The organism is Stappia sp. WLB 29 (assembly GCF_023507705.1).
GTDB lineage: Bacteria > Pseudomonadota > Alphaproteobacteria > Rhizobiales > Stappiaceae > Stappia.
Genome location: NZ_JALBGD010000001.1, coordinates 565,986 through 677,845, shown reverse-complemented (window position 1 = coordinate 677,845; position 111,860 = coordinate 565,986). Strand labels below are relative to the sequence as shown.

Below are 111,860 nucleotides of genomic sequence, written 5' to 3'. Positions count from 1 at the left end.
GGGATGCGCCCGCCCGATCGGCGCGGGACGGGCGGTTCTGCCGATCGGCCATGCCTGATGAAACGGCCGAAACCATCAGCCGTCCTCCAGGTGCAGGAGGATCGTGATCCCCATCAAGACTCCAAACACTCCAGGTGCCCACGCGGCGATGAAAGGAGGCACGATTCCCGCACCGCCCAGGTCCTTGCCGAGCTCCGACAGAACGTAAAGCACGAACCCGGCGAGGATTCCACCCAGAATCAGGCGGCCGATACCCCCCATCCTCGAAACCCTCAGGGAAACACAGGCGGCAATCAGCACCATCGCGGCCAAAAGTGCGGGTCTTGCCAGAAGTGTCTGATATTGAAGCGAATACCGATACGCGGGCAAACCTGCTCTCTGTGACAATTCGATCACGCGCGGCAGGTCCCAGAATCCTATGGATTCGGGCGCCGCAATGCTCTCGCGCACCTCGGTCGGTGTGAGATATGTGGAGACGTTGTAGCTCTCATAGGTCTGCGGATCGCCTTCGGTCGAGTAGACCGTGGCATCGGACAAGCGCCAGGTCCTCTCGCCGAGCGTCGCCTCGCTCGCCTCGATCCGTTCCTGGAAACTGCCCTTCCGGTCGAAGGTGAACAGCGTCACGCCGAGCAGCCGCTCTCCGGAGTTGAGGATCTGCTTGGCGTGCAGCACCGATTCTCCGTCCTCGCCGTCCTGGCGCAACCAGATGTCGCCCGTCGTCTGCAGCAGAAAGTTCTGCTCGCGGCCGAAGAGGCCGGAGGCGAGTTCGTCCGATTGCGTGCGAAGGGTGACGGCCAGCGGATTGTAAAGCAGCACCGCGCCGATGCCGATGGCAATGCCGACGATGAGCGCAGGGGCGGTGAACTGCCAGACGGAGACACCGGCGGCGCGCGCCACGACGAGCTCCAGCTTGCGGCTGAGGCCGAGAAACGCCGCAATGGCGCCGAAGAGCACGGCGAAGGGCAGAACCTGTTCCATCAGTTGCGGTACGCGCAGCAGCGAGATCGCACCGATGCGGGCAAGGCTCGCCCCGTCCTGATCGCTCGCCCGGCGCAGAAGCTCGAGCGCGTCGAAGATGAAGATCAGCACGGCGGCCAGCAGGAAAAGGCCGAGAATCGAGGCCACGAAGCGCAGCGCGAAATAGACGGCGAGCGTGTGGCCGGAGCGGAGCGAGGCGAGCATCAGGCGGGCCCACCCTGCTGGTGGCCCTGCAACCGGGCGACAATGCCCTCGATCCGCTCGCCGATCCGCTCGCTGAGGGCGGCAAGAGCGTTGATCCAGCGCGGCTTGCGGCCGATGGCGACCATCCAGCCGACCAGCATGATGGTGGCCAGCGGCAGCAGATAGAGCGCAAAGCGCGCGACGGGCAGGCTCGGCACCAGCGTCAGGATGCCGAAGCCCGCCGTGCGCAGCAGGATGGCAAGGACGAGGGCGGTCAGGGTCGCGGCATGGCGGTTCTGGCGGGTCGTCTTCGGCTCGCCGGCGAACAGGAAGACGATGAGCGCGAAGGCTATTGGATAGAGCGGCTGGCTCAGCCGGTCATGCAGCTCTGCGGTCAGTCGGTTGCGGTTCTCTGTCGCGTAGTCGTCGTTCGGATCGGGGGCGAGCAGGTCCAATGTGGAGCGTTCGCTGGCCTTGTAGGTGGTGACGGTGTCGGTCGGAACCATGCTCGACAGGTCGAAAGCATAGGATTGGAAGCGGACGATGGAGATGCTGCCCGTGGCGCGGGTACGGCGCTGGATCGTGCCGTCCTGCATCACCAGCAGGGTGCGGTCGGCGGCCTCGACGATCTGTCCGCGTGCCGCCTCATAGGTGAAGACGATGTCCTCGGCGCGCTCATCGTGCATCAACAGGCCTTCGAGCTGGCCGTCGCCGCCGCGGTTGCGAATGTGGAAGGTCAGGCCGTCCTCGATACCGATGAAGCGGCCCGGGCGAACGATGTTGGCGACCAGATCGACGCGCACCTGGGTGATCTCGTCGCGCAGCGAGGCGAGACCGGCGGGGGCGAAGAGCAGCGACAGCGAGGCGCAGAACAGGCTGATGACGGCGGCGAAGACGAGAATCGGCCGCAGCAGCACGGAACGCGAGGCACCAGATGCGTTGATGACGATGAGCTCGCTGTCGTTCGACAGGGTGTTGAGCACCACCAGCATGGCAATCAGCAGCGCGAAGGGGGCGATGGCGAGCGCCAGAAAGGGCATGGCCAGCATGGTCATGCCGATGAACTGGACGATGGTCTGGCCCTTGGCGGTGACCAGGTCGAGCTGACGCAGGGCCTGCGTCGCCCAGACGACGCCGGCCAGTGCCGTCAGCGTCACCAGGAAGACGGCGGCAAGGCGCCGGAAAACATACCGCTCGAAGGTCGTCATCAGGTCCGTGTTCGGTCAGCCCACCGGGCTCGCGCCAGAAAATCGTCGGCTGCCAGAGAGCCTTTGGGGGGCGGGCGGCAGGTCCGGCCCACGTGGTCGTCGGCCGGCCGGGCGCCGGTCGTATTCGATTAGGCCGCAGTTTAGGTAAATACTCCGAGAAGAAAAAGGGTTAACCGGAGATTAACTGGACCGGCAAGGCGGCAAGGGCGCTTGCCGAGCGGGAAAACAGGCACCATTCTAGACGCATCAGGATTTTCCGGGCGGGCACGCCCGTCTGGCTGACACGGCGCGCAGCGAGTCTGCGGCTGTCGCAAGTCCGGCAAACCGCCCTGGATCTCCTCCATTCCTGCCAGACATGAGGTTCCCCTTGCTCCCCAAGATCTCCTTCGCAAAACCCGACGCTCCGCACAAGGGCATCGCCGTCATCCTCGTCGACGACAAGCTGGCAACCGGCGCTACCGCGGCCGGCCTTGGCGAAGGGGCGCTGGACCTGATCCGTCGCGCGGCGGAGACCGCCGGCTTTTCCGGCAAGTCGAAGACGGTGCTCGATCTTCTCGCGCCGGCGGGCCTTGGCGTCGACCGGCTGCTGGTCGTCGGCCTCGGCAAGGCCGACGAGGTTGTCGGGCTCGGCGACAACGACTGGGCGGCGCTCGGCGGCACCGTGATGGGCAAGCTCGGCAAGGCCAAGTCGGCCGAGGTGCTGCTGGAGACACCGGCAGGCGCGGTGGATGCCGGCCACGCAGCGGCCTTCGCGATGGGCATGAAGCTGCGCGCCTATGTCTTCGATCGCTATAAGAGCCGCAAGGGCGACGACGAGGAGACGACCGGTTCGGTCAAGGTGTCGCTGCTGCTGGAAGACGCCAAGGCGGCGAAGAAGGCCTGGGCCGACGCCGATGCGGTGAGCGACGGCACGCTGCTGGCCCGGGACCTCGTCAACGAACCGGCCAATGTGCTGACCACCGTCGAATTCGCCAACCGCGCCAGCGAACTCTCCAAGCTCGGCGTCGAGATCGAGATCCTCGACGAGAAGGCGATGAAGAAGCTCAAGATGAATGCGCTGCTCGGCGTGGCGCAGGGCTCGGAGAGCCCGCCGCGCCTGGTGATCATGCGCTGGAATGGCGGCAAGAAGGACGCTGCCCCGCTCGCCTTCATCGGCAAGGGCGTCGTCTTCGACACCGGCGGCATCTCGATCAAGCCGGCGGCCTCGATGGAGGACATGAAGGGCGACATGGGCGGCGCGGCGGCCGTCACCGGCCTGATGCACGCGCTGGCGGCCCGCAAGGCCAAGGTCAATGCCATCGGTGTCATCGGCCTCGTGGAGAACATGCCGGACGGCAAGGCGCAGCGGCCGGGCGATATCGTCACGGCGATGTCGGGCGCGACCATCGAGATCATCAACACGGATGCGGAAGGCCGCCTCGTTCTGGCGGATGCGCTCTGGTACACGCAGGACCGGTTCAAGCCGGCCTTCATGATCAACCTGGCAACGCTGACCGGTGCGATCATCATCGCGCTCGGCAGCCACCATGCCGGCATCTTCTCCAACAACGACGAACTGGCCGCGCGTCTTGCCGAGGCCGGCCTTGCCACGGACGAGAAGGTCTGGCGCCTGCCGCTGTCGAAGGATTACGACAAGCTGATCGACACTCCGAACGCGGACATGAAGAACACCGGCGGCCGCTCGGCGGGCTCGATCACGGCGGCGCAGTTCCTGCAGCGTTTCGTCAACGATGTGCCGTGGGTGCATATCGACGTTGCCGGCACGGCGATGGGAAGCCCCAAGACCGATGTGAGCAAGGGCTGGGCCTCGGGCTTCGGCGTGCGCCTGCTGGATCGTCTGGTACGCGACCATTACGAAGGCTGATGCAAGACCAGCGGCTCGGCTGCGGGATGATCCCGCGGCCGAGCCGGCTTTCAAGCGGCAGACAACAAAAACCCGCCTTGCGGCGGGTTTTTTCGTTCCGGTTGTCCGACGGGCCCGGTTCGGGGGTACCGCCGGAGGTCGAAAGGGCAATCAGCAGGTCTTGTAGGATTCGCAGCTTGTGCCCGTCGGCTCCACAACCACTGTTCCCATTGCCGTGGTCACGCCGGCGAGACCGAGCACGAGACCGAAAAACAAAGCAATCCGCACAGCCATCGAATGTCTCCCGTTGCCCCGGCGCGGTGACGGCTCTACCGTCCGGCAGTCGCTTGCGCCTGGCTCAAGCCTTCCTGATCCTGCCGAGACCGTTGTGACGGCAACCACAGGACGTTTGAAGGATCAGCGCGTGGCGCGAAGCATTTGCCGAATCGGCCGGGTCCAGCCCGGTCGTCACTTTGCCGGGCCGAAGTTGGGAAACCGTTAATCGTGAATCATTGGCAAATCAAAGCCCGTTTCTCAGCCCACGGCACTTCGCATCGTGGCTGTTGCAGGACTGCCGCACTGCACAAGCGGGGGGCGGAATGAGCGAGGTTCTTTTCTACCATCTGACCCGCCAGCCGCTGGAGCAGGCGCTGCCCGGGCTGCTGGAAACCTGTCTTGGCAGAGGCTGGCGCTGTGTCGTGCAGGCCGGCTCGCGCGAGCGCTGCGAGGCGCTCGATTCGTGGCTCTGGACCTATCGCGACGATGCCTTCCTGCCGCACGGGACGGCCGCGGACGGGCATGCGGAGGCGCAGCCGGTCTACCTCACCGATGGCGAGGAGAACCCGAACGGTGCAGTGGTGCGCTTTCTCGTCGACCGGGCGAGCCCGCCCGATCTCACGCCCTATCAGCGCGGGGTCTTCCTGTTCGACGGACAGGATCCGGACGCGGTCGCCGACGCTCGGCGGCACTGGAAGGCGATGAAGGAGGCGGGGCACGACATCACCTATTGGCAGCAGAACGAAGCGGGCCGATGGGAGAAGAAGGCATGAGCGGGGACAAGCCCGACACGGCGGGCTTCATGGACCGGCGAGATGCTGCGCGCGAGCGGCTGGACGGGCTGTTCGGCGCCAAGGGTGGCAAGCGGAAGGACCGCTCCGCCTGGTTCGATGCAGTTTACCAGACGGCCGAGGGCGATGCGGCGGCCGTGCCCTGGGCGGACCTTGCGCCCAAGGCGGAACTGGTCGACTGGCTGGTGGCGCATCCGGGCGAGGGGCAGTTGGCCGTCGATGTCGGCTGCGGGCTCGGCGACAATGCGGAGGCACTGGCCGAGGCCGGCTATCGCACCACCGGTTTCGACCTGTCGCCGAAGGCGGTGGAGTGGGCGCGCCAGCGTTTCCCGGAAAGCGCCGTCGACTACCGTGCGGCCGATCTGTTCGACCTGCCGGCGGACTGGGGCGGCCGTTTCGATCTCGTGCACGAGTGCTACACGCTGCAGGCGCTCTCCGGCGATCTGCGCGAGCGGGCCTTCGCCGCCGTCGCCTCTCTCGTGGCGCCTCGCGGCAGACTCCTGGTTCTGACACGCACAGCGCCCGAAGGCAGTACGCCGGACGGGCCGCCCTGGCCGCTTGCACTGTCCGAACTGGGTCGCTTTTCATTGTTCGGACTGCAGCGCATCGACCGCCACCCCTACAATATCCGCAAGGGGGAGCGCATCATCGCGCATGTCCGCGACGTCTGGCAGCGGGCGGGGTGAGGCACAGTCCCCGGCTACATGACGCGCGGGCGGTTCCGCGAGACACCCAGGATCTGGATCATGGCATCGCTCGCGAGTTGCTTGGTAGATGCGTCGAAGGTCCAGAATTCCGGGGCTACCCTGCATTGAGAAAGTGTCGACAGGGTCTCCTCCGGGACCGCGGCCTGCTTGTCGGCGTGCACGTCCAGGCTTGCCAAAGCCTCGGAGGGGCCGGCAATGGCCTCCTCGCCGTTTTGCGTCTTACCGGCGACAACAAGCAATGCGCTGGGCAGATCGTGACATTTCACGAAAGCCGTTGCGCCCGGTTGCTGTGCATCGTCCGGGTCGGCGACCTTGAAACCTTCGAGATCGGGGCTGTAGACCCAGTGCCGTGCCTGGAGGCTGGGGTGTGAAATCCCAGGCACCGATGCACAGACTTCGTTCGTGGGCAGGATGCTGCTTGCCGGGATGATCTCGGCATGTTCCGCTCCACACTGACGGAACGAGATGTCCGAGGTGCCCTGGATGGGCGTCACCTCTCCAAGCGGATTGTCGCCGTCCTTTCGCACTCCATGACCCACCGGGGTGGCGGTGGCGAAGACGATGGTGTTGTCAGCCGTTGGGGACTTCACCATCGCGACCTTCAATTCTTGCCAGGAAAGGTGTGTCGCCGTGTCCATGTCCTGGGCGCCGGCGGTCGGCAAGGTGGACAAGACGGCGATGGCGGCTGCGACTGTAACGGCTTTCACGGCTAACCTCTGGGTTCGCTGTTGCAGAAGGGCATGTTGCGCCAGGCGGTGTCTTTGCAGGGATTGAGGCTTCTTATGGGAAGATAGCGGTCCGAGGTCACGACATGGGACAGCAGAAAGCCCTCTTTCGCGATGACGCAAAGGGCGAAGGACCGCTCGGGGGTTGCAAGCACGTGTTTGATGGTGGCCTGATCCAGACACCGGGAAAGGCGCAGCTGCTGGTGCACGCTCAGTCTGCTCTCCAGCAACGCCAGTGAACTTCGAGGAACGACGATCGCGTTGGCCTCGTGCCACACGCGTTGAGCGGCCGTTCTTGCCGTTTCTTCGGCGCTTATCTTGATCGCGATGAACACGGTCAGGCTGGCAACGAGCACGGCTCCTGCGACCAGGAAGTGCATCGGGAAGCCGCTTGAAACGAGCTGCCTCTGCCTGACTTGCCACAAGATAACGGCGCCGCCGAAAAGCATCAATAGGACAACCGCCAGCTTCCAGAGAAAGCCCGCATGCGTGAAGACGGTGTAGGAGTGGGCGACGATCGTGGCGAGGGGCGCATCGACCTCGTGAATGGAGATCGAAAAGGCGCTCAGATAGGCATCGAGGTAGGCAATTCCGGCGAAATACCCGAGCGCCAGCGGAACCGCGACAAGACACGCGTCGAGCAGCGAGCGTGCAAAATCTCGATCCTTGGGCGGTTCGGGCGTGACGTCCCGCTCGCCGGAAGATCCCGAAAGCCAAAGCAGATTGTTGGTTGTGCCGAACTCGAACGACGGCCTTTCCCGGTCCTCCATGAGCTATCCGCCCGCTTTTCTCGCTCGGACAACGGTAGATACATCCAGGGATTGTGTCCAGAGAAGGCTCTTTGCCAAGCGTTAAGCCGGGCGTGCCCGAGCGTTTGCCGCGCCCATTGCTTCTTCCTTCAAGGATGCGAGCGCAAGGCGGTTACTGCAGGTATCGGGCATGCCTCGACCCATGAGCCGGTCGATCCGACCGAACTGATGCGGGCGGATATGGCGATGTACCGGGCCAGGGCCGAGGGCAAGTTCCGGGCGCTGGAATACCAGCCGCAGATGGAGCCGGCTGGGACGGGCATGCCAGGCAGCCAGCTACGGCCCGCCAGTCACCCCAAACGCGAAAGCAGCGTCTGCAACTCTCCCAGATGTGCCACCTGGTGAAAGCGGTCACGGCCGGCCGGCATGTCGGCGTGTTCCAGCGCCCAAGTGATCTCGTACGGCACATGGACGCCATGGCTGCCGGCATCGAGCGCCGGCACGACGTCCGACTTGAGCGAGTTGCCGACCATCATCGCCCGGGCAGCGCCGTCACCATGGCGCGAGAACAGTGTGCGGTAGGTCTCTGCCGTCTTTTCCGGAACGATCTCGACCGCATCGAAATGCTCGGCAAGACCGGATTCGGCCACCTTGCGCTCCTGGTCGAACAGGTCGCCCTTGGTGATCAGCACCAGACGGAAGTTGCCCGACAGGGCGGACAGCGTTTCTTCCACGTGGGGAAGCGGCTCGACCGGGTGGGAGAGCATCTCGCGTCCCGCGTCCAGGATCTGTCCGATCACGGACGCAGGTGCCTTCCCTCCCGTGACTTCGATGGTCGTCTCGATCATCGACAGGGTGAAGCCTTTCACGCCATAGCCGTAAAGACGCAGGTTGCGCCGTTCCGCCGCGAGCAGGCGCTCCGTCAAGTTGTCCCTGTCGCTGTAGTCTGCGAGCAGCTCGGTGAAGCGCTCCTCCGTCAGGCGGAAATTGCGCTCGTTGTGCCAGAGCGTGTCGTCGGCATCGAAACCGATGGTCGTCAGCGTTGCCATGAACTTTCCTCGCGCAGATCTCAGCCGTCTTCCAGTTCCGCCGAAAGCTCCAGCCACTGCTCCTCCGTGCGGATCAGCTTCTTCTCCAGATAGGCTCGCTCCTTGGCGAACTTCGTCGCCCGCTCCGCATCCTTGCGGAAGAAATCCGGATCGGCGAGCGCCTCGTCGAGCTTGCCGATCTTTTCCTGCAGGCGCGCCATTTCCTTTTCCGCCGCCTGGATTTCCTTGCGCAGCGGCGCCTGGCGGGCGCGCCGCTCGGCCGCCGAGCGGCGCTTTTCCTGGGCCGTGCGATCGTCCTCGAGCTCGGCCGCTGCGGTGGTCCTTGCCGCTTCTCTGCCGTTGCTCCGCTCGCCCTTGTCCTTTTGCAGGATCAGGCGGCGATAGTCTTCCATGTCGCCGTCGAAGCTGCGCACGCCGCCATCGGCGACGAGCCAGAGCCGGTCGGCGCAAGCCTCGACCAGATGGCGGTCGTGCGAGATCAGGATCACTGCGCCGTCGAACTCGTTGACCGCGTGGATCAGCGCCTCGCGGCTCTCGATATCGAGATGGTTCGTCGGCTCGTCGAGGATCAACAGGTGCGGCCCCTCGAAGGTGGCAAGGCCGAGCAGCAGGCGCGCCTTCTCGCCGCCCGACAGGTCGCGCGCCGGAGTCTCCATGCGGCTCGTCGGCAGGCCGAAGCGGGCAACGCGGGCGCGTACCTTGGCCTCCGGCGCATCCGGCATCAGCCGGCGCACATGGGCAACCGGGCTTTCCGCCGGCATCAACTCGTCGAGCTGGTGCTGGGCGAAGAAGGCGACCTTCAGCTTCGCGGCCTTGGTGATCTCGCCGGACTGCCGCTCGAGCCGCCCGGCGATCAGCTTGGCGAAAGTCGACTTGCCGTTGCCGTTGGAGCCGAGCAGGGCAATGCGGTCGTCATTGTCGATGTTGAGCGACAGCCGCGACAGGATGGTCGTGTCGCCATAGCCGACGGCGACGTTTTCCAGCCGGATAATCGGCGGGGCTAGGCGCCCGTCCGGATCGGGAAAGGAGATCGGCAGTGCGTCGGTTTCCACCACCGCGGCGATGGGCTCCATCTTCTCCAGCATCTTCAGCCGGGACTGCGCCTGACGCGCCTTGGTCGCCTTGGCGCGGAAGCGGTCGACGAAGGCCTGCATGTGCTTGCGCTGGGCTTCCTGCTTCTCGCGGTTCTTCTCCTGCAGCAGCAGCGACTCGCGGCGCTGGCGGTCGAAACTGTCGTAGCCGCCGCGATAGAAGGTCAGCTTGAGCTGGTCGAGATGGACGATGGAATCGACCGCCTTGTTGAGCAGGTCGCGGTCGTGGCTGATCAGGAGCACCTGATGCGGATACCGGGCAATGTAGCTTTCCAGCCAGAGCGTGCCTTCCAGGTCGAGATAGTTGGTCGGCTCGTCGAGCAGCAGGAGGTCCGGCTCGGAGAACAGCACGGCCGCCAGCGCAACGCGCATGCGCCAACCGCCGGAAAAGGACGAGCAGGGGCGGGCCTGCGCCTCGGCATCGAAGCCGAGGCCGGCAAGGATGCGGGCCGCACGCGCTTCCGCGGTGTGGGCGTCGATATCGGCAAGGCGGGTGTGGATCTCGGCGATGCGCAGCGGGTCCGTCGCCGTCTCCGCTTCCTCCAGCAGCCGTGCACGCTCGGTGTCGGCGGCCAGCACCACCTCCACAAGCGTCTGTTCGGTCCCCGGAGCCTCCTGCGCCACCTGGCCGATGCGCAGGCCCTTGGGCACGCGGATCTCGCCGCTTTCCGGCGCGCTATCCCCGGTGATCAGGCGAAAGAGAGTGGACTTGCCGGCGCCGTTGCGGCCGATGAAGCCGGTCTTGGCGCCCGAGGGCAGCAGGACGCTCGCTCGCTCGAGAAGCGTGCGTCCGGCAATCCTGTAGGTGAGGTCGGTGATCTGCAGCATGGGCGGATCAATGGCCGGAAATGCGGGGCGGCGCAAGAGGGAGGGGAGCCGCCGCGCAGGCTCGGCGAAAGGCCGATTGCGGGCCGGCGCGAACGCAGCCTAGGATGGAACGCAACCTGTTCCAAAAGAGGGGAAACAGACATGTGCGTTCCAGGATGCCAGGAAGTCGTTGCCCGCCGGCTGAGCCGCCGCGGTCTGCTCAAGGGGCTCGTCGGGACGACGGCGGGAGCAGCCGTCTTCGCCGCCTTTCCGCCGCCGCGCGCGGCCCACGCGGCGGATGTCTCGTTCACCCGTGCCGTCGATCTGACCCATGCGATGGGCGAGGATTTCCCCACCTTCTTCGGCAAACCGCAGCTGCGGATGGAGCGGACCGCGGAGTTCTCCAAGGACGGCTTCAACATGTACCAGTGGCATCTCGACGAGCACACCGGCACGCATCTCGATGCGCCGCTGCATTTTTCCGCCGACGGGGTGGGCGCGGACGAGATCCCGATGGACCAGTTGATCGTGCCGCTGGCGGTCGTCGACATTCGTGAGAAGGCGGCCGCCGATCCCGATCATCAGCTTTCGGTCGAGGATCTCAAGACCTTCGAGGCGGCGCACGGCGCGGTGCCGGCGGGTGGCTGCGTCGCGATGAATTCGGGTTGGGCGCAGCATGTGGCGAGCGAGCGCTATCGCAATGCAGACGGCGAGGGGGCCATGCACTTCCCCGGCTTTTCCAAGGAGGCGTGCCTCTATCTGATGGAGAAGGGCGTGGTCGGCATTGCCGTCGACACGCTGTCTCTCGACCACGGTGCCTCCAAGACATTCGACACCCACTACACCTGGCTGCCGTCCGGGCGTTGGGGGCTGGAGTGCCTTGCCGGCTTGGACGAAGTGCCGGCAACCGGCGCGACGCTGGTCGTCGGCGCACCGAAGATCAAGGGCGCGACGGGCGGCCCGAGCCGGGTCTTTGCGCTGGTCTGATCCGGTCCTGCCGACCGCGAAACGAAAAACCCCCGGCGGATGACGCCGGGGGTTTCCTGTCTTTGCAGAAGATCGCTTGGCCGGAGCCCTGCGGATCAGACCGAGTAGTACATGTCGTACTCGACCGGATGCGGCGTCATCTCGTACCGCATGTTCTCTTCCATCTTCAGCTCGATGTAGGCGTCGATCTGGTCGTCGTCCATGACGCCGCCGGCCTTCAGGAACTCACGGTCGGCGTCGAGCGACTCCAGAGCCTCGCGAAGCGAACCGCAGACGGTCGGAATTTCCTTCAGCTCCTCCGGCGGCAGGTCGTAGAGGTTCTTGTCCATCGCGTCGCCCGGGTGGATCTTGTTCTTGATGCCGTCCAGACCGGCCATCAGCATCGACGCGAAAGCGAGATACGGGTTGGCCGACGGATCCGGGAAGCGGACCTCGATGCGCTTCGCCTTCGGGGAGGAGGTGAAGGGGATGCGGCAGGAGGCCGAGCGGTTGCGCGAGGAGTAGGCCAGCAGCACCGGAGCCTCGTAGCCCGGGACCAGACGCTTGTAGGAGTTGGTCGAGGGGTTGGTGAAGGCGTTCAGGGCCTTGGCATGCTTCAGGATGCCGCCGATGTAGTACAGGCAGCTCTCCGACAGGTCCGCATACTGGTTGCCGGCGAAGACGGGCTTGCCGTCCTTCCAGATCGACTGGTGCACGTGCATGCCGGTGCCGTTGTCGCCGAAGACCGGCTTCGGCATGAAGGTCGCGGTCTTGCCGTAGGCATGGGCGACCTGGTGCACGACGTACTTGTAGATCTGCATCTTGTCGGCGTTGCGGGTCAGCGTGTCGAACTTGATGCCGAGCTCATGCTGGGCCGCAGCCACCTCGTGGTGGTGCTTCTCGACGGTGACGCCCATCTCGGTCAGGACCGTCAGCATCTCGGAGCGGATGTCCTGGCAGCTGTCGATCGGCGGGACCGGGAAGTAGCCGCCCTTGGTGCGCGGACGGTGGCCGAGGTTGCCCGTCTCGTATTCAGAGCCCATGTTCGACGGCAGTTCCATGCTGTCGATCTTGAAGCCGGTGTTGTACGGATCGGCCGAGAAACGCACGTCGTCGAAGATGAAGAACTCGGCTTCCGGGCCAACATACACGGTGTCGCCGATACCGAGCGAGCTGACATAGGCCTCGGCCTTCTTGGCCGTGGTGCGCGGGTCGCGGTTGTAGGCCTCGCCGGAGACCGGATCGATGATGTCGCAGATGATCGAGATGGTCGACTGGGCGAAGAACGGATCGACGTGGACGGTGTCCGGATCGAGCACGAGCGTCATGTCGGACTCGTTGATCGCCTTCCAGCCGGCGATGGAGGAGCCGTCGAAGGCGACGCCTTCAGCGAACATGTCCTCATCGACCAGGCCTGCGTCCATGGTCACGTGCTGCAGCTTGCCGCGCGGATCGGAGAACCGCAGGTCGACGAACTTGATGTCCTTGTCCTTGATCTGCTTGAGAATGTCGCTGGCGCTCGTCATTTAAGATTTTCCCTGTTTTCCTTGGGGTCGGTCCCGTTGGGGTTCTTGCAGATGGGCCGCCTTGGCAGTCCGCTTCTGGACCTGCCGGGCCGCCCGGAAGTTTCGGCCGTAAATTCGGCCAGAGCCTCAGATCGCGTCGGTGCCGGTCTCGCCGGTCCGGATGCGAACGGCCTCCTCGATGGTGGAGACGAAAATCTTGCCGTCGCCGATGCGCCCGGTCTGGGCCGCATTGCGGATCGCCTCGACGGCCTTGTCGACGAGGTCGTCGGTCAGCACGATCTCGACCTTCACCTTGGGAAGGAAGTCGACCACATATTCGGCGCCGCGATAGAGCTCGGTATGGCCCTTCTGGCGGCCGAAGCCCTTGGCCTCGGTCACGGTGATGCCCTGAAGGCCGACCTCCTGGAGAGCCTCCTTGACCTCATCGAGCTTGAACGGCTTGATAATTGCCTCGATTTTTTTCATCGCCTCCGCCACTTCGCGTCATTCGGTTTCGAAATGCCGGCCGTTCCGGGCCTGTGCCATCTCCTGACTAGCATGCACCGTGCCAAGTTTGCTTGCCGAAAAAAGAGCCTGCAAATCGGGCAATTCCAGCAGGGTTTTCCGGGCCGTCCAGCGTCCGGCGTCGAAGCTATGATTAAATACTGTGCGTATTGAACAATAAATAGGCGAATCTGAGCGCGCCAAATCGACCTTAACGGGGGGTGGAGGTCGTCGGGGAGTGCCTCGATCCCGACCTTTTCGCCCAATCGATGGGCAGTCTTCTGCTCCTGGCCGTCCGAAACCGGCTTGCGTGCCTGTGCCATTCGGCCAAACTCGCTTGCCACATGGCGCTTCCGTGCGGGAGCGTGCTCGATAATTCGAGACAGGGAAACGACATGGAGATACGGATGCGGATCGAAGCGCTCGACCACCTGGTCCTGACGGTTGCGGATATCGACGAGACCATCGGCTTCTATTGCGGTGTGCTGGGCATGGAGGAGGAGGTGTTCGGCGGCGGCCGGCGGGCGCTGCATTTCGGCGCGCAGAAGATCAACCTGCACAAGGCGGGGGCGGAGTTTTCCCCTGCCGCGCGCAAGCCTACGGCTGGATCGGGCGATTTGTGTTTTCTGGTGGCCTCGCTTGAGGCGGCGATTGCACGGCTGAAGGAGGCCGGTGTGCCGATCGAGGAGGGGCCCGTCTCGCGCACCGGCGCCCAATCGCCGCTGCGCTCCGTTTATATTCGCGATCCCGACGGCAATCTGATCGAACTGTCCGAGCCGCAGGCGGTGGTGATTGCCGGCGGGAGCACGGGCGCTGGGGGCGGTGCTTGATCGAACTTCTCACTCCGGCCGAGATGGGGCGGGCGGATGCGCTCGCCATTGCCGGCGGCGTGCCGGGCATTGACCTGATGCGGCGGGCGGGGCTGGCGGTGGCCGATGCCTGCAGCCGCATGGCCGGGCATTCGGGGCAGGTTCTGGTGCTGGCCGGTCCCGGCAACAATGGCGGCGACGGATTCGTCGCGGCGAAGGTGCTCCGCCAGCGCGGCTACCGCGTCGAGGTGCTGCTGCTCGGCGATCCCGGCCGGCTGACGGGCGATGCGGCGCAAGCCTTTTCCGAAATGACGGCGGCAGGCCTTCGCGCCGGCGTGCTCTCGCAGGAAACGCTGGGTGTGGTGCCGGGACAGGCGTCTGTGGTGATCGACGCGCTGTTCGGAGCGGGGCTCGCGCGCCCCATCGAGGGTGTGGCGGCCGAGGCTGTCGAGCGGGTGAACGCCTCTCACCTGCCGGTCCTGGCCGTCGACCTGCCATCCGGCGTGAACGGGGCGAGCGGGGAGGCCATGGGGCCGGCGATCCGCGCCAGCCGGACAGTAACGTTCTTCCGCCTGAAACCGGGCCACCTGCTGCTGCCGGGCCGGCTGCTCGCCGGGCGGGTGGAGCTTGCCGATATCGGCATTTCCCCCTCCGTCCTCGGCGAGGTGCATGGCAGCGAGCGGGGAAAGGCCTGGCGCAACGATCCGGCGCTGTGGGGCGCAGGGCTTTGCCCGCCCTCGCTCGACGGGCACAAATATACGCGCGGTCATGCGGTGGTGGTGTCCGGGCCGGCCTTGTCCACCGGAGCGGCGCGGCTGGCCGCCAGCGCTGCGCTCCGGGCCGGGGCCGGGCTCGTCACGGTGGCGACGCCGCCTTCCGCGGCGCTGGTCAATGCCAGCCATCTGACGGCGGTGATGGTGCGCACCTTCCGAAGCAGCGAGGGGCTCTCCGAGATGCTGGCCGACCGGCGGCTGAATGCGGTGGCGCTGGGGCCGGGTGCCGGTGTCGGCGAGGCCACCCGCTCGCTTGCGCTCGTCTGCCTGTCCGGCGAGCGGGCGGTGCTTCTGGACGCCGACGCGATCACATCCTTTTCCGGGCAGGCCGATGTGTTGGCGGCCGCGATTGCCCACCGCACGGGCGAACGGGCGGCCGATGTCGTGCTGACGCCGCATGAGGGGGAGTTCGCGCGGCTTTTTAGCGAGAGTGCTGGAATGACCTCGCGGCTTGACCGGGCACGGGCCGGGGCACGAGCGAGCGGGGCTGTCGTGGTGCTGAAGGGGGCGGACACGGTCGTCGCCGCACCGGATGGGCGCGCGGCGATCAACGACAATGCACCGGCCTGGCTTGCCACAGCCGGCTCCGGCGACGTGCTGTCGGGCATCGTCACCGGCTTCCTGGCGCAGGGGCTGGACGGCTTCCATGCGGCTTGTGCCGGGGTATGGCTGCATGGCCGCGCCGGCGCACTGGCGGGGGCTGCGCTGACGGCGGAGGATCTTGAGCCGGCTCTGCGGCAGGCCTTGGCGGAATTCTTTTCCGGCAAGGGCTGAGCGGAGCGGGGACGCGCGCTCCAGATTGCGCTGCACAGCCTGTCGAGGATCCCCGTTTTTTCTTTGACCCTGCCGGGCGGGGTGCTATAGAGGCCGCGCCTTGACTTCGGGCGCTTTAAGGCACGTCGCGGGCGTGGTGGAACTGGTAGACACGCCAGATTTAGGTTCTGGTGGCGCAAGCCGTGGGGGTTCAAGTCCCTCCGCCCGCACCACGTCAGGCCTTGGGCGATGCGCTCCTGTTTTGGCAGCGAATCCGGTCAAGCAAGCCCAACCGGGCACACAATCACAAGAGCAGTCGGAAAGACGTTCTCGATCTAGGACGAAGCACACGACCATGCAGGTAACCGAAACGCTGGCCGAGGGGCTGAAACGCGAACTGAAAGTCGTCATTCCGGCGTCTGAGCTTGCTAGCCGCCTCGATACGTACCTTGATGACCTCAAGGACAAGGTGAAGATCAAGGGCTTCCGGCCGGGCAAGGTGCCGGCTGCGCACCTGAAGCGCCTCTACGGGCGCCAGGCGACCGCCGAGATCCTCAACGAACTCCTGAACGAGACCACCCGCAAGGCGGTCGAGGAGCGCAACGAGAAGCCGGCGCTGCAGTCCGAGATCGATCTGCCGGACGGCGATGCCGAGGCGATCCTGTCGGGGTCTGCCGACATCTCGTTCAAGTTGAGCTACGACATCCTGCCGGAATTCGAGCTGATCGACTTCAAGACGGTCGAGATCGAGCGTCCGGTCGTCGAGATCTCCGATGCCGAGATCGACGAGCAGATCGCCCAGATCGCCGACAACAACAAGCCGTTCGAGACCAAGGACGGTGCTGCCGAGGAGGGCGACCGCGTCCTCATGAGCTATCTCGGTAAGCTGGACGGCACGCCGTTCGACGGCGGCGCCGACGAGAACGGCCAGTTGGTGCTCGGCTCCAAGCAGTTCATCCCGGGCTTCGAGGAGCAGCTCGTCGGTCTCAAGGCCGGGGACGAGAAGGTCATCGAGGTGTCCTTCCCCGAGGACTATCCGGCCAAGCACCTGGCCGGCAAGGCCGTGACCTTCGACATCGTCGTCAAGGAAGTGCAGGCGCCGGGCGAGGTGAAGATCGATGACGACTTCGCCAAGGGCCTGGGCCTGGAGGGCCTCGACAAGCTGAAGGAGATCATCCGCGGCCAGATCGAGAGCCAGTACGGCGCGATGACCCGCCAGAAGGTGAAGCGTCAGCTGCTCGACAAGCTGGACGAGGTCTATACGTTCGATCTGCCCGAGCGTCTGGTGCAGTCCGAGTTCGACGGCGTGTGGCGCCAGGTCGAGCAGGACATGCAGCGTTCCGGCAAGTCCTTTGAGGACGAGGAGACGACCGAGGAAGAGGCTCGCGGCGAGTACCGCAAGATCGCCGAGCGCCGTGTCCGTCTCGGCCTGGTGCTCTCCGAGGTCGGCGAGCAGAACCAGGTCAAGGTGACCGACGAAGAGGTGCAGCGCGCGCTCTACGACAAGGTTCGCCAGTTCCCGGGCCAGGAGAAGCAGGTCTTCGACTTCTACCGCAGCAATCCGACGGCGCTCGCCAGCCTGCAGGCGCCGATCTACGAGGAAAAGGTCGTCGACTACATCCTCGAGCTTGCCAAGGTCACCGACAAGACGGTCACCAAGGACGAGCTGATGGCGGAAGACGAGGACGAGGCCTGATCCTCGTTCCCCACATGATGGTTTGACGGACCGGCCTCGGATCATCTCCGAGGCCGGATTCGCGAGGAAGGCAGCCTTGATCCTTGCATTTTTAACTCTTGTTCCCGACCCGTCAGCACCTATCTTCCGATACGAGGCGACATCCCTTATGAATGGGTGTCGCTTTTTTCGACTCAAGACCGAGACCGAGACCGTTCCCGGCCGCTGATGAGCGGCAAACCGATTTGAAGAGGCGGCTGCGCGCGAGCGGTGCAGCCCGGGAACGTTCCTCCAAAGCATGGACGAGGCATGAAGGATCCAGTCGATTTCGCCGTGAACTCACTCGTGCCGATGGTCGTCGAGCAGACGAACCGGGGCGAGCGCGCGTTCGATATCTATTCGCGACTCCTCAAGGAGCGCATCATCTTCCTGACCGGACCGATCGAGGATCACCTTGCGACGCTCGTCTGTGCGCAGCTGCTCTATCTCGAGGCCGAGAACCCGACCAAGGAGATCGCCATCTATATCAACTCGCCCGGCGGCTACGTGACGTCGGGCCTGGCGATCTACGACACGATGCAGTTCGTTCGCCCGGAAGTGTCCACGCTGTGCATCGGCCAGGCCGCCTCCATGGGCTCGCTGCTGCTGGCGGCGGGTGCCAAGGGCAGCCGCTTCTCGCTGCCGAACTCGCGGGTGATGGTGCACCAGCCGTCCGGCGGCTTCCGCGGCACCGCCGCGGACATCATGCTGCATGCGCAGGAGATCCTGAGCCTCAAGAAGCGGCTCAACGAGATCTACGTGAAGCACACCGGCCAGTCTCTCGACGCCGTCGAGGAGGCGCTGGAGCGCGACAAGTTCCTGACACCGGAGATGGCCAAGGAGTTCGGCCTGATCGACGGCGTCATCACCAGCCGAGCCGGTCTTGCCGGCGGCGACGACAAGTCTAAGTGACGTAACGGTGCCAGGGCCGGACCCGCCCTCGGGTGGCGTGCGGCGTTCCGTCCGGCCCGTGAAGGCCGGCGTCATGGCTTCGCCTTAAACGTATATTGATTTTTGAGGTGGAAGCATGATGACATTTACGGGACGAGTGCGGGCGGGTCTCTAGTCCGGTTCCGGAAAAGAGAAGAACGGGTTCGTTCTTCTCGCCAGATACAGCGGAAGGACAAGTCCTTCCGAAGCACGCGGGGTTTACCTGATGACTAAGGCCAGCGGCGGCGACTCGAAAAACACGCTCTACTGCTCTTTCTGCGGAAAGAGCCAGCACGAAGTGCGCAAGTTGATCGCCGGCCCGACCGTATTTATCTGCGACGAATGCGTCGAGCTGTGCATGGACATCATCCGCGAGGAGAACAAGTCTTCGCTGGTCAAGTCCCGTGACGGCATTCCGACGCCGCAGGAGATTCGCGGGGTCCTTGACGATTATGTGATCGGCCAGGGTCCGGCGAAGAAGGTGCTTTCGGTCGCGGTGCACAACCACTACAAGCGCCTGAACCATGCGTCGAAGAACAACGACGTCGAACTGGCCAAGTCCAACATCCTGCTCGTAGGCCCGACCGGCTGCGGCAAGACGTTGCTGGCCCAGACGCTCGCGCGCATTCTCGACGTGCCCTTCACCATGGCGGATGCGACCACGCTCACCGAGGCCGGCTATGTCGGCGAGGACGTGGAAAACATCATCCTGAAGCTGCTGCAGTCGGCCGACTACAATGTCGAGCGCGCGCAGCGCGGCATCGTCTATATCGACGAGGTCGACAAGATCAGCCGCAAGGCCGACAATCCCTCGATCACCCGCGACGTCTCGGGCGAGGGCGTGCAGCAGGCCCTGCTGAAGATCATGGAAGGCACCGTGGCTTCCGTGCCGCCGCAGGGCGGGCGCAAGCATCCGCAGCAGGAGTTCCTGCAGGTGGACACGACCAACATCCTGTTCATCTGCGGTGGTGCCTTTGCGGGCCTGGAGAAGATCATCTCCGAGCGCGGCCGCAAGACCTCGATCGGCTTCAAGGCCAATGTGGAGGCGCCTGAGGACCGGCGCACCGGCGAGCTGTTCCAGGAACTGGAGCCCGAGGATCTGCTGAAGTTCGGCCTGATCCCCGAGTTCGTCGGCCGCCTGCCGGTGATCGCGACCCTGGGCGACCTCGACGAGGAAGCCCTGGTGCAGATCCTGACGGAGCCGAAGAACGCCCTGGTCAAGCAGTACCAGCGCCTGTTCGAGATGGAGAATGTCGAGCTGGCGTTCCACGACGAGGCGATGAAGGCGGTGGCCCGCAAGGCGATCGAGCGCAAGACCGGCGCTCGCGGCCTGCGTTCCATCCTGGAGTCGATCCTGCTCGACACCATGTACGAACTGCCGGGCCTGAAGGGCGTCAAGGAGGTGGTGATCTCGGCCGAGGTCGTCACCGGCGAGGCACGCCCGCTCTACATCTACGAGGATCGCGCGGAAAATTCGGCCTCCTCCGCCTGAGGCGGCTTTCCGCGTCTCATCGATCCTGGAAGGCCCCGGTCTGGCAACGGTCCGGGGCCTTTGCCGTCGCAGGATCCCGGTCGGACGAATTGTCAGGTTTCCGCTGCGGCAGAGTTTTAACGGATTTCCCCGGCTTTCTGCCTTTTCCCTCGCGGGGAAGCGCAGATTTTCGGCGAATCAAGCCGGTTTGGGCTTAGACTCAAGGTCAACGCGGGGCGCCCGCGCGGTCAGCGTGCCTTGACACGTTGCGGGGGGCTCGCCACCTATTGGCATAACAGGCAAGCGGGGCGACCGCCGCCGTGCCCGGCAAACGGGGCGAGGGTGGTCGGCCGGTCTGGACGCCAGCTCCCATCGGCCATCGGCCGGGCAGGGGGCAAGATGATCCTGGCACCGCTTCCGTAATGCGCCCGTCGTGTCTGCCACTCCCCGGGGCGGCGGGTTCGCAAGGAAAGGAAGATCCATGACTGATTTCGATGCGCGGACCGAGGGCGAAAGCACCCTCCATGCCGTCCTCCCCTTGCGCGATATCGTCGTGTTCCCGCACATGATCGTGCCGCTGTTCGTCGGCCGCGAGAAGTCGATCCGTGCCCTCGAGGAGGTGATGAGCGCCGACAAGCAGATCCTGCTTGCGACGCAGATCAACGCTTCCGACGACGAGCCTTCGCCCTCCGACATCTACGAGGTCGGCACGCTCGCCACCGTGCTGCAGCTGCTCAAGCTGCCGGACAACACGGTGAAGGTGCTGGTCGAGGGCGTTTCGCGCGCCCGCATCTCGTCCTTCACGGACCGGAGTGACCTGTTCGAGGCGCATGCCGCGGCACTGCCCGACACCGACACCGATACGGTCGAGGTGGAGGCGCTGTCGCGGTCGGTCGTTGCCGAGTTCGACAATTACGTGAAACTCAACAAGAAGGTTTCGCCCGAAGTCCTCGGCGCGATCGGCCAGATCGACGACAATTCCAAGCTCGCCGACACGATCGCCTCGCATCTGGCGGTGAAGATCCCGGAGAAGCAGGAGATCCTTGCGATCACCTCCGTCGCCGGGCGTCTTGAGCGCGTCCTCGGCCTGATGGAGAGCGAGATCTCCGTCCTGCAGGTGGAAAAGCGCATCCGCTCGCGCGTCAAGCGCCAGATGGAGAAGACCCAGCGCGAGTACTATCTGAACGAGCAGATGAAGGCGATCCAGAAGGAGCTCGGTGACGGCGAGGAAGGCCGCGACGAGGTGGCCGAACTGGAAGAGCGCATTGCCAAGACCAAGCTGTCGAAGGAAGCGCGCGAGAAGGCCAATGCGGAGCTGCGCAAGCTCAAGCAGATGAGCCCGATGTCGGCGGAAGCCACGGTCGTGCGCAACTATCTCGACTGGCTGCTGGGTATCCCGTGGGGCAAGAAGGGCAAGGTCAAGCACGACCTCAAGCATGCCCAGGAGGTGCTGGACGCGGACCACTACGGCCTGGAGAAGGTCAAGGACCGCATCGTCGAGTATCTTGCCGTGCAGAAGCGCGCCAACAAGCTGAAGGGCCCGATCCTGTGCCTTGTCGGTCCTCCGGGTGTCGGCAAGACCTCGCTCGGCAAGTCGATCGCCAAGTCGACGGGCCGCGAATTCGTGCGCATGTCGCTCGGCGGCGTGCGTGACGAGGCGGAAATCCGCGGTCACCGGCGCACCTATATCGGCTCGATGCCCGGCAAGGTCATCCAGTCGATGAAGAAGGCGAAGAAGGCCAATCCGCTCTTCCTGCTCGACGAGATCGACAAGATGGGCATGGACTTCCGCGGCGACCCGTCCTCGGCCCTGCTGGAGGTGCTGGATCCGGAGCAGAACTCGTCCTTCATGGATCACTACCTGGAGATCGAGTACGACCTCTCGGACGTGATGTTCGTGACCACGGCCAATACCCTCAACATCCCGGCGCCGCTGATGGACCGGATGGAGATCATCCGCATCGCCGGCTACACCGAAGACGAGAAGGTGCAGATCGCCCGTCGTCACCTGCTGCCCAAGGCGGAGAAGGACCACGGGCTGCGCAAGGGCGAGTTCGAGGTATCGGACGAGGCTCTTCGCAAGGTGATCCGGCGCTACACCCGCGAGGCGGGCGTGCGTAACCTCGAGCGCGAGCTGGCGACGCTGGCCCGTAAGGCGGTCAAGGAGATCCTGATGTCCGAAAAGCCGGCCATCAAGGTCGACGAGGCGGTCGTCGAGGAGTTCCTGGGCGTGCCGCGCTATCGCTACGGCGAAGCCGAGCTTGAGGACCAGGTCGGTGTCGTCACCGGTCTTGCCTGGACCGAAGTGGGGGGCGAACTGCTCACCATCGAGGGCGTCATGATGCCCGGCAAGGGCAAGATGACGGTCACGGGCAACCTGCGCGACGTGATGAAGGAGTCCATCTCGGCTGCTGCGTCCTATGTCCGCTCGCGGGCCGTGGACTTCGGCATCGAGCCGCCGCTGTTCGACAAGCGCGACATCCACGTGCACGTGCCGGAAGGTGCGACGCCGAAGGATGGTCCGTCGGCCGGCATCGCCATGGCCACTGCCGTCATCTCGGTGATGACGGGCATTCCGGTGCGCCGCCATGTGGCGATGACGGGCGAGATCACTCTGCGCGGGCGGATCCTGCCGATCGGCGGTCTGAAGGAGAAGCTGCTGGCTGCGCTGCGGGGCGGCATCACCACGGTGATGATCCCCGAGGACAACGCCAAGGACCTCGCGGACATCCCGGACAACGTCAAGAACGGGCTGGAGATCATCCCGGTCTCGCGGATGGAAGATGTGCTGAAAACCGCGCTGGTTCGCACGCCCGAGCCCATCGAGTGGGATGAGGCAGCGGCCGATGCGGCTGCCAAGGCGGTGGTGCAGGAGGATGACGCGGCCAAGCTCGTCGCCCATTGATCCACCGCTTATTCACAGGAAAAGGGGCGCCGGCGTCAGCGGGCGCCCCTTTGACATGCAAAAAGCCGAAAAATCGCGGATTTCTGCGCTTTTCGGCTTGCCACGGGCGGGATTTCGCAAGACTGTCCCTCCCCGAAGCCTGTCACGAATCGTCGGGCTTGCTGTTTCCAGGAAAGGGACTGCCATGAACAAAAACGACCTGATCGCCGCTGTCGCAGAGAAGACGGGCCTCACCAAGGCGCAGGCCGGCGAGGCTGTCGACGCAGCGCTCGACGCGATCACCGGTACGCTGAAGAGCGGCGGTGAAGTTCGCATCATCGGCTTCGGCAACTTCTCCGTCTCCGAGCGCGCTGCCTCTGAAGGCCGCAACCCGCGCACCGGCGAGACGATCCAGATCCCGGCGTCGAAGACTCCGAAGTTCAAGGCCGGCAAGGGCCTCAAGGACGCCGTCAACGCCTGATTGGCGTGACCGTTCGAACCCTCCGCTGACGGCCCCTGCGGGATGCCCGCCGGGGCCGTTTTGCGTCTGCGACGTGCTTGCCTAGCGGCCTCGTTGCGTCCGGGGCTCTTGGGCTGCGCGTGTGAGCCGGGACGCTCTGTCGTCCAGCGGTTATCACACTGGTTGAATTCGCCGGCGGCTCAGCTTAAAAGGCACCAGCCTTCGGCCTGTCCGCAAGGCTCCTTCCGCGGTGGCTCCGGATCGTTCCGGGCCGCGCCGGACGGGCGGTTAGCTCAGTTGGTAGAGCGCCTCGTTTACACCGAGGATGTCGGGAGTTCGAGTCTCTCACCGCCCACCACGTTTTTCTGATCCGAGTTCTTGTTTCCGTCCGGTGCCCGCTGCTTGACAGGGCGTCCGGACCGCGCGTGGAGCCGTCGCTTCACGCGCTGTTTTTTCAGGAAATCTGCGCGATCACGCGTTCCAGCCGCTCCATCGCGAGCACCCCGGCCTCGATGTCCGGCGCACTCGCCGGCTCGCCGCGCAGCGCCCGTGCCGTGTCGGCCAGCAGGGCGGCATAGCCCTTGTGGTCCTCGTTGGCCGCGGCGGTGAAGTTGGGCGTCCAGGAGAGCGTGTCGCAGGCCGGGTCTAAGGTCGCGGCCGGATCGTCCGCCTTGAACGGCGGGTCGCGGTAGAGCCGCACATCGATGATGTTGTCGATCTCCAGCCGCGCATGGTCGCCCATGATGCGGATTTCTTCCATGGGTGTGCCGCGCGACTGCACCGTGCCCATCACCACATTGCCGATCGTGCCGCCCCTGGTGGTGAAGTTGACATGCAGCAGCAGCTTGCCCGGCGCTGGGCTTACTGATCGCACCAGCATGTCGCCGAAGTCCTCGCCGGCGAACCAGGGGATGAGGTCCATGTAGTGGACGCAGTGATGCAGGAAGAAGCCGGTATAGTCCGGCTCGCCGACGAAATAGGTCGGTGCGGTCATGTAGCTGCCGGTGATGCCGAGCACCTTGCCGAAACTGCCACCGTCCAGCACGTTGCGGGCGATCCTGTTGCCGGTCGAATAGCGCTTCATGAAGCCGACGATGACCGGCTTGCCGGCCTTCTGCGAGGCCGCCGCCACCTCGCGTGCGCCGGCCGCGTCGGCTGCCGGCGGCTTTTCCATGAAGACCGGCAGGCCCTTCTCCAGCGCCGCGATGGAGGCGAGCCGGTGCAGCTCTGGCCCGACGGCCATGCCGATGGCGTCCAGCCCCGGCTGGGCGATCAGATCGCGATAGTCCTGATGCAGGGCGGCGACGCCGTAATTTGCCGCCGCCTCGCCGAGGGCTTCCGCATCGCGGTCGCAGAGCGCGGCGATGCGGAAGCCGTTGCGGCCCAGCTGCGGCAGCAGCATCTGCCGTGCGTGGCGGCCGCAGCCGATCCAGCCGATATCGATCATTGGTCGACCTCCGCCAGCGCCAGCGCGTTGCGGATGACCCCGAGGCCGGCCATCAGCTTCTCGCTCTCGTCTTCGCGCGGCGCGCGCCAATGGGCGATGGGCAGCGCCACGCGGTCGTCGGCGCGGCGGAAGGGCTCCAGCGAGATCGGCCCCTTGTAGCCGACCTGATGCAGCGCCCGCATCACCGCCGGCCAGTCGATATGGCCGGTGCCGGGGTGCCCGCGATGGTTCTCGTTGGCCTGGAAATGAACGATGCGATTGCCGGCGGCGCGGATCGCGTCGGGGATCGAGCGGTCCTCCATGTTCATGTGGAACGTGTCGAGCATCAGGCCGAGGCCGGCATCGCCGACCGCGTCCACCACCTCGATCGCCTGCCGTGTCGTCGAGATCACGTCGGTCTCGAACCGGTTCAGCGCTTCCAGCGCCAGCACCTTGCCGGCGGAGCGTGCGACGGCCGCTGCCTGCTTCAGCCCGTCGACGGTGCGCTCGGCGCGGGCCGCGATGTCGGCATCGCTGCGCGGCACGGGCGGGCGGCCCGCAAAGACCATCGGCTCGCCGTAGAGCGGGCCGCCGATCATCCGGGCGCCGAGCCCGTCCGCGACCTCGACGCAGCGCTTGAGGTAGTCGAGCCCGCCCTGGCGGTTCGCGGGGTCGTCCGAGGCGATGGAACGGGTCGGCGAGACGCGCGCGGCGAGTACCAGGAAGAGGCTGGCGTCCTCGGCGGCGCGGCGTGTCTCGGCAAGGTCGAGCCCGTCCTCGGGCTCGGGCACCAGCAGCTCGACGAAGTCGAAGCCGAGCTTTGCCGCCCTTGCGAAATGATGCAGGTCAGCGCCCGTGAAGGGGCGGGCGAACTGCATGGAGATGATGCCAATCGGGTTCTTCAAGAGGAGGGTCCTTTCGAGGCTCAGCCCTTCACCGCGCCCTGGGTGAGGCCGGAGATGAGGCGTTTCTGGACGAGCAGGAAGAGAACGGTCGCGGGCATGGCGCCGATGATGCCGCCGGCGGTGAGCAGGCCCCACTGGACCTCGTATTCGCCGATCAGGGTCTGCACCGCGACGGTGATGGTGCGCACGTTGCGGCCGCCGAGCGTCAGCGCGTAGAGGTACTCGTTCCAGGCGGTGATGAAGATGTAGATGCCGGTCGCGACGATGCCTGGTGCGCAGAGCGGCAGGATCACCCGGCGCAGGGCGCCGAGCCGCGTGCAGCCGTCGGTCATCGCCGCCTCGTCGAGCGAGCGCGGAATGCCGTTCATGTAGCTGACCATCATCCAGACCGAGAAGGGGATGGCGATGGTCGAGTTGGCGATGATGAGCGCTGCGTGGGTGTCGAGCAGGCCGAGCACGCGCATCAGCACGAAGAGCGGCAGGATCAGCAGCACGAGCGGGAACATGTTGATGAGCAGGAACTGCATCATCAACAGGCGCTTGGCCCGGAACTCGAAGCGCGAGAACGAATAGGCGGCGGTGATCGACAGGGAGAGGCCAACGACGACCGTGCCGCCCGCCACGATCAGGCTGTCGAGCAGGTTGCGGCCGAAACCGACGGTGCGGAACAGGCGGGCATAGTTTTCGAACGTCGCGCCGAGGATCGACGGACCTTCCGTGAAAAGCCTGGCCTCCGGCGTCACCGAGGTGAGGAACATCCAGGCATAAGGTCCGAGCGTGAAGGCGAGGATCGTCAGCATCGGCAGGTCGACGGTCAGGATCCGCCGCCACAGGGGGAGCTTGCGCAGTCTCATCGGCTCACCGCCTTTCCGGTGCGGCGCAGGTAGACGAGCACGACCACCATCAGCAGCAGGGTGAACAGGACGGCCAGCGCCGAGCCGTAGCCGAAGTCGAGATTGGTGCGGGACTTGACGAAGGCGTAGAGCGGCAGGGTGTAGGTGCTGTAGCCAGGGCCGCCGCCGGTCATGACGAAGATGACATCGAAGGAATTGGCGACCCAGATCATCCGCAGGAGGATTGCCGTCACCAGGACGCCGGAGATGCCGGGCAGGGTGATGTGCCAGAACTGGCGCCAGGTGCTGGCCCCGTCGATGGCCGCGGCCTCGTAATAGCTGCGCGGGATCGACTGCAGGCCGGCCAGGATCATGACCGCGAAGAAGGGGAAGCCCTGCCAGGTCAGCGTCAGGATGATGGCACCGAGCGCGGTGTCCGGCCGGGCGAGCCAGGGCACCGCCTGCTCGATCAGCCCGAGGCGCAGCAGGAAGTCGTTCATCAGTCCGTAGTTGCTGTCGTAGATCCACACCCACATCAGCGCGATGACGACCGACGGCAGGGCCCAGGGGATAATGATCAGAGCGCGGGCGAGCGGGCGCCAGGGAAAGTCCTGGTTCAGCAGCAGGGCGGTGGCGAGGCCGAGCAGCACCTGCGCCGGGATCGTGATGCCGATCCAGATCGCGGTGTGCCGCAGGGATATCCAGAACACCTCGTCGGCCAGCGCCTTGCGGAAATTGTCGAGCCCGACGAACTCGAAATGGTTCGGCCGGAACAGCACGTAGTCGTGCAGGCTCATCCATGCGGTCTGCACCATCGGGAAGAAGACGATGGCCAGCGTCACCAGCACCGCCGGGGACAACATGGCGTAAGGGAGCACGCGCCGGCCGAGCGGGCGCCCGGTCGGCCCGGCATCGGGAACGGTTGTATCGGTCATGGTCTGGCCGTCGGCTGGATCAGCGGGGGCGGCCGAACCCGGCCGCATGCCCTGAAAAACTGATCGGTTCCAGAATGCCGGAGCCGATGCCCGCACCCGGTAGGGCGCCGGCGGCTCCAGGGGGCGACGGGCGGCGGCGGCCTGCGCCCCGCCCGTCGCTGTCAGGGGATAGTCGCTTACTGTGCGTAGAGCTCGGCGATCTTCTCGTTCATCTCCTGCGCCGTGATCTCGCCGGTCAGCGCGCGCTGCATGTTGACCGGCCAGACGGTGTTCACGAAGTCGGAGGTCTGCGAGACGTTCGGCAGCAGGTGGGCATAGGGAAGGGAGTCCACCGTCGCCTTGACGAAGCGCTGCGGGTGCAGCGACCAGCTCTCGGCATCCGACTTGACCACCGGCAGCTGGCCGGTCGCCTCGTTGAACCTGGCGTTGTTGACCGGCGAGGAGAGGAAGGAGATCCACTTCCAGGCCGCATCCTTGTCGGAGGCCGAGGAGAGGACCGCGGTGCTCTCGTCGCCGAAGGAGGTCCAGCGGCCGCCGCCGCATTCGGGCACCGGCGCGGCCGAGACCTTGTCGCCCAGAACCTCGACGATGCCGTTGGCCGAGCCGATGTGGTGGATGGTCATCGCCGTCTTGCCGGCCTTGAAGGCGCCGAGGATTTCCTGGAAGCCGTCATTGGGCGCGGAGGGCGGGAAGACGCCGTCCTGTCGGAACAGGTCGACCACGTACTGGGTGCCGGCAATCCCCGCATCGGAGGTCAGCCCCTCCTCGAGGCTGACGCCCTCGTGGGAGAGGGTAAAGCTCGCCCAGTGGTCGTGGCCGCCCTTGCCGCCCCGGAAGCCGAAGCCGTAGACGTCCGGCGAGCCGTCGCCGTTGGTGTCCCGGGTCAAGGCCTTGGCGACATCGCGGAATTCGTCGCAGGTCGTCGGCACCTTGAGGCCGAGCTCGTCCAGCATGTCCTGGCGATAGTAGAGGTAGAGCACGACATACTGGACGGGGAGATAGTAGGTCTCGCCATCGGCGGCCTTCGTGAGGTTCAGCAGGTTGTCCTCGAGGCCGTCCTTGCCGTCCCAGGCATCGATGCGCGCGCCGATCGGCTCCAGCGCGCCCATCTCGACGAGGCGCGGCTGGGCGAACATCTTGACCATCGCCGCGTCGGGGGCATTGCCGCCGATGATCGCGGTGTAGAGATTGTCGTAGTAGCTGTTCCAGGGAATGTTTTCGGCTTCGACCTTGATGCCCGGATTCTGCTTCTCGAACTCGGCGACGAGCTCGTCCATCGGGTTGTCGGCATTGTCGAAATGGTACCAGAAGCGCACCGTGCTGTCGGCGTGGGCAAGGCTGGCCATCAGCGTCAGAGCGCTGGCGGCAACGGCGAATTTCCTGAACATTTTCATTGTCTTGGTTCCTCCCTGGATTTTAAGGCCGCTCCTCAGCCGGCCCGTTTTCTGAAGACGGCGCCGGCCCTTTGGAAGGCGTCGCGCGCCTCCGGCAGGGCCAGTGCCATCTGCATGAAGCCGTGGACGACGCCCTCGAACAGGTCGAAGGGGTCGTCGCGGCCGAGCGCGCGAAGGCGCGCGGCCAGACGTTCGGTGTCGCTGCACAGGGGGTCGAGCCCGGCGGCGTTGAGATAAAGCGGGGGCAGGGCGGCAAGCGCCGCATCGCTTGCCGCCAGCGGGGATACGGCCGGTCTTTCGCGCAGTTCGCGGGCCGCATACCAGTTCCAGTAGCGCTGCATTTTCGCCCGGGTGAGGCCCGGTCCGTCCGCGTACAACTCGTAGGACGGGCTCGAGAAGTCGGCGCCGTAGACCCCGTAGAAGAGCAGCGCCTGGGCGGGCAGGGCGCCGCCTTCCTCGATGAGCCGTAGCATCGCCGCCAGCGCCAGGTTGGCGCCCGCGCTGTCGCCGGCCATCGACCAGCGAAGCTCCGTATCGCGCGCGGCCCAGGCCGCCAGCACGTCTTCCAGCCCGTGGGGATAAGGATGCTCGGGGGCAAGGCGATACTCGACGGTGAGGACGCGCGCGCCGGTCGCATTGGCGATGCGCCGGGCAGCGCACTCATGGGTCGCGGCGGAGCAGAAGGCCCAGCCGCCACCATGGACATGGAGGATCGCATCGCGCCCCGTGTCGCCCTCCGGGACGACGAGACGTGCCGGCAATCCGGCATGCATCAGGGTGCGGCTTTCGGCGACCGGCGGCAGGTCCTCGTTCCAGCGGATATTGGTGAGCGCGGCCAGCGCTCGGCCGGCCTGCGGCTCCAAGGTGGTGGGATCTGCAAGGCCGCGATCTTCCTGCGCGAGGCGGTCGAGAACGGCGCGCATGGCCGGGCTGGGCTGGCGACGAGGGGTCACGCTCCGGCCTCCTCGGTGAGATCGGGGCCGAAGTCGACGATGGTGGAGATGTGGTGGCCGAGCACGGCGCGCAGCCGCTCCAGATCGCCGTCCTTGAGCGCGTCGATGATGGGGACATGCCGCTCGGCCGTTTCCTCCAGCGCCCGGTTCGGCTGGGAATTCATGATCTTGTAGCGGTGATTGTGGATGAGGCAGCGGGTCAGGATCGGCACCACGAGGGGCAGGTCGGCGGCCGCGAACAAGGTGGTGTGGAAGGCGCGGTCATGCACCGAGAGCCGGTACTCGTCGCCGTCGCGGGCGGCGTTCCGCATGGCGTTCAGTTCGTCGTGGAGTTGGCCGACGAGGCCGCGGCCGGAATTGCGCAGCACTTCTTCCAGATAGGTGCACTCCACCTCGCGGCGGATGTTGATAAGCGCACGGGCATCGGCGGCACGGCAGGGGGCGACCAGCGTGCCGCGATGGGGCAGGCGCTTGACCAGCCCTTCCTCGGACAGCTGCATCAAGGCTTCGCGCACGGTGCTCTGGCTGCACTGGAAGCGCTGGGCCAGTTCCATCTCGGTCAGGGAGGAGTCCGGCGGCAACTCGCCGAGCACGATTTCCTTCTGCAGGGCGACGAAGACGGCATGGCTGCGCCGGCTCGACTGCCGGGGGACAAGATCCATCACGGATGCGGTCGAGAAGCTCTCAACGGCCATCTGATACCGGCTCCCTGCTTGCCACCGAACGTCGTCGGCCGCCCCTCTCGCGCCGGCCCCGCCAGCCTGTCCGGTCGGGGTTGCGCTTCATTATCGATATCGATAACATCCAAATTATCGATAATGCAAGCCCGCAAAAACGGGCGGTCAAGGGAGAGGGCCATGGCGGATATCCGGTTGGAGGGGATCGTCAAGGATTACGGATCGGTGCGGGCGATCCATGGCGTGAGCCTCGCCATCGAGGACGGGGAATTCGTCGCCTTCGTCGGGCCGTCGGGATGCGGCAAGTCGACGATGCTGCGGATGATCGCCGGGCTGGAAGAGATCTCCGGCGGCGTCCTGAAGATCGGCGAGCGGGTCGTCAACGACGTGGAGCCGCGCGATCGGGACGTGGCCATGGTGTTCCAGGACTATGCGCTATACCCGCATATGAGCGTGGCCGAGAATATCGGATTCGGCTTGAAGATGAGGGGCTTGAAGGCTTCCGAGATCGAGCCGAAGGTGCGCGAGGCGGCACGTATCCTCCAGATCGAGGCCTATCTCGACCGCAAGCCGGGGCAGCTTTCGGGCGGCCAGCGGCAGCGCGTGGCCATGGGCCGGGCCATCGTGAGGAAGCCCGCCGTGTTCCTGTTCGACGAGCCGCTGTCGAACCTCGACGCCAAGCTGCGCGTCGAAATGCGTACGCAAATCAAGCGCTTGCATGCGATGCTGAAGACGACGACGGTCTATGTCACCCACGACCAGACGGAAGCGATGACCCTGGCCGACCGGGTGGTGGTGCTGCGCGGGGGCAAAATCGTCCAGCAGGGCCATCCGATCGAGCTCTACAGCCGGCCGAACTGCCGGTTCGTCGGCGAGTTCATCGGCTCGCCGCAGATGAACGTGTTCAGCGGAAACATAGACAGATCAGGCGGTTCGCCGGTCCTGCGGGTGGGCGATGCGGCCCTGCGGCTGGGCGAGGTGGCGGCCGCCGACGGGGCGCGGATCGATGTCGGCATCCGACCGGAGCATCTGGCCTTTGCCGGGGACAAGGGGGGCGCCATCGCCCCGGTGGTCGAGGTGTTCGAGCCGCTCGGCTCGGACACGATGGCGATCTGCCGGCTCGGCGGCCAGGAGCTGACGGCCCGGCTGGCGCCGACCGTGGCGCTGCGTCCGAACGAGAGGATAAGTCTGGATTACGAGCTTGCGGACCTGCATTACTTCGACGGCGAAAATGGCGCCCGGATCGAGGCTCTCTGAGTGTTTTCTCTTGTTATGACAAGGGTTTGCGGGCGATAGCGGGATTGAGACGGGTTTTGCAAAATCCCGTCTCGAAATCGCGTTTTTTTGGAGTCCGGGGTTCCAAGACGCCCAAGATCAGGAAAAGGCCGGCCTCGGGCTTCTCCGGGCCGGCCTTTTGCCACTTATCCCCGCGTTCTACTGCGAGGCGCTGTCGACCTGCATCGCCGCCGACCAGTCGGCAAGGAAGGCCTCCTTCTTCAACCGGTCGAGATAGGTGAGCAGGCCGGTGCCGAGGCGGATGGGCAGCAGCGAGCGCCCCTCGGTACCCGGAACGCCGCTGTGGCCGGAGGCGATGGTCGCCTCGGGCAGAAGGGGGATAAGTTCCGGCGAGGTGGCAATGGCCGCCTGGCCCTCCGGCGACAGGAGAAAATTGACGAAGGAAACGGCGGCCCGCTTGTTCGGCGCGGTTTCGGGGATAAAGGCCGTGCGGCTCATCACCAGCGTGTAGTCGTCGAGCAGGTAGTAGCCGATGCGCTCGTCCTCCCGGACCACGCCGAGCGTGTAGGAGCCGATCATGTTGTAACCGTAGACCAGCTCGCCGCGCGCGACCCGGTCGAGCACTTCGCGGGTGCAGCAGAAGGTGCGGGCGCGGGCGCGGCCGAAGGATTCGGCGACGCGCGAGAACTGGTAGCCGCGCTGGGCGTCCTGGGTGGCGAAGAGGTAGCCGACGCCGGACAGGTGGATGTCGTAGGTGCCGACGCGGCCGCGAAAGAAATCGGGATCGTCGCGGATCATGCCGGCGAGCTCGGACCGGGTCTGCGGCAGCGGCCGGTCGGCGAAGGCCGCCTTGTTGTAGACCATCACCACCGGCTCCCAGGTGAAGCCGTAGAGCTCGCCGCGCCAGCGCGCCCATTCGGGCAGGGCATCGGCATTGGGCGGGCGGAAGGCGTAGGCATCGCCGCTGTTCACCAGCTTCGCCTGGAGGTCCATCGAGGAGCTGATGACCACGTCGACCAGGTGGCTGTGCGAGGCGATGGCCTCGTAGAGTTCGGAGGTGTTGTATTCGACATACTCGACCTTGACCGCCGGGTGGGTCGCCTCGAAGCGGGCGATCACCTCCGTCATGGCCGACGTGTCGGTGGCGCTGTAGATGGTGAGCCGCGTCTCGGCCCGGGCGTGGCCGACGGCGGCCAGAGAAAGCGCCGCCGCGCCGAGCACGGCGGCACGGATCCGGCGCAGGGCGCCAAGGCGTGTCCTGGCAAGGGTCGCAAGCGTCATGCCCGTCGTCCTCCCGATTTCGTTTCCGTTCCCCATGGGTGCCGGCGCTGATTTGGCCGCGCCGGTCGCCCGTCTCGATCGTTCAGGCCGGTCCGTCGACCGGCAGGTCCAGCTCGACGCGCAGCCCGCCGAGCCGGCTGTCGGCAAGGGCGAGCCGGCCGCCATGGCTGCGCGCCACCGCGTTGACGATGCTGAGACCGATGCCGGATCCGCCGCCGGCCCGGTTCAGCGAATAGAAGCGCTCCAGCACCTTCTCGCGCTCGGCCGCCGGAATACCGGGGCCGCTGTCGTCGAGCGAGATGCACAGGGCCTCGCGCTCGTCGATGCGCGTGCGCGACAGGCCAATGTCGATGCGGATGTCCTTCGGCCCGTGCCGCGCGGCATTGTCGAGCAGGTTGCGCAGGGCCTCGCGCAGCGCCACCGGATCGGCGACGAGCAGCGCGCTGCCGGCGGGCAGGTCGTCGTGCAGTACGGCGATGTCGATGCCCTCGGTCTCCGGATGGCGCAGGAACTCCTCGACCGAGGTGCGGATCAGCGGCATCAGGTCGATCTTTTCGACCGGCTCGTCGATGCCGCGATGGGTGACCATGGCATGCGACAGCAGCTGGTTGGTGAGGCGGATGGTGCGGGTCGCCTGTTCGGAGGCCCGCTCCAGCCGCTGGCGCATGCGCTCGGGCTCGTCCTGCTCGGCGGCGAGCTGCAACTGCCCCTGCAGGGCGGCGAGCGAGGTGCGCATCTGGTGGGCGACATCGGCGATGAAGGACTGGGCGTGCTCCTTGCTGGTGACGAGGCGACCCATGAAATCGTTGATGGCGCCGATCAGCCCCTCCACCTCGCGCGGCGGCTTGGCGTCGAGCGGGGTCATGTCGGAGGGCTCGCGGCCGCGGATGTCGGCCTCGATGCCGGCGAGCGGGGCCATCGCCCGGTTGATGCCGAGGCGCATGAAGACGAGGCCGAGCACGGCGATGGCGACGAGGCCGGCCAGCCCCTTGGAAAAGAGGTCCATCTGCATGGTGTCGCGGGCAAGCCGCGTGTGGCCGAGCTGCAGCATGATCCAGTCCGGGCCGGTCGGCTCGATGATCAGCTTGCCCTGCAGCACGAAGCGGGAGGTCTCGCGGCTGTAGGGCGCATCGAAGAAGCGGGGCTGGTCGCCGGCGCGCACGCCGCCGGGGGGCAGCGGCAGGTCCGGTTCGCCGGTCAGGGTGCGGCCGCTGAGGCGGAAGACGCGGTAGAAGACGCGGTCTTCCTTGGCAAGGCCGACGATCTCCAGCGCAGAGGAGGGAATGTCGACGATCAGTCCGTCGGGCGTCGGCGAGATGCGCTCCAGGATGGCGATGGCCGAGCCGGCGAGCAGCAGGTCGTAGGTCTGGTTGGCGGCATTGCGCGCATAGGTCCAAAGGCCGATGGAGAGCACGACGAGGAGCGCCAGGAAGCCCGCGACCATGCCGACGGTGAGCCGGCGGCGCAGCGAATAGGGCACGGCGCGTGCTTCCGGCAGGGGCGGCGGCAGCGTCATTCGTCGCGGACGCTCGCGATATAGCCGAGGCCGCGGATGGTGCGGATGGAGAAGGCCGCGCCCTCCAGCTTGCGCCGCAGCCGCGTCATGATCTGCTCGACGGCGTTCAGCGTCGGCACTTCCTCGAAGGTGTAGAGCTTGTCGGCGACCTCCTCCTTGGACAGGACGCGACCGATATTGCCGATCATCACCTCCAGCAGCTGCACCTCGCGCTGGCGCAGGTCGACGTCCTGGCCGTCGACGGTGGCGCGCTTGGCGGCGCGGTCGAAGGTGAAGTTGCCGGCGATGAACAGGTTGCTGGATTCGCCGGCGCGGCGGCGGGCCAGCGCCCGGCAGCGGGCGGCCAGCTCGCGCAGGTCGAACGGCTTGACGATGTAGTCGTCGGCTCCCGCGTCCAGCCCGACGACGCGGTCGTCGATCTCGGAGCGGGCGGTGAGCAGCATGACGGGCGTGTGGTCGCCGCTGAGGCGGAGCTGGCGGAGAATCTCGAAGCCGTTGCGGCCGGGCAGGTTCACGTCCAGCAGGATGAGGTCGAAGGTCTTGTAGCGCAGAAGCTCGCTCGCCTGCTCGCCGTCGGCCTCCCGGTCGATGGCATGACCTTCCCCGCGGAAGCGATCGATGATCGCCTCTGCAAGTTCGTCGTTGTCCTCCACAAGCACGATCCGCATCCCACTTGATTAGTGCAAGCCGTGAGCGGCGGGAAGAAAAACCGCTGCCGCAGGGTTCCCTGTCAGCGTCGCGTCAGCGACGGGTCAAGCTCCGGTCAGCCACGCGGCCTAGTGTCGTGCGATCCATGGACGGTGCCGCCGCTGCGGCCCGATCCGTGCGACAACCGGGAGGACTACATGAAACTCTTCAAGACCGCGGCCGCGGCGCTGATCGCCGCCGGCCTCGCCACCCCTGTATTCGCCGCCGAGATCAACAGGCCCGAGTGCATCGCACCGGCGCAGCCGGGCGGCGGCTTCGACCTGACCTGCCGCGTCGCCCAGACCGGCCTGCAGGGCCAGTTCGACACGCCGATGCAGGTCAGCTTCATGCCGGGCGGCATCGGCGCGGTGGCCATCAACCTGTTCAACACCACCCGCACCGACGACCCGAACGCCATCGTCGCGTTCTCGTCCGGCTCGCTGCTCAACATCGCCACCGGCAAGTACGGCCAGTGGACGGAGAACGACGTGCGGTTCCTGGCCACCGCCGGCGCCGACTTCGGCGCGGTCGTGGTGCGCGCCGACAGCCCGTTCGAGAAGCTGTCCGACCTGATGGACGCGGTGAAGGCCGACGTCTCGTCCGTCGTCTTCGGCGCCGGCGGCTCGGTCGGTTCGCAGGACTGGATGAAGGGCGCGCTGCTGCTGCGGGCCATCGATCAGGATCCGAAGAAGATGCGCTATGTCGCCTTCGACGGCGGCGGCGAGTCCATCGCGGCCCTGCTGGGCGGCAGCATCCAGGTCTATATGGGCGACGTCGGCGAGATGGTCTCCCATATCGGCACCGGCAAGCTGCGCATCCTGGCCGTGATGTCCGACGAGCGGCTGGAGGAGCCCTTCGCCGACATCCCGACCGCCAAGGAGCTGGGTGTCGATGCCGAGTGGACCATCCTGCGCGGCTACTACATGGGCAAGAACGTTTCGGACGAGGCCTACAACGCCTGGGTCGAGAAGTTCCAGAACGCCTTCGCCAGCGAGGAGTTCGCCAAGCTGCAGAAGGAAAAGGGCCTTATGCCGCTGAACCTCGCCGGTGCGGAACTCGACGAGTCGATCAAGCAGCGCATCGCGCGCCTGCGCGAGATCGCCCGCGAAGCCGGCCTGATCCAGTAACGCGAAAAGGCCGCAAGGCGGCCAGGGAGGCCGGCAGCACGGGCCGACGGCGCGGGACAGGCGCCGCCGGCCCAATGCCAACCGGGCCCCATGCCAAACGGGAAGGGAGGACGACATGGCAGACCGCGTCTTTGCGGGTGCGATCCTCGTGATCGCGCTGCTCTATACCTATATCGCCTTCACAGTCATCGAGGCGCCGTTCCAGTACGACCCGCTGGGACCCGAGAGCTGGCCACGCATCCTGGGAATTTTCGCCATGGCGTGTGCCCTCTACCTCGTCATCCGTCCGGATGTCGCGCAACTCGGCACCTCGACCAAAACCCTTGGGCGTCTCGCCGTCGTGGTGGTTCTGCTTTTCGCCTACGGATACCTGTTCGAACGGCTGGGCTTCATCCTGTCGACATGGCTGTTCTGCGCCACGCTTGCCTGGATGCTGGGCGCCGCGCCGTTGCGCGCGGTTCTGTTCGGTGCCGCGGCCGGCATCGTCGGGTTTTTCGTCTGCACGACGTTGCTGGAACTCAACCTGCCGGTCGGTCTGACCGCATTCCTTACGTGAGGTCCCCATGGATGCCGTCTTCAGCGGGCTTTCGGCGGGCTTCGCCGTCGCCTTGGATCCGTTCAACCTGTTTCTCGTCCTGATCGGCTGCTTTGCCGGAACGCTCATCGGCGCGCTTCCCGGCATCGGTCCGATCAACGGCGTGGCGATCCTGCTGCCCATCGCCTACAGCCTCGGCTTTCCGCCGGAATCGGCGCTGATCCTGCTCGCGGGCATCTATTACGGCGCCGAGTACGGAGGGCGCATCTCGTCGATCCTGCTCAACGTGCCCGGCGACGCCAGCGCGGTGATGACGACGCTGGACGGCAACCCGATGGCCAAGCGCGGCGAGGCGGGACGTGCCCTGTCGCTGTCGGCGGTGGCGTCCTTCGTCGGCGGGACCTTCTCGGTGATTCTGGTGACGCTGTTCGGGCCCATGCTCGCCGCCTATGCGGTGACCTTCTCGCCGTCCGACTATGTTGCGCTGATGGTCTTCGCCTTCGCGACCCTCGCTTCCCTGGTCGGATCCAATGCGGTGAAGACGCTGCTGGCGGCGTTGCTCGGGCTGATGCTGGCCTCGATCGGCATCGACGCCAATACGGGCGTTGCCCGCTACACGTTCGGCATTCCCGACATCCTCGCCGGCATCGACTTTCTCGTGGTGGTCATCGGCCTGTTCGGCATGGCGGAGCTGATCCATCTCGTCGAGCAGCAGGTCACCGGCAAGCTGAAGCCGCTGGCGCTCGACAAGAGCTTCGTCTCGATGAAGGACCTTGCGCTCACCAGGTGGACGATCCTGCGCTCCGCGGTGATCGGCTTCTTCATCGGCATCCTGCCGGGCACCGGCGCCTCGGTCGCCTCCGCGGTCGCCTATGGCACGGAGAAGCGCCTGGCCAAGGATTCGGACAACTTCGGCAAGGGCGACATCCGGGGCCTCGCCGCACCGGAATCGGCCAACAACGCGGCCGCGGGCGGCGCGATGGTGCCGATGCTGACGCTCGGCATTCCCGGCTCGGGAACGACGGCGATCCTGCTCGGCGCCCTGCTGCTGTTCAACGTCACGCCGGGGCCGCTGATGTTCGAGCAGCGACCCGAGATCGCCTGGGGCCTGATCGCGTCGATGTATATCGGCAACGTCGCGCTGCTGGTCATCAACCTGCCGCTGGTCGGGCTGTTCGCCCGGTTGCTGACGGTGCCGCAGCAGTACCTGACGCCGATGATCGCGGTGCTGGCCTTCATCGGCGTCTACTCGGTCGTCAGCAACCCGCATGACCTCTATATGATCACGCTGCTCGGCGTGGTCGGCTGGGTCCTGCGCAAGCTGGACTTCTCGCTGGCCCCGGTGATCCTCGGTTTCGTGCTGGGCAGCCTGTTCGAGAACAACCTGCGCCGCGCCCTGTCGATCTCGGGCGGCGACTGGTCGATCCTCCTCGACTCCGGCAATGCCATCGTACTCTACGTACTGGCGGCCGTCGTGGTGGTCGTGCCGATCTGGCTCGGCCGTCGCAAGAAGAAGGTGGCCGAGGCGTGACGGGCATGCGGTGGCGCAGCCTTGCCGTCGCCCTCGCGGCCGGGCTTGCCGGTGCGGGAGCGGCGACGCTGGCAGGGCTGCCCGCCGCCGCGCTGATCGGCAGCACCGTCGCGGTGACGCTCGCCGCGATGCTGGGCCTTGCGCCCGCCGTGCCGGGCCTGTTGCGCAACTGCGCCTTCCTGGTGATCGGCGTGACCCTGGGAGCCGGGGTCACGCCGCATTTTCTCTCCGACATCGCCAAATGGCCGGTGAGCCTTGCCATGCTGGCGGCGACCATCGCCGCGGTGATGGCGGTGTCGGGCGCGATCCTGCAGCGCGGCTACGGCCTCGATGCGGCGACCGCGCGGCTCGCCACCTCGCCCGGCGCGCTGAGCTACTGCCTGTCGCTGGCCGCCTCCGGCGTCGGCGACCTGCGCGCCGTCATGGTGCTGCAGAGCCTGCGGTTGCTGGTGATCACGGTGCTGCTGCCGCCGGTGATCGCGCTGATCGACAGTGCGCCGAGCGGGGCGGTGCTGACGACGATGGGCGAGATCGGCTACGGCGCGGCGGTGGTGATCCTGATCGCCGGGTTCGCGGCCGGGCTGGCCGGCGACCGGCTCGGCGTGCCGGCGGCCTATCTGCTCGCCGGCCTGATCCTGAGCGCCGCGACCCATGCGGCCGGCCTCGTCGAGGGACGGCTGCCGCTGCCGCTGACCTTCCTGGGGTTCACAGTGACGGGCGCGGTGATCGGCGCAAGGTTCAGCGGGTTGACGGCCAAGGAATTGCGGCTGCTCGGCGTTGCCGGCCTGGCCGCGGCCAGCGTGGCGCTGGCGATCTCCGCGGCGGCGAGCTGGCTCACCGCCGCGATGACCGGGCTGCCGTTCGGGCAGGTGTGGGTGGCCTTCGCGCCGGGCGGCGTCGAGGCGATGTCGTCGATGGCGCTGGCGCTCGGCTACGACCCGGTTTATGTGGCGACGCACCACGTCTTCCGCATCCTGGCGCTGTTCGCCGCGATGCCGTTCCTCGTCGGCCGCCGCAAGGGCGGGTAGGGGCGGCCGCTTACGCCGCCGCGCCGAAGGTCTCGCGCTCGCTGGAGATGCCGTCCAGGAACTCGCGGTCGAGGCGCACGCCGATGCCGGGGCCTTCCGGAACGGGCATCATGCCGTCCTCGGTCTCCAGCCATTCCACCGTCAGGTCCTTGCGGAAATAGCGCCGCGCGCTCGACGTGTCGCCGGGCTTGCGGAAGTTCGGTAGGGTCGACATGTGGATGTTGTGGGCGCGGCCGATGCCGGATTCCAGCATGCCGCCGCACCACACCGGAACGCTCCAGGCCTCCGCGATGTCATGGATGCGCCGGGCCTCCAGATGGCCGCCGACGCGCCCGACCTTGATGTTGACGACGCGGGCGGCATCGCTCGCCAGCGCCTTGCGGGCATCGGCGGCCGAGCGGATGCTCTCGTCGAGACAAACGGCCGTTGCGATGCGCGACTGCAGCACGGCGTGGTCGTGGATGTCGTCATAGGCGAGCGGCTGCTCGATATATTCGAGATCGTAGGCGTCGAGCGCCTTGAGGATCCGCAGATCCGCGAGCGAGTAGGCGGTGTTGGCATCGACGCTGATCCGCGCGTCCGGCAGGGCGGCACGCACCCTGGCGACCAGCTCGACATCGTGGCCCGGCTCGATCTTCAGCTTGATGCGCTTGTAGCCTTGCGCGTGGTGACGCTTGGCCGCCTCGACGGTCGCCTCGATGTCCTGCAGGCCGAGCGACACGCCGACGGCGACCTTGTCGCCGGTGCCGCCGAGCAGGGTCTTGAGCGGCAGTCCGAGCGCCTTGGCCCACAGGTCCCAGAAGGCCATCTCGACGGTGGCCTTGGCCATCCAGTGGCCGCGCCAGGGGGCGAGCACCTTTTCCAGCTCCTGCGGGTTCTCGAAGCTCTTTCCGACCACGTTGGGCAGGATCGCCTCGCGCAGGAAGTAGGTGGCGGCGGAGATGGTATCGTCGAGATAGTCGGGCAGCGGGTCCATCACGCCTTCGGCATAGCCTTCCAGCGCGCCGGACTTCAGCACCAGCAGCGGAAACACCTTCTCGTGCATGGTGCCGGTGGAGGTGGTGAAGGGCGAGATCAGCGGCAGGCGGACGATGTGCAGTTCGGCGCTGTCGATGGTGAGGGGCAGCTGCCGGGTGGCGATGGGGCGTGTCATTTCATTGACCTTTTGGGTAGTGGGAAGCCGGCCGGACAAGGAGGCGGCTTCGGGAACGGCAGAAGATCAGGTGTCAGGGCTGGCGGCCGGCACGGTGAGCGCGGAAGCGAGCAGGCGGCGGGTGTAGTCGTGCTGCGGGGCGGCGAAGAGCGCCTCGGCATCGGCGACCTCGACGAGGCGGCCGGACTGCATGACCGCGACCCGGTCGGCGATGTATTCGACCACCGCCAGATCGTGGCTGATGAAAAGATAGGTGAGGCCGAACTCGGCCCGCAGCTCCATCAGGAGGTTCAGCACCTCCGCCTGCACGGAGACGTCGAGAGCCGAGGTCGGCTCGTCGCAGACGACGATTTCGGGCCGCGAGATCAGCGCGCGGGCGATGGCAACGCGCTGGCGCTGGCCGCCGGACATCTGGCTCGGATAGGCCTCCAGCATGCGCTCGGGCATGCGCAGGATGTCGAGCAGCTCGCGCACCCGGCGCAGCCGCTCGGACGCAGCGACCCCGCCGGCGATGACCAGCGGCGCCTCGATGATCTGGCGCACGGTCTTGCGCGGGTTGAGCGAGGAATAGGGATCCTGGAACACCGGCTGCACGCGGGCGGCGAAGGCGCGGCGGCGGATCGAGGCGACGGGCGCGCCGTCGAGGAACACCTCGCCGGAGCTCGGCGCCTCGAGCCCGAGCAGGATGCGCGACAGGGTGCTCTTGCCGGAGCCGGACTCGCCGACCAGCGCCAGCACCTCGCCGCGGCGCAACTGCAGGCTGACGCCGTCCAGCGCATGCAGGTCGCGTGGCTTTCCGAACATGCCGCCACCGATGCGATAGGTGCGGCGGACGTCGCGCAGTTCCATGACGATGTCGCTCATGACTTTTTCGCTCATGAGGAGGCCTCCGGCGCGTCTTCGGTCCAGCGGATGGCGCCGAGCGTGTCGCGGCCCCAGCGCATGCCCCGGCGGGGCACGGAGGAGAGCAGCGCCCTGGTGTAGGGATGTTTGGGGTGGCCGAGCAGCTCGCCGACCGGGCCGCCGTCGACGGTGCGCCCGCCATACATGACCTGCACGCGCCCGGCGATGCGGGCGACGACGCCGATGTCGTGGCTGATGAAGATCATGGCGAGGCCGCGCTCCTGCTGCAGGGAGGCGAGCAGGTCGAGGATCTGCGCCTGCACGGTGACGTCGAGCGCGGTGGTCGGCTCGTCGGCGATGATCAGCTGCGGATCGCACAGCAGCGCCATGGCGATCATCACGCGCTGGCGCAGGCCTCCGGAGAGCTGGTGCGGATAAACCCCGAGCCGCTCGCGCGGATGCGGGATGCCGACCCGGTCGAGCAGATCGACGGCGGCCTCCAGCGCCTCGCGCTTGCTGCCGCGGCGATGGCGGGCCCAAGTCTCGCTCATCTGCCGGCCGATGGTCAGCACCGGGTTCAGCGCGGTCATCGGCTCCTGGAAGATCATCGCCATGCGGTCGCCGCGGATGTCGGCCATCTGCCGCTCGCTCATGGCGAGAAGATCGGTGTCGCCAAGGCGCATCTCGTCGGCGGCGACGGAGATGCGGCCGGGCAGCAGGCGCATGATCGCCATCGAGGTGACCGACTTGCCGCAGCCGCTCTCGCCGACGATGCCGAGCGTCTCGCCGGCGCCGACCTCGATGTCGACGCCGCGCACCGCCTCGAGCGGCTCGCCATGGGTGGGGATCGTGACCTTCAGATTGCGGACGGAAAGGACGCTCATGACCGGCCCTCCGGGGTCAGCACGTCGCGAAGGCCGTCGCCGATCAGGTTGATGCCGAGCACCAGGATGGCGATGGCGGCGCCGGGAAGGGCGATCAGGCGGGCGTCGAAGAAGACGAGGCCCTTGCCTTCCGAGACCATCAGGCCCCAGGACGGGGTCGGCGGCTGGACGCCGAGGCCGAGGAAGGACAGCGCCGATTCCAGCAAGATGGCATGGGCGACCTCCAGCGAGCCGATCACGACGAGCGGGCCGATGAGGTTCGGCAACAGCTCGACGACAAGAATGCGCGGGGTGGAGGCGCCCATGGCGCGGGCGGCGGTGACGAATTCCTGGTTGCGCAGCTGCTGGGTGGCCGAGCGCACGACGACGGCGAAGCGGTCCCACAGCAACAGGCTGAGCACCGTGACGACGATCCACAGGTCGCCGCCGAACAGGGAGACGACGGCCAGCGCCACCAGCACCACCGGCAGCGCCAGGCGCACCGAAACGATGAAGGTGACGACGCTGTCGACGCGGCCGCCGAAATAGCCGGCGAGCAGGCCGAGCGTGGTGCCGATCAGCCCGGAGCCGATGGCGGCGGAAATGCCGATCAGCAGCGAGATGCGGGCGCCGAACAGGATACGCGAGAGATAGTCGCGCCCCAGGGCGTCGGTGCCGAAGATGTGCTCCCAGCTGCCCTTTTCAGCCCAGACCGGCGGCAGCAGCCGCTTCGACAGGTCCTGGGCGTAAGGGTCGTGCGGGGCGATCAGCGGGGCGAAGAGGGCGATCAGGACGACCGCCAGCACGATGGCGCCGCCGATCACGAGGCCGCGGTGTTCCCTCGCACGCTTGAGCAGGATGCGACGCGGCGAGGGATGGGGCAGGCGGGCCGGGGCCGCCGGGATCGAGGATGTGTTTGTGCTCATGGGATCAGCTCACGCGGATGCGGGGATCGAGCCAGGCATTGATCACATCCGCGAGGAAGGTCAGCCAGACGTAGATCATGGCGTAGACGAGAATGATCGCCTGAATGGTGGGGAAGTCGTTGCGGGCGATGCTCTCCCAGGCCAGCAGGCCGATGCCGCGGATGCCGAAGACGCTTTCCACCACGACCGAGCCGCCGAGGATGAAGCCGAACTCGACCGCCGCGACGCTGATCACCGGCAGGATGGCGTTGCGGATCGCGTGGCCGAAGATCACCTGGCGCGGCAGCAGGCCCTTGGCGCGGGCGGTGCGCACATAGTCGGAGGAGAGCGCGTCGATCATGCCGGCGCGGCACAGGCGCAGCATGGAGGGCGCGGCGTAGTAGCCGAGCACCAGGGCGGGCAGCACGAAATGGGCGAGCGTCTGCGAGCCCGAGACCGGCAGCACCCGAAGCTTGACCGCGAAGAGCCAGATCAGCATCAGGCCGAGCCAGAAGCTAGGCGTCGCCTGGCCGATGGTGCCGAAGGTGAGCGCGGCGCGGTCGGGCAGGCGGTTTTGGCGGATGGCGGCGACGATGCCGAGCGGGATCGCCAGCAGAATGGCGACGCCGATGGCCAACACGCCGAGCGTGGCGGTGGCCGGGAAGCGCTCGGCCAGAAGGTCGACCACCGGCTTGCTGAAATAGATGCTGTCGCCGAAATTCCCTTGCACGGCGCGGCCGATCCATTCGGCATATTGCACCGGGATCGGCCGGTCGAAACCGTAGCGGGCGCGGATGACGGCGATGTCGTCTTCCGTCGCGCCCTCGCCGGCGATGGCGATGGCGGGATCGCCGGACACGAACATCAGGCCGAAGCTGATGCCGGAGACGACGAGGGCAACGAGCGCTGCAATCGCCAGGCGTTTGAGGGTGAAGCGGATCATGCCGGGCCTTTGACTGGTCTGGACCTTCGACGAGAGGCCTTCGATTGGGGCCGGTAAGGGCGGCGGCCGGGTGCGGCGAGCCGCCGGCAGCGCCGTTGCCGCGCAGGTATCATGCGCCAAGCGAAGGCCGTTCCGGCGGCGTTCGGGAGCAGCCGGGCTGGCGGTCAGGATACTCTGGCAGACAGAAAAGCGAAGCGAACCGGTGCCGCATCCGGGCGCGGCACCGGTCCTTGCCGTTACTTCCAGCTGGTTGCGTAGAAGCGGGGCAATTCGTCAGCCGACGGGGTGAAGTCGAGCTGTGCGTTGTAGCTGTAGTTCTTGGTGTAGCTGAACAGCGGCAGCCAGTAGGCCTCGTCGGCGATCAGCTGCAGGGCCTCGGCATAGCTGGCGAGGCGCACGTCGCGGTCGCTGGCGAGGTCGGCGCGGCGGATGGCCTCCTGCAGGGCCGGGTCCTTGGCCGGATCGTCCGGACCGCCGCCGAAGAAGTAGCTGGTGATGGCCGACACGTCCGGGATCGAGGACGAACCCCAGGTCATGTTGGCGACCGGCGCCTTGCCTTCGCGGATCAGGTCGCGGGCGGCGGAATACTGCAGCCAGCGCAGATCGGCCTTGATGCCCACCTTGGCGAGATCGCCCATGATCGCCTCGGTGACCTCGCGGTCGCGATAGCCGTAGAGGTCGACGGAGAAGCCGTCCGCCTTGCCGGCCTCGGCAAGCAGGGCCTTGGCCTTTTCCGGGTCGTAGTCATAGGCCGTGACGTCGTCGGTGCAGCCGAACTGGCTCGGATGGCAGGCGGCGTTCACCACCTCGCTGTTCTCGCCCATCAGGTACTTGGCGATGCGGGCACGGTCGATCGCATGGCCGACGGCCTTGCGGACCTTGGCGTCGGTGAAGACGTCGGTGCCGCTGGTGCCCTTCAGGTCGAAGGTCAGGTAGCTGATGCGCATGGTCGGCGCGTTGACCGAGGTCAGGTGCGGCGCCTGGGCGAGGTTCTCGGCCTGGTCGTTGCTGATGCCCCAGACCCAGTCGATGCCGCCGGTCATCAGCTCGGCGATCTGCGTCGCCGCATCGGTGATGGTGCGGTAGGTAAGCGTCGCGATCTGCGGCTTGCCCTTGGGACCGTCGAAATAGGCCTCGTTCGCCTCCATGACGACCGTGTCGCCATTGCCGAAGCTGGTGACCTTGTACGGGCCGGTGCCGACCGGGGGCACGGCGGCGAAGCGCTTGGTGCCGTCGCTGCCGGTCTCGGCCTTGTCGAAATGGCCGTCCGGCAGAATCGGCAGGACCAGCGCCAGATAGGAGAGGGCAGCCGGGAAGGGCTCGTTCAGCTGGATACGCACGGTGCGCTCGCCGACGGCCTCCGCCGACTTGATCCACTTGATGTCGCCGTAGTTGAGAACGCCGTTCTTCTCGTCGATGACGAAGTTCAGCGTGTAGACCACGTCCTCGGGGCCGAAGCTGCTGCCGTCGTGGAAGGTGACGCCCTCGCGCAGGTCGAATTCCAGCGTCAGCGGGTCGATCTGGCGCCATTCGGTCGCCAGCAGCGGCTTGAACTCCTGCGCGTCCTGATCCCAGAAAACGAGACCGTCATAGACGTGCTGGGCGACGACGACCGCCTCGCGGGAGGTGTCGAAATAGGTGTCGGCAGCGGTCAGCTCCTTCTGGGCGGACCAGATCAGGCTGTTGTCGTCCGGACCAGCAAGCGCGGTGCCGAACGGTGCCGACAGCACCAGGGCAGCGGCGAGCGCGGTGCCGAGCTTGAGGGATTTCAGGGACATACTACGGGACATGGGGACCTCCTGGGCGCTGGATCGCCCTTTGATCGACACTTTTTGTGATCGATATTTTGTAGTAGCTATCGAATAGTGATTATCGACAGCGATATTTAAATGTGACAACATAATGCTTGTCAAGCGGCGCCCGGTCGTGCGGCTTAGGGAAAACGCGTCCCGGGCGGCTGCAGCGGGCGCGCAGGATGGACCAAGGCATTCATGGTGCTCCGGTTTTCGCCGGCGAAAACGGGCGGTGGATTTTTCTGGTGCTCGGGATCGCCGGCAAGCGGAAGGCGCCAGTGGGAGATGGTTGGAAGATGAGCGAACAGACCAGGTCGCCGGTGCTGGCAAGCACGCTGGAGCGGGGCATGCGGGTGCTGGCGCTGTTTCGCGACCACCATGTGGCGCTGAGCCTGACCGAGATCGCCGAATCCGCCGGGCTGGAGAAGAGCGCGGCGCAGCGGCTGACCTACACGCTGCATGCGCTCGGCTATCTGGACCGCGACGACAAGACCCGCCGCTATCGCCCGGGCCTGAGGATGCTCGACCTCGCCTATGCGTTCCTGATCCACGACCGGCTGCTGGAGCGCGCGCTGCCGCGGATGATCGAGGTCAGCCGGACGCTGCGCACCACCGTCAATCTCGGCGTGCTGGACGGGCACGAGGTCGTCTACAAGGCGCGGATCCCGCACACCAGCCTTGCCTACGACACGACGCTGATCGGCGTACGCCAACCGGCGGCGGTGACGGCGGTGGGGCAGGTGATCGCCGCCTTCTCGCCGCCCGAGGTGCTGGAGCGGATGATGGAGCCGGGCCTGCCGGAGCCGGTGACGCCCTTCACCTGCCAGGACCCGCGAATCGTGCGGGACCGTGTGGCGCAGGCGCAGCGCGACGGCTATGTCATCACCAACCAGCAGATCATGCTGCAGGAGATCGTCATCGCCGCGCCGGTGATCGGCGCCAACCGCCAGGCGGTCGCGGCGATCAGCATGCCCGTCTACATCCCCGAGTGGAGCGAGGAACGGGTCAAGCGCGAACTGGTGCCGGCGATCACCGATGCGTCGCGGACGATTTCGTCTGTGGTGGCCTTGGCCTGAAGAGGCTCAACCGAAAAAGCCGAGCGTGACGGCGGCCAGCACCGCATAGCGACCGGTCTTGGCGATGGCCACCAGCACCAGGACGGTCACGAATCTCTCGCGCATCACGCCGGCGGCGAGCGTCAGCGGATCGCCGATGATCGGCATCCAGGACAGAAGCAGCGACCACTTGCCCCAGCGGGCGTACCAGCCTTGCGCGCGGGTGAGGGCGGCCTCTCCGACCGGGAACCAGCGGCGATGGCGGAAGCGCTCGATGCCGCGCCCCAGCGCCCAGTTAATGATCCCGCCGAGCGTGTTGCCGAGGCTGGCGACGGCGATCAGCAGCAAGACGGGCCGGCCGCTGAGCAGCAGGCCGGCCAGCACCGCCTCCGACTGCATCGGCAGCAGCGTCGCCGCGCCGAGGGCCGAGAGGAACAACCCGCCATAGACCCCGATCTCCACCATCATGAGGCCGCGATTGCCATGCCGCCGAGCCCGGCGACCAGCACCGCCACCCAGGGCGGCGCCTTCCAAGCGGTCAGCAGCACGAAGCAGGCGAGCGTCAGGGTGAACTGCGCCGGCGTCGCGACCGCGTTGGTGAAGACCGGGTCGTAGAGCGCCGCGCCCAGAATGCCGACGACGGCGGCATTGGCCCCGGCCATCGCGGCGCGCGCGCCCGTGCGGGCGCGGAACGCCTCCCAGAACGGGAGGACGCCGACGAGCAGCAGCAGGCCCGGCAGGAAGACGGCGATGAGCGCCAGCCCCGCCCCGGCGATGCCGTTCGGCGGCAGGGCGAGCACCGTGCCGAGATAGGCGGCGAAGGTGAAGAGCGGGCCGGGGACGGCCTGCGCCGCGCCATAGCCGGCAAGGAAGCTTTCGGCGCTCATCCAGCCGCCGCGCACGACTTCGGCCTCCAGCAGCGGCAGCACCACATGGCCGCCGCCGAAGACCAGCGCGCCGGCGCGGTAGAAGGCATCGACCACCGCCAGCGCCTGCGAGGGCGCGACAAGCTGGGCGAGCGGCAGGCCGACCAGCAGCAGGACGAAGAGCGTAAGGCAGGCAAGGCCGATGCGGCGGGACACGGGCGCGCGGGAGGCGGGTGCAGGCAGGCCGCCGGAGCCGGCGGCAGGGAGCCTCAGCGTCACCCCGGCGAGGGCGGCGAGCGCGATGGCGCCGACCTGGGCCAGCGCTCCGCCGATCAGCAACACCAGCGCTGCGGCGGCAAGCGCCAGCGTCGCGCGCTCCCGGTCGGGGCACAGGGCGCGGGCCATGCCGAGCACCGCATGGGCGACGATGGCGACGGCGACGAGCTTCAGCCCCGTAACGAGGCCCTGGCCGACGGGTCCGGAAAACAGCGGCGCGCCGAGCGCGAAGGCGACGAGCAGCAAGGCGGACGGCAGGGTGAAGGCGGTCCAGGCGGCAAGGGCGCCGAGCGGGCCGGCGCGCCTCAGCCCGAGCGCGAAGCCGACCTGGCTGGAGGCCGGGCCGGGCAGGAACTGGCACAGGGCGACGAGATCGGCATAGGCGGCTTCGTCCAGCCACTTGCGGCGCAGCACCAACTCGTCCCGGAAGTAGCCGAGATGGGCGATCGGGCCGCCGAAGGAGGTGAGGCCGAGCTTGAGGAAGGCGCCGAAGACTTCCCCGGCGCTGCCGCGCGGCGGCATTGCGGGGGCCGCTGGCTGCGGGGCGGGGGAATTCCTCGTCACGTCGTCCTCTCCTGCCTCGTGGTCGCGAAGGGCGCCATATAGCCGCGCGGTGTTGCGGAACCGTGACGGCGGTTGCCGCCGGCTTGCCAGGGCGCAGTGTCGCCGCAGGCGGCGATCAGGTACAGCAGCGATGTCGGGGAGGGGAACAGCGACGGAGTGGCACGCCCAACGGGACTCGAACCCGTGTTTCCGCCGTGAAAGGGCGGCGTCCTAGACCGCTAGACGATGGGCGCCCGGTCCGTCGATGTGCGCGGGTTATAAGCAGCTTTCTCGCGCCGGGCAAGGGGGTAGGTGACGCATCGTCCACAGGCTCGTGAAGGGGGCTTGCGAGTTGGGAGGGGGCGGGCTCGGCACGCGCGGGGCCTCTTCCGCCGATCCTCAGCCCCTAGCGCGCAGCGTCGGCACGTTCAAAACGGCGGAGCCGCCAGTCGTTCGCCTGTCAGATCGTACGGAGCGCCGAGCCCGGTAGCGCGATCTATGCGGTTGACGACACCCACCGCTAACGCCGTTGCCCCTTCAACCGGAGCGGTTCGCAGGTATGCGGGTCGTGTTCATTACGAGCGTATGCCCGTCAGAGAGATCACCCGCGACCGGAAGTCCTGATATTCAGCGCCGCCACCGTTGACCAGATCGGAAATCCGATAAAAGCGGTTCGTCGTGGGGCTTTCCCGCTTCGCCATATCCATGTCGATCCGATCCACGTTTACAACCGTCCAACATTCCACATAGCCCGCCGCCTTCGCTTTCTGGTGGCTCTTCTCTGCTTCACCGATCCGGTTGTGAATGTTTGAAAAGTCCGAGCCGCCCTTGACTTCGACTGCGATCAATTCCCGGAAATTGTCCTTACTCATTTCCTCTCTGATAATAATATCAGGGTCAGGGGCAAACTCTATCAACACCCGCCGCCCCGCCGCATTTTCAATTTCTATACGGTTGGCCGTGGCTTCCTTAATAGCAGGCTTCACAATGTCGTGGATCGCGTCGAATACCTTGACGATACCCGCCGCACCTTTCTTGACGTTTGCCCCGCCCCGTAATTGCGGCCCGAGCGTCAGTAGCGTGAGATCATCAAGCAAGGCTTGGCTTATCCGCTTCGCACCTATGCCATCGAGCAGCATAGCCGCAGCTCCTGAAAGCGCTTGGCAGAGATCAGCCAGAGCGGCAGCGTTAGGCGCCGTCAGCGTCCCGCGCTTCTCCATCGACTGAAACCGGGACACCCCCGTTTCCGTTGTGTAAAACTCTTTCTGGCTGTATCCATACAAAAGCCGATAATATCCTAGTAAGCGTGGGTTCTCCGTTAGGATCAGTGGAACCGGGAACATCAGTTCCCCGCGCAGGCCGTGGCTTGCAAGCGTGGCAAGACTGGGCTTTGGGACGAAAACCGCAAGCGCCTTGTCTATTTCGGTCACATCCAACTTTTTGACCGTGGCCGCGAGGGCATCTTGCAGGTATTCGCCGCGTATCTCCGCGAGTACCCCTGAAAAATCAATCTGCAATTCAGGATCAGGGATTTTGAGCATCAGGCCGCCACGCGAACGATGGATTTTTCGTCGGCTTCCAGCCGTTCGGCAGCAAGCGCCACATAGTCGGGATTAAGTTCGATCCCCACATACTTCCGGCCCAATTGCTGGGCAACAAGCCCCGCTGTGCCGGAGCCGAAGAAGGGATCTAGGATGAAATCGCCGGGCTTAGTCGCGGCCAGTACGCACGGCTCGACCAGAGCGGGCGGGAAGGTTGCGAAGTGCGCCCCTTGAAAGCCTTGAGTGTGAATATTCCAGACCGTGCGCCGGTTGCGCTTGCCCGTACTATTCAGTTCCATGATCGCCGCACGGTCATAGTAGTACCGTTCATCTTTGGTGAACATAAACAAGTATTCGTGGGAGCGTGTAGGACGATCTTTCACGCTTTCGGGCATCGCGTTCGGCTTGTTCCAAATAATATCCGCCCGCAAAAACCAACCATCGTCCTGCAGCGCGAACGCCAGCCGCCAAGGTATGCCGATCAGGTCTTTTGGCTTGAGGCCGTCGGGGGTATCCGGGCGCACGGACATTGCCCGTGCCGGATTTTTCTTGTCGGGCGCGCGCCAGCCACGGTTGCCGCTTGTGTAGCCGTCGCCAATGTTAAACCAGAATATGCCGTCATCCTTGAGGACGCGCCGCACTTCGGAGAAGATCGAGCGCAAGGCGTTGACGTATTGCGGCAACGTACCTTCCAGGCCGAGTTGATCAGGGATGCTGTAATCACGCAGGCCCCAATAGGGTGGCGAGGTAATTACCGACTGCACCGAGCGGTCTGGGAGCCGCCGCAGCACCGTCAGCGCGTCCCCTTCAAAGATCATCGAATCGCAAAAGGCCAGTTTTTCCGGCTTGATAATTTTTTGTTTTTTCATTTGGCCCCGCCCGTCCTCTTTAGCCAAAGGCTTGCGCCCTTACGCGCCGACGGAGCCGGAGATCGCGCCGCTTGTGCCCTCTAAATGTCGTGCTCCGTCATGCTTCGCCAACAGTACCCAGCTTGGCGAGGATTGTGGAGAGCTAACTTGCAAGCCCTGCCTTGTGAACGAGAGTTGGCTGCGAGTGTCCATTTTTTGTCTATACAGCAAAAAGCCCTTTAGCGAGTTAGTGCTAAGGGCTGATATATTTGGTTTCGGGAGCAGGACTTGAACCTGCGGTCTGCACGCCATGAGTCTGACACATCAGGCTCTGCCGTCTTTGCGGTTACTCTTGTACCCCGGGGAGAGGCGCGTTGCGCCCCTCCGCAAGGCCGGACGTTACCAGCTGCCGGTGTTGCCCATGGAGGCCCAGGGCTCCTGCGGCTCCTGCGCGCCGCCCTTTTGCAGCAGCTCGATGGAGATGTTGTCCGGCGAGCGGACGAAGGCCATGCGGCCGTCGCGCGGCGGACGGTTGATGGTGACGCCGGCGGCCTGCAGCCTGGCGCAGGTCTCGTAGATGTCGTCGACCTCATAGGCGAGATGGCCGAAATTGCGGCCGCCCTGATAGTCTTCCGGATCCCAGTTGTAGGTGAGCTCCAGCGCCGGCGCCTGGCCATTGCGCACGGCTTCCACGTCCTCGGACGCGGCGAGGAAGATCAGCGTGAAGCGGCCGGCCTCGCTCTCGATGCGGCGCACCTCCTGCATGCCCATCTTGTTGCAGTAGAAATCGAGCGACTCGTCGATGTCGCGGATGCGGACCATGGTGTGCAGGTAGCGCATGAATACCTCTTCGTGCTGTGCGGTGCTTCGCGGCGGCCGGCTCCAGCGCAGTGCAGCGGCCGGGACGAGCCCGCGAAAAGAAAGAAACGACGCGCGCGGCGCCGGGTTCCGCGCAAGAGAATATGGCCTGGCGCGGCGACTTCAACGGAAGTCTGCAATCTTTCGCAAACGCCTTTTGCAAGGGCCTTTCGTCCGGGGCTTGCGAATCGCGGTCAGCCGGGGAAACTGTTGCTCAAGGGTAACCATGGCACTTTTTCGCAAAATGCACTGGTTCCGGGGACGCGGGATGCTATCCTTGGCCCTGCGGAATCGGTGGTTTTCCGGTTGTGCACTCACGGATCCAGCTTACGGCGTATCAGAGGCGGGACTATGAAGGACTTGGGGGCAAAGCCGGTTGTGGCCTCGCGCGACGCGGGATCGGAGGATTCCGGGGTCGACCTGACGGTCGTCGCGGGCTCGATCAAATGGTTCGACGTGGCCAAGGGCTACGGGTTCATCGTGCCCGACGACGGGCAGCCCGACATTCTCCTGCATGTGACCTGCCTGAGGCGCGACGGTTTCCGCACCGCCTACGAGGGCGCGCGCATCGTCTGCGAGGTGACGCCGGGCGCAAGGGGGCTGCAGGCCTTCCGCGTGCTGTCGATGGACGAATCCACCGCCGTTCACCCGTCCCAGCTGCCGCCCTCGCGCACCCATGTGCAGGTGACGCCGGAAGGCGGCTACGAGCCGGCGGTCGTGAAGTGGTTCAACCGGGTCAAGGGATTCGGCTTCCTGACCCAGGGCGAGGGCACGGAAGACATCTTCGTGCACATGGAAACGCTGCGCCGCTTCGGCATCACCGAACTGCGCCCCGGCCAGACCGTGATGGTGCGCTTCGGCCAGGGCCCGAAAGGGCGGATGGCGGCCGAGATCCGGCCCGACGGCGACGGCGTCCACATTCCGTCCTCCCACTAACGGATATTCCACCGAACGGGCCTTGCGGACATCGCCCCGACACGTTTGCCGGCAGGATGTGTTGCTTCGGCGGGAGCCCGCTCCCCGGCTGGCCCGCGGAGGCGAAGTCGCCCCGACGTGACTGTACCGACCAGAAACGTGACGTCTACGACCTAGCCTGACACCGTCTTTCCGACCCGTCGCTCGCGCAGGACCGACCGATGCCCAGCATGATGCTCTCCCCAGGTCCTTCCCGGTCTCCCTCCCGTTCCGGCCCCCTCTACGCGCTTGCGGTCTTTTCCGTGCTGTGCCTGTCGCTGGCGGCTATCCTGCTGCTGGTCTTTCCGGCGGCGGCGCAGGAGCGCGGCGCGCCGCAGACGGGGCTCAGGAGCGAGGCGCTGAGCATCACCACCGCCGCGGGCAAGGTCCACGATTTCACGGTGGAGATCGCCGATACGGCGGAATCGCGGGCGCGGGGTCTGATGTTTTACGAGAGCCTGGCCGCTGACGCCGGCATGCTGTTCGACTATCACGCCGACCGGGAGGTGGTGTTCTGGATGAAGAACACGCTGATCCCGCTCGACATGCTCTTCATCGCCCGCGACGGGCGCATCGCCAGCATCGCCGAAAATACCGAGCCGCTGTCCGAGGCGCTGGTGCCGTCCAACGCGGTGGTGCGCTTCGTGCTGGAAGTGCCGGCCGGAACCAGTGCTGCGCTCGGCATCGCGCCGGGCGACCGCGTCGACAGCCCGACGATCCGCGCCGCAGCGCCCTGAGGGGCCGCGATCGGCCTGTCAAGGCCGGCACGCTTGCGTCATCTGCCCGTTATTGCAGCGTGATTTCCGCCAATCCGGGTCGGCCTTGGGGGGAGCTTTCGCCATTTTTGCGCTTATGGTGCGAATCACCTTGAGCGAATCGAAATATGATTCGTTCCGGCATGACCCCGCTGCGCGGGCGCTCGTGCCAGTGCGCAACGGGCGCGGCGTCGAGGGCAGGGGAATGGCTGGGAGCTGTGTGTCGGCCACTGTCGGGAACTGCGAAGTCGACCTGGATCAGGCCGGCTTTTTCCGCAATGTCATCGGGGCGCTGGCCGGCACCATGGAGGAGGTGATCGGCCGCGAGGATGCCTCCGCCTTCGTTAGCGTGGTGGGAACGCGGATCGGCGACGATCTGGCCCGGCAATACCGGGCCGCGCTCGGCAATCAGGCGAGCGAACTGGAGGCGGTCGCGGCGGTCCTTGTCGACCTGAAGACGCGGATCGGCGCCAGTTTCGAGATTTTCAGCCTCAGCGACGACGAGATCGTGCTGGTGAACGGCGATTGCCCCTTCGCCGAGAAGGTGGTCGGCAGGCCGTCGCTCTGCATGATGACCGCGACGGTGTTCGGACGGATCGTGTCGCAGGCCAAGGGCTATGCGCGGGTTCGCGTCGAGGAGGCGATCGCCACCGGCCACGGGAGTTGCCGGGTGCGGGTGGCCTTGGGGCCAGGGGAGGGCGGCGGCGATGACGGTCATGAATTCTTTGCCTGACACCGCCCTGCTGATGGAGGGCATTCGCGTCGCGCTGGACAACATGCCGCGCGCAACGCTGGTGCTCGACGAAAGCGGCCGGGTGCGGCTGGCCAACCGGCAGGCGCTGCGCCAGTTCGAACGGCTGGAGGCGGACGGCATCTGCGCCCTCACAGACCTTCCCCGCGACGAGGTGATGGAGCGGGTGGGACGCGCGTTCCGCTCGACCACGCCGGCCTTTATCGGCCTGCAGGGGGCGGACGGCACCAATCTGACGTTTTCCGGCTGGCGGCTCGGCGTGCCCGGCGCCAAGGGAGAAGCGCTGGCGATGCTGCAATACGACCAGGCCAAGTCGCTGGCGGCGCGGTTCCTGGCCGTGTCGCAGGAGGTGGCGGACCATCGCGAGCGGCTGGCCGACAGCCTGCAACAGCAACGCCGGCTGCACGAGGAGGCGCAGCGCCTGCGCCAGCTCTCCGTCACGGACCGCATGACCGGGCTGCTCAACCCGGTGGAATTCCGCCTGCAGGCGGGGCGGATGATCGCGGAGATCGGTGTCGGTCTGTCCTGCGTCACCTTCGCCTATCTCGATCTCGACAATTTCAAGCAGGTCAACGACCGCTTCGGCCACCTGGCCGGCGACATGGTCATCCGCGCCATCGCCCGTATCCTGAAGCGCGCGGTGCGGAGCGGCGACATCGTCGGGCGGATGGGCGGCGACGAGTTCATGATCGGCTTCGCCGATGCGCAGGCGGCAGACATCGCCGACAGGATGAGCGAAATTGCCGACCGCATCCGACAGCCGATGCACTGGAACCCGCCGGAGGAGGATCACAGCTGCCTGCTGGCGACATCCGCTTCGATCGGCGTGTTCACCGTGCAGGAGACGGACATGTCGTTCGAAAGCGTGCTGCGCAATGCCGAGGCCGGCATGTACGGCATGAAGCGCCAGAGCCGCCGCGCCTGACAAGTCGCCGCGCTGATGCGGCCGCGTCCTTCCGGGTGGGGTTACGCCTTGATTCTTCGGTTCGCACAGGACTTGAAGAAAGGCCCGTAAGCGGCTGATCGGTTGCCGAAATCCGAATCTCGAAAAGGAGAGAATGGTCGGGGCAGCAGGATTCGAACCTGCGACCCTCTGCTCCCAAAGCAGATGCGCTACCAGGCTGCGCTATACCCCGACTTGGAGAATTTCTGCGGTGTATCGGGCTTGCGGTGGGGCGTCAAGGCTGAAGCACGGATGCCCGTGCCGCACCGCCCGGCGGCGATGACGGCGGGAAAAGGCAGGCGGGCAGGCATTTTGCCGAGTTGACTTCGCGCGCCGAACCAATGAATAACCACGGAACGCGAGAAACGGAGCGGACGTGCGGCGGCCAGGCTGCAGAGGCGTCGATCCGACAATCGCAACAGGACGCAAGGCAACCGCAAGAGGGGCACTGCACGATGGTCGCACGCATCTATTCCCCGGCGAAGACGGCAACGCAGTCGGGGCGCGGCAAGACCCATGACTGGGTGCTGGAATTCGAGCCGGAGCAGGCGCGCACGATCGAGCCGCTGATGGGCTACACGTCCTCCGCCGACATGAAGCAGCAGCTGCGCCTGCGCTTCGAGACGCAGGAAGAGGCGGAAGCCTACGCCCGCAAGAACGGCATCGCCTATCGGGTGGAGCAGCCGCGCGAGCGGCGCGTGCCGAAGATCGCCTATTCGGACAATTTCCGCTACGATCGCTTCATGCCCTGGACGCATTGACCTGCGATCCTCGCGCCGCGCGCGCCGGAACGGCCCCGTAGCTCAGTCGGATAGAGCACCGGCCTTCTAAGCCGATGGTCGCAGGTTCGAATCCTGCCGGGGTCGCCATTTTCCAGATACTCGAAAGCCGGCGTCGGATTGCCCCGCGCCAACGCGTGCCGTGAGGCCCGTCGAAGGCCTGCGGTTCGCCTTGCGCGTCAAAACTCCAGCAGGGCGTTGTCGATCACTTCCCGGATGACGAAGAAGGTGCGGGTCTGGCGGGTGCCGGGCAGGGCGATCAGCTTGTCGCCGTGCAGGCGGTTGAAGTCGGCCATGTCGCGCACGCGGATCTTCAGCATGTAGTCGAAGTCGCCGGCGACCAGATGGCAGTCGAGGACGAAGGCGAGCTTGCGCACCGCCGCCTCGAACTCGCTGAAGCTCTCCGGCGTCGAGCGGTCCAGCACCACGCCGACCATCACCAGCGAGCCGCGCCCGACCTTGTCCGGCGCCACCATGGCCCGCACGCCGCTGACATAACCTTCCGCGAAAAGCCGCTGGGTGCGCCGGTGACAGGTGGCCGGCGAAGTGTTGGTCCGCTGCGCCAGTTCCGCATTGCTCAGCCGGCCGTCTTCCTGCAGCAGCTTGAGGATTTTCAGGTCGGTGCGGTCGAGCCTATCAGGCGTGGAAGATTCTTTCATTTGTGAAGCCTTCATCGGAAGCTATTGAGATCATATCGGGTATGCATGATATGCAGCAGGAGTTTCATGCCAAAAATTAGAGAGCACATTTCATTCGTCGATTGCTAGTTTTTTCGCCGGTTCCACAAGGCTCGCAAGGGCCCCATCGGCGAGGACAGGCATGCTTGAGAAATTCGAACGTTATCCGCTGACCTTCGGTCCCACTCCCATCGAGAAGCTGGAGCGGCTGAGCCGGCATCTGGGCGGCAAGGTCGAGATCCATGCCAAGCGCGAGGACTGCAACTCCGGTCTCGCCTTCGGCGGCAACAAGCTGCGCAAGCTGGAATATATCGTGCCGGACGCCATCGCCAGCGGCGCCGACACGCTCGTCTCCATCGGCGGCGTGCAGTCCAACCACACGCGCATGATCGCCGCCGTCGCAGCGAAGATCGGCTTCAAGTGCCGCCTGGTGCAGGAAAGCTGGGTGCCGCACGAAGACGCGGTCTACGACCGCGTCGGCAACATCATGCTGAGCCGCATCATGGGCGCCGACGTGCGCCTGGTCGACGACGGCTTCGACATCGGCATCCGCCGAAGCTGGGAAGAGGCGATTGCCGAGGTCGAGGCCTCCGGCGGCAAGCCCTATCCGATTCCCGCCGGCGCCTCGGTGCACAAGTATGGCGGCCTCGGCTATGTCGGCTTCGCCGAGGAAGTGCGGGCGCAGGAAGAGGCGCTCGGCTACAAGTTCGACTACATCGTCGTGTGCACGGTGACCGGCTCCACCCATGCCGGCATGCTGGTGGGCTTTGCCAAGGACGGGCGCGCGCGCAACGTCATCGGCATCGACGCCTCGGCAACGCCGGAGCAGACCCGCGACCAGGTGCTTGAGATCGCCTCGCGCACGGCGGACCTGGTCGAGCTCGGCCGGCCGATCGAGAAGGACGACGTGGTGCTGGTGGAAGACTACGCCTATCCGGTCTACGGCGTGCCGTCGGACGAGACCAAGGAGGCGATCCGCCTGTGCGCCCGCCTGGAAGGCATGATCACCGACCCGGTCTACGAGGGCAAGTCGATGCAGGGCATGATCGACCTGGTCAAGAAGGGCTACTTCCCGGAAGGCTCGAAGGTGCTCTATGCGCATCTGGGCGGCGCGCCGGCGCTGAACGGCTACGGTTACACTTTCCGTAACGGCTGAGCGGCCGGAACGGCCGATGAGCGAATGGCTGTGAACGATAGGGCGCGGGAGACATTCCCGCGCCCTTCTTCCTTTTAGGTTTCCGAGGCGGAATGTCTGTGTGTTCGGCGAAAATCGCACGATACTACTTTCGAAGTAACATTAGTGAAGGCAGTAAAGCTCTGATCCTGAAAGCAATTCCAAGTTAACTTGGTATTTATATTTTTCTCTTTAAAGTTGCAATCGGCTGGGGACAATCGCGGCCAAAAAAAGGGGAGGGATTCAGGTATTTCACAGCCACCTTTCAAGGTGGGAGGAGGATGCATGTTTCTTTCAGGTCGCCGCCGGCAGTCAGATTGCGACGCCATTGCCAGCGCGCTGGACAGGTCTCAGGCCCGCATCGAGTTCAAGCCGGACGGCACGGTGCTGGATGCCAACCGCAACTTTCTCGACGCGCTCGGCTATACCATTGAGGAGATCCGTGGCCGCCATCACGCGATCTTCGTGGGCAAGGCGGTGGCGGACAGTGCCGACTACAAGGCCTTCTGGGAGCGACTGCGACGCGGCGAGTTCCAGGCCGGCCGGTTCAAACGCTACGCCAAGGACGGCAGCGAAGTCTGGATCGAGGCCTCGTACAATCCGGTCCTCGACGGCAAGGGCCGGGTCTACAAGATCGTCAAATTCGCCTCCGACGTGACGGCGCGCACCCGCGAGCATGCGGAGATGCAGGGCCAGGTCGAGGCCATCGGCAAGGTCAGCGCGGTCATCGCTTTCGATCTCGACGGCAACATCCTGGACGCGAACGAGAATTTCCTGTCGACGGTCGGCTACGGGCTTGGCGAGATCCGCGGGCAGCATCATCGCATGTTCGTCGATCCTGCCTATGCCGAGAGCCCCGAATATCGCGAGTTCTGGGCGCGGCTGCGACGCGGCGAGTTCCAGGCCGGCCAGTTCCGCCGCTTCGGCAAGGGCGGCAGGGCGGTGTGGATCGAGGCCTCCTACAATCCGATCCTGACGCCGGACGGGGTGCCCTACAAGGTGGTCAAGTTCGCCACCGACATCACCGCGCAGATGCAGTTGCTGGCCAACCTGCGCAAGATGATCGACGAGAATTTCGCCGAAGTGGAGACCGCGCTGTCGAAGTCCGACCAGCGGGCCGAGACGGTGGCAGGGGCGGTCGGCAAGACATCCGAGAACGTCCAGATGCTGGCCTCCAGCGCGGAGGAACTGGCCTCGTCCATCGCCGAGATATCGCAGAACATGTCGCGCTCGCGCATTGCGACGGAAAGCGCCGCCACCCATGCAAGGGAAGCGGAGGCGGCGACCGAGAAGCTGGTCGGCGCGGCGACCGCGATGGGCGGTATCGTCAGCCTGATCCAGGACATTGCCGCGCAGATCAACCTTCTGGCGCTGAACGCGACCATCGAGTCGGCCCGGGCCGGCGAGGCGGGACGGGGCTTTGCCGTGGTGGCGAGCGAGGTGAAGAACCTTGCCGGCGAGGCGGCCAAGGCGACGGACCAGATCTCGCGCGAGATCGACGGCGTACAGGCGATCACGGGCAGTGTGGCCGGCACGCTGGAGAACATCCGCGGGGCGGTGGACACGCTGTTCGCTCAGGTCGCGGCGGCCGCCTCTGCGGTGGAAGAGCAGAGCGTGGTCACCAGCGGCATGTCGCAGAGCATGCACGAGGTCGCCGGTGCGGTCGGCGACATTTCCAGCTCGATCACCGATATCGGTGCGGCGGTGTCCCAGATCGATAGCGCCTTCAAACGCACCCGCGAGGCGGCGACGGTTCTCGCCCGCTAGACGCGCTGGCCCGCCAGGAGGGCGAGCGGAAGGGCCGGCGCGTTGCGCCGGTCCGCCGATCGCCGCTCGCGCTTCCGCGTCACTCGTGGTCGGCGGCGTTCAGGTAGCTGACCAGATCTTCCTCGCTGGTGGTCGGCCGGCCGAAGAGATAGCCCTGGGCCAGGTCGCAGCCGTGGCGGCGCAGGAAATCCAGCTGCTCGTGCGTCTCGATGCCTTCGGCGACCACATCCATGCCGAGCGCCTTGGCAAGGCCGATCACGGTGCGCACGATCACCGCATCGTCGCCATCGGCCTCGATGTCGCGCACGAAGGACTGGTCGATCTTCAGCCGGTCGACCTGGATGCGCTTGAGATGGGCGAGCGAGGCATAGCCGGTGCCGAAATCGTCGAGCGCGATGCGGATCCCGAGCCTGCGCAACTCGCGCAGGGTCAGCGCGATCTGCTCGGCGAAGCGGCCGAAAATGACCGTTTCCGTCACCTCGATCTCCAGCCGCTCGGGAGGAAAGCCGTGCTCGGCGAGCATTGCGGCGACGGTCGCGGCGAAATCCGGCTCGCGCAGCTGGGCGGCGGAAACGTTCACCGAGATCGTGCCGGGATCGATGCCGGTCGCGGCGAGCCTCACGGCAAGGCGCAGGGCGCGAGCCAGCAGCACTTTGCCGAGCGGTACGGCAAGGCCCGTCTCCTCGGCAAGGGGAATGAACTCGGCCGGCGAGATCGACTGGCCGTCCAGCGTCCAGCGGGCCAGCGCCTCGAACCCCCTGTGGTTGCTGTTGCCGGCCTCGACGATGGGCTGGAAGGCGATGGACAGCGCGTCGGCGGCGATGGCGGTGCGCAGCGCCTCGGCAAGGGTGCGGCGGCGCTCGCGCGTCTCGCGCAGGACAGGTGAGAAGAAGACATGGGTCTGGCGGCCGGCGGCCTTGGCCTCGAACAGGGCTATGTCCGCATGCTTGAGCAGCGTGTTCGGCGTCTGCCCGTCGCGGGGAAAGAAGGCCACGCCCATCGAGACGCTGCTCGACAGGACGTGCCCCTCGATATGCACGTCGTCGGCGAGGCGCGCGGCGATGCGGCCGATGGTGGCCAGCACCGCCTCCTCGCTGGCGATCTGCGGCAGCACGGCGACGAATTCGTCGCCGCCGATCCGCGCGACGATGTCCTGATGGCAGACGCTCTCGGTCAGCCGCTCGGCTGTGGCGCGCAGGAAGATGTCGCCGGCATCGTGGCCGAGCGTGTCGTTGATGTCCTTGAAGTGGTCGAGATCGAGCAGGATCAGCGCGCCGCGGCCGCCATCGGCAAGACGCTGGCGCAGCGCCTCGTCGAGGCGGCGGCGCAACAGGGTGCGATTGGCAAGGCCGGTCAGTTCGTCCCGCTCGGCAAGGCGGCGGATCTCCTCGTCCTTCTTCCGCTGCTCGGTGACGTCGATGATGACGCTGTGCCAGACGGTGTCGCCGTTCTCCTCGCGCCGCGGCAGGCCGCGTCCTTCCAGCCACTTGAACCGCCCCGAGGGCGTCGTCAGCCGCCAGATGTAATGCCAGGGCTGCAAGGTGCGGGCGGATTCCTGCACCGATGCCAGCATCGGCGGCACATCCTCGGGATGGATCATCTGCCAAATGGGGGTGGGGTCGTTGTTGATCTCCTCCGCCGGAAGCTCCCAGATGGCGACGCTGCCCGGCGTCATGTCGAAGATCTGGTGGGTGCCGTCGTCGCGCAGGCGGTAGCGGAAGACGGCGCCGGGAATGTTCTCCGCCAGGGCCCGGAACCGCGCCTCGCTGGCCTGCAGGTCGGCATAGGCCTGTATCTGCGCGGTGATGTCGGTGACGGTGATGTTCCAGGCATCGCCCGGCAGGTCCGGACGCGGCAGGCCGCGGGCGACCGTCCATTTCTCCCGGCGGCCGTCGCCGCCGCGGATGCGGAAGGTTGCGGTCCATTCGCGGCGGTCGCGCTCTGCAGTGCGCAGCCGGTCGCCGAGATGGGTCAGGTCGTCGGGATCGATCCGGCTCCACAGCAGACGGAGATTGTCGCCGATCTCAGTCCGCGAAAGGCCCCACACGGCCTGGCAGCTGTCGCTGATGTAGTCGATCCGGTAGCGGATGTCGTGTGCGCCGCGCGACACGCGCATGACGGCAAAGGGGAGGGGGTTGGCGAGGATCAGCCGTGCCGCAGGGGTATCGAGCGCTCGCGCTCGCGCGGCACTTCGCCTGTCGTCCAGTTCCGGTTTCGCCGATGTGCTTGCCACAGGTCTCTTCCGGCCGCTGCTGGCACATGCCGGGACTGCCGGCCAATGCCGGGAGGCCGTCGCCCCTTGCAGGCGTCGGCAACCCTGTTCGCATCCTGCGAGTGTAAGTCCAATTTCCGTATAATGAAAATTGAAATTTTTCGTCTTCCAACTTTGGCTCGGGTCTTGGTTTATGGGGCATATTGCGCTCGCCAGCGGGCTTTCGATTGCAACGGCCGTGGCGGTAGCGGGGGCGCGCGGGCGTCGCCTCAGGACTGCTCCCGATTGCCGCGTGTCGACGGCCGATGCAAGATCGGCGGATGATCGCGAACGGACTTCTGGCGCTCGGCGGGGTCGGGCTCTTCCTGACGGGAATGGTGGTTCTGACCGACGGGTTGCGGACGCTGGCCGGCGGCTCGCTGCGGCGCACCCTCGCCCGCCTGACGGGCAGCCCGGCAAGCGGCGTGATGGCGGGGGCGGCCTGCACCGCCGTCCTGCAGTCGTCGAGCGCCACCACCGTCACGGCGGTCGGCTTCGTCGGGGCCGGCCTGATGAGCTTTCCCCAGGCGCTCGGCATCGTGCTCGGCGCCAATATCGGCACCACGGCCAAGGGCTGGATCGTGGCGCTGGTCGGCTTCAAGCTGGATCTCGGCATGGTCGCCCTGCCGCTGCTGCTGGCCGGTGTGCTGCTGCGGCTGTTGGCGCGGGGGAGGGTGGCACAGGCCGGCTGGGCGCTGACCGGCTTCAGCCTGCTGTTCCTCGGCGTCGATGCGCTGAAGGATGGGCTGGCCGCCTTCGAGGGCGTCGTGACGCCCGACAGCTTTCCCGGCGATAGCCTGGCCGGCCGGCTGCAGCTGATCGGCATCGGCATCGCGGTGACGCTGGTGACCCAGTCGTCCAGCGCCGGCGTGGTGATGGCGCTGGCGGCGCTGGCCGCAGGGTCGATCACGCTGCCGCAGGCGGCGGCGCTGGTGATCGGCATGGACATCGGCACCACGGCAACGGCGCTGCTCGCCTCTCTCGGCGGATCGGTGGCGATGCGGCGCACGGGCATCGCCCATGTGGTCTACAACCTGATGACGGCCGTGATCGCCTTCCTGCTGCTGACGCCGTTCGCGATGCTGGCGGAGCGGGTCGGCGGCGGGGCCGGCGATGCGCAGCTTGCGCTGGTCGCCTTCCATACGGGCTTCAACGTCCTGGGGGTGTTGGCGATCCTGCCGTTCACCGCAAGCTTCACCCGGCTGATCGAGCGGCTGATTCCGGACCGCCAGCCGGCCGGGGCCGGGCGGCTGGACCCCGCGCTGCTGACGGAGCCGGCGGCGGCGCTCGATGCGGCCGGGGTTACGGCGCGCGAACTGGCCGCGCGTCTGTTCCTGGTGGTGGCGGACAAGCTGGAGGCGGACGAACCCGGCGCCGGCAACGGGCGGCTCGACGAGGTCGCGGCCGGGATCTCCTCCTTGCGGCTCTATGTCGACGGGCTGCGAACCGACCGCAGCGACCGGGCGGCGCATTCCCGCAACCTGTCCCTGCGCCATGCGCTCGACCACCTGTCGCGGCTGTCGGCCCGGGCGGCGCAGGATGCGCGCATTGCCGGCCTGCACGACGATGCGAGGCTGGGGCGGCGGGTGCATCTGCTGGCGGGGCTGTCGCGGCAGGCGGCCGGGCAGCTGGCCGGTACGGGAGCGGAGGCCGGGCGGCGCCCGCCGGAAGCGCGGCTGGCCCGCTTCCAGCACGAGTTGCGCAAGCAGGCGGACCGCCTGCGAGCCGGGGCGATCGATGCCGCCGCGACGCGCGAGATCGACGCGGAGACCGCGCTCGCCCGCCTCGACGGGCAGAGATGGCTTGCGCGCGTCGCCCACCATCAGTGGCGGATCGTGCGCCATCTCGCCCGGGTCTGAGGCGGCCTTTCGCCTACCAGCTGATGCCTTCGTCGGCGAAGAACGGGAACGGCCCGGGGAACCGCTCGACATAGGCAAGGTGGCTGACCACGTCGCTCGTCGGCGCATAGTGATGCAGGAAGAAAGCCGGCGGCTCCATGACGAAATGGCCGGTGCCGCGGTCGATGAAGTCGAGATGTACCTGGTGGGCGGTGCTGGGGCACAGGGTCATGACCGTGTGGCCGACCGAGGCGACGATCGCCCGGTGGACATGGCCGCACATGACGCGCCGCACATGGGAATGGCGCGAGACGACGGCGGAAAAGGCGGCGGAATCGGTAAGCCCGATCGTGTCCATGTGGGCAATGCCGGTCAGCGCCGGCGGATGGTGCAGGGCGATGAGCGTCGGCCGGGTGCTGGCGGCGAGCGTCGCGTCCAGCCAGGCCAGCTGGGCCTCGCCGAGATTCCCGTGGGGCGCGCCGGGCACCGAGCTGTCGAGGGCGATCAGGCGCACGTCGCCGATGTCGACGGCATAGTGCATCTTGCCGTTCTCGCCCTCGTTGATCGGCCCGACGCCGATCAGCGTCTCGCGCATCATCGCCGCCGAATCGTGATTGCCCGGAAGCACATAGACCGGCGCCTTGATCAGGGAGACGAGGCGCTGGACGCCGCCGTATTCGCGCGGGTCCGGCGTGTCGGCGAGATCGCCGGTGATGATCACCGCATCGGGCTGCGGGTCGAGGGCATTCAGGGCCTCGACGGCGCGGCGGGCGAGCATGTTGGTTTCGCTGACGCGGTAGCAGGCCGTCCCGCTGGGGCGTACATGCAGGTCTGTGATCTGGGCGATCAGTGTCATCAAGGTCTCCCTGGATAGGTCGGCTGCGGCAAGCGCATCCGTTCGATTTAGCGGATGTCCCGGCGTCGCGCGAGGGGGAGGAAAGGGCTTCGCTGCCGCCTTCGGTTCCCCTTTGTCCCGCGCTCCTGTAGGAAACGCAGGGGCAGGCAAGGCGAGCGCAGTAGCAGGCGAGCGTGACATGACGGATACACAGGCGCGGCAATCCACAGACAGTTTCGAGGTGCGGTTTTCCGGGCCCGGCGCGCGCTGGCTGCGATTGCTGGGACATCGAGGCCTGGCGCCGCTGGCGCTGCTGCTGCTCGCCCTTGCGCTCTATCTCCCGGGACTGGCGGCGGCGCCGCCGCTGGGCAGCGGCGAGATGCAGATGGTCGAGACCGCGCGGCACATGCTTGGCACCGGCGATCTCGTCGACACGCGGTTGCGTGACGGCAGCGAGCGGATCGTGCCGCCGGGCCTGCCCCTGCTGCAGGCCTTGACCGCTTCGGCGAGCGGGCAGGGGGCGGAGGCCCCGCTCTGGATTTTCCGCCTGCCTTCCCTGGCCGGCGCCGTCCTGGCCGTGCTGCTGAGCTACTGGTGTGCCCGCGCCTTCGTCGCGCCGCCGCCGGCCCTGCTTGCCGGGGCGCTGACGGCCACCGCGCTGCCTCTGGGTGCGGTCGCACGGTTCGGGGAACCGGACGCACTGTTGCTGGCCGCGATCCTAGCCATGCAGGGCGCGCTCGCGCGGATCTGGCTCTCCCGAACGCCCGGCGCGTCCTCTCCCGGTCTCCTTGCGGCCAGGGGGCTGGCGGCGGTGTTCTGGACGGGGCTCGCGGGCTCGGTGCTGCTGGCCGGGGCAAGCGGACCGGTGGTGGCCGGGCTGAGCGTGCTGGCGCTGTGCCTTGCCGCGCGGGATGTGCGCTGGCTCGCCCGGTTGCAGCCGCTGCCGGGCCTGGCGATCCTTGCGCTGATCGTGCTGCCCTGGGCGCTTGCGAGCGCGCTGCGGAGCGAGGGCGGTGTCCTCTCGGGCGGAAGCATGGAGCTCTTTGCCGGGATCCTCGGCGGGCAGGGGGTCGGCGCCCCGCCGCTCGCGCATCTGCTGTTTTCGCTGGTGGCCATGTGGCCGCTGCCGGCGTTCCTGCTGCTCGGCCTGCCGATGCTGTTTCGCAGCACTCGCTCGCCGCAGGTGGCGTTCTTCCTGTGCTGCCTGGTGCCGGTCTGGCTACTGATCGAGCTGCTGCCGGCCAAGGCGCCGCAGCAGGCCCTGCTCTTGGTGCCGGCGCTGGCCGGGCTGGCCGCGCTGCTGCTGTCGCGGGGGGATGAAAGCGCCGCGCCGCATCGCCCGGGGCGGATCCTGCGCTATGCGGCCGCCGGCCTTTTCGCCGTGCCGCTCATCGCGCTGGTGGCGGCAAACCTTGTCGCCGGCCCGCTGACGGGATCCTGGCCCTCGCCGCCGGGCGCGGTGATCGCGCTGCTTGCGCTGATGCCGGGGGTTTCGGCGCTGCGGCGGCTGACGCGCGGGGAGGCCGCAGCCGCCCTGATGCCGGCTTTGGGTGCGGGCATCCTGCTGGCCGCCGCCGTGTGGGCGTTCACCCTGCCGTCGGTCGCGCCGTCGCTGACGCCGGCTCCGGCGGCGGTGGCCGCCGACCCCGTCGCTTCGGATCCTGATGTTTCGGATCCTGATGTTTCGAATTCTGGCGCATCCGGCGCAGCACCGTAGCGCGGCGCCGGATGCGCGTCCGTCTCAGGCCTTCAGCGCGGCAAAGCCTGCTTCCAGATCGGCGCGGATGTCGGCGGTGTCCTCCAGGCCGATATGCAGGCGCACGCCGGGGCCGCCGGTCGGCATCGGCGTTGCCGTGCGTGCGCCCTTGAGCCGGACGGGAATCGCGAGGCTCTCGAAGCCGCCCCAGGAATAGCCGAGGCCGAACAGTTCCAGCGCATCGAGGAAGGCATGGCTCTGCGCCTCGCTGACGCTGTCGACGAAGTCGAAGGCGAAGAGGCCGGAGGCGCCGGTGAAATCGCGCTTCCAGACGGCATGGCCCGGATCGCTCTCCAGTCCCGGATGGCGCACGCGGGCAACCTCGGGACGCGTCGCCAGCCAGCGGGCGATCTCCAGCCCGTTCTCCATGTGGCGACGCAGGCGCACCTCCAGCGTGCGCAGGCCGCGCAAGGCCAGATAGACGTCGTCCGGACCCACATGCATGCCGAGCGCGCCGTGGGTCTCCTTCAGGCCCGGCCAGGCCCGCTCGCTGGCCGCCACCGTGCCGAGCATCGCGTCGGAATGGCCGACCAGATACTTGGTGCCGGCCTGCACCGACAGGTCGACGCCGTGGCCTATGGCGTCGAAGAAGACCGGCGTCGCCCAGGTGTTGTCCATCACGACCAGCGCATCGCGCGCATGGGCGATCTTCGCGATGGCCGGGATGTCCTGCATCTCGAAGGTAAGAGACCCGGGCGCCTCGGTCATCACTGCGCGCGTCTGCGGCCGGAACAGCGCCTCGATGCCGGCACCGATCGCCGGGTCGTAGTAGTCGACCGCAACGCCGAGCCGCTTCAAGGTGGTCTCGGCGAAATGGCGCGTCGGGCCATAGGCGCTGTCGGTGATCAGGACATGATCGCCGGAGGAGAGGCACGACAGCAGCGCTAAGGAGACGGCATTCAGGCCAGAGGCAGCAAGGCGCACGCCGGCCGCGCCTTCCAGCTCGGCCAGCGCTTCTTCCAGTGCATCGGTCGTCGGATTGCCGCGGCGGGCGTAGTGATAGGTCTGGCCGCCGGACAGCATGGTCGCGCAGTCCGGAAACAGCACCGTGGAGGCATGAACGACCGGCGGATTGACGAATCCGTGGAACTCCTCGGGCTTGCGGCCGGCATGGGAGAGCTTCGTCGCAAGACCCCGGGCGCGGTTCGACTGGGAGGCGGACATGCAGTACCTTTCGCGGTGAGTTGACTGGATTTTCGGTTAGCGAAAAATTTTTCGCAAATCGTACCTTACGGTGCGTCGGGTACTTGACCCTTAGCGATAAATGCCATCGAATGCATCCATGAGATGACGGTGGCATCTCCGACGGCCAGAAAACAAGAAGGGCCGCGGACATGCCGGGAGGGGGTTATCCTGTGCCGACACTGCTTTTCGCAGACGCATCATGGCCGCATCCTGATTCCCGCACGCGTGATCTCGAAAAAACCCAGTTTAGACAGGGCAAAAGAGAAGGCTGCATATCCATGACGCATAAACTGATTCCGATCGTGCTCGGCGCGGCGCTCGGCCTGACGGCCACCGCCGCTTCCGCCGCGACGCTCGACGACGTCAAGGCGAAGGGCTTCCTGCAGTGCGGCTCCAACACCGGCCTGGCCGGTTTCGCCGCTCCGGACGACAAGGGCGAATGGACCGGCCTCGACGTCTCCATGTGCCGGGCCATTGCCGCGGCCATCTTCGACGACGCCAACGCGGTGAAGTTCACCCCGCTGACCGCCAAGGAGCGCTTCACCGCGCTGCAGACCGGCGAAGTCGACGTGCTGGTGCGCAACACCACCTGGACGATGAGCCGCGACACGACGCTCGGCCTGAACTTCACCGGCGTCAACTACTATGACGGCCAGGGCTTCATGGTCCGCAAGTCGCTCGGCGTCTCTTCGGCTCTCGAGCTGTCCGGCGCGTCCGTCTGCGTGCAGACCGGCACCACGACCGAGCTGAACCTGACCGACTACTTCAAGGCCAACGGCATGGAGTACAACCCGGTCGTGTTCGAGAAGCTCGAGGAGGTGAACGCCGCCTACGACGCCAACCGTTGCGACGTCTACACGACCGACGCCTCGGGCCTGTACTCGATCCGCCTGCAGCTGACCAACCCGGCCGACCACATCGTGCTGCCGGAGATCATCTCCAAGGAGCCGCTCGGTCCCGCAGTGCGCCAGGGCGACGACCAGTGGTTCAACCTGGTCAAGTGGGTCCATTTCGCCATGCTCAATGCTGAAGAGCTGGGCGTGACCTCGGCCAATGTCGAGGAGATGAAGAACTCCGACAACCCGAACATCCGCCGCCTGCTCGGCGCCGAGGGCGCGTTCGGCGAGTCCATCGGCCTCAGCAACGACTGGGCTGCCCGCATCATCAAGCATGTCGGCAATTACGGCGAAGTCTTCGACAAGACGGTCGGGCCGGACACCCCGCTGGGTATCGCCCGTGGTGTGAACGCACTGTGGACCAAGGGTGGCCTGCAGTACGCTCCGCCGGTCCGCTAAGACGGCATCATCGGTCCCGGCGCGACATTCGCGCCGGGCCTTTTCGAAGTGACGTGCAAACGACAAGCGACCGAGTCCGGAAAACCGGACCGGACGGGCCCGAAACGGGCCAGTCACTGACGGGGTTGCGCTGAACTCAGCGGATATCGGGTAACGCTGAACAACAGCGAACCGGCGAGGGGAACCTGTCTAACATGACATCTGCAAGCTCTGCCGAGCGCGAGCAAGCAGGCGACGGATCCGGCACATCCTGGTTCTACAACCCGCGCGTGCGCGGCGTTGTCTTCCAGGTGCTGGTCGTCGCCTTCCTCCTGGGGATGCTTGCCTTCTTCGCCTACAACGCGAAGATCAACCTGGAACGGGCGGGAATCGCCTCCGGCCTCGGATTCCTGTCCGAGCGCGCCGGCTTCGACATTTCCCAGTCCCTTGTTCCCTACACCAACGACAGCACCTATTTCCGCGCCTTCTACGTGGGCCTGCTGAACACCCTCCTGGTGGCGTCGATCGGCATCGTCATCGCTACGGTGCTCGGTTTCATCGTCGGCATTGCGCGGCTGTCGAAGAACTTCCTGATCCGCCAGATCGCCACCTGGTATGTGGAACTGCTGCGCAACATCCCGCTGCTGCTGCAACTGCTGTTCTGGTACAAGGCGGTACTGTCCGTGCTGCCGTCGCCGCGCCAGTCGCTGGAGCCGGTGTCGGGCGTCTATCTCAACAATCGCGGGCTGATCCTTCCCGAGGTGATCGGCCAGCCGGGATCGTCCGCAATCCTGTGGGCGCTGCTCGCCGCCATTGCCGCCTCGATCGGCATCTCGCGCTGGGCGCGCAAGCGCCAGCAGGAGACCGGACGCCAGTTCCCCAGTCTCCTTGTGGGTCTCGGCCTGATCGTCGGCTTGCCGCTGCTCGCCTTCCTCGTGACCGGCATGCCGGTGGACCTGGCCTATGCGGAGCTTGCCGGGTTCAACTTCCGCGGCGGCGTCGTCGTCATCCCGGAATTCATGGCCCTGCTGCTGGGTCTTGCGCTCTACACGGCGGCGTTCATCGCCGAGATCGTGCGCGCGGGCATCCTCGCCGTCTCGCACGGCCAGACGGAGGCGGCCTATTCGCTCGGTCTGCGGCCGCGGCGGACGCTGCAGCTGGTCATCATCCCGCAGGCGATGCGGGTGATCATCCCGCCGCTGACCAGCCAGTTCCTCAACCTGACCAAGAACTCCTCGCTGGCCGTGGCCATCGGCTATCCGGACCTCGTTGCTGTGTTCGCCGGGACGGTGCTGAACCAGACCGGCCAGGCGGTGGAGGTGATCATCATCACCATGCTGGTCTACCTGACCCTGTCGCTGCTCACCTCGGGCTTCATGAACTGGTACAATTCGCGCATGGCGCTGGTGGAGAGGTAGGGCGATGACCGTGTCGAAAATCGCCTATGTGCGAACCGACGAGGCGCCGCGCATGGCGCCGCCCGTCTCCGAGACCGGTGCGATCGGCTGGATCCGCCAGAACCTGTTCGACAGCGTCGGCAATGCCATCATGACCGTGATCGGCATCGCCATGCTGGCCCTGATCCTGCCGCCGACCATCAACTGGCTGTTCATCGATGCGGTGTGGACCGGCACCGGCCGCGATGCCTGCATCGTGGAAGGGGCAGGGGCCTGCTGGGCCTTCGTCCATGCCAAGTTCGGCCAGTTCATGTATGGCCGCTATCCGGACCCCGAACGCTGGCGGGTGGACCTTACCGGCCTGCTGCTGATCGCCGGCCTGGTGCCGGCGGCGATCCCGCGGGTGCCGTTCAAGCGCGAGACGGTGCTCTACCTGCTCGTCGTCTTCCCGATCGCCGGCTTCATCCTGTTGACCGGCGGCAATTTGGACCTGTCGGGGAGCTTCTGGATCGGCCTTGCGATCATGGCCGTGCTCTCGCTCGCCATCACCGTGCTGATCTGTCGGAATGCGGGCATCGAGCCGCTCTCTCCGCTCAAGGTCGTGGCGGCGATCTACGCGGCGCTGGCGCTGGTCTTCGCCGTCGTCTCCTACGACTTCGGCCTGAGGCCGGTGGAGACGCAGCTGTGGGGCGGCTTGCTGGTGACGCTCGTGGTCGCCATCGTCGGCATCGTCGCCTCGTTCCCGCTCGGCATCCTGCTGGCGCTGGGGCGGCGGTCGAAGCTGCCGGCGGTCAAGCTGGTCTCGGTGATCTTCATCGAGTTCTGGCGCGGCGTGCCGCTGATCACCGTGCTGTTCATGTCCTCGGTGATGCTGCCGCTGTTCCTGCCCGACGGCGTCAACTTCGACAAGCTGCTGCGGGCGCTGATCGGCGTCGCCCTGTTTGCCTCCGCCTATATGGCAGAGGTGGTGCGCGGCGGGTTGCAGGCGATTCCCAAGGGCCAGTACGAGGCGGCCGACGCCATGGGCCTGTCGTTCTGGCAGGGCATCGGCCTGATCATCATGCCGCAGGCGCTGAAGCTGGTCATTCCGGGCATCGTCAACACCTTCATCGGCCTGTTCAAGGACACGAGCCTGGTGCTGATCATCGGCCTGTTCGACCTGCTCGGCATCGTCTCGCTGAACTTCTCGGACGCGAACTGGGCCTCGCCCAACACGCCGGCGACGGGCTTCGTCTTCGCCGCCTTCGTCTTCTGGATCTTCTGCTTCGGCATGTCGCGCTACTCCATCTACATGGAGCGCCGCCTGCACCGGGGGCACGCGCGCTGACGCACGCCCTTCGAAGCCGACACAACGTTTGGAGCTGAGCCATGACTGAAAACGCTGTCGATGCCGCGGACATCACCCCCATCCGCAGCCGGTTGACGGTGTCGGAGACCGACGTCGCCATCGAGATCACCAACATGAACAAGTGGTACGGCGACTTCCACGTGCTGCGCGACATCAACCTGAAGGTGATGCGCGGCGAGCGGATCGTCATCTGTGGCCCGTCCGGGTCCGGCAAGTCGACCATGATCCGCTGTATCAACCGTCTGGAGGAGCACCAGAAGGGCTCCATCGTCGTCGACGGGATCGAACTGACCGACGATCTGAAGAAGATCGACGAGATCCGCCGCGAGGTCGGCATGTGCTTCCAGCACTTCAACCTGTTCCCGCACCTGACGATCCTGGAAAACTGCACGCTGGCACCGATCTGGGTGCGCAAGATGCCCAAGGCGAAGGCCGAGGAAATCGCCATGCACTATCTGGAGCGGGTCAAGATCCCCGAGCAGGCGAAGAAGTATCCGGGCCAGCTGTCGGGAGGCCAGCAGCAGCGCGTCGCCATCGCCCGCTCGCTGTGCATGAGCCCGAAGATCATGCTGTTCGACGAGCCGACCTCGGCGCTCGACCCGGAGATGATCAAGGAAGTGCTCGACGTGATGGTGAGCCTGGCCGAAGAGGGCATGACCATGCTCTGCGTCACCCACGAGATGGGCTTCGCGCGCCAGGTGGCCAACCGCGTCATCTTCATGGATGCCGGCCAGATCGTCGAGCAGAACGAGCCGGAACCCTTTTTCACCAATCCGCAGCACGAGCGGACCAAGCTGTTCCTCAGCCAGATCCTGCACTGAGGTCGGGCGGGCCGCGCTGTCGGGGGGGCACCGCGGACTGCTCGCTCGCCCGTGCATACGGGGGGGCATCGAGGAACGGGGCGCGAGCCGAAAGGCTCGCGCCTTTTTTCGTCTTTGCGGTACGAAAAGCGCGCCGGGAGTGCGCCGGTGCGCGCGGGCGCGCACGCCAATCAGCGGGACAGGGCGGCGCCGCGTCTCAGTTGCGCGGCTGAAGCGGCCAGCAGACGGGGGCCTTCACGGGCAAGGCGCCGTTGAGGCGGTCGGCGAAGGCGAGAGCCTCGTCCAGCTGCATGGCCGGCGCATGCAGCCATCCCTGGATCAGATCGACGCCGCAGGAGGTCACAAGATCGGCCTGGACGCGTGTCTCAACCCCTTCGGCCACCACCTGGTAGCCGAGCTCGTGGCACAGGCCGGTGAGTTTGCGGTAGACGATGCGGCCGCGCTGCTCGGCCGCGCTCAGCAGCAGCGAGCGGTCGAACTTGACGATGCTGACCGGTAGGTCGGCCAGCAGGTTGAAGTTGGAGTGGCCGGCGCCGAAATCGTCGATGGCGACGCCGAGGCCTGCTTTCGCCAGCCTTCGCAGATTGCTGGCGATGGCCGGATCCGAACGCAGTCCGCGCTCGACGACCTCGAAACTGACCGGCATTTCGGCGAAGGCCTGGGCCAACCAGTCGACCGTGGCGTCGTCGGCGATCGTATCGGGATGCAGGTTGATGGAGACGATCAGGCTGCGCCCGGCCTGCTGTACGCGTGCGAGGTCCTGGAGCACCTGCCGGCAGACCCATCGGTCGATCAGATGGGCGAAGCCGGCATTTTCCAGCGTTTCAAGGAAATAGGGGCCGACGAAGCCGCGCCCCTCGACCCATACCCGCAGCAAGGCCTCGAAGCCGACGCAGGCGCCGGTGCGGGAATCGATCTCCGGCTGATAGTGCATGGCCAGCCGGTTCTCGCGCAGAAACTCGACCGCATCGCGCGCCGCTTCGCTGTTGCGCAGCAGTTCCGTGTGGTGGTCGAACACGGCGCGTCCATGCTGGCGGCGCATGTGATCGTCGAAATCGGCTCCGTCATTGAGCAGCGAGGGGCCGAGCGTGTTTTCCCGCAGGCGCCCGTATCTGACCACGAAGGGCGCGTAGAGCAGGATGCTCAATCCCAGCAGCGCCGCCTGCAGCAGCACGGTCCAGACCTCGCCGGTCTGCAGGTAGACGTTGAGGAACATCGGCGTCACCCAGGGCACCTCGGCCGGGTACGCCGTCAGATCGAGATGGGAGATGGCCATCCAGGCAACCATCTGGCAAGCGATGGGAACCACCACAAACGGTGCCAGCAGCCGCAGGTTGAGGACGATCGGCAAGCCGAAGACCAGGATCTCCGAAATGTTGAAGGCGATAAAAGGCAGGGAAACCAGCGCGATGGAGCGCATGTACGGGTTGCGCGAGAACAGCAGGATCGCCAGCGCCAGGCCGAGCGTGGCACCCGATCCGCCGAGATTGACGAACGAGGTCATGAACATGTCGCGCGTCATGCCGCCGGCAATCTCGATCATACCGAAGTCGGGCGGTACGGCGAGATAGGCAAGGTTGGTGCCGTGCAGGCCCAGGAACCAGATGAACTGCGAACCGGCCAGGAAGAGCGCCAGCGCGGCCTCGGACCCGAGGCTCAGGAAAGCCGGGGCGAGCGCGGCATAGACTGCGTCGGCCGCATCGTGCAGCACGCTGAGAACGGCGACGGTGAGAATGAAGCTCACCAGCGCCGGCAGCGCCATGTTCAGCGCGTTCTCCAGATTGTAGCTGAGCGCGCCGTGATGGAGACGCGGGAACGGCAGCCTTGCGCAGGCGCGCAGGACGACGAGCGCAAGCAGGGGGGCGATTACCGCGTTGACGGAGGCGAGCGAGATCGCCTTGACATCGTCGATCGAGGCGGTGCCGTAGGTATCGAAAAAGAAGACGGCAAGGGCGAGGGCTGCGCCCGTCACCCGGTCGATGCGAAAGAGGATCGAAAGTTGATAGGAGACCGAGATCGCCAGCATCACCGGCATGGCGATGTCGAGCAGGCGGCCGATATCGTGAAGGGTGTGATCCGACAGGAAGGGAAGGGCGACGCCGCTGTAGAGAAGCGCAAAGTCGATCAGCCGGATGGCGGAAATCAGAATGATGAAAGGAACGAGCGCGATGAACGCTTCCTGCAAGGAAAAGCGGATGTTTTCGGTGAAACCGACCAACGATTTCATACTCAGGCGCCCGTCTCCCGCAACGAATCCGACATACGGTTCGCAAGCTCGGCAAAGACCCTAATCGTGCAAACGTTAATGTGTCTCGCATAACTGCAAGAAATGCTGAGTTCTCCACTGGCTGAAAGGTTTACGCAGTCAGGAAACGGCGGAACCTGGCGTCAGGCCCCGGGCGCAGGGAGCCGGGTGCGGCCATGTCAAAGCCGCCGGCCGGTTGCCGGCGGCAGTCTCATCGTGCGGTCGTCGGCGGACACGGCAAAAACCGCAGGCGGCGGTATTCCACCGACCGGGAGCTTGCGAGGGCGCGCGGGCCCGGTCCCTGCGATGCGGCAGGCGCGGCTAGCGGGAATTCGCGAGCTGCGGCGCGGGGGCGACGATGCGGGCGGCCTGCTTGCGTCCCCCCTGGGCCCAGAAATAGGACTGGCGCTCCTCCGTCGGGGTGCAATTGTAGCGTTCGCGGTAGCACTTGGTGAAATGCGATGTCGATGCGAAGCCGCAGGCGATGGCGACGTCGAGCACCGGACGGTTGGTCCGCCGCAGCAGGTCGCGCGCCGTCTCCAGCCGCAGCTTCAGATAGTACTGGCCCGGCGTGCAGTCAAAATGGCGGCGGAACAGCCGTTCGAGTTGGCGCGGGCTGAGGTTCACGGTCATCGCCAGCTGCTGGCAGGACAGCGGATCCTCGATATGCAGATCCATGATGCGGATGGCGTCGAGGATCTTGACGTTGGAAATGCCGGTGCGGCTTTCCAGGTCGTGGCGCTGCGCGCTCTCGCCCGAGCGCATGTTCTGGTAGAGCGCGACCTCGGCCACCTCGTGCGCCAGATAGGCGCCGTGCTGGATGGCGATGACGCGCAGCATCATGTCGAGCGCGGCCATGCCGCCGGCGCAGGTGATGCAGTTGCGGTCGATGGCGAAGAGGTCGCCGGAGACCTCGATCTCGGGAAACTCCTCGCGGAAGGAGCGCAGGTTCTCCCAGTGGATGGTGCAGCGGCGCCCGTCGAGCAGGTGGTAGCGTGCCAGCACATAGGAGCCGGTGCAGACCGCACCATAGGTGCGCCCGCGCGCATTCAGCTTGCGCAGCTTGGTGCCGAGTTCCTTCGGCAGCGGCACGCGCTCCACGTCGACGCCGGAACAGATCAAGGTGATATCGGCGTCGTCCAGGTCGTTGATCGAGCCTTGCACGGAGACATGGCAGCCGTTGCTGGCCTGCACCGGATTGCCGTCCACCGAATAGGTCTTCCAGGAGTAGAACTCCTGCCCCAGCACCCGGTTGGCAATGCGGATCGGCTCGATGGTCGAGGTGAAGGCGATCAGCGAGAACTGATCGAGAAGGATGAGGGCCACCGTCTGCTGTTCGGTGGATGCGGCCTGGTCTGCCATGCGCTGTGCCCGAGCTGTGAGGGGCGATCCCCTTAGATCATTGGAAGGTTTTTGCTTTTAATTTCGGTCAGTCTGTGTTCGTGCAACATGCTTGTCAAATAAAAACGGCGCCGAATACATGTATGGCGAAAATGTGCCGACACGCATGAAATAAAGCCGGGCGGCGTCAACAAAACGTCATGGCGATGCGCGGGCGCGACATCGCTTCCACCGCAAAATCCACAGGGGACCAAATTCCGCCTTGCGCAAGTCGGTCGGCTCCTTTAGATACCCCTCACCAGCCGACAGGCCATGGGCGATTAGCTCAGCGGGAGAGCGTTCCGTTCACACCGGAAAGGTCACTGGTTCAATCCCAGTATCGCCCACCATTCCTTCCCGCACGACCAGCCAAACACCTCCCGACAGCGCGACACGCGTCCGGCGTCCGCATTCCTGACAGGGAAGGCGATGGTCGCGGGCGGTCTCACCTTGCGTAAGTTTGCGGCGTTTGCATCGGGTTTACCAGTTGCCGCTTTTTCCCGGAGAGTTCTGTCTTTTCCGCCCGTCCGTAAAGCCTCCCTCAAACCTGCTGCGTCATAGTGGCGGGAAAGAGGAACAGATTCCGGATGCACGGACAGATCGTCAGGACCAGCGCGATGTTGCGAGATGCGAGGCAGCGATCCGGTCGCCCGATGGAGCGGCGGGACGTGGCCGGTGTTGCGGCGATGTTTGCCATGGCATTTCGCAATGGGCGGCACGATCCCGGGCTCGACGCCTATCTGGAAAGCATCTGCTTCGGCAGTCCGCATGTATCGCCGGAGATCGGGAGCCGTGTCTTCGAGAACGAGGCCGGCGCGCTCTGCGCGGCGATTTTGTCGGTGCCGCTGCGTTTTCGCGTCGAGGGGCAGCCGGTGACGGCGCGGCTTCTGTGCAATTTCATGGCTGCCGGCGAGGAGGCGGCGCGCGGTGCGGCTTCCCTTTCCCGGCACTTCCGCGGGCGCCACCACGATTTCCTGTTCACCGACACGTCCTCCGAGGTAAGCGCCGGCCACTGGAAGGCCGGCGAGGGTCGGGTATTGCCGATCCAGAGCCTGGAGTGGCGCCGCTTGTTTCGTCCGCTCCTGGCCGAGGTGCCGCGCCTGCACCGGGCTCTGCGCGGCAGCGTAGGGCAGACGGCGCTGGCGCCGCTGCGGCTGGTCGATGCCGGCCTGCGGCGGCGGTATCCGCGTCTTGTTGCCAAGATGCCGTCGGGGATCGAGGTCGAAGAGGTCGGCGCTGCGCGCTTCCTGTCCGAGGTGCGTCCGATGTTCGGCCGCTTCAGCGTTCACCCCGACTGGGACCAGGCCGAATTCTCCTGGCTGACGGAGATGGTGGAGAGCAATCCGGCGCTCGGCCGGCTCCGGTTCAGCTTGTCACGCGATGCCAGCGGCGCGGTCATCGCGGCTGCCGCCTATTGCGGAGCGGGCCGCGGGCGGGCGACCGTGCTCAATCTCTTGTGCCTGGAAGGGCGCGAGCGCGAGAGCGTGTCCGCATTGCTGGCCGATCTCGACCGGCAGGGGCATTCGGAGGCCTGCGGCATGACTCAGCCCTTCCTGATGCTGGCGCTGCAGGCTCAACCCCATATGGTTTTCCGGCATCGCGGCTATTTCTGTATGGCCGGCCGGATGCCGGCTCTGCATCGGGCGGCCGATCAGGACCTCCTCTATGCGGAAGGTTTGTCGTCCGAGAGCTGGTCGCGGCTGCTCACAGACTTCTGAACGGGCGGAACGTATGCTTTTCAGCGCTCAGCGCGGGCCGGGAAGGCCGGCAAGGGCCGGATGCAACTCGTCGAAATGGTCGATCACCGCGTCGGGCGAAAGCTCGCGCACCGGCACGGCGGTGTAGCCGAAGGTGACGGCGACGACCGGGATGCCAGCGGCGCGGGCCGCGTCGATGTCGGTCTTGCTGTCGCCGATCATCACCGAGCCGGCAAGGCGTGCACCGGCACGCTCGACCGCGCCCAGCACAGGCGTTGCGTCCGGCTTCGGCCGTGCGAACGTGTCGCCGCCGACCAGCGAGTCGAACAGTTCCAGCATCTTCAGGTGGTCGAGAAGCTGACGCGCAATCGGTTCGGACTTGTTGGTGCACACGGCCAGCCGCCAGCCGTCCTTGCGGGCCGTCTCCAGCGCCTCGTGGATGCCCGGGAAGGGCCGGCTGAGCCCTGCGATGTCGGCGGTGTAGAAGGCGATGAAGCGCAGGTAGAGCCGCTCGATCTCGGCCGGATCGGGATCGGGGATGCCGTTGGCCCACAGGGCCTTGGCGATCATCGGCCGGGCCCCGACGCCGAACAGGTGGCCGAGCGTCTCGATCTCGACGCCGGACAGACCTTCCTCGCGCATCACCGCGTTGAGCGCGGCGGCAAGGTCGTGGCGGGTGTCGACCAAGGTGCCGTCGAGATCAAAGACCAGAGCGGGCGTGGAGGCGGGCGTGGTCATGGGCGCTGTCCTGCGTGGTGGCGGTTGCTGCGGCTTATAGCCGGGTGGGCCGCGAGCGGGGAAGGAAATACGAAAACGCCGGCCAAAAGGGCCGGCGTTTCAAGGGGCTGAAGACCGCGGATGCGATCAGGCGATCTCGCTTGTAACGCCGAGACGCTTGTCGAGATAGGAGCCGCACTCGGCCATCAGCTCGTCCATGTGGTTCTCGAAGAAGTGGTTGGCGCCCGGGATGACCTTGTGGTCGATCACGATGCCCTTCTGGGTCTTGAGCTTGTCGACCAGTGTCTGGACGTCCTTGGACGGCACCACCTTGTCGGCATCGCCATGGACGATGAGGCCGGAGGAGGGGCAGGGCGCCAGGAACGAGAAGTCGTGCAGGTTGGCCGGCGGAGCGGCGGAGATGAAGCCTTCCACCTCCGGGCGGCGCATCAGGAGCTGCATGCCGATCCAGGCGCCGAAGGAGAAGCCGGCGATCCAGCAGGAGCGCGCATCGGGATGCACCGTCTGGACCCAGTCGAGCGCGGCAGCGGCGTCAGACAGCTCGCCTTGGCCATGGTCGAAGGAGCCCTGGCTGCGCCCGACGCCGCGGAAGTTGAACCGCAGGACGGCGAAGCCGCGCTTCGCGAACATGTAATAGAGCTGATAGACGATCTGGTTGTTCATCGTCCCGCCGAACTGCGGATGCAGATGCAGGATCAGGGCGATGGGCGCCGTCCGCGATTTCGCCGGCTGAAAGCGGCCTTCGATCCGGCCGGCCGGACCGTTGAAAATCACTTCAGGCATGGACCACCTCGTTCATGGGATATTCGTTCCTTAACTGCGGTTGCCGCGCACCGGGGTCGCGAAAGGTTGCGAAACTCAGGGCTATTGCTTAGTCCGGCTTGACTCGGATGGCCCTGCTTCCTACAACTTCTTTAGAATCGTTCGAAAGTTCACGGCGGACGCCGCATCTCGACCGGTTCACGTCGGCGGTCCGGTCGACCAGTCGTGTCGATCTGTCCGTCCGGCCAGCGTGGTATATAGGGATGTCTTAAACCGATCTCCACGCGGAATTGCAAGAATTGCATCGCGGTAGAAGCGGTCAGGAGCGGTTTTGTCGGTCGAACGGGCCGGGCAGGGCGGTTCCGGCGGAGACATATGACGGTCATGACGTCACGGACGGACATCTATCTCGACCACAATGCCGGGGCGCCCTTGCGTCCGCAGGTGGCCGAGCTCGTCTGCCGCGTGCTGACGCGCACGGGAAACGCGTCCTCGGTGCACGGGCCCGGACGGCGGGCGCGGGGCGCGATCGAGACGGCGCGGGCGCAGGTCGCCCGGCTGTGCGGGGTTCCGGGCGCGCAGGTGAGCTTCACCTCGGGCGCCACAGAGGCAAACGTGACGGCGCTGTCGCCCCTTTGGAAGGACGGGCGCGGCGAGCGGCGGTTCACCCGGCTGCTGGTTGCGGCGAGCGAGCATCCGTCGGTCGCGGCCGGCGGGCGGTTTCCGGCCGAGATGCGCGAGAGCGTGCCGGTCGACGGCCGGGGCCTCGTCGACCCGTCGGCGCTTGCCGCGCGGGCCGCGGAGCTGACAGCGGCGGGCGAGAGCGTACTGGTGGCGGTGATGGCCGCCAACAACGAGACCGGCGTCCTACAGCCGCTGGGCAAGATTTCGGCGGCGCTCAAGGGCAGCGACGCGGTGCTGCATGTGGACGCGGTGCAGGCGGCAGGCCGCATCGCCATCGACATGGACGGCTGGGGCGCCGACAGCCTGGCGCTTTCGGCCCACAAGATCGGCGGCCCGCAGGGCGCGGGCGCGCTCGTGGTGCGCAGGGCAGGGTTGCACCCCACCCCCTTGCTCACCGGCGGCGGACAGGAAAACTGGCGCCGTGCAGGCACGGAGAATGTCGCGGCGATCGCCGGTTTCGGCCTCGCAGCGGAACAGGCCGCCGCGGAACTGGTTGGGTGGGATGAAATTCGGGCCCTTCGGGATGGCATGGAGCGCGAGCTTCGCCATATATGGGCTGACACGGTGGTCTTCGGCGCCGATGCGCCGCGGCTTGCCAACACCAGCTGCTTCGCCGTGCCGGGCGTGGCGGCGGAGACCGCGCTGATCGCCCTCGACCTGGAGGGGATCGCGGTATCGTCCGGGTCGGCCTGCTCGAGCGGCAAGGTCGGCATCTCGCCGGTGCTGTCGGCGATGGGCATAGACAAGGACCTGGCGCGGGGCGCCATCAGGATCAGCCTCGGGCGGCAGACCGCGCCGGAGGAGATCGAACGGTTTCTTGCCGCATGGCGGCGGATATCGGGACGGATCAGGCAGGCAGGCGCGGGACGCGCCGCCTGACGGGATCCGGACCATCACGACCCGGACGCGGCTCGGCTGCGTCCAGCAAGACCCGGGGGCGGCCGGCGGCCGCGCCCATCACATAGTGCGACAACCCGCGGTCCTTGACACCGCAGTGGATGGAGACACGCATGCCTGCAGTTCAGGAAACGATCGACCGCGTCCGGTCGATCGATGTGGATCAGTACAAGTACGGTTTCATCACCGATATCGAGTCCGACAAGGCGCCCAAGGGCCTCAACGAGGACATCATCCGCTTCATCTCGGCCAAGAAGGAAGAGCCGGAATGGATGCTGGAATGGCGGCTGGAGGCGTATCGCCGCTGGCTGACGATGACCGAGCCGACCTGGGCCCGCGTCGAGTATCCCAAGATCGACTTCAACGACATCTACTACTACTCCGCGCCGAAGTCCGCGCCGGGGCCGAAGAGCCTCGACGAGGTCGACCCGGAGCTGCTGGCGACCTACGAGAAGCTCGGCATCCCCTTGCGCGAGCAGGAGATCCTGGCCGGCGTTGAGCCGAAGAACCGCGTCGCGGTGGATGCGGTGTTCGACAGCGTGTCGGTGGTCACCACCTTCAAGGAGGAGCTGAAGAAGGCCGGCGTCATCTTCTGCTCGATCTCCGAGGCGCTGCGCGAGCACCCCGAGCTGGTGAAGAAGTATCTCGGCTCCGTCGTGCCGGTCACCGACAACTTCTATGCGACGCTGAACTCGGCCGTCTTCACCGACGGATCCTTCGTCTACGTGCCGGAGGGCGTGCGCTGCCCGATGGAGCTGTCCACCTACTTCCGCATCAACGAGAAGAACACCGGCCAGTTCGAGCGCACGCTGATCATCGCCGAGAAGGGCGCCTACGTCTCCTATCTGGAGGGCTGCACCGCGCCGCAGCGCGACGAGAACCAGCTGCACGCGGCCGTGGTCGAGCTGATCGCGCTGGATGATGCCGAGATCAAGTATTCCACCGTCCAGAACTGGTTCCCGGGCGACAAGGAAGGCAAGGGCGGCATCTACAACTTCGTCACCAAGCGCGGCGACTGCCGGGGCAAGAACTCCAAGATCTCCTGGACCCAGGTCGAGACCGGTTCGGCGATCACCTGGAAGTATCCGTCCTGCATCCTGCGCGGCGACAATTCGCGCGGCGAGTTCTATTCGATCGCGGTGTCGAACGGTTACCAGCAGATCGACAGCGGCACCAAGATGATCCATCTCGGCAAGAACACGTCGAGCCGCATCATCTCCAAGGGCATTTCTGCCGGCAAGTCGCAGAACACCTATCGCGGCCTCGTCTCGGCGCATCGCAAGGCGTCGAACGCGCGCAACTTCACGCAGTGCGACAGCCTGCTGATCGGCCAGGATTGCGGGGCCCACACGGTGCCCTACATCGAGTCGAAGAACGCGACGGCCGTGTTCGAGCACGAGGCGACCACCTCGAAGATCTCGGACGACCAGATGTTTTACTGCCAACAGCGGGGGCTCTCCGACGAGGAAGCGGTGGCGCTGATCGTCAACGGCTTCGTCAAGGACGTGATCCAGCAGCTGCCGATGGAGTTCGCCGTCGAGGCGCAGAAGCTGATCTCCATTTCGCTCGAAGGCTCGGTCGGCTGACGCCGGCCGACCGCCTCGCATCGCACATCCAGAATACCGACGGACATCATCATGCTTGAGATCAAGAACCTGCACGCCCGCATCGCCGAAGACGGCACCGAGATCCTGCGCGGCATCGACCTCGTCGTGAAGCCGGGCGAAGTGCACGCCATCATGGGCCCGAACGGCTCCGGCAAGTCGACGCTTTCCTACATCCTCGCCGGCAAGGACGACTACGAAGTCACCGAAGGCGACATCGTCTACAACGGCCAGAGCCTCTTGGAGCTGGCGCCGGACGAGCGCGCCGCCGCCGGCGTCTTCCTCGCCTTCCAGTACCCGATCGAGATCCCGGGCGTGGCGACCATGACCTTCCTGAAGACGGCGCTCAACGCGCAGCGCAAGGCGCGCGGCGAGGAGGAGCTGTCCACGCCGGAATTCATGAAGCGGGTCAAGGACAAGGCCGGCGAACTTCAGATCACCATGGACATGCTGAAGCGGCCGCTTAACGTCGGCTTCTCCGGCGGCGAGAAGAAGCGCGCCGAGATCCTGCAGATGGCCTTGCTGCAGCCCTCGCTCTGCGTGCTCGACGAGACCGATAGCGGCCTCGACATCGACGCGCTGAAGGTCGTGTCGGACGGCGTCAACCGCCTGCGCGGCCCGGACCGCTCCTTCGTGGTGATCACCCATTACCAGCGCCTGCTCGACCACATCGTCCCGGACGTGGTGCACGTCCTGTCGAAGGGACGCATCGTCAAGACCGGCGGCCCGGAGCTGGCGCTGGAGCTGGAGAAGAACGGCTACGCCGACTTCGTCGACGCGGCCGCGTGACAGGTCAGGAAACAGACATGACCATCGAACCACGCACCCTGGAAACCAGGGCCGAGACCGACCTGGCCGAGGCCTATTACCGCGATCGCGACGCCCTGCCGGGCGGTGCGGCGGTCGCCGAGATCCGCAAGTCGGCCTTCGATGCCTTCCGCAAGAGCGGGCTGCCGCATCGTCGCGTCGAGGAGTGGAAATATTCCGACCTGCGCGCAAGGCTGAAGAGCGTTCCGGCCTTTGCCGCGCGTCGCAGCGACGATGAGGCCAAGGCGGCCGTTGCCGCGCTCGACGACGTCTACGGCGCGGCAGACCGTTACCGCCTCGTCATCGTCGACGGCCACTTCCACGCGGGCCTCTCGGACGTTGCAGCGCTGGCTGCGGCCGGCGCGAGCGTGCGCCCGCTCGCCGAGGCGCTTGTCGAGCAGGGCGAGAGCCTGATGCAGCTGCCGGAGATCGCCGCAGGCGATGCGGCGACGGGCCTCAACGCCGTGTTCTGCGCCGACGGCCTCGTGCTGTCGCTGGCCGAAGGCGCTTCGCTCGACAAGCCGGTCGAGATCGTTCACGCGCTGTCGGCAGCTGCCGCCAGCACCAGCGAACGGGTGATCGTGACGGCGGCCAAGGGCGCCAAGGCGATCGTGCTGGAGACCTTCGTCGGCGGGGCGGAGGGAAGCTTCTCCAACACGCTGACCGACATCCGCGCAGGCGACGAGGCGGAGGTGACCGTCGCTCGCCTGCAGGCAGAGGCCGCCGGCACCACCCATATCGGCACGGCCGTCGTGACGCTCGGCGCCGAGACGAAGGTCAAGCTGATCGGCGCCGGCATCGGGTCGGGCTTTGCCCGGCACCAGTCCTTCATCGCCTTTACCGGCGAGGGGTCGCGCGCGGACCTGCTCGGCATCACCATGGTGCGGGCCGGCCAGCATGTCGATCAGACGCTGGTGGTGGACCACGCCGTGCCGCATTGCGACAGCCGCGAGCTGTTCAAGACCGTGGTGGGCGAGGGTGCCAAGGGCATCTTCCAAGGCAAGATCATCGTCCGCCCGCACGCGCAGAAGACCGACGGTCAGATGATGACCCAGTCGCTGCTCCTGTCGGACGACGCGGAGATGTCGCTGAAGCCGGAGCTGGAGATCTTCGCGGACGACGTGCAGTGCGCGCATGGCGCGACGAGCGGCCAGATCGACGAGGACCTGCTGTTCTACCTGCGCTCGCGCGGCATTCCGGAGGCCGAGGCCCGCACTCTGCTGGTTCTCGCCTTCCTGTCCGAAGCAGTCGAGGAGATCGGCGAGGAGATCGTCGTGGAGGCCTTCGAGGAGCGCATCCGCGCGTGGCTGGACGCCGGGGCCTAAACCCCGACGCCAAAGGTTGTGGGGGCATAAAAGCCCGACGACACGCTTTCGGGGCCCAGGGCCCCGGCAGCACCGTACAGGCCGGGGCACGCGCCCCGGCGAAGCGGGAGTACGCAGATGACGTCGATGACCGATCCCGGTGCCGTTGCAAGCGCCCCCTATGACGTGATGGCGGTGCGCCGCGACTTCCCGATCCTGTCGCGCGAGGTCTACGGCAAGCCGCTCGTCTATCTCGACAACGGCGCCTCGGCCCAGAAGCCGCAGGCGGTGATCGATGCGGTGACGAAGGCCTATTCGCACGAATACGCCAACGTCCATCGCGGCCTGCACTACCTGTCGAACACGGCGACCGAGAATTTCGAGGCGGCGCGCGAGACCGTGCGCCGCTTCCTCAACGCGCCGTCGCAGGACGAGGTGATCTTCACCCGCTCGACGACCGAGGCGATCAACCTGGTCGCTCAGACCTTCGGCGCGGAACGGGTCGGGGAGGGCGACGAGATCGTCCTGTCGATCATGGAGCACCACTCCAACATCGTGCCTTGGCACTTCCTGCGGGAACGGCAGGGCGCGGTGCTGAAATGGGTCTATGTGCGCGAGGACGGGACCTTCGACATCGAGGCGTTCGAGGCGGCTCTGTCGCCCAGGACGAAGCTGGTGGCGATCACCCAGATGTCGAACGTGCTGGGCACCGTGGTGCCGATCCGCGACATCTGCCGGATCGCCCATGCGCGCGGCATTCCGGTGCTGGTCGACGGCAGCCAGTCGGCGGTGCACATGCCGGTCGACGTGCAGGATCTCGGCTGCGACTTCTTCGTCTTCACCGGCCACAAGGTGTACGGCCCGACCGGCATCGGCGTGCTGTGGGGCAAGATGGAGCATCTGGAGCGGATGCGTCCGTTCAACGGCGGCGGCGAGATGATCCTCGATGTCACCGAGGACATGGTAAGCTACAACAGCCCGCCGCACCGCTTCGAGGCCGGCACCCCGCCGATCGTCCAGGCCATCGGCCTGGCGGCGGCGCTCGACTACATGGACACGCTCGGCCGCGAGCGGATCGCCGCGCACGAGGCGGCGCTTCGCGACTACGCGCATGAGCGGCTGAAGCAGATCAACTCGATCCGCATCTTCGGCGAGGCGCCGGACAAGGGCGCCATCGTCGCCTTCGAGATGAAGGGGGTGCATGCGCACGACGTGTCGATGATCATCGACCGCGAGGGCGTGGCCGTGCGGGCCGGAACCCATTGCGCGCAGCCGCTGCTGGCACGATATGGAGTGACCTCGACATGCCGGGCGAGCTTCGGCCTCTACAACACGTTCGACGAGGTCGACAGACTGGTCGAGGCGCTGCAGAAGGCCCACGACTTTTTCGCATGAGGGCGAGATGAGCGAAGACCAACTGACGCAGGACGAGGACGCCCAGGCCGAGATTTCGGCCACCGGCTCCGCCTTTTCCGAGGACGAGCTGAAGCGCCTGACCGACGACATCGTCGGGGCGCTGAAGACCGTCTACGATCCGGAAATTCCCTGCGATATCTATGAGCTGGGCCTGATCTACAAGGTCGATATCGAGGACGACCGTTCGGTCGCCATCGACATGACGCTGACCGCGCCGGGCTGCCCGGTCGCCGGCGAGATGCCGGGCTGGGTGGAAAACGCCGTCGGGGCGGTGCCGGGTGTCGGCGACGTCAACGTGCAGATGGTGTTCGATCCGCCGTGGACGCCCGACCGCATGTCGGAAGAGGCCAAGGTGGCGCTCAACTGGTATTGAGCGGCGCCCGGCCCTATATTCGAGGGTAACGCGGGTGCATCTTGCACCTGCTAGTGTGGTGAATTTGAAATACGCCTCGTTTTGGCAGCGACCGTCAGAGCGTATTTCAAATTCGAAAACCACACTAGAAACATAAACTTGCTAGTCACCCTTTTAAATCTGAAGTTCGTTCAGAGCACGCCGCCAAATGTGACGAACTTCAGATTCGGGTGACTAACCGCTAGAATCGGGGAAACGAGTATGGGTTCCAGATTCCAGGTCCTGAAGCTGACGGACGCCGCCGCCGAGCGCGTGCGCGAGATCGTCGGCAATTCGGCCAAGCCCGTTCTCGGCCTGCGCGTCGGGATCAAGAAGGGCGGCTGCGCCGGCATGGAATACGACATGAGCCTCGTCGAGGAGGCGAAGCCGGGTGATGACGTGATCGACGACAAGGGCGTCAAGATCTTCATCGAGCCCTCGGCGGCGCTGTTCCTGCTCGGCACGGAGATGGATCACGAGGTGACGAAGTTCCGCTCCGGCTTCGTGTTCCGCAATCCCAACGAGGTCTCGGCCTGCGGCTGCGGCGAGTCCGTCTCGCTGAAGCAAGCGGACGCGGAGGCGTTCGGGGCGCAGGGCTGAACGGCCGATCAGAGCTTTGGAGACACAAAACCCGCCGGACGCGACCGTCCGGCGGGTTTTTTCGTTTCCGCGCTTCAACGATCCCGCAGGGCCTTCAGCAGGGTCTCGATCTCCACTTCGGTATTGTAGGCGTGGAGCGAGGCGCGCAGGACCGCGTCGAGGCCGCGCCGTGGCAGGTCGATGCGTGCGGAGGAGGCGGAGGAGACCGAGGTGTTGATGCCGGTCGCCGTGAGGCGCGCACGCGTTTCCGCCGGACTTTCGCCTTCCACTGTCAGCGTGACGATGCCGCATTTGCGCGTGCCCCGGTCGTGCACCGCGACACCCGGGAGCTTGGCGAGTTCGCTGCGCAGCAGGGCGGCAAGGGCCGAGATGCGGTCCTCCAGCCGTTGCGTCCCGGTCTCCAGCGCATAGCGCACGGCAACGCCGAGACCGATCTGGCCGGCGAAATAGCGCTCCCAGTTTTCGAAACGGCGCGCACCGTCGACGAGGCGGTAGCTGTTGGCATCGATCCATTCGCTCGCTTCCAGGTCGATGAAGGCGGGCTCCAGCTGATCGAGCACCGCGTCCGAGACATAGAGGAAGCCGGTGCCGCGCGGCCCGCGCAGATACTTGCGCCCGGTGCCGGAGAGCATGTGGCAGCCGAGCCGGGCGACGTCGAGCGCGATCTGGCCGGCGGACTGGCAGGCATCCAGCAGGTAGAGCAACCCGTGGCGGCGGGCGATGGCGCCGACTTCCTCCGCCGGATTGACAAGGCCGCCGAAGGTCGGAACATGGGTGAGGGCGATCAGCCGGGTCTTCGGGGTGATCGCCGCCTCCAGCGCCTTCAGGTCGATCTGGCCGGTCGCGTCGTCGTCGATCAGGTCGATCTCGATGCCGGCGCGGGCCTTCATCTGCAGGAGCGCGACGTAGTTGGAGACGTATTCGGCGCGGCCGGTGATCACCCGGTCGCCGGGGCGGAACGGGATCGAGTAGAAGGCCATGTCCCAGGCGCGGGTGGCATTCTCGACATAGGCAATCTCGTGCGGGGCGGCGCCCAAGAGCGCGGCGATGGCCGGGTAGAAGTCGGCGACCGCATGGGCGGCCCGGTCGGCGGCCTCGTAGCCGCCGATCTCGGCCTCGAGATCGAGATGCGCCTTGACGGCGGCAAGGACCGGGGCGGGCGGCAGGCTGGCGCCGGCATTGTTGAAGTGAACGAGGCGGGCGGCCGCCGGCGTGTCGGTGCGCAGGCGGGCAGTGTCGGCGTCGGTCCAGCCTGAAGATTGCGCGCGGGGGATGGTGGTCATGGGCGGGGCGATCCTCTAGGCAGGAGAGATGGACGGAAAAGGCGGGGGCCGTACGGTCCCGTTGCCGCTGGATTGCAGCTTACGGAAACGCAGGGCATGACCATCACGTATTTCGGTTACGGATCGCTCGTCAACACGCGCACACTGGGACCGCAGGCGGTGGCGGAGGCCGGCACGCTGTCAGGCTGGCGCCGCGAATGGCGCGCCTGGTGGCGCCCGGCGGGGGCCGAGAACCTGCCGAAGGTCTGCACGCTGACCGTTCGCCGGGCGGAGGATACGGCGATCCGCGGAGTGATGGTCAGCGAGCCGGCCGAACGGCTGGCCGAACTCGACGCGCGCGAGCGGCGCTATCGCCGGATCGACGGCATCGGCCCGTCCTTCCGCCGCGACAAGGATGGAACGGCGGGAGCCGCGAGCGCCTTTCTCTATGAGGCGGACAGCGAGATCCGACGGCCGGGCAACGACGAGCACCCGATCCTGCAGAGCTACGTGGACTGCGTGCTGGCCGGTTTTCACGCCTTCTGGGGCGAGGAGGGCGTGCGCCACTTCATCGAGACGACGGATGGCTGGGACGCGCCGATGCTCGCCGACCGCAGCGCGCCGCGCTATCCGCGCGCACAGGTGCTGGACGCGGACCTGCTGGCGCTGTTCGACGGCCTCCTGGCCGGTACGGGGCTGCGCTACATCAACCCGTAAGACATGCGCCGGAGCAGTCAAGACCGCTCCGGCGCACCATGTCACTTCAGTTCGGTCACGGTGATCTTGCCGTTCACCCGGCCGGCGACGAATTCGATCTCCTTGCCTTCCTGCAGCCGCTCCCACATCGCCTCGTCGGCAACGCGAAAGACCATCGTCATGGCCGGCATGTCGAGGGACTTCAGTTCCTCATGGATGATCGTCACCTTCTTTCCGCGAAGGTCGACCTTCTTCACAACGCCCTTGGTGAACTCTGCGGCGAGCGCGGTGGAGGCTCCGGAGATGAGGAGCAGGGTTGCGACGAGTGCTGTTGCGAGTTTCATGTCAGGTCTCCTTGCTCAGCGGCCGCCGACGACGAGATCGCCGCGCATGCCGGAATCGTAGTGGCCCGGGATCAGGCAGGCGAACTCGAACGAGCCGCCATTCGCGAAGGTCCAGATGATCTCGCCGGTTTCGCCCGGTGCGAGACGCACGGAGTTCGGGTCGTCGTGCTCCATGTCCGGAAAGCGTTCCATCAGCTCCTTGTGCTCCATGACGCCCTTTTGGTCGTCGAGGACGAACTCGTGGTCGATCTCTCCGGCATTGGCGATGGCGAAGCGGATTGTCTCGCCTGTCTTGAACTCCAGGCGTGAGGGCTCGAACAGCATGCGGCCGTCGTCGCTCTCCTTCATGGTGACCTCGATGGTGCGGCTGACATCTGCGGCCTTTCCCGGCTTGCCGACCGACATCATCGCGTCGTGATGGCCGTCGGAATTGTCATGGCCGTGTCCACCGGAGTGGCTTCCGGCTGCAAGCGCGGCGCCCGCGCCAAGTGCAAGGACGCAACCGGCGGCAAAAGCGCTCGTACGGATCAGTCTCATTCGGTCTTCCTTTCTGCGTGGGATGGGAGCGGCGTCAGCCGCCATGCTTGTGGACGGGGCGTGCAGTCGGCGCAGCCTGCGGAGCCTGGGGCGGCGCGGTGGCGGCGCTGTCGGCGCGGGTGAAGTCCGGCAGTTCGCCGGTCCACTCGAAGGCCTGCGTTCCGGGAGGGTTCTCGTACCAGCCGGGATCGGCGTAATCGCCCGGCGCGATACCCTCGCGAACCTTCACCACGGAGAACATCCCGCCCATTTCCAGCGGGCCGTGCGGCCCCCAGCCGGCCATCATCGGGACAGTGTTGTCGGGCAGGGGCATCTCCATCTCGCCCATCTCCGCCATGCCGTTGGAGCCCATCGGCATGTATTCGGGCTGGAGCTTGCGGATCTTCGCCGTGACGGAGCGCTTGTCGGCGCCGATGAAGGTCGGCACGTCGTGGCCCATGGCGTTCATCGTGTGATGCGACTTGTGGCAGTGGATCGCCCAGTCGCCCGGGTGGACCGCATCGAACTCGTAGGCGCGCATGGCGCCGACGGGGATGTCGATCGTCACTTCCGGCCAGCGAGCTTCCGGGCGCACCCAGCCGCCATCCGTGCAGGTCACCTCGAAGTCGTAGCCATGCATGTGGATCGGATGGTTGGTCATGGTCAGGTTGCCGACCCGCACGCGCACCCGGTCGCCCAGCCCGACGACGAGCGAATCGATGTCCGGGAAGATCCGGCTGTTCCAGGTCCACAGGTTGAAGTCGGTCATCGTCATGATCTTCGGCACGTAGGAGCCGGGATCGATGTCGAAGGCGTTGAGCATGATCAGGAAGTCGCGGTCGACGCGCATGAAGGCAGGGTCTTTCGGGTGCACGATGAAGAACCCCATCATGCCCATGGCCATCTGCACCATCTCGTCGGCGTGCGGGTGGTACATGAACGTCCCGCTCTTCACGAGGTCGAACTCGTAGACGAAGGTCTTGCCCGGCGGGATGCCCGGATGCGACAGGCCGCCGACGCCGTCCATTCCGGAGGGCAGGATGAGCCCGTGCCAGTGCACCGAGGTATGCTCGGGCAGGCGATTGGTGACATAGATGCGGACCCTGTCGCCCTCCACCGCCTCGATGGTCGGGCCGATGGACTGGCCGTTGTAGCCCCACAGGAAGGCGGTCATGCCGTCGGCGAGTTCCCGCTCCACCGGCTCGGCGACCAGATGGAACTCCTTGACACCGTTGTTCATGCGGTGGGGCAGGGTCCAGCCGTTCAGGGTGACGACAGGATTGTAGTCGGGCCCCGAGGTTGGAGCGAGCGGGGCCTGGGTTGCCGGCGTGTCCATCGTCGCTGCTTCCGGCAGGCCGCGGTTGCTGGTCTGCGACCAGGCGGCGGAGGACACGAGGGCCGCGCCCGCAGCGCCGGCGCCCAGGATCTGACGTCTGTTCAGCATTGCAGTCTCCTTCGCCATCAATGTCCGCCGCCGCCGGCATCGGCGACGGCAGTGTCGCCGCCACCGCCTGCGGCCGGGGCCTCTCCACCGCCATGGATCGCGGTGGCGAGCCCGGCTTCCGCAAGCCAGAAGTCCCGCTTGGCGCGCGAGGCCAAGAGAACGGTGCCGATGCGCGCCCGCGTATCGGCCAGCAGTTCGAACGTATTGGTGATCATGCCGTTGTAGGTGAGAAGGGATTCCTCCTCGATCTGCTTGCGCAGGGGCAGGACCGAGTTGCGGTAGTGACGGGCGATCTCGTGCGAGGCGCGATAGGCCAGGTAGGCCGAACGGGCCTGCGAGCGGATGTTGACCGCACGTTCCGCCAGGCGATTGGCGGCACGCATGTAGGTGAACTCCGCCTTCTTCATGCGGGCCGCGCCGCTGTCGAAGATCGGGATCGCGAAATCCAGCTCCACCTGGGCGGTGCCGGTGAGCCGGGTCTTGCCGTCCTCCTTCTCGCGCTCGCTTTCGAAGCCGGCGACGAGGCCGAGATCAGTGACGTAGCGGGTGGCTTCGGTCAGGCCGAGTTCGCGGGCCGTTGCCTCCAACTCGATCTTCGCTACCTGCAGGTCGACGCGGCGCTGGAGCGCCTCTCGCTCGACATGCTCCTTGTTCATCAGGCGACCGGGCAGCGGAGGCAGCGCGTCGGGCACGAAGAACGCGGTGTCCGCACCCCATAGTCCCATGGCGCGGGCGAGCTTCTCCTTGGCGAGTGCCGCGGCAAGCCGCGCCTCGGCGATCTGGCCGACCAGTTCCGCGTTGAAAGCGTGTTCGCGCGCCTGTGCAGCCTTCGGCATGGCGCCGGTCTCGCCCAGCTTCTGTGCGAGTTCGGAGGCCGCATCTGCGGCCTGACGGGCTTGGTTGAGAAGGGCGACGGTCTCGAAGGCGGCAACCGCCTCGATCCACGCACGGCGCGTCTCGCTGGCAACGCGCAGGGTTTCCTCCGCCGCCTGCATCTGCGCCTGACGGAAACGGGTCTCGGCGATTTCGCTGCGCCGCTTCCGTGTCGCGAGGGCAAGGATATTGTTTGCCACCATCCCTTCGATGGTCTTGAACGCGACGAGGCCGGGCTGACCGATGCCAAGCAGGCCGACGGAAATGGTCGGGTTCGGCAAAAGGGTCTGTTGCCAGGCGTCGGCTGCGCTGACGCCGAGGTCCGAATAGGCCGCCTGCAGGCCGCGATTGTTGATGAGAGCTACCTGAACGGCGGTTTCTGCGCTGATCGTCTTCTTGTGCACCATGGAGCGAACGCGCTCGGAAACCGCGCGCGCCTGCTCGGGGGTCTGGACCCATGTCGGGGTACTGCCGCCAAGAGCGGGTGCAACCTGGCCGGCGACGGGCGCGAAGCCCGCATCGCCGGGTCCGTAGGCGTCCGTGGCCGCCGTGGCGATGCAGCCGCCGAGCAGGAGGGGAGCCGTCAGGACGGCGAGAGGACGAAGGGTATGTCTCATGACGCACCTCCGCCGGGAGCCTGACGGTCGTTCAGGTCGCGCCAGTTGCCCGGCTCGACGGGAATGCGATGCTCATAGGGGGCGACGACGCTGGCCGGCCGCAAGGGCAGGGTGGCGGCGTTCGGGTCTTCCGGCAACGGTCCGTAACCGGACACGGTTGCCGGGACGGCGGCACAGGCAGCCACCGCCAGCGGCGCAAGGGCCGCAAGCAGTCTGGGTATCATGACAAGTCCTCGATAATGACAGGATGCGGCCGCGCGGGGTCATCGCGCGGCAACGGCCCTTTCAGGTAGGGCGGTCAGGATCGAGGAGGACGATCTGTCAGATGGGGCGGCTGCGACTCGAGGCGAACCGCAGGATCGCTGTCCGGCTGCGCTGCGGAGATGTGCTCGAAACCGGCAGTGCCATCGTCGGCAATGCCGGGAAAACAGAAGGAGAGGCAGCAGTCGGCGGCCGAGCTCTCGTGATGATGCGAGGCCTGCGGCGCCTGCCCGTGCGATGCCTGTTGGGCAGAGGCGTGCGAATGGGCGACGCCGTGGGATCCGGCATGCGTTTCGCCTGTCTCGTGCGCGGTCGGCATCGGAGGGGAGGCGTGCGCATGGATGTGGGAAGCGTCCATCCGGTCCGCTGCGGCCACAGCTTCGCCCATGCCACCGGGGGCTGCACCGGCAAGCGCGATCAACGCCACGAGAACGAGGCGGCATAGGGTTCTGGCAAAGAGGCGGGCGCGACTCTCCATGAAGCGGGAGAGTGTTTCAGAAGTCCTTCGGATGCAAGAGGCTCGATCACCAGGGAGGTGGACTCTCGGGATTGTGATCTGCGAGGGCTCGGCCGCTTGGGCATAGCCGTCACCGCCGTCGGCCGCTGGTGCTGCGACGTTATCTGTGGCCTCGCCCCGCTGCCGCGTGTATAACGCCCGGCACCCGTCGCCCACGCAACATATGATCGGGCGAGCGGGGACAGACGAAACACGCAACCGGAGCGGATGCCTGCAGGCACAAGATCTTGCCGAAGGTCGTTTATACGGAGTTGGAACAATGGCGCAGAACTGGACACCGGATAGCTGGCGGTCGATGCCGATCGTGCAGGTGCCCGAGTATCGCGACGCGGACGCGCTCGCGGAAGTGGAGCGCCGCCTTTCCGACTTTCCGCCGCTCGTTTTTGCAGGTGAGGCGAGAAAGCTGAAGTCCCAGCTCGCCGAAGTGGCCGAAGGTCGCGGATTCCTGCTGCAGGGCGGCGATTGTGCGGAGAGCTTTGCGGAGCACCACGCGGACCACATCCGCGATTTCTTCCGCGTCTTCCTGCAAATGGCCGTCGTGCTCACCTATGCCTCGGCGCAGCCGGTGGTGAAGGTCGGCCGCATCGCCGGCCAGTTCGCCAAGCCGCGCTCCTCGCCGATGGAGAAGCAGGGCGACGTGGAGCTGCCGAGCTACCGCGGCGACATCGTCAACGACATCGCCTTCACGCCGGAGTCCCGCGAGCCGGATCCGCAGCGCCAGGTCATGGCCTACCGCCAGTCGGCCGCGACGCTGAATCTGCTGCGCGCCTTCGCGCAGGGCGGTTTCGCCAATCTCGACCACGTGCATCGCTGGATGCTGTCCTTCGTCAAGGACAGCCCGCAGAGCCATCGCTACCAGGTGCTCGCCGACCGCATCTCGGAGAGCCTGGAGTTCATGCGCGCCTGCGGCATCGATCCTGACAGCGCGCCGCAGCTGCGCTCGACCGACTTCTTCACCAGCCACGAGGCCCTGCTTCTGGGCTACGAGCAGGCGATGACCCGCGTCGACAGCACGTCCGGCGACTGGTACGCGACCTCCGGCCACATGCTGTGGATCGGCGACCGCACCCGTCAGCCCGACCATGCGCATGTCGAGTTCTTCCGCGGCATCAAGAACCCGATCGGCCTCAAGTGCGGGCCGAGCCTGAAGGCCGACGAGCTGTTGAGCCTCATCGACACGCTGAACCCGGCCAACGAGGCCGGCCGGCTGACGCTGATCTGCCGCTTCGGCGCGGACAAGGTGTTCGAGCATCTGCCGCAGCTGGTGCGTGCGGTGGAGCGCGAGGGCAAGAAGGTAGTGTGGTCGTGCGATCCCATGCACGGCAACACGGTCACCGCCAACGGCTACAAGACGCGCCCGTTCGAGCGCATCATGCGGGAGGTCGAGGCCTTCTTCGCGGTGCACCGGGCGGAAGGCACCTATGCCGGCGGCATCCATGTGGAGATGACCGGCAAGAACGTCACCGAGTGCACGGGCGGCGCCCGGGCACTGACGGCCGAGGATCTCGCCGACCGCTACCACACCTATTGCGATCCGCGGCTCAATGCCGAGCAGGCGATCGAACTCGCCTTCATGGTGGCCGAGAACGTCCGCAAGGAGCGTGATCAGCGAGGCAAGCCGGAGCGCGAGGCGGCCATCGCCTGAGCCGCTGCGCTTTACCGCCTCGCGCAGTCGTTATCGACGCCGCCGGGTCCCTCCCGGCGGCGTTTTTCATTTTTTGCGCCGCAGGCCGGCGACGGTAGCTTTCCTGAAAGGTGTCGCAGGGTATGGGTCGCGCGCCGAGGCCGCGGGGCGGATAGGCGGCCAACCGAACTGGCCGAAACTTACGTAAGGAAATCTTTCCGTCTTTCGCATATTTGTAAGTATGAGCCAATCGGGAGGGGACCGCACGGCATGGTACTCGATCTTTCGGCAGTGTCGGTGCTGGTCATCGACGACAATTCTCACATGCGAAGTCTTTTCAGGGCCATCCTGGGCGGCTTCGGCATTCGTCGCATCTCGGATGCGTCGGACGGCGCCGACGGGCTGGCGGCGACGCTGGAGCGCAGGCCCGATGTCGTCATCTGCGACTGGGTGATGTCGCCGCTCAACGGCGCCGAGTTTCTGTCGGTCCTGCGCGGCGACACGGATGCGGGCGTCGCGACCACGCCGGTGATCATGGTAAGCGCGGATGCGCGCAAGCCGGTGGTGCTCAAGGCGGTGGAGCTCGGCATCCACGAATTCCTGGCAAAGCCGGTTTCGCCGGCCATGCTCTACCAGCGCCTGCAACGGGTGCTGACCGAGCACCGGCCGTTCGTGCGGGCGACCGACCGGTTGCGGCCGGCGCCGAGGGGCAGTTTCGAGCCCGCGGCGATGCCGGCGCCGGACGTGGCGGCAGCCGCGCTCAGGCAGCCGGGTACGACCGGCGGGCAGGGCACCGTCTACCTCTAACCGTTCGACCTGCCGCACCGACCGGGCGGCGACGCGTGCCGCGCGGCTCGCCCATGCGTTCTCGCCGATTGCGCAAGCGCAAGGGCCGGGCTACACCCGTTTCCATGAGCGCGACACCGACCGAATCCTCCCTGAAGACCGGCTCTTCCGGCCCAGCCGACAGGTTGCGGCTGGCGGTGGCCCAGATGAACCCGACCGTCGGCGACGTGGAGGGCAACCTGGCGCTGGCGCGCCGTGCCCGCGCGGAAGCTGCCGCGGGCGGGGCAGACCTCGTGCTGCTGTCGGAGTTGTTCCTGTCCGGCTACCCGCCGGAGGATCTGGTGCTGAAGCCGGCCTTCGTCACCGCCTGCCGCGCAGCGCTGGACGAGCTGGTGGCCGACACCGCCGACGGCGGGCCGGGCGTGGTGATCGGTCTGCCCTGGCGCGACGGCGACAAGCTGCACAATGCTGTGGCGCTGGTCGACGGCGGGCGCATCGAGGGGGTTCGGTTCAAGTACGACTTGCCCAACTACGGCGAGTTCGACGAAAAGCGCGTGTTCCAGGCGGGTCCCTTGCCCGGTCCCGTCGGCTTTCGCGGCATCCGCCTCGGCCTGCCGGTTTGCGAGGATGCGTGGACCGAGGAAGTGTGCGAGTGCCTCGAGGAGACCGGCGCGGAGCTGCTGCTGGTACCGAACGGATCGCCCTTCCATGCCGGCAAGCCCGAGGTGCGGCTGCAGGTGATGGTGCAGCGCGTGGTCGAGACGGGCCTGCCACTGGTCTATTGCAACCAGCTCGGCGGCCAGGACGAACTGGTGTTCGACGGCGCGTCCTTCGCGCTGCAGGGCGACCGGCGCCTTGCCTTTCAGATGGGCGAGTTCGTCGAGGAGATCGCGCTGACCGACTGGCGCCGCGACACGGACGGCGGCTGGGTCTGCGAGAGCGGGCCGAAGGCCGAGCTGCCGGACATCGATGCGGCGCGCTGGCAGGCCTGCGTCCTCGGCTTCCGGGATTATGTGAACAAGAACCGCTTTCCGGGCGTGGTGCTGGGCATGTCCGGCGGCATCGACAGCGCCGTGGTGGCGGCGATGGCGGTGGATGCGCTGGGAGCCGACAAGGTGCACTGCGTGATGCTGCCCTATCGCTACACGTCGGCCGAAAGTCTCAAGGACGCCGAGGCCTGCGCGAAGGCGCTCGGCGTGCGCTACGACACGGTGGCCATCGCCCCGGCGGTGGAGGGCTTTGCCGAGGCGCTGTCCGGCCTGTTCGCCGGCACCGAAAGCGGCGTGACCGAAGAGAACCTGCAGTCGCGCGCGCGCGGCACGATCCTGATGGCGATCTCCAACAAGTTCGGCGCCATGGTCGCGACCACGGGCAACAAGTCGGAAATGTCCGTCGGCTATGCGACGCTCTATGGCGACATGAACGGCGGCTTCAACCCGATCAAGGACCTCTACAAGACGCAGGTCTATCGGCTCGCCGCCTGGCGCAACGCCAACCGGCCGGACGGGCTGCTCGGCCCCGCGGGCGAGGTCATCCCGGTCAACATCATCGACAAGGTGCCAACCGCGGAGCTGCGCGAGAACCAGACGGATCAGGATTCGTTGCCGCCCTATGACGTGCTCGACGATATTCTCGAGTGCCTGGTGGAGAACGAGATGTCGGTGGGCGACATCGAGGCGCGCGGGCACGACCGCGAACTGATCCACCGGATCGAACACCTGCTCTACATCGCTGAATACAAGCGCCGGCAGTCGGCGCCGGGGGTGAAGATCACCCGCAAGAATTTCGGCCGCGACCGCCGCTATCCGATCACCAACCGATTCCGCGACCGCAGCTAGTCCGAGCGGGCTGCCGTCGTTCCCGCCACACGAACCCTCGCGCGAGGGATCATGCGTCTCGACAGGCTCCGCCTGGTCGCCATCCTTGCCGCCGGCCAGATCGTCGGCTGGGGGACGACCTTCGACATGCCCGGCGTGCTGGGGCGGCAGATCGCCGCCGAACTCGGCATGTCGAATGCGCTCGCCTTCGGCGGACTGACGGCGATGATGCTGCTGGGCGGGTTTGCCGGCCCCTGGACCGGACGGTTGATCGAGCGGCATGGCGCGGCACGGGTGTTGGCGGCGGGCGCTGCGACCATGGCGGCCGGTCTTCTCGCCATGAGCCTGGCGCAGGGGGTTCTGGTCTACTACGCCGCCTGGCTGGTGATGGGGATCGGCGGCGCGCTCGGCCTGACCGTGCCGTGCAATGCGGCGGTGGTCGAGCGGGAAGGGGCGGGCGCCCGGCGCTCCATCGGCATTCTGATGATCTTCACCGGCCTGTCGGCCGCCGTCGCCTGGCCGCTATGGAGCCTGCTGGAAGGGGCGATCGGCTGGCGCATGGCGATGCTGGCGGCAGCCGGTACCCAACTCGTGCTGTGCCCGCTCTATCTCTTCGCTTTGCCGTCGCCGCGCGACGAGGACGGAGGCGCCGCGCGCGCCGCGGCTGCCGCTGTGGAGCCCTTGCGGCTGACGCAGGCGCAGGCGCGTCTTACCTTCCTGCTGATCGCGCTGGTCTCCATCGTTTTCAGCCTGGTGACGACGGGGCTTGCGCCGTCGCTGATCGCGCTGCTGCAGATGTCGGGTGCCTCGCCGGCTTTGGCCCTGGAGCTCGGCGCGCTGCGCTCGGTACTGGGTATCACGGCGCGGCTCGCCGATATCCTGGCGGGGCGGTTCGCAACGCCGCTGACCTCTGGCCTCATTGCCGCCGCGCTGCTGGTGGGCTCGCCCTTGCTGCTGCTTCTCGCCGGCGGGCAGGCTTCGCTGCTCTATCTCTTCATCGCGTTCTACGGTTTCGGATCGGGCATTTCGGCGCTGACAAGGGCGCTGCTGCCGCTCAGCTTCTTCTCGGCGAGCCGCTATGCGCGGGCGGCGGCCAATCTGTCCTTGCCGAGCAACGTTGCGATGGCGGCAGGACCGCTGCTGGTGACGATGGTGCTGGACAGTGCCGGTGTGGCGGGCGTCGTGCTCTACGCTTCGGGGCTGGCGATGCTGGCGCTGGCCGCGCTCATCTGGCTCGCCGTTCTGGCATGGAGGCGGCCGGCGGAAACCGCGGCGGTCTGAGACGGGCATTGTCGGAAAGGACGATCTCTTTCGCCGGGAGAGAAGTTTCTCTATTCTGACGGCTCTTTCCTGGTCCTGCGACCGGTGCCGCCGGCCTGCGCTCCACACGATCGACTTGTGCGGTTCGCCGCGCTCCGTTCCGCGCCCGGCTCCGGCTTGCCGCGGGCGGGCCTTTCGAACCTGCGGACTTCCCACCTTTGCCGCGGACTGCTGCCATGTCCTTCTTCACCTTCCTGCGCGACAACCTCCGCTGGCTCGGCGCCGGGCTGCTGCTGACCTTCTTCTCCAGCTTCGGCCAGACCTATTTCATCTCGCTGGTGGCAGGCGACCTGAGGGCCGAGTTCGGGCTGAGCCATGGTGCGTTCGGCGGGCTCTACATGGCCGCGACCCTGTGCTCGGCGCTGTCTCTGACCTTCGTCGGCAAGGTGGTCGACAACTTCCCGCTGGCGCTGGTCGCCGGCGGCGTGGTGGCGGGGCTCGCCCTGTTCACCGCCGGCATGGCCAGCGTCTCCTCGGTCGCCATGCTGTTCGTAGTGCTCTATGGCTTGCGGCTTTTCGGCCAGGGTATGATGACCCATGTGGCGATGACCGCGATGGGGCGCTGGTACGACGCGCAGCGCGGCCGCGCGGTCTCCATCGCCTCGCTCGGCATCCAGTGCGGCGAGGCGAGCCTGCCTCTGGTCTTCGTGACGCTGGCCGGCCTGATGGGCTGGCGCGGCACCTGGTGGCTGGGTGCCGCCGTGCTGGTGCTGGTGGCGCTGCCCGCGCTGCTCCTGCTGCTCAAGGTGGAGCGGGTGCCGCGCGGCACCATCCACACGGACGCGCGGCCGGTGGCGCAGCGGCAATGGACCCGCGCCGAGGTGTTGCGCGATCCGGCCTACTGGATCATCTCCGCCGGCACGCTGGCGCCGCCCTTCATCGGCACGACGATCTTCTTTCACCAGGTCTACCTGGTGGAGCTGCGCGGCTGGTCGATGGAGCTCTTCGCCTCGGCCTTCATGGCCATGTCGGCAATGACCATCAGTTGCGCGCTACTGGCCGGCTATCTGGTCGACAAGGTGACGGCGCTGCGGCTGCTGCCGACCTTCCTGCTGCCGCTCGGGCTGGCCTGCGTGTTGCTGGGCGCGGTGACGCACCCCTTTGCCGCGTTTGGGTTCATGGCGCTGCTCGGCATCAGCTATGGGTTCAGCTCGACCCTGTTCGGCGCGCTGTGGCCGGAGATCTACGGAGCGCGGCACCTCGGCTCGATCCGCTCGGTGACGGTGGCGATGATGGTCTTCGCCTCGGCGCTGGGGCCGGGCCTGACCGGCTATCTGATCGATGCAGGCGTGCCCTATTCGCTGCAGGTCTATGCCATGGCGCTCTACTGCCTGCTGGCGGCGCTGGCGCTGACGCTGGTCTCGCGCCATGTGCGCCAGCGGCAGGCCGAGGGCGCCGTTGCGACCGCTCCGGCTTCCGGCTAAGAGGGGGCCATGACCGTCACCGTTCGCTTCGCCCCGTCGCCCACGGGTTTCCTGCATATCGGCAATGCCCGTCCGGCGCTGATCAACTGGCTCTTCGCGCTGCGCCGCAAGGGGCGCTTCATCCTGCGCTACGACGACACCGACAAGGAGCGCTCGACCGAGGAGTTCGCCGCGGCGATCGCGGAGGATCTCGGCTGGCTCGGCATCGTGCCGCATGAAAGCTTCCGCCAGTCGGACCGGCTGCCGCTCTACGATGCGGCGGCCGAAAAGCTGAAGGCGGCCGGGCTGCTCTATCCCTGCTACGAGACGTCGGACGAGCTGGAGAGGCGGCGCGCAAGGGCGCGCGCGCTCGGGCGTCCGCCCGTCTACGACCGGGCCGCCCTTCGCCTGGACGATGCGGAGCGGGCACGGCTGGAAGCGGAGGGGCGGCGGCCACACTGGCGCTTCCTGCTGCCGAACCACGACGGCGATCCTTTCGTCACGCGGCGGGTGGAGCGCAGCTGGGAGGACCTGTGCCGCGGGGCGCAGAGCATCGATCTCGCCTCCCTGTCCGATCCGGTGCTGGTGCGCGAGGACGGCAGCTATCTCTATACGCTGCCATCCATCGTCGACGACATCGCCGCCGGGGTGACCCACGTCATCCGCGGCGAGGACCATGTGGCGAACACCGGCGTGCAGATCGCCATCTTCGAGGCGCTGGGGGCCGTACCGCCGATCTTCGGCCATCACAACCTGCTGACAACGGTGTCCGGCGAGGGCCTGTCGAAGCGCAAGGGCGCGCTGTCGCTGCGCTCGCTGCGCGAGGAGGGGTTCGAGCCGATGGCGGTCGCCTCGCTCGCCGTTCTGACCGGCACCAGCCATGCGGTGGAGCCGGCGGAGAGCCTGGAGCGGCTGGCGCAGGTCTTCGACCTTGCCGACGTGTCTCGCTCGTCGGCGAAGTTCGATCCGCAGGAGCTGCGGCCGCTCAATGCGAAGCTGGTGCATGCCCTGCCATATGCCGATGTCGCCGAGCGCCTGTCAGGCATGGGTATCGGCGATGCGCAGCCGGGAGGCGAGGCCTTCTGGCTGGCGGTGCGGGAGAACTGCGAGACGGTGGCAGACGCGGCGCGCTGGTGGCGCGCCGTGACCGCGCCGGAGCCGCTGCCTGTCGCCGAGGAGGACCGGGCGTTCCTTTGCGCAGCGACGGAGCTGCTGCCGCCCGAGCCTTACGACGAGACGACCTGGGGCGCCTGGACGGGGGCGCTGAAGGCGCGGACGGGCCGGAAAGGGCGAGGGCTGTTCCTCCCCTTGCGCAAGGCGCTGACGGGCGAGGAGCACGGGCCGGACATGAAGGCCTTGCTGCCGCTCATTGGGCGACGAAATAGCGCGGCCCGACTATCCTGACATTGCGTTCCGCCGACGGCTCGGAAGCGCTTTCCCCGCTGGCCTCGGCAAGCGGCAGCTCAGCCGGGACGGTGGGCTCTGCCTTTCGGCGTGAGGACGAGCCGAGGACCGGCAGGACCGGGCCCCGACGCATGGGCGAATAGCCGAGCTCCATGTTTGTGCGCGTGTCCGGGTCCTGCAGCTGCAGCGCCTCGATGGCCTCCTGCGCATCGTCGGCAGTCACGCCGTCAGGAACAACGCCGGTGCGCAGTTCCTGTCCCTTGCCGGTGTCGACGTCGCGCAGGTAGGCGACGGCTTCGTCGTCGCCGCTGCGGATCAGGCTCGCCATGGTCCGGCGGTCGGCGCTCGGCTGGCAGCCGCATCCTTCCACATAGGAAACGCGGAACCGGTTGGCATTGGGCAGTTCGCCATAGGGCATGCCTGTGACGGAGACGAGGTTCTCGACCGTTTCGCCAGGGTTGCGATGGACGAAGAGCTCGGCCTCGGCGCCCGGGCACATGGAGCGGCACACGGCGGCGTCGCGGCCGAAGCCTTCCTCGCCGGTGGAAAAACTCACGGGGAAGAAGAAGCCGTCGCACATGCGCACGCACATGGTCCGGTAGGTGGGGCCGGAGGGACGGCGCGCGATTGTGGCGTTGTCGCCGGAGCTGAACCGGACGGTCGAACGCGGCCGCGGCTCGCTCTGGTCCGGTTGCGCGGCGACCTGATGCGTCACGGCTTCGTTGCGGCGGCCGATGCCGAATAGCGAAAGAAAGCCGCCGCCGGAGGGCGGTGCGGAACGGATGCCCGGATTGGCGGAGGCACGGGCCTCGCGCGGGGCGTCGCAGTTCTGGCGGGCCAAAGCCTTGCGCAGGGCGGCCTCGCGGCCGTTGCTGCGGGTCGTTCCGGCGTGGCGGGCGCGTTGCCGCTCGATCTTTGCGAGGTTGGCACGCATGGTCTCGATCTTCGGACCCAGTCCCTTGCAGGACGGGGCGCCGGCGGCACCGGCGCAACCGAGATGGCGGAAGTCGCGCTCGGCCAGGCCCAGGGCGCGCGACTGGGCGCGGTGGGCCTCGTCCCACTTGGCATATTCGGGCGAGCGCGAGCCGCCGGCCGAGATCTGCTGCAATTCGGCATGCAGGGCAGAGCAACTGGCGGCGGCGGCCGGGTCGCCGACGGCAAGGATCAGGCCCGCGGTCACGAGGGCGCGCAGCAGTCCTTTTCCCATGCCTTTCTCAAGTGCCATCGACGCGATCCGATTGCGCAAAAGGGGGACAGCCTGGTCGCAGCCAGGTTCCAACGGGTCTGACTATGGCGTCAGGTCGCGGCGGGGCACAAGGAAATGCTCGACTTTTAGTAAACTCGCACCTAACCGGCGGTGACCGTGTCCGCGCCGTCGAGATCGATGCTCAATTCCCTCGCGCGTCCCGCCAATTGCTCCAGCACCCGGTCGAATACCAGCCGGTCGGTTGGCTCGAGCGGGGCCACAAGCGCTTCGATGAAACGATGCGCCTCCGGCACCAACTGGCGATAGGCGCCCATGCCCTTGTCCGTGAGCTGCAGGAAGCTCTCCCGCATGTCCCTGGCGTTGGCCTTGCGCAGCAGGAAGTCGCGATGTTCAAGGCTTGCGACCGCACGCGAGACCTTGGTCTTGTGCATGTGGCTGTGTGCGCCGATCTCCTTGGCGGTCATCGTGCCGAACTGGCCGAGGGTCGCCATGATCCGCCATTCAGGCACGCTGATCCCGTAGCGCCGGCGATAGATGCCGGCGAGCGATTGGCTGACGGTCTCGGCAAGCACGTTGAGTCGATAGGGAAGAAACCCCTCCAGTTCGAGGGGCTGTTGATCGTTGCCCATTGAGTGCTCGCTTTCAGCTGCCATGGGGCGACAGACAGGCCCGGCCGGCGGCGGCAATTATTGAATGTATGGTTGCAATTCTAACGATTGGCGGGAAGCGGGCAAGGGTGCGACACAGGGTACTGCCGGATCGGCTTGCGGCCGATGGCCGGGCGTGGCAGTCAGGCAAGGGGGAATGCGACCAGTTTCACACAGGATGACCGGCAGGATGGCGAAGACGGTAGGACGGGCGGACAAGATGCAGGCACCGGAAAAGGCTGCTGCCGCACCGCCGAAACCGCAAAGCCCGGTGCTGGTGTGGACGGTGCTCAACCACGTGCTGCTGCTGCCGCTGGCGGGCGCCTTCCTGCCGATGGGGCTGTTTCGCGCCGGTATCCAGGACGGGCAGGGGATGGTCGCCGCCGCCGTTCTGGCCGTGCTGGTCGTTCTGACCCATGGCGTGTGCTGGCGCGTGGCTGCAAGGGCCGGCGAGCGCGGACTGGCCGGCGCCAACATCGTGCTCGGGCTTTTGAGCCTTGCGGCGCTGGCGCTCTTGTCGACACCCTCGCCCCTGGTTGCGGCCGTCCAGATCGGGAAGCTGTTCATCTGAGTGCGGCGGGCGCACCGCTTGCGCCTCTTCCGGCCGCCCCCCATATGCGGCTCGACCATACCGGGAGACTGAGATGATGAAATCCTTCCTGCGGGCCGCCGTTCTTTCCGTCGCCGCGCTCGCGGCGCTGGCGCTGCCGGCCTTGTCGGCCGACGAGCCGGACCTGATCTTCAAGAAGTCGACGGTCTGGAAGTTCCTGACGCCCGACCACAAGCTCGCGACCTATGCGGTGGACGATCCGCTGGTCGAGGGTGTGGCCTGCCACTTCACCGTGCCGGAAAAGGGCGGCGTGTCGGGCTGGCTCGGCGTTGCCGAGGAAGTGTCGGACATCTCGCTCGCCTGCCGGCAGGTGGGGCCGGTGACGTTCAAGGCGAAGTTCGAGCAGGGCGAGGAGATGTTCCGCCAGCGCCGCTCCTTCATGTTCAAGAAGATGCGGATCGTGCGCGGTTGCGACATCAAGCGTAACGTGCTGGTCTATCTCGTCTATTCCGACAAGATCATCGAGGGCAGCCCGAAGAACTCGACCTCCACGGTGCCGATCATGCCCTGGGGCGAGGCGAGCGCGCCGCGCTGCGGGGACTGGCTGGACAACTGATCCGCCGGACCCTGCGCGCCGCGTCGGGCAGATGCGGCCGCTGGCAGGTGCTCGGCGGCGGCGGTCACCCGGCGCCGGTCGTCTCCAGCCGCCTGCCTTTGCGGGCTGCCGTCGCCTCGGGAGGACAGAAATGCTTCTCGAGCAGGGACAGGACGTCCTGGGCAATTTCGCTGTCGAGGCTGTAATAGATAGTGGTGCCTTCGCGGCGTGTGCGCACCAGACCCTGCGCCCGCAGCAGGGCGAGCTGCTGCGAGACGGTCGGCATACGCATGCCGGTGAGGTCGGCAAGCTGTCCGACATTGGTTTCGCCGTTGGCCATATGGCACAGCAGCATGAGGCGCGGCGCGGAGGCGAGCATCTTGAGAAAGCTCGCCGCGTCCTCGGCCTTTCCCTGGAGCGCATCAATCATTTCTGTCCTTCCCGAATGCCGTGGGTGCACGGCGAGATCCCGATCTCTCGCTTGCACAACACACCGGCCTCGAGCCGCAACGGTGCTGCGTTCTCCTGTCGGAGAGGGCCGACCGTCTGCAATTCGAAGTCGCGGCATTAGAGTGGAACAATTCTTTCCGCGCAAGATATCAGCGATTGCTAAAAGTCGAACTCCGAGCCGGAGAGTTAACATTGCAACCGATTTCGCCGCTTCTGCATACCCAATGGGCGTTGAAGGCGAGGGTTTCGTGGTTGCGCGCTCCAAAGTCCGTGGCAAAAACGAATCCTGCAACGGGAGCCAGCATCAGGGCGCCGAACAGGGATGCGGCAACGAGCTGGCGGATGAGCGCGCCACGGGCACGGGGAGAGCGGGTCGAGAAGGTCGTCTGCATGGCACTGGCTCCGATACGCTGGGCCTTGAACTGTGCCGATCATGCAATGGCGCGACTGAACCCGCGCTGAGATGCACCTTTATGTGCCGTTCAGATTGGTAAAGGCGCCGCCTTTACGAGGCAGCGCCTTTAGCGTTTGAGCGGGCGAGGGTCTGTTCGTCAGAGATTGGCGGGCCGCAGCTGGGCGATGGCCTTGGCCAGCACCTTGTCGCGGTCGTAGATGTCGCGGCGGAAATGCACAGAGCCGTCCTTGTTCACCCAGGCGGTCAGATAGGTGAGGTGGACGGGCAGCGGCTTCGACAGCTTGATCACCCGCCGTTCGCCGCTGTTGCGCACCGCCTCCAGCTTGGCCTTCGTCCAGCCGTCGGAGCCGAGCAGTGCCTGGCCGAGGTCGAACGGGTGCTCGGCGCGGATGCAGCCATGGCTGAAGGAGCGCTGGGCGCGGTCGAACAGCGACTTCGACGGCGTGTCGTGGATGTAGATGTTGAACTTGTTCGGGAACATGAACTTGATGCGGCCGAGCGCGTTGCCCTCGCCCGGATCCTGGCGCAGCGTGAAGGGGAAGCTGGCGCGGCTGTAGGAACCCCAGGCGACCGACCAGGGATCGATCTCGCGGTTCCCCGAGAAGACGCGGATGTTCTTGGCCAGCAGCGCGCCGGGGTCGCGCTTGAGCATCGGCAGGTATTCGGTCGTGGCGATGGAGTAGGGCACCGTCCAGTAGGGGTTCACCTCCGCATAGGTCATCTCGTCGGAAAAGACCGGGGTGGCATGGTACGGCTTGCCGACAACCACACGGGTAGTGTGGACGGTCTTGTCGTTCTCCACGACCTTGAGGTTCTGATCGGCCAGGTTGACGAAGACGTAGCGGGAGCCGAGATCGTCCGGCATCCAGCGCCGGCGCTCCATGTTCAGCTCCATCTGGTCGATGCGCGTGGAGATCGGCACGTTGATCTCGGCGAGCGTGTTCTTGCCGATGACGCCGTCCACCTCCAGGCCGTGGCGCTCCTGGAAGAGCTTCACCGCCTCGACCAGCGCGCCGTCATAGACGTCGCCGGTATGGCTGCCGGGCGTGAAGAGGTCTTGCTCGGCCAGACGGGTGCGCAGTGCCTCTGCCCGGGTGTCGGTCATGCCCGGTTTCAGCGTCTCGCCTTCGGGAATGGCCGTGAAACCGCCGGCGGCTTCCTTGGCGCGGTAGTCGGCGAGTGCCGTCTTCAGGCGGTCATAGTTGGGCGTATTGGGGGAAAGCCCCTCGATGGCGGCGGCGAAGTCCTCGGACGTGTCAACGAACTCCAGCAGCACGGCCGGATCCGGTGCCTTGGGGAAGAGGTTCAGCGAGCGGTTGACCTCGTTCGGCTTCACCCGGCCGGCGGTCAGATGGTTGGCGTAGGTCACGAAAGTGTTGGAGATCGCGACTTCCAGTTCCGCCAGGCCTTCGGTGCCGGTCGCCGCGCTTGCCAGCTGGCGCAGCCGGTCGGGTGCGTAGTCGGCAGGGTCGAGCGCATGGTCGCCGGCCTTCTCGAATGCGGAGATCAGCAACTCGCCGTGGGGATTGAGACCCTGCTCGCTGACCCAGAGCGGCTGGAACACGCGGTTCTCGTAGTAGCCCTGGATACCGAGCCCCAGTTCCTCCTCGTCGCCTGCATTGGCCGAGGCGTCGAGCATCACGGTCGTGTTGACGGACAGCTCGCGGGCAATCGCCATGGCGAGCGGGTCGGTCGGCAGGTGCGCCTCTCCCACCTGGACGCTGCCCGTTGGAGCGCTTTCCACCGGCAGGGCCGACTGGGCGAGCGCCGGCACTGCCGTGCCCGACAGCAGCGCGGCAAGAGCGAGGGCCGGGACGAGACGCAAGAACGCAACCGGTCGGGACCGGGGCTCACAGGCGAAGGGGCTCATGATTTTCTCCCACAAATGACCTCCATCATACGGTGGAGCCGCAGCCCTAATATGACGGAGTCTCCTCAACGCCAGTGTGATGCAGGACACGCGGCGAACGCCAGCGAAAAGCCGCTGCAAGGCGCGGCAAACCGCCTTTTGACGCTTGACCGGGCCAGGCAAACGGGTCAGAACACTTGCCATGTGCACGGCCCATCGGAAGACCATTTCGATTCTCATTATTTGCAGCTAGCGACAAAGCTGGCTGTGGCCGTTCCCCTCATGCGTGAAGCTCTCCGACAAGGGAGATGAGACGGACGCCCCGGCCAGCCGGCCAGGAGACGACCGATCATGCTTTCCGCTTATCGATTGAAACTGACCAACACGCTGACCCGGGCGAAGGAAGACTTCGAGCCGGAGGACGCCGGGAACGTGCGCATGTATGTGTGCGGGCCGACGGTCTACGACTACGCCCATATCGGCAATGCTCGGCCCGTCGTTGTGTTCGACGTGCTGTTCCGCCTGCTGCGCCATCTCTATGGGCAGGACCACGTCACCTACGTCCGGAACATCACCGACGTGGACGACAAGATCAACGCGCGCGCCCTGCGCGACTATCCCGACCTCCCGCTCAACGATGCGATCGCCAGGGTAACGGGCAAGACCGCGGATCAGTTCCATGCGGATGTGAAGGCGCTGGGCTGCCTGGCCCCCACGCACGAGCCGCGCGCAACCGCCCATATCGGCGGGATGATCGAGATGATCGGCACGCTGATCGCAAAGGGCCATGCCTATGAGGCGGAAGGCGAGGTGCTGTTCGACACCGGCTCGATGCCGGCTTACGGCGAACTGTCCAAGCGCAATCTGGAGGACCAGAAGGCGGGCGCGCGGATCGCGGTCGATGCCCACAAGAAGAACCCCGGCGACTTCGTGCTGTGGAAGCTCTCGTCCGCCGAGGAGCCGGGCTGGGAAAGCCCGTGGGGGCGCGGTCGTCCGGGCTGGCATATCGAGTGCTCGGTGATGAGCGCCCATCACCTCGGCCCCGTCTTCGACATTCATGGCGGCGGGCTCGACCTGATTTTCCCGCACCACGAGAACGAGATCGCCCAGTCCTGCTGCGCGCACGGCACCAAGCTGATGGCGCGCTACTGGCTGCACAACGGCTTCTTGCAGGTGGAAGGCGAGAAGATGTCGAAGTCGCTCGGCAACTTCATCACGCTCCATGACCTGCTGGAGACCGAGAAGGTGGGCGGTCGTCGCTGGCCGGGCATGGCGATCCGCCTCGTCCTGCTGATGACGCAGTACCGCCAGCCGCTCGACTTCACCGAGAAGGCGCTGGAAGAGGCGGAAGGGCTGCTGCAGCGCTGGGACGAGTTGATCAACCGTGCGGGCATCCAGCCGGCAGCGGAGGCCCTGCCACGGGAAGCACTGGTGGAGGCGCTGTGCGATGATCTCAACACGCCGCGGGCCATCGCTGCTCTGCACGGCTTCGCACGCGAGGCGCGCGGCGGCGATACCGCAGCCGCCCAGGCGCTGGCCGATGCGCTCGGTTTCCTCGGCTTCGACCTGACCGAGATCCGTGCGGCGGCGGAAGCGACCCAGGAAGCAGCTGCCGATCCGGAACTGGTGGCGAAGGTGGATGCGCGCATTGCCGAGCGCCTTGCCTTCATCGAGGCGAAGGACTGGGGCGAGGCCGACCGCATCCGTGCCGAACTGGCCGATGCCGGCGTCGTGCTGAAGGACGGCAAGGACCCTGCGACCGGCAAGCGCGTGACGACCTGGGAGCTGGCGCAATGACTGAAAGCAATGCTGTAAAGACCGGTGGATGCCAGTGCGGGGCGATCCGCTTTCGTGTCGAGGGAGCGCTGGGCACTGCCTCGATCTGCCATTGCCGCATGTGTCAGAAAGCCTTCGGCGGATTCTACGCGCCGCTGGTTGCGGTCGAGCGTCCGCAACTGACTTGGACGCGCGGGGAGCCTGCGCATTTCCGCTCCTCCAACCATGTGACTCGCGGCTTCTGCCCGTCCTGCGGGACACCGCTCACCTATGAGGAGCCGGGCGACAAGCTGGCGCTGGCCATCGGCGCCTTCGACCATCCTGAGGAGATCGCCCCGACGATCCAGTTCGGCGTGGAGGCGAAACTGCCCTACGCCGATACCGTCTCGGAGCTGCCCGAGCGCGACACGATGGACGACCTGGAGGCCGCCTCGTTTCTTGCCACGATCCGTTCCAACCAGCATCCCGATCGGGAAACGGAAAGCTGGCCGCCGGACGAGTGGCCGCAGGACGCCTGGACGAATGCTCCCTCTCACCTGCCAGCCAAGAAGACCTGACCGGCCGATCCGGACCCCATCCACGAACGACCGGCCGCAAAGGCCGGCGACCCCAAGGACCAGACCATGACACGCGAACGCCTCTACCTGTTCGACACGACGCTGCGCGATGGAGCGCAGACGGCCGGCATCGACTTCTCGGTGGAGGAGAAGATCGTGATTGCGGAGCTGCTGGACCGGCTGGGCGTCGATTATGTGGAGGGCGGCTATCCAGGCGCCAATCCGACCGACACGGCGTTCTTCGAGGAGAAGCGCACCACGTCGGCGACGTTCACCGCCTTCGGCATGACCAAGCGGGCAGGGCGCTCGGCCGCGAACGATCCGGGGCTGCAGATGGTGCTGGGCTCGGCGGCCGAGGCGGTGTGTCTCGTCGCCAAGAGCTGGGACTATCATGTGCGCGTGGCGCTGGGCTGTACCAACGAGGAGAACCTCGAGTCGATCCGCGGCAGTGTCGAGGCCGTGACGGCGAGCGGCCGCGAGGCGATGATCGACTGCGAGCACTTCTTCGACGGCTACAAGGCCAACCCGGCTTACGCGCTGGCCTGCGCCAAGACCGCCTATGAGGCCGGCGCGCGCTGGGTGGTCCTGTGCGACACCAATGGCGGCACGTTGCCGTCGGAGGTGATGGAGATCGTCGGGGCGGTCACCGCGCATGTGCCCGGCGCGCATCTGGGCATCCACGCCCACGACGATACGGGGCACGCGGTCGCCAACTCGCTGGCGGCCGTTGCGGCCGGCGTGCGCCAGATCCAGGGCACGCTCAACGGCATCGGCGAGCGCTGCGGCAATGCAAACCTGATCACGCTCGTGCCGACCCTGATGCTCAAGTCTCCCTACAAGGACCGGTTCGAGCTCGGCGTGAGCGCCGAGGCGCTGGCCGACATCACGCCGATCTCGCGCGCCTTCGACGAGATCATCAACCGCTCGCCGGACCGGCACGCGCCCTATGTCGGCGAGAACGCCTTCGCTACCAAGGCCGGCATCCATGCCTCGGCGATCCTGAAGGAGCCGGAGACCTACGAGCATGTGCCGCCGGAGAGCGTCGGCAACCGGCGCCGGGTACTCGTGTCCGACCAGGCCGGCAAGTCGAACCTGATCGGCGAACTGGCGCGGCTCGGCATCGCCGTCGACAAGGCCGACCCGCGCCTCGATGCGCTGCTCGCCGACGTCAAGGAGCGCGAGGCGCAGGGCTATGCCTATGAGGCTGCCGATGCCTCGTTCGAGCTGCTGGCACGCCGCAGGCTCGGCGAAGTGCCACGCTATTTCGACGTGCACTCGTTCCGCGTGATGGTCGAGCGCCGCTTCAATGCCATCGGCGAGCTGGTCACAGTGTCCGAGGCGGTGGTGAAGATCGACATCGACGGCGAGACGCACATGTCGGTGGGCGAGGGCAACGGCCCGGTCAACGCGCTGGACACGGCCCTGCGCAAGGACCTGGGGCGCTTCCAGTCGGTCATCGACGAGATGGAGCTGACCGACTTCAAGGTGCGTATCCTCAACGGGGGCACGGATGCCGTTACGCGCGTACTGATCGAGAGCTACAACAAGAGGACGCACAAACGCTGGTTCACGATCGGCGTTTCGGGCAATATCGTCGATGCGTCGTTCCAGGCGCTCATCGATTCCCACACCTACACGCTGCTGAAGGCCGGGCTCTGACGGGCAGCCTTGCAGCAGCCCAGCGGATCACGCGACCATGACCTCCCAACCGACAGCCGCGGCGGCCGATGCCGAGCGGCGCCTCGGGCTTGCCTTCGCCCTCTCTGCATTCCTGCTGTGGGGCTTCCTGCCGGCCTATTACAAGTGGACGGCGGCGATCCCGGCGGATCTGGTGGTCGCCCACCGGATCCTGTGGTCGGTGCTGTTCCTGGCGATCTTTCTCGGCTTTCGCGGCAAGCTCGGCGAGGTGGGGGCGATCCTGCGCGATCCCGCGACCCTGTCCAAGCTGGCGTTGTCGGCGGCGGTGATCTCGATCAACTGGCTGGTGTTCATCTGGGCGGTGGAGCGCGGCCGGATCCTGGAAGTGAGCTTCGGCTATTTCGCCAATCCCCTGGTCTCGGTCGCCCTCGGCCTCATCGTGCTGAAGGAAACGCTGAGCCGCTGGCAGTCCATCGCCATCGCCCTGGCCGTCGTCGCGGTGGCGGTGCAGGCGGTGGCGCTCGGCGGGTTTCCC

101 protein-coding genes and 6 tRNA genes (2 of these 107 cut by a window edge) are annotated in these 111,860 nt (G+C 66.4%); 55 read left to right on the top strand and 52 right to left on the bottom strand.

The window, feature by feature from the left end; genetic code table 11:
- The 3 genes in view from MNI96_RS03135 to lptF are tightly spaced (each overlapping or abutting the next) and all read right to left on the bottom strand, a layout consistent with a single transcriptional unit that may run on beyond the window.
- A protein-coding gene (locus MNI96_RS03135) for an LPS-assembly protein LptD (RefSeq protein ID WP_249690290.1) crosses the window boundary here: on the bottom strand, window positions 1-76 show its 5' end (the start). The gene continues 2,360 nt to the left of window position 1, outside the view; only the first 76 of its 2,436 coding nucleotides appear in the window; its start codon is at window positions 74-76; the stop codon falls past the left edge of the window.
- On the bottom strand, window positions 76-1,182 hold the full coding sequence (gene lptG, locus MNI96_RS03130) for an LPS export ABC transporter permease LptG (RefSeq protein ID WP_249690288.1): 1,107 nt from the start codon (window positions 1,180-1,182) through the stop codon (window positions 76-78). The genes MNI96_RS03135 and lptG overlap by 1 nt, the downstream gene beginning before the upstream one ends.
- Window positions 1,182-2,369, bottom strand: coding sequence for an LPS export ABC transporter permease LptF (gene lptF / locus MNI96_RS03125; RefSeq protein ID WP_249690286.1), 1,188 nt, complete (start codon window positions 2,367-2,369; stop codon window positions 1,182-1,184). The genes lptG and lptF overlap by 1 nt, the downstream gene beginning before the upstream one ends.
- Before the next feature lie 355 nt (window positions 2,370-2,724).
- Between lptF and MNI96_RS03120 the strand changes: the two genes are divergently transcribed.
- A complete protein-coding gene (locus MNI96_RS03120; protein WP_502960291.1) occupies window positions 2,725-4,233 on the top strand; it encodes a leucyl aminopeptidase in 1,509 nt (502 codons plus the stop codon).
- A gap of 150 nt (window positions 4,234-4,383) precedes the next feature.
- Here the strand turns inward: MNI96_RS03120 and MNI96_RS21810 are convergent, their stop codons facing one another.
- Entirely contained in the window at window positions 4,384-4,506 is a 123-nt protein-coding gene (locus MNI96_RS21810) for a hypothetical protein (RefSeq protein WP_283776289.1), read from the bottom strand.
- Window positions 4,507-4,811: 305 nt separating this feature from the next.
- Here MNI96_RS21810 and MNI96_RS03115 point away from each other — a divergent pair, with 305 nt between their 5' ends.
- A complete protein-coding gene (locus MNI96_RS03115) occupies window positions 4,812-5,261 on the top strand; it encodes a DNA polymerase III subunit chi (RefSeq protein WP_249690282.1) in 450 nt (149 codons plus the stop codon).
- The gene (locus MNI96_RS03110; RefSeq protein ID WP_249690280.1) at window positions 5,258-5,965 is read left to right on the top strand and encodes a class I SAM-dependent methyltransferase; all 708 of its coding nucleotides are present in this window, start codon (window positions 5,258-5,260) and stop codon (window positions 5,963-5,965) included. Before MNI96_RS03115 ends, MNI96_RS03110 begins: the two co-directional genes overlap by 4 nt.
- 14 nt (window positions 5,966-5,979) lie before the next feature.
- On the opposite strand, the gene MNI96_RS03105 is transcribed toward MNI96_RS03110, so the two are convergent.
- From MNI96_RS03105 to MNI96_RS03090, 4 genes are all read right to left on the bottom strand, one after another.
- Window positions 5,980-6,693 (bottom strand): hypothetical protein, encoded by a 714-nt coding sequence (locus MNI96_RS03105; protein ID WP_249690279.1) that lies wholly within the window; start codon window positions 6,691-6,693, stop codon window positions 5,980-5,982.
- A 2-nt stretch (window positions 6,694-6,695) separates the two neighbouring features.
- Window positions 6,696-7,481 (bottom strand): hypothetical protein, encoded by a 786-nt coding sequence (locus tag MNI96_RS03100; protein WP_249690277.1) that lies wholly within the window; start codon window positions 7,479-7,481, stop codon window positions 6,696-6,698.
- Window positions 7,482-7,810: 329 nt separating this feature from the next.
- Entirely contained in the window at window positions 7,811-8,509 is a 699-nt protein-coding gene (locus tag MNI96_RS03095; RefSeq protein ID WP_249690275.1) for an HAD family hydrolase, read from the bottom strand.
- 20 nt (window positions 8,510-8,529) lie between these two features.
- The gene (locus MNI96_RS03090; protein WP_249690272.1) at window positions 8,530-10,428 is read right to left on the bottom strand and encodes an ABC-F family ATP-binding cassette domain-containing protein; all 1,899 of its coding nucleotides are present in this window, start codon (window positions 10,426-10,428) and stop codon (window positions 8,530-8,532) included.
- Window positions 10,429-10,569: 141 nt separating this feature from the next.
- Between MNI96_RS03090 and MNI96_RS03085 the strand changes: the two genes are divergently transcribed.
- A complete protein-coding gene (locus MNI96_RS03085; RefSeq protein WP_249690270.1) occupies window positions 10,570-11,394 on the top strand; it encodes a cyclase family protein in 825 nt (274 codons plus the stop codon).
- A gap of 95 nt (window positions 11,395-11,489) precedes the next feature.
- Here MNI96_RS03085 and glnA read toward each other — a convergent pair whose 3' ends face one another.
- Both glnA and MNI96_RS03075 read right to left on the bottom strand, forming a co-directional pair.
- On the bottom strand, window positions 11,490-12,899 hold the full coding sequence (glnA, locus tag MNI96_RS03080) for a type I glutamate--ammonia ligase (protein WP_249690268.1): 1,410 nt from the start codon (window positions 12,897-12,899) through the stop codon (window positions 11,490-11,492).
- A gap of 126 nt (window positions 12,900-13,025) precedes the next feature.
- Window positions 13,026-13,364: a P-II family nitrogen regulator gene (locus MNI96_RS03075; RefSeq protein ID WP_067218098.1), complete on the bottom strand. Its 339-nt coding sequence runs from the start codon at window positions 13,362-13,364 to the stop codon at window positions 13,026-13,028.
- A gap of 425 nt (window positions 13,365-13,789) precedes the next feature.
- Between MNI96_RS03075 and MNI96_RS03070 the strand changes: the two genes are divergently transcribed.
- The 9 genes from MNI96_RS03070 (at window position 13,790) to MNI96_RS03030 (ending at window position 23,534) form a co-directional block, all read left to right on the top strand.
- Window positions 13,790-14,212, top strand: a complete 423-nt coding sequence (locus tag MNI96_RS03070) for a VOC family protein (protein WP_249690411.1) — start codon at window positions 13,790-13,792, stop codon at window positions 14,210-14,212.
- Window positions 14,212-15,738, top strand: coding sequence for an NAD(P)H-hydrate dehydratase (locus tag MNI96_RS03065; RefSeq protein WP_249690410.1), 1,527 nt, complete (start codon window positions 14,212-14,214; stop codon window positions 15,736-15,738). Before MNI96_RS03070 ends, MNI96_RS03065 begins: the two co-directional genes overlap by 1 nt.
- 127 nt (window positions 15,739-15,865) lie before the next feature.
- Window positions 15,866-15,950 (top strand) — tRNA-Leu (locus tag MNI96_RS03060).
- Between the two features lie 122 nt (window positions 15,951-16,072).
- Window positions 16,073-17,413 carry a trigger factor gene (gene tig / locus MNI96_RS03055; protein WP_249690266.1) on the top strand — a complete coding sequence of 447 codons (1,341 nt, stop codon included), beginning with the start codon at window positions 16,073-16,075 and terminating at the stop codon, window positions 17,411-17,413.
- Window positions 17,414-17,701: 288 nt separating this feature from the next.
- Window positions 17,702-18,343: an ATP-dependent Clp protease proteolytic subunit gene (locus tag MNI96_RS03050; protein ID WP_158192557.1), complete on the top strand. Its 642-nt coding sequence runs from the start codon at window positions 17,702-17,704 to the stop codon at window positions 18,341-18,343.
- A gap of 244 nt (window positions 18,344-18,587) precedes the next feature.
- Entirely contained in the window at window positions 18,588-19,853 is a 1,266-nt protein-coding gene (gene clpX / locus MNI96_RS03045) for an ATP-dependent Clp protease ATP-binding subunit ClpX (RefSeq protein WP_249690264.1), read from the top strand.
- A 460-nt stretch (window positions 19,854-20,313) separates the two neighbouring features.
- Window positions 20,314-22,737 carry an endopeptidase La gene (gene lon / locus MNI96_RS03040; RefSeq protein WP_249690262.1) on the top strand — a complete coding sequence of 808 codons (2,424 nt, stop codon included), beginning with the start codon at window positions 20,314-20,316 and terminating at the stop codon, window positions 22,735-22,737.
- 184 nt (window positions 22,738-22,921) lie between these two features.
- Window positions 22,922-23,197 (top strand): non-specific DNA-binding protein Hbs, encoded by a 276-nt coding sequence (hbs, locus tag MNI96_RS03035; RefSeq protein WP_067215746.1) that lies wholly within the window; start codon window positions 22,922-22,924, stop codon window positions 23,195-23,197.
- A 261-nt stretch (window positions 23,198-23,458) separates the two neighbouring features.
- A tRNA-Val gene (locus MNI96_RS03030) sits at window positions 23,459-23,534 on the top strand.
- A 96-nt stretch (window positions 23,535-23,630) separates the two neighbouring features.
- On the opposite strand, the gene MNI96_RS03025 is transcribed toward MNI96_RS03030, so the two are convergent.
- The 7 genes from MNI96_RS03025 to MNI96_RS02995 form a co-directional block, all read right to left on the bottom strand.
- On the bottom strand, window positions 23,631-24,623 hold the full coding sequence (locus MNI96_RS03025) for a Gfo/Idh/MocA family protein (RefSeq protein WP_249690260.1): 993 nt from the start codon (window positions 24,621-24,623) through the stop codon (window positions 23,631-23,633).
- Complete coding sequence (locus MNI96_RS03020; protein WP_249690257.1) at window positions 24,620-25,507, bottom strand: sugar phosphate isomerase/epimerase family protein; 888 nt, start codon at window positions 25,505-25,507, stop codon at window positions 24,620-24,622. Before MNI96_RS03020 ends, MNI96_RS03025 begins: the two co-directional genes overlap by 4 nt.
- Before the next feature lie 20 nt (window positions 25,508-25,527).
- Window positions 25,528-26,361 (bottom strand): carbohydrate ABC transporter permease, encoded by an 834-nt coding sequence (locus MNI96_RS03015; RefSeq protein ID WP_249690255.1) that lies wholly within the window; start codon window positions 26,359-26,361, stop codon window positions 25,528-25,530.
- Window positions 26,358-27,275: a carbohydrate ABC transporter permease gene (locus tag MNI96_RS03010; RefSeq protein ID WP_249690253.1), complete on the bottom strand. Its 918-nt coding sequence runs from the start codon at window positions 27,273-27,275 to the stop codon at window positions 26,358-26,360. Before MNI96_RS03010 ends, MNI96_RS03015 begins: the two co-directional genes overlap by 4 nt.
- Window positions 27,276-27,451: 176 nt before the next feature.
- On the bottom strand, window positions 27,452-28,669 hold the full coding sequence (locus tag MNI96_RS03005) for an ABC transporter substrate-binding protein (RefSeq protein WP_249690251.1): 1,218 nt from the start codon (window positions 28,667-28,669) through the stop codon (window positions 27,452-27,454).
- A 35-nt stretch (window positions 28,670-28,704) separates the two neighbouring features.
- A complete protein-coding gene (locus MNI96_RS03000; RefSeq protein ID WP_249690249.1) occupies window positions 28,705-29,622 on the bottom strand; it encodes an alpha/beta hydrolase in 918 nt (305 codons plus the stop codon).
- On the bottom strand, window positions 29,619-30,317 hold the full coding sequence (locus tag MNI96_RS02995; RefSeq protein ID WP_249690247.1) for a GntR family transcriptional regulator: 699 nt from the start codon (window positions 30,315-30,317) through the stop codon (window positions 29,619-29,621). The genes MNI96_RS03000 and MNI96_RS02995 overlap by 4 nt, the downstream gene beginning before the upstream one ends.
- A 162-nt stretch (window positions 30,318-30,479) precedes the next feature.
- On the opposite strand from MNI96_RS02995, the gene MNI96_RS02990 reads away from it, so the two are divergent.
- A complete protein-coding gene (locus MNI96_RS02990) occupies window positions 30,480-31,556 on the top strand; it encodes an ABC transporter ATP-binding protein (RefSeq protein ID WP_249690245.1) in 1,077 nt (358 codons plus the stop codon).
- A gap of 177 nt (window positions 31,557-31,733) precedes the next feature.
- Here MNI96_RS02990 and MNI96_RS02985 read toward each other — a convergent pair whose 3' ends face one another.
- From MNI96_RS02985 to MNI96_RS02975, 3 genes are all read right to left on the bottom strand, one after another.
- A complete protein-coding gene (locus MNI96_RS02985) occupies window positions 31,734-32,816 on the bottom strand; it encodes an ABC transporter substrate-binding protein (RefSeq protein WP_249690243.1) in 1,083 nt (360 codons plus the stop codon).
- Between the two features lie 82 nt (window positions 32,817-32,898).
- A complete protein-coding gene (locus tag MNI96_RS02980; protein WP_249690241.1) occupies window positions 32,899-34,332 on the bottom strand; it encodes a sensor histidine kinase in 1,434 nt (477 codons plus the stop codon).
- Window positions 34,329-35,000 carry a response regulator transcription factor gene (locus MNI96_RS02975; RefSeq protein WP_249690239.1) on the bottom strand — a complete coding sequence of 224 codons (672 nt, stop codon included), beginning with the start codon at window positions 34,998-35,000 and terminating at the stop codon, window positions 34,329-34,331. Before MNI96_RS02975 ends, MNI96_RS02980 begins: the two co-directional genes overlap by 4 nt.
- 177 nt (window positions 35,001-35,177) lie before the next feature.
- Here MNI96_RS02975 and MNI96_RS02970 point away from each other — a divergent pair, with 177 nt between their 5' ends.
- From MNI96_RS02970 to MNI96_RS02955, 4 genes are all read left to right on the top strand, one after another.
- The gene (locus tag MNI96_RS02970; protein ID WP_249690237.1) at window positions 35,178-36,146 is read left to right on the top strand and encodes a tripartite tricarboxylate transporter substrate binding protein; all 969 of its coding nucleotides are present in this window, start codon (window positions 35,178-35,180) and stop codon (window positions 36,144-36,146) included.
- A gap of 115 nt (window positions 36,147-36,261) precedes the next feature.
- On the top strand, window positions 36,262-36,702 hold the full coding sequence (locus MNI96_RS02965; RefSeq protein WP_249690235.1) for a tripartite tricarboxylate transporter TctB family protein: 441 nt from the start codon (window positions 36,262-36,264) through the stop codon (window positions 36,700-36,702).
- Window positions 36,703-36,709: 7 nt separating this feature from the next.
- On the top strand, window positions 36,710-38,212 hold the full coding sequence (locus tag MNI96_RS02960; RefSeq protein ID WP_249690233.1) for a tripartite tricarboxylate transporter permease: 1,503 nt from the start codon (window positions 36,710-36,712) through the stop codon (window positions 38,210-38,212).
- Window positions 38,213-38,217: 5 nt separating this feature from the next.
- Window positions 38,218-39,240 (top strand): AbrB family transcriptional regulator, encoded by a 1,023-nt coding sequence (locus tag MNI96_RS02955; protein WP_249690409.1) that lies wholly within the window; start codon window positions 38,218-38,220, stop codon window positions 39,238-39,240.
- Between the two features lie 10 nt (window positions 39,241-39,250).
- On the opposite strand, the gene menC is transcribed toward MNI96_RS02955, so the two are convergent.
- The 6 genes from menC to MNI96_RS02925 form a co-directional block, all read right to left on the bottom strand.
- Window positions 39,251-40,393 carry an o-succinylbenzoate synthase gene (gene menC / locus MNI96_RS02950; RefSeq protein WP_249690231.1) on the bottom strand — a complete coding sequence of 381 codons (1,143 nt, stop codon included), beginning with the start codon at window positions 40,391-40,393 and terminating at the stop codon, window positions 39,251-39,253.
- Between the two features lie 66 nt (window positions 40,394-40,459).
- Window positions 40,460-41,272 carry an ATP-binding cassette domain-containing protein gene (locus MNI96_RS02945; protein ID WP_249690230.1) on the bottom strand — a complete coding sequence of 271 codons (813 nt, stop codon included), beginning with the start codon at window positions 41,270-41,272 and terminating at the stop codon, window positions 40,460-40,462.
- Window positions 41,269-42,120 (bottom strand): ABC transporter ATP-binding protein, encoded by an 852-nt coding sequence (locus MNI96_RS02940; protein ID WP_249690228.1) that lies wholly within the window; start codon window positions 42,118-42,120, stop codon window positions 41,269-41,271. Before MNI96_RS02940 ends, MNI96_RS02945 begins: the two co-directional genes overlap by 4 nt.
- Window positions 42,117-43,025, bottom strand: a complete 909-nt coding sequence (locus MNI96_RS02935; RefSeq protein WP_249690226.1) for an ABC transporter permease — start codon at window positions 43,023-43,025, stop codon at window positions 42,117-42,119. Before MNI96_RS02935 ends, MNI96_RS02940 begins: the two co-directional genes overlap by 4 nt.
- 4 nt (window positions 43,026-43,029) lie before the next feature.
- On the bottom strand, window positions 43,030-43,947 hold the full coding sequence (locus MNI96_RS02930; protein ID WP_249690224.1) for an ABC transporter permease: 918 nt from the start codon (window positions 43,945-43,947) through the stop codon (window positions 43,030-43,032).
- A 236-nt stretch (window positions 43,948-44,183) separates the two neighbouring features.
- A complete protein-coding gene (locus tag MNI96_RS02925) occupies window positions 44,184-45,737 on the bottom strand; it encodes an ABC transporter substrate-binding protein (RefSeq protein ID WP_249690222.1) in 1,554 nt (517 codons plus the stop codon).
- A 299-nt stretch (window positions 45,738-46,036) separates the two neighbouring features.
- Here MNI96_RS02925 and MNI96_RS02920 point away from each other — a divergent pair, with 299 nt between their 5' ends.
- The gene (locus tag MNI96_RS02920) at window positions 46,037-46,816 is read left to right on the top strand and encodes an IclR family transcriptional regulator (RefSeq protein WP_249690220.1); all 780 of its coding nucleotides are present in this window, start codon (window positions 46,037-46,039) and stop codon (window positions 46,814-46,816) included.
- Between the two features lie 6 nt (window positions 46,817-46,822).
- On the opposite strand, the gene MNI96_RS02915 is transcribed toward MNI96_RS02920, so the two are convergent.
- The 6 genes from MNI96_RS02915 to MNI96_RS02890 all read right to left on the bottom strand — a co-directional run bounded on the left by MNI96_RS02915 (window position 46,823) and on the right by MNI96_RS02890 (window position 51,709).
- Window positions 46,823-47,260 (bottom strand): YqaA family protein, encoded by a 438-nt coding sequence (locus MNI96_RS02915; protein WP_249690408.1) that lies wholly within the window; start codon window positions 47,258-47,260, stop codon window positions 46,823-46,825.
- Entirely contained in the window at window positions 47,260-48,459 is a 1,200-nt protein-coding gene (gene chrA, locus MNI96_RS02910; RefSeq protein WP_249690406.1) for a chromate efflux transporter, read from the bottom strand. The genes MNI96_RS02915 and chrA overlap by 1 nt, the downstream gene beginning before the upstream one ends.
- 199 nt (window positions 48,460-48,658) lie before the next feature.
- Window positions 48,659-48,734: transfer RNA gene (locus MNI96_RS02905), tRNA-Glu, on the bottom strand.
- Between the two features lie 321 nt (window positions 48,735-49,055).
- Entirely contained in the window at window positions 49,056-50,021 is a 966-nt protein-coding gene (locus MNI96_RS02900) for an XcyI family restriction endonuclease (RefSeq protein ID WP_249690217.1), read from the bottom strand.
- Entirely contained in the window at window positions 50,021-50,890 is an 870-nt protein-coding gene (locus MNI96_RS02895) for a DNA-methyltransferase (RefSeq protein ID WP_249690215.1), read from the bottom strand. The genes MNI96_RS02900 and MNI96_RS02895 overlap by 1 nt, the downstream gene beginning before the upstream one ends.
- Window positions 50,891-51,268: 378 nt before the next feature.
- On the bottom strand, window positions 51,269-51,709 hold the full coding sequence (locus MNI96_RS02890) for a VOC family protein (RefSeq protein WP_249690213.1): 441 nt from the start codon (window positions 51,707-51,709) through the stop codon (window positions 51,269-51,271).
- Window positions 51,710-52,078: 369 nt separating this feature from the next.
- Between MNI96_RS02890 and MNI96_RS02885 the strand changes: the two genes are divergently transcribed.
- The 4 genes from MNI96_RS02885 to MNI96_RS02870 all read left to right on the top strand — a co-directional run bounded on the left by MNI96_RS02885 (window position 52,079) and on the right by MNI96_RS02870 (window position 55,112).
- Window positions 52,079-52,663, top strand: a complete 585-nt coding sequence (locus MNI96_RS02885; RefSeq protein WP_249690211.1) for a cold-shock protein — start codon at window positions 52,079-52,081, stop codon at window positions 52,661-52,663.
- Window positions 52,664-52,863: 200 nt separating this feature from the next.
- The gene (locus MNI96_RS02880; RefSeq protein WP_249690208.1) at window positions 52,864-53,418 is read left to right on the top strand and encodes a DUF192 domain-containing protein; all 555 of its coding nucleotides are present in this window, start codon (window positions 52,864-52,866) and stop codon (window positions 53,416-53,418) included.
- 130 nt (window positions 53,419-53,548) lie between these two features.
- Complete coding sequence (locus MNI96_RS02875; protein ID WP_249690206.1) at window positions 53,549-54,169, top strand: methanogen output domain 1-containing protein; 621 nt, start codon at window positions 53,549-53,551, stop codon at window positions 54,167-54,169.
- Complete coding sequence (locus MNI96_RS02870; RefSeq protein WP_249690204.1) at window positions 54,153-55,112, top strand: GGDEF domain-containing protein; 960 nt, start codon at window positions 54,153-54,155, stop codon at window positions 55,110-55,112. The genes MNI96_RS02875 and MNI96_RS02870 overlap by 17 nt, the downstream gene beginning before the upstream one ends.
- Window positions 55,113-55,246: 134 nt before the next feature.
- Here the strand turns inward: MNI96_RS02870 and MNI96_RS02865 are convergent.
- Window positions 55,247-55,323: transfer RNA gene (locus tag MNI96_RS02865), tRNA-Pro, on the bottom strand.
- Between the two features lie 262 nt (window positions 55,324-55,585).
- Between MNI96_RS02865 and MNI96_RS02860 the strand changes: the two genes are divergently transcribed.
- Together MNI96_RS02860 and MNI96_RS02855 are read left to right on the top strand one after the other, a co-directional pair.
- A complete protein-coding gene (locus tag MNI96_RS02860; RefSeq protein WP_158192522.1) occupies window positions 55,586-55,891 on the top strand; it encodes an ETC complex I subunit in 306 nt (101 codons plus the stop codon).
- A 31-nt stretch (window positions 55,892-55,922) separates the two neighbouring features.
- A tRNA-Arg gene (locus MNI96_RS02855) sits at window positions 55,923-55,999 on the top strand.
- Window positions 56,000-56,088: 89 nt separating this feature from the next.
- Here MNI96_RS02855 and MNI96_RS02850 read toward each other — a convergent pair.
- On the bottom strand, window positions 56,089-56,568 hold the full coding sequence (locus tag MNI96_RS02850) for an Lrp/AsnC family transcriptional regulator (protein ID WP_249690203.1): 480 nt from the start codon (window positions 56,566-56,568) through the stop codon (window positions 56,089-56,091).
- Window positions 56,569-56,728: 160 nt separating this feature from the next.
- Here MNI96_RS02850 and MNI96_RS02845 point away from each other — a divergent pair, with 160 nt between their 5' ends.
- Both MNI96_RS02845 and MNI96_RS02840 read left to right on the top strand, forming a co-directional pair.
- Entirely contained in the window at window positions 56,729-57,742 is a 1,014-nt protein-coding gene (locus MNI96_RS02845) for a 1-aminocyclopropane-1-carboxylate deaminase (protein ID WP_249690202.1), read from the top strand.
- A gap of 303 nt (window positions 57,743-58,045) precedes the next feature.
- Window positions 58,046-59,527 carry a methyl-accepting chemotaxis protein gene (locus MNI96_RS02840; protein ID WP_249690201.1) on the top strand — a complete coding sequence of 494 codons (1,482 nt, stop codon included), beginning with the start codon at window positions 58,046-58,048 and terminating at the stop codon, window positions 59,525-59,527.
- A gap of 79 nt (window positions 59,528-59,606) precedes the next feature.
- Here MNI96_RS02840 and MNI96_RS02835 read toward each other — a convergent pair whose 3' ends face one another.
- Window positions 59,607-61,760 carry a putative bifunctional diguanylate cyclase/phosphodiesterase gene (locus tag MNI96_RS02835; RefSeq protein WP_249690200.1) on the bottom strand — a complete coding sequence of 718 codons (2,154 nt, stop codon included), beginning with the start codon at window positions 61,758-61,760 and terminating at the stop codon, window positions 59,607-59,609.
- Between the two features lie 299 nt (window positions 61,761-62,059).
- Here MNI96_RS02835 and MNI96_RS02830 point away from each other — a divergent pair, with 299 nt between their 5' ends.
- Window positions 62,060-63,637 carry a Na/Pi cotransporter family protein gene (locus MNI96_RS02830; protein ID WP_249690199.1) on the top strand — a complete coding sequence of 526 codons (1,578 nt, stop codon included), beginning with the start codon at window positions 62,060-62,062 and terminating at the stop codon, window positions 63,635-63,637.
- 13 nt (window positions 63,638-63,650) lie between these two features.
- On the opposite strand, the gene MNI96_RS02825 is transcribed toward MNI96_RS02830, so the two are convergent.
- The gene (locus tag MNI96_RS02825; RefSeq protein ID WP_249690197.1) at window positions 63,651-64,472 is read right to left on the bottom strand and encodes a phosphodiesterase; all 822 of its coding nucleotides are present in this window, start codon (window positions 64,470-64,472) and stop codon (window positions 63,651-63,653) included.
- Window positions 64,473-64,650: 178 nt separating this feature from the next.
- Here MNI96_RS02825 and MNI96_RS02820 point away from each other — a divergent pair, with 178 nt between their 5' ends.
- Window positions 64,651-66,168: an ArnT family glycosyltransferase gene (locus MNI96_RS02820; RefSeq protein WP_249690195.1), complete on the top strand. Its 1,518-nt coding sequence runs from the start codon at window positions 64,651-64,653 to the stop codon at window positions 66,166-66,168.
- A gap of 24 nt (window positions 66,169-66,192) precedes the next feature.
- Here the strand turns inward: MNI96_RS02820 and metC are convergent, their stop codons facing one another.
- Complete coding sequence (metC, locus tag MNI96_RS02815) at window positions 66,193-67,371, bottom strand: cystathionine beta-lyase (protein ID WP_249690192.1); 1,179 nt, start codon at window positions 67,369-67,371, stop codon at window positions 66,193-66,195.
- 299 nt (window positions 67,372-67,670) lie between these two features.
- Here metC and MNI96_RS02810 point away from each other — a divergent pair, with 299 nt between their 5' ends.
- The 4 genes from MNI96_RS02810 to MNI96_RS02795 all read left to right on the top strand — a co-directional run bounded on the left by MNI96_RS02810 (window position 67,671) and on the right by MNI96_RS02795 (window position 72,232).
- On the top strand, window positions 67,671-68,687 hold the full coding sequence (locus tag MNI96_RS02810; protein WP_249690190.1) for an amino acid ABC transporter substrate-binding protein: 1,017 nt from the start codon (window positions 67,671-67,673) through the stop codon (window positions 68,685-68,687).
- Window positions 68,688-68,881: 194 nt separating this feature from the next.
- Window positions 68,882-70,084: an amino acid ABC transporter permease gene (locus MNI96_RS02805; protein ID WP_249690188.1), complete on the top strand. Its 1,203-nt coding sequence runs from the start codon at window positions 68,882-68,884 to the stop codon at window positions 70,082-70,084.
- A gap of 4 nt (window positions 70,085-70,088) precedes the next feature.
- Window positions 70,089-71,390: an amino acid ABC transporter permease gene (locus MNI96_RS02800; protein WP_249690186.1), complete on the top strand. Its 1,302-nt coding sequence runs from the start codon at window positions 70,089-70,091 to the stop codon at window positions 71,388-71,390.
- Window positions 71,391-71,431: 41 nt separating this feature from the next.
- Window positions 71,432-72,232, top strand: coding sequence for an amino acid ABC transporter ATP-binding protein (locus MNI96_RS02795; RefSeq protein ID WP_283776288.1), 801 nt, complete (start codon window positions 71,432-71,434; stop codon window positions 72,230-72,232).
- Between the two features lie 196 nt (window positions 72,233-72,428).
- Here MNI96_RS02795 and MNI96_RS02790 read toward each other — a convergent pair whose 3' ends face one another.
- Together MNI96_RS02790 and MNI96_RS02785 are read right to left on the bottom strand one after the other, a co-directional pair.
- Window positions 72,429-74,459, bottom strand: a complete 2,031-nt coding sequence (locus MNI96_RS02790; RefSeq protein WP_249690184.1) for an EAL domain-containing protein — start codon at window positions 74,457-74,459, stop codon at window positions 72,429-72,431.
- Between the two features lie 339 nt (window positions 74,460-74,798).
- On the bottom strand, window positions 74,799-75,839 hold the full coding sequence (locus tag MNI96_RS02785) for a GlxA family transcriptional regulator (protein ID WP_158192501.1): 1,041 nt from the start codon (window positions 75,837-75,839) through the stop codon (window positions 74,799-74,801).
- A gap of 293 nt (window positions 75,840-76,132) precedes the next feature.
- On the opposite strand from MNI96_RS02785, the gene MNI96_RS02780 reads away from it, so the two are divergent.
- Together MNI96_RS02780 and MNI96_RS02775 are read left to right on the top strand one after the other, a co-directional pair.
- Window positions 76,133-76,207 (top strand) — tRNA-Val (locus MNI96_RS02780).
- A gap of 345 nt (window positions 76,208-76,552) precedes the next feature.
- Window positions 76,553-77,575, top strand: coding sequence for a GNAT family N-acetyltransferase (locus MNI96_RS02775; RefSeq protein WP_249690182.1), 1,023 nt, complete (start codon window positions 76,553-76,555; stop codon window positions 77,573-77,575).
- A gap of 27 nt (window positions 77,576-77,602) precedes the next feature.
- On the opposite strand, the gene MNI96_RS02770 is transcribed toward MNI96_RS02775, so the two are convergent.
- A complete protein-coding gene (locus tag MNI96_RS02770; protein ID WP_249690181.1) occupies window positions 77,603-78,292 on the bottom strand; it encodes an HAD family hydrolase in 690 nt (229 codons plus the stop codon).
- 126 nt (window positions 78,293-78,418) lie between these two features.
- Window positions 78,419-79,075: an alpha/beta hydrolase gene (locus MNI96_RS02765; RefSeq protein ID WP_120267749.1), complete on the bottom strand. Its 657-nt coding sequence runs from the start codon at window positions 79,073-79,075 to the stop codon at window positions 78,419-78,421.
- A 363-nt stretch (window positions 79,076-79,438) separates the two neighbouring features.
- Between MNI96_RS02765 and MNI96_RS02760 the strand changes: the two genes are divergently transcribed.
- The 7 genes from MNI96_RS02760 to sufA all read left to right on the top strand — a co-directional run bounded on the left by MNI96_RS02760 (window position 79,439) and on the right by sufA (window position 86,757).
- Entirely contained in the window at window positions 79,439-80,617 is a 1,179-nt protein-coding gene (locus MNI96_RS02760; RefSeq protein ID WP_249690179.1) for a cysteine desulfurase family protein, read from the top strand.
- A gap of 131 nt (window positions 80,618-80,748) precedes the next feature.
- Window positions 80,749-82,221, top strand: a complete 1,473-nt coding sequence (gene sufB, locus MNI96_RS02755; protein WP_249690177.1) for a Fe-S cluster assembly protein SufB — start codon at window positions 80,749-80,751, stop codon at window positions 82,219-82,221.
- Window positions 82,222-82,272: 51 nt separating this feature from the next.
- Window positions 82,273-83,028 carry a Fe-S cluster assembly ATPase SufC gene (gene sufC / locus MNI96_RS02750; protein WP_249690175.1) on the top strand — a complete coding sequence of 252 codons (756 nt, stop codon included), beginning with the start codon at window positions 82,273-82,275 and terminating at the stop codon, window positions 83,026-83,028.
- 17 nt (window positions 83,029-83,045) lie between these two features.
- The gene (gene sufD / locus MNI96_RS02745) at window positions 83,046-84,371 is read left to right on the top strand and encodes a Fe-S cluster assembly protein SufD (RefSeq protein WP_249690173.1); all 1,326 of its coding nucleotides are present in this window, start codon (window positions 83,046-83,048) and stop codon (window positions 84,369-84,371) included.
- A gap of 126 nt (window positions 84,372-84,497) precedes the next feature.
- A complete protein-coding gene (locus MNI96_RS02740; protein WP_249690401.1) occupies window positions 84,498-85,745 on the top strand; it encodes a cysteine desulfurase in 1,248 nt (415 codons plus the stop codon).
- A gap of 7 nt (window positions 85,746-85,752) precedes the next feature.
- Window positions 85,753-86,139: an SUF system Fe-S cluster assembly protein gene (locus tag MNI96_RS02735; protein WP_249690171.1), complete on the top strand. Its 387-nt coding sequence runs from the start codon at window positions 85,753-85,755 to the stop codon at window positions 86,137-86,139.
- Window positions 86,140-86,379: 240 nt separating this feature from the next.
- Entirely contained in the window at window positions 86,380-86,757 is a 378-nt protein-coding gene (gene sufA / locus MNI96_RS02730; protein ID WP_249690169.1) for a Fe-S cluster assembly scaffold SufA, read from the top strand.
- A 74-nt stretch (window positions 86,758-86,831) separates the two neighbouring features.
- Here the strand turns inward: sufA and MNI96_RS02725 are convergent, their stop codons facing one another.
- Window positions 86,832-88,040, bottom strand: a complete 1,209-nt coding sequence (locus MNI96_RS02725) for an aminotransferase class V-fold PLP-dependent enzyme (protein ID WP_249690167.1) — start codon at window positions 88,038-88,040, stop codon at window positions 86,832-86,834.
- A gap of 96 nt (window positions 88,041-88,136) precedes the next feature.
- On the opposite strand from MNI96_RS02725, the gene MNI96_RS02720 reads away from it, so the two are divergent.
- Entirely contained in the window at window positions 88,137-88,736 is a 600-nt protein-coding gene (locus MNI96_RS02720; protein WP_249690164.1) for a gamma-glutamylcyclotransferase, read from the top strand.
- 41 nt (window positions 88,737-88,777) lie between these two features.
- Here MNI96_RS02720 and MNI96_RS02715 read toward each other — a convergent pair whose 3' ends face one another.
- The 5 genes from MNI96_RS02715 to MNI96_RS02695 are packed head-to-tail and all read right to left on the bottom strand — an operon-like array spanning window position 88,778 to window position 92,733.
- Entirely contained in the window at window positions 88,778-89,059 is a 282-nt protein-coding gene (locus MNI96_RS02715) for a copper-binding protein (RefSeq protein ID WP_249690162.1), read from the bottom strand.
- Between the two features lie 15 nt (window positions 89,060-89,074).
- A complete protein-coding gene (locus MNI96_RS02710) occupies window positions 89,075-89,596 on the bottom strand; it encodes a cupredoxin domain-containing protein (RefSeq protein WP_249690160.1) in 522 nt (173 codons plus the stop codon).
- A gap of 34 nt (window positions 89,597-89,630) precedes the next feature.
- Window positions 89,631-91,019: a multicopper oxidase family protein gene (locus MNI96_RS02705; RefSeq protein WP_249690157.1), complete on the bottom strand. Its 1,389-nt coding sequence runs from the start codon at window positions 91,017-91,019 to the stop codon at window positions 89,631-89,633.
- A 17-nt stretch (window positions 91,020-91,036) separates the two neighbouring features.
- Window positions 91,037-92,509 carry a TolC family protein gene (locus tag MNI96_RS02700; RefSeq protein WP_249690155.1) on the bottom strand — a complete coding sequence of 491 codons (1,473 nt, stop codon included), beginning with the start codon at window positions 92,507-92,509 and terminating at the stop codon, window positions 91,037-91,039.
- Window positions 92,506-92,733, bottom strand: a complete 228-nt coding sequence (locus MNI96_RS02695) for a hypothetical protein (RefSeq protein WP_249690153.1) — start codon at window positions 92,731-92,733, stop codon at window positions 92,506-92,508. Before MNI96_RS02695 ends, MNI96_RS02700 begins: the two co-directional genes overlap by 4 nt.
- An 813-nt stretch (window positions 92,734-93,546) precedes the next feature.
- On the opposite strand from MNI96_RS02695, the gene MNI96_RS02690 reads away from it, so the two are divergent.
- The 6 genes from MNI96_RS02690 (at window position 93,547) to MNI96_RS02665 (ending at window position 101,641) form a co-directional block, all read left to right on the top strand.
- Window positions 93,547-94,932 (top strand): class II 3-deoxy-7-phosphoheptulonate synthase, encoded by a 1,386-nt coding sequence (locus tag MNI96_RS02690; RefSeq protein ID WP_249690151.1) that lies wholly within the window; start codon window positions 93,547-93,549, stop codon window positions 94,930-94,932.
- A gap of 249 nt (window positions 94,933-95,181) precedes the next feature.
- Window positions 95,182-95,718, top strand: a complete 537-nt coding sequence (locus tag MNI96_RS02685) for a response regulator (RefSeq protein ID WP_249690149.1) — start codon at window positions 95,182-95,184, stop codon at window positions 95,716-95,718.
- A 104-nt stretch (window positions 95,719-95,822) separates the two neighbouring features.
- Window positions 95,823-97,535, top strand: coding sequence for an NAD+ synthase (locus MNI96_RS02680; protein ID WP_249690148.1), 1,713 nt, complete (start codon window positions 95,823-95,825; stop codon window positions 97,533-97,535).
- A 51-nt stretch (window positions 97,536-97,586) separates the two neighbouring features.
- Window positions 97,587-98,795 carry an MFS transporter gene (locus MNI96_RS02675; RefSeq protein ID WP_249690146.1) on the top strand — a complete coding sequence of 403 codons (1,209 nt, stop codon included), beginning with the start codon at window positions 97,587-97,589 and terminating at the stop codon, window positions 98,793-98,795.
- A 215-nt stretch (window positions 98,796-99,010) separates the two neighbouring features.
- Entirely contained in the window at window positions 99,011-100,258 is a 1,248-nt protein-coding gene (locus tag MNI96_RS02670) for an MFS transporter (protein WP_249690144.1), read from the top strand.
- A gap of 9 nt (window positions 100,259-100,267) precedes the next feature.
- Entirely contained in the window at window positions 100,268-101,641 is a 1,374-nt protein-coding gene (locus MNI96_RS02665; protein ID WP_249690142.1) for a glutamate--tRNA ligase, read from the top strand.
- Here the strand turns inward: MNI96_RS02665 and MNI96_RS02660 are convergent.
- Complete coding sequence (locus tag MNI96_RS02660) at window positions 101,604-102,866, bottom strand: DUF2865 domain-containing protein (RefSeq protein WP_249690140.1); 1,263 nt, start codon at window positions 102,864-102,866, stop codon at window positions 101,604-101,606. The genes MNI96_RS02665 and MNI96_RS02660 overlap by 38 nt on opposite strands.
- Window positions 102,867-102,988: 122 nt before the next feature.
- A complete protein-coding gene (locus MNI96_RS02655) occupies window positions 102,989-103,477 on the bottom strand; it encodes a MarR family winged helix-turn-helix transcriptional regulator (RefSeq protein ID WP_249690138.1) in 489 nt (162 codons plus the stop codon).
- 208 nt (window positions 103,478-103,685) lie between these two features.
- On the opposite strand from MNI96_RS02655, the gene MNI96_RS02650 reads away from it, so the two are divergent.
- The gene (locus MNI96_RS02650; RefSeq protein WP_249690135.1) at window positions 103,686-104,066 is read left to right on the top strand and encodes a hypothetical protein; all 381 of its coding nucleotides are present in this window, start codon (window positions 103,686-103,688) and stop codon (window positions 104,064-104,066) included.
- A gap of 73 nt (window positions 104,067-104,139) precedes the next feature.
- On the top strand, window positions 104,140-104,661 hold the full coding sequence (locus MNI96_RS02645; RefSeq protein WP_502960290.1) for a CreA family protein: 522 nt from the start codon (window positions 104,140-104,142) through the stop codon (window positions 104,659-104,661).
- Window positions 104,662-104,725: 64 nt separating this feature from the next.
- Here MNI96_RS02645 and MNI96_RS02640 read toward each other — a convergent pair whose 3' ends face one another.
- The 3 genes from MNI96_RS02640 to MNI96_RS02630 form a co-directional block, all read right to left on the bottom strand.
- Window positions 104,726-105,070 (bottom strand): ArsR/SmtB family transcription factor, encoded by a 345-nt coding sequence (locus tag MNI96_RS02640; RefSeq protein ID WP_249690133.1) that lies wholly within the window; start codon window positions 105,068-105,070, stop codon window positions 104,726-104,728.
- Window positions 105,071-105,239: 169 nt separating this feature from the next.
- A complete protein-coding gene (locus MNI96_RS02635) occupies window positions 105,240-105,482 on the bottom strand; it encodes a hypothetical protein (RefSeq protein WP_249690131.1) in 243 nt (80 codons plus the stop codon).
- Window positions 105,483-105,641: 159 nt separating this feature from the next.
- Window positions 105,642-107,330 carry a L,D-transpeptidase family protein gene (locus tag MNI96_RS02630; RefSeq protein ID WP_249690130.1) on the bottom strand — a complete coding sequence of 563 codons (1,689 nt, stop codon included), beginning with the start codon at window positions 107,328-107,330 and terminating at the stop codon, window positions 105,642-105,644.
- A 375-nt stretch (window positions 107,331-107,705) separates the two neighbouring features.
- Between MNI96_RS02630 and cysS the strand changes: the two genes are divergently transcribed.
- The 4 genes from cysS to rarD all read left to right on the top strand — a co-directional run.
- Complete coding sequence (gene cysS / locus MNI96_RS02625; RefSeq protein WP_249690128.1) at window positions 107,706-109,151, top strand: cysteine--tRNA ligase; 1,446 nt, start codon at window positions 107,706-107,708, stop codon at window positions 109,149-109,151.
- Window positions 109,148-109,687 (top strand): GFA family protein, encoded by a 540-nt coding sequence (locus MNI96_RS02620; protein WP_249690126.1) that lies wholly within the window; start codon window positions 109,148-109,150, stop codon window positions 109,685-109,687. The genes cysS and MNI96_RS02620 overlap by 4 nt, the downstream gene beginning before the upstream one ends.
- Before the next feature lie 66 nt (window positions 109,688-109,753).
- Window positions 109,754-111,346, top strand: coding sequence for a citramalate synthase (cimA, locus tag MNI96_RS02615; protein ID WP_249690124.1), 1,593 nt, complete (start codon window positions 109,754-109,756; stop codon window positions 111,344-111,346).
- A gap of 37 nt (window positions 111,347-111,383) precedes the next feature.
- On the top strand, window positions 111,384-111,860 hold the 5' portion of the coding sequence (gene rarD / locus MNI96_RS02610; RefSeq protein ID WP_249690121.1) for an EamA family transporter RarD. 453 nt of this gene lie beyond the right edge of the window; only the first 477 of its 930 coding nucleotides appear in the window; its start codon is at window positions 111,384-111,386; its stop codon lies beyond the right edge, outside the window.

Excerpts from the sequence above, each read along its gene's own strand:
- lptG (WP_249690288.1), bottom strand. The coding sequence starts at position 1,182 with ATGCTCGCCTCGCTCCGCTCCGGCCACACGCTCGCCGTCTATTTCGCG.
- lptF (WP_249690286.1), bottom strand. The coding sequence starts at position 2,369 with ATGACGACCTTCGAGCGGTATGTTTTCCGGCGCCTTGCCGCCGTCTTC.
- MNI96_RS03120 (WP_502960291.1), top strand. The coding sequence starts at position 2,725 with ATGAGGTTCCCCTTGCTCCCCAAGATCTCCTTCGCAAAACCCGACGCT.
- MNI96_RS21810 (WP_283776289.1), bottom strand. The coding sequence starts at position 4,506 with ATGGCTGTGCGGATTGCTTTGTTTTTCGGTCTCGTGCTCGGTCTCGCC.
- MNI96_RS03115 (WP_249690282.1), top strand. The coding sequence starts at position 4,812 with ATGAGCGAGGTTCTTTTCTACCATCTGACCCGCCAGCCGCTGGAGCAG.
- MNI96_RS03110 (WP_249690280.1), top strand. The coding sequence starts at position 5,258 with ATGAGCGGGGACAAGCCCGACACGGCGGGCTTCATGGACCGGCGAGAT.
- MNI96_RS03100 (WP_249690277.1), bottom strand. The coding sequence starts at position 7,481 with ATGGAGGACCGGGAAAGGCCGTCGTTCGAGTTCGGCACAACCAACAAT.
- MNI96_RS03095 (WP_249690275.1), bottom strand. The coding sequence starts at position 8,509 with ATGGCAACGCTGACGACCATCGGTTTCGATGCCGACGACACGCTCTGG.
- MNI96_RS03090 (WP_249690272.1), bottom strand. The coding sequence starts at position 10,428 with ATGCTGCAGATCACCGACCTCACCTACAGGATTGCCGGACGCACGCTT.
- MNI96_RS03085 (WP_249690270.1), top strand. The coding sequence starts at position 10,570 with ATGTGCGTTCCAGGATGCCAGGAAGTCGTTGCCCGCCGGCTGAGCCGC.
- glnA (WP_249690268.1), bottom strand. The coding sequence starts at position 12,899 with ATGACGAGCGCCAGCGACATTCTCAAGCAGATCAAGGACAAGGACATC.
- MNI96_RS03075 (WP_067218098.1), bottom strand. The coding sequence starts at position 13,364 with ATGAAAAAAATCGAGGCAATTATCAAGCCGTTCAAGCTCGATGAGGTC.
- MNI96_RS03070 (WP_249690411.1), top strand. The coding sequence starts at position 13,790 with ATGCGGATCGAAGCGCTCGACCACCTGGTCCTGACGGTTGCGGATATC.
- tig (WP_249690266.1), top strand. The coding sequence starts at position 16,073 with ATGCAGGTAACCGAAACGCTGGCCGAGGGGCTGAAACGCGAACTGAAA.
- MNI96_RS03050 (WP_158192557.1), top strand. The coding sequence starts at position 17,702 with ATGAAGGATCCAGTCGATTTCGCCGTGAACTCACTCGTGCCGATGGTC.
- clpX (WP_249690264.1), top strand. The coding sequence starts at position 18,588 with ATGACTAAGGCCAGCGGCGGCGACTCGAAAAACACGCTCTACTGCTCT.
- lon (WP_249690262.1), top strand. The coding sequence starts at position 20,314 with ATGACTGATTTCGATGCGCGGACCGAGGGCGAAAGCACCCTCCATGCC.
- hbs (WP_067215746.1), top strand. The coding sequence starts at position 22,922 with ATGAACAAAAACGACCTGATCGCCGCTGTCGCAGAGAAGACGGGCCTC.
- MNI96_RS03025 (WP_249690260.1), bottom strand. The coding sequence starts at position 24,623 with ATGATCGATATCGGCTGGATCGGCTGCGGCCGCCACGCACGGCAGATG.
- MNI96_RS03015 (WP_249690255.1), bottom strand. The coding sequence starts at position 26,361 with ATGAGACTGCGCAAGCTCCCCCTGTGGCGGCGGATCCTGACCGTCGAC.
- MNI96_RS03010 (WP_249690253.1), bottom strand. The coding sequence starts at position 27,275 with ATGACCGATACAACCGTTCCCGATGCCGGGCCGACCGGGCGCCCGCTC.
- MNI96_RS03005 (WP_249690251.1), bottom strand. The coding sequence starts at position 28,669 with ATGAAAATGTTCAGGAAATTCGCCGTTGCCGCCAGCGCTCTGACGCTG.
- MNI96_RS02995 (WP_249690247.1), bottom strand. The coding sequence starts at position 30,317 with ATGGCCGTTGAGAGCTTCTCGACCGCATCCGTGATGGATCTTGTCCCC.
- MNI96_RS02990 (WP_249690245.1), top strand. The coding sequence starts at position 30,480 with ATGGCGGATATCCGGTTGGAGGGGATCGTCAAGGATTACGGATCGGTG.
- MNI96_RS02985 (WP_249690243.1), bottom strand. The coding sequence starts at position 32,816 with ATGACGCTTGCGACCCTTGCCAGGACACGCCTTGGCGCCCTGCGCCGG.
- MNI96_RS02980 (WP_249690241.1), bottom strand. The coding sequence starts at position 34,332 with ATGACGCTGCCGCCGCCCCTGCCGGAAGCACGCGCCGTGCCCTATTCG.
- MNI96_RS02975 (WP_249690239.1), bottom strand. The coding sequence starts at position 35,000 with ATGCGGATCGTGCTTGTGGAGGACAACGACGAACTTGCAGAGGCGATC.
- MNI96_RS02970 (WP_249690237.1), top strand. The coding sequence starts at position 35,178 with ATGAAACTCTTCAAGACCGCGGCCGCGGCGCTGATCGCCGCCGGCCTC.
- MNI96_RS02965 (WP_249690235.1), top strand. The coding sequence starts at position 36,262 with ATGGCAGACCGCGTCTTTGCGGGTGCGATCCTCGTGATCGCGCTGCTC.
- MNI96_RS02960 (WP_249690233.1), top strand. The coding sequence starts at position 36,710 with ATGGATGCCGTCTTCAGCGGGCTTTCGGCGGGCTTCGCCGTCGCCTTG.
- MNI96_RS02955 (WP_249690409.1), top strand. The coding sequence starts at position 38,218 with ATGCGGTGGCGCAGCCTTGCCGTCGCCCTCGCGGCCGGGCTTGCCGGT.
- menC (WP_249690231.1), bottom strand. The coding sequence starts at position 40,393 with ATGACACGCCCCATCGCCACCCGGCAGCTGCCCCTCACCATCGACAGC.
- MNI96_RS02945 (WP_249690230.1), bottom strand. The coding sequence starts at position 41,272 with ATGAGCGAAAAAGTCATGAGCGACATCGTCATGGAACTGCGCGACGTC.
- MNI96_RS02940 (WP_249690228.1), bottom strand. The coding sequence starts at position 42,120 with ATGAGCGTCCTTTCCGTCCGCAATCTGAAGGTCACGATCCCCACCCAT.
- MNI96_RS02935 (WP_249690226.1), bottom strand. The coding sequence starts at position 43,025 with ATGAGCACAAACACATCCTCGATCCCGGCGGCCCCGGCCCGCCTGCCC.
- MNI96_RS02930 (WP_249690224.1), bottom strand. The coding sequence starts at position 43,947 with ATGATCCGCTTCACCCTCAAACGCCTGGCGATTGCAGCGCTCGTTGCC.
- MNI96_RS02925 (WP_249690222.1), bottom strand. The coding sequence starts at position 45,737 with ATGTCCCGTAGTATGTCCCTGAAATCCCTCAAGCTCGGCACCGCGCTC.
- MNI96_RS02920 (WP_249690220.1), top strand. The coding sequence starts at position 46,037 with ATGAGCGAACAGACCAGGTCGCCGGTGCTGGCAAGCACGCTGGAGCGG.
- MNI96_RS02915 (WP_249690408.1), bottom strand. The coding sequence starts at position 47,260 with ATGGTGGAGATCGGGGTCTATGGCGGGTTGTTCCTCTCGGCCCTCGGC.
- chrA (WP_249690406.1), bottom strand. The coding sequence starts at position 48,459 with ATGCCGCCGCGCGGCAGCGCCGGGGAAGTCTTCGGCGCCTTCCTCAAG.
- MNI96_RS02900 (WP_249690217.1), bottom strand. The coding sequence starts at position 50,021 with ATGCTCAAAATCCCTGATCCTGAATTGCAGATTGATTTTTCAGGGGTA.
- MNI96_RS02895 (WP_249690215.1), bottom strand. The coding sequence starts at position 50,890 with ATGAAAAAACAAAAAATTATCAAGCCGGAAAAACTGGCCTTTTGCGAT.
- MNI96_RS02890 (WP_249690213.1), bottom strand. The coding sequence starts at position 51,709 with ATGCGCTACCTGCACACCATGGTCCGCATCCGCGACATCGACGAGTCG.
- MNI96_RS02885 (WP_249690211.1), top strand. The coding sequence starts at position 52,079 with ATGAAGGACTTGGGGGCAAAGCCGGTTGTGGCCTCGCGCGACGCGGGA.
- MNI96_RS02880 (WP_249690208.1), top strand. The coding sequence starts at position 52,864 with ATGCCCAGCATGATGCTCTCCCCAGGTCCTTCCCGGTCTCCCTCCCGT.
- MNI96_RS02870 (WP_249690204.1), top strand. The coding sequence starts at position 54,153 with ATGAATTCTTTGCCTGACACCGCCCTGCTGATGGAGGGCATTCGCGTC.
- MNI96_RS02860 (WP_158192522.1), top strand. The coding sequence starts at position 55,586 with ATGGTCGCACGCATCTATTCCCCGGCGAAGACGGCAACGCAGTCGGGG.
- MNI96_RS02850 (WP_249690203.1), bottom strand. The coding sequence starts at position 56,568 with ATGAAAGAATCTTCCACGCCTGATAGGCTCGACCGCACCGACCTGAAA.
- MNI96_RS02845 (WP_249690202.1), top strand. The coding sequence starts at position 56,729 with ATGCTTGAGAAATTCGAACGTTATCCGCTGACCTTCGGTCCCACTCCC.
- MNI96_RS02840 (WP_249690201.1), top strand. The coding sequence starts at position 58,046 with ATGTTTCTTTCAGGTCGCCGCCGGCAGTCAGATTGCGACGCCATTGCC.
- MNI96_RS02830 (WP_249690199.1), top strand. The coding sequence starts at position 62,060 with ATGATCGCGAACGGACTTCTGGCGCTCGGCGGGGTCGGGCTCTTCCTG.
- MNI96_RS02825 (WP_249690197.1), bottom strand. The coding sequence starts at position 64,472 with ATGACACTGATCGCCCAGATCACAGACCTGCATGTACGCCCCAGCGGG.
- MNI96_RS02820 (WP_249690195.1), top strand. The coding sequence starts at position 64,651 with ATGACGGATACACAGGCGCGGCAATCCACAGACAGTTTCGAGGTGCGG.
- metC (WP_249690192.1), bottom strand. The coding sequence starts at position 67,371 with ATGTCCGCCTCCCAGTCGAACCGCGCCCGGGGTCTTGCGACGAAGCTC.
- MNI96_RS02810 (WP_249690190.1), top strand. The coding sequence starts at position 67,671 with ATGACGCATAAACTGATTCCGATCGTGCTCGGCGCGGCGCTCGGCCTG.
- MNI96_RS02805 (WP_249690188.1), top strand. The coding sequence starts at position 68,882 with ATGACATCTGCAAGCTCTGCCGAGCGCGAGCAAGCAGGCGACGGATCC.
- MNI96_RS02800 (WP_249690186.1), top strand. The coding sequence starts at position 70,089 with ATGACCGTGTCGAAAATCGCCTATGTGCGAACCGACGAGGCGCCGCGC.
- MNI96_RS02795 (WP_283776288.1), top strand. The coding sequence starts at position 71,432 with ATGACTGAAAACGCTGTCGATGCCGCGGACATCACCCCCATCCGCAGC.
- MNI96_RS02790 (WP_249690184.1), bottom strand. The coding sequence starts at position 74,459 with ATGAAATCGTTGGTCGGTTTCACCGAAAACATCCGCTTTTCCTTGCAG.
- MNI96_RS02785 (WP_158192501.1), bottom strand. The coding sequence starts at position 75,839 with ATGGCAGACCAGGCCGCATCCACCGAACAGCAGACGGTGGCCCTCATC.
- MNI96_RS02775 (WP_249690182.1), top strand. The coding sequence starts at position 76,553 with ATGGCATTTCGCAATGGGCGGCACGATCCCGGGCTCGACGCCTATCTG.
- MNI96_RS02770 (WP_249690181.1), bottom strand. The coding sequence starts at position 78,292 with ATGACCACGCCCGCCTCCACGCCCGCTCTGGTCTTTGATCTCGACGGC.
- MNI96_RS02765 (WP_120267749.1), bottom strand. The coding sequence starts at position 79,075 with ATGCCTGAAGTGATTTTCAACGGTCCGGCCGGCCGGATCGAAGGCCGC.
- MNI96_RS02760 (WP_249690179.1), top strand. The coding sequence starts at position 79,439 with ATGACGTCACGGACGGACATCTATCTCGACCACAATGCCGGGGCGCCC.
- sufB (WP_249690177.1), top strand. The coding sequence starts at position 80,749 with ATGCCTGCAGTTCAGGAAACGATCGACCGCGTCCGGTCGATCGATGTG.
- sufC (WP_249690175.1), top strand. The coding sequence starts at position 82,273 with ATGCTTGAGATCAAGAACCTGCACGCCCGCATCGCCGAAGACGGCACC.
- sufD (WP_249690173.1), top strand. The coding sequence starts at position 83,046 with ATGACCATCGAACCACGCACCCTGGAAACCAGGGCCGAGACCGACCTG.
- MNI96_RS02740 (WP_249690401.1), top strand. The coding sequence starts at position 84,498 with ATGACCGATCCCGGTGCCGTTGCAAGCGCCCCCTATGACGTGATGGCG.
- MNI96_RS02735 (WP_249690171.1), top strand. The coding sequence starts at position 85,753 with ATGAGCGAAGACCAACTGACGCAGGACGAGGACGCCCAGGCCGAGATT.
- sufA (WP_249690169.1), top strand. The coding sequence starts at position 86,380 with ATGGGTTCCAGATTCCAGGTCCTGAAGCTGACGGACGCCGCCGCCGAG.
- MNI96_RS02725 (WP_249690167.1), bottom strand. The coding sequence starts at position 88,040 with ATGACCACCATCCCCCGCGCGCAATCTTCAGGCTGGACCGACGCCGAC.
- MNI96_RS02720 (WP_249690164.1), top strand. The coding sequence starts at position 88,137 with ATGACCATCACGTATTTCGGTTACGGATCGCTCGTCAACACGCGCACA.
- MNI96_RS02715 (WP_249690162.1), bottom strand. The coding sequence starts at position 89,059 with ATGAAACTCGCAACAGCACTCGTCGCAACCCTGCTCCTCATCTCCGGA.
- MNI96_RS02710 (WP_249690160.1), bottom strand. The coding sequence starts at position 89,596 with ATGAGACTGATCCGTACGAGCGCTTTTGCCGCCGGTTGCGTCCTTGCA.
- MNI96_RS02705 (WP_249690157.1), bottom strand. The coding sequence starts at position 91,019 with ATGCTGAACAGACGTCAGATCCTGGGCGCCGGCGCTGCGGGCGCGGCC.
- MNI96_RS02700 (WP_249690155.1), bottom strand. The coding sequence starts at position 92,509 with ATGAGACATACCCTTCGTCCTCTCGCCGTCCTGACGGCTCCCCTCCTG.
- MNI96_RS02695 (WP_249690153.1), bottom strand. The coding sequence starts at position 92,733 with ATGATACCCAGACTGCTTGCGGCCCTTGCGCCGCTGGCGGTGGCTGCC.
- MNI96_RS02690 (WP_249690151.1), top strand. The coding sequence starts at position 93,547 with ATGGCGCAGAACTGGACACCGGATAGCTGGCGGTCGATGCCGATCGTG.
- MNI96_RS02685 (WP_249690149.1), top strand. The coding sequence starts at position 95,182 with ATGGTACTCGATCTTTCGGCAGTGTCGGTGCTGGTCATCGACGACAAT.
- MNI96_RS02680 (WP_249690148.1), top strand. The coding sequence starts at position 95,823 with ATGAGCGCGACACCGACCGAATCCTCCCTGAAGACCGGCTCTTCCGGC.
- MNI96_RS02675 (WP_249690146.1), top strand. The coding sequence starts at position 97,587 with ATGCGTCTCGACAGGCTCCGCCTGGTCGCCATCCTTGCCGCCGGCCAG.
- MNI96_RS02670 (WP_249690144.1), top strand. The coding sequence starts at position 99,011 with ATGTCCTTCTTCACCTTCCTGCGCGACAACCTCCGCTGGCTCGGCGCC.
- MNI96_RS02665 (WP_249690142.1), top strand. The coding sequence starts at position 100,268 with ATGACCGTCACCGTTCGCTTCGCCCCGTCGCCCACGGGTTTCCTGCAT.
- MNI96_RS02660 (WP_249690140.1), bottom strand. The coding sequence starts at position 102,866 with ATGGCACTTGAGAAAGGCATGGGAAAAGGACTGCTGCGCGCCCTCGTG.
- MNI96_RS02655 (WP_249690138.1), bottom strand. The coding sequence starts at position 103,477 with ATGGGCAACGATCAACAGCCCCTCGAACTGGAGGGGTTTCTTCCCTAT.
- MNI96_RS02650 (WP_249690135.1), top strand. The coding sequence starts at position 103,686 with ATGGCGAAGACGGTAGGACGGGCGGACAAGATGCAGGCACCGGAAAAG.
- MNI96_RS02645 (WP_502960290.1), top strand. The coding sequence starts at position 104,140 with ATGATGAAATCCTTCCTGCGGGCCGCCGTTCTTTCCGTCGCCGCGCTC.
- MNI96_RS02640 (WP_249690133.1), bottom strand. The coding sequence starts at position 105,070 with ATGATTGATGCGCTCCAGGGAAAGGCCGAGGACGCGGCGAGCTTTCTC.
- MNI96_RS02635 (WP_249690131.1), bottom strand. The coding sequence starts at position 105,482 with ATGCAGACGACCTTCTCGACCCGCTCTCCCCGTGCCCGTGGCGCGCTC.
- cysS (WP_249690128.1), top strand. The coding sequence starts at position 107,706 with ATGCTTTCCGCTTATCGATTGAAACTGACCAACACGCTGACCCGGGCG.
- MNI96_RS02620 (WP_249690126.1), top strand. The coding sequence starts at position 109,148 with ATGACTGAAAGCAATGCTGTAAAGACCGGTGGATGCCAGTGCGGGGCG.
- cimA (WP_249690124.1), top strand. The coding sequence starts at position 109,754 with ATGACACGCGAACGCCTCTACCTGTTCGACACGACGCTGCGCGATGGA.